This window comes from Amycolatopsis sp. NPDC028719, assembly GCF_055565395.1.
On sequence record NZ_JBVHUL010000006.1, the window covers coordinates 315139 to 425980 of the forward strand.

General features: G+C 72.2%; 110 protein-coding genes and 1 pseudogene (1 of these 111 cut by a window edge). 57 read left to right on the forward strand and 54 right to left on the reverse strand.

The genetic code is table 11. The features are described 5' to 3' along the window. Nucleotides 1-115: 115 nt before the first annotated feature. Nucleotides 116-937: an SDR family NAD(P)-dependent oxidoreductase gene (locus ACZ4TR_RS29405; protein ID WP_465290313.1), complete on the reverse strand. Its 822-nt coding sequence runs from the start codon at nt 935-937 to the stop codon at nt 116-118. Nucleotides 938-1057: 120 nt separating this feature from the next. Between ACZ4TR_RS29405 and ACZ4TR_RS29410 the strand changes: the two genes are divergently transcribed. Then, entirely contained in the window at nt 1058-1654 is a 597-nt protein-coding gene (locus ACZ4TR_RS29410; protein ID WP_465290315.1) for a TetR/AcrR family transcriptional regulator, read from the forward strand. Nucleotides 1655-1796: 142 nt separating this feature from the next. On the opposite strand, the gene ACZ4TR_RS29415 is transcribed toward ACZ4TR_RS29410, so the two are convergent. Further along, a complete protein-coding gene (locus ACZ4TR_RS29415) occupies nt 1797-2378 on the reverse strand; it encodes a TetR/AcrR family transcriptional regulator (RefSeq protein ID WP_364521455.1) in 582 nt (193 codons plus the stop codon). A gap of 87 nt (nt 2379-2465) precedes the next feature. On the opposite strand from ACZ4TR_RS29415, the gene ACZ4TR_RS29420 reads away from it, so the two are divergent. From ACZ4TR_RS29420 to ACZ4TR_RS29430, 3 genes are all read left to right on the forward strand, one after another. Continuing rightward, nucleotides 2466-4037: an MDR family MFS transporter gene (locus ACZ4TR_RS29420; RefSeq protein WP_364521454.1), complete on the forward strand. Its 1572-nt coding sequence runs from the start codon at nt 2466-2468 to the stop codon at nt 4035-4037. Nucleotides 4038-4048: 11 nt separating this feature from the next. Further along, the gene (locus tag ACZ4TR_RS29425; protein ID WP_465290317.1) at nt 4049-4531 is read left to right on the forward strand and encodes a universal stress protein; all 483 of its coding nucleotides are present in this window, start codon (nt 4049-4051) and stop codon (nt 4529-4531) included. Nucleotides 4532-4600: 69 nt separating this feature from the next. Beyond that, the gene (locus tag ACZ4TR_RS29430; RefSeq protein ID WP_364521452.1) at nt 4601-4999 is read left to right on the forward strand and encodes a hypothetical protein; all 399 of its coding nucleotides are present in this window, start codon (nt 4601-4603) and stop codon (nt 4997-4999) included. Here the strand turns inward: ACZ4TR_RS29430 and ACZ4TR_RS29435 are convergent. Then, nucleotides 4987-5769: an SDR family NAD(P)-dependent oxidoreductase gene (locus tag ACZ4TR_RS29435; RefSeq protein ID WP_465290318.1), complete on the reverse strand. Its 783-nt coding sequence runs from the start codon at nt 5767-5769 to the stop codon at nt 4987-4989. The two genes, ACZ4TR_RS29430 and ACZ4TR_RS29435, sit on opposite strands and share 13 nt — an antisense overlap. Beyond that, nucleotides 5766-6650, reverse strand: coding sequence for a helix-turn-helix domain-containing protein (locus tag ACZ4TR_RS29440; RefSeq protein ID WP_465290319.1), 885 nt, complete (start codon nt 6648-6650; stop codon nt 5766-5768). The genes ACZ4TR_RS29435 and ACZ4TR_RS29440 overlap by 4 nt, the downstream gene beginning before the upstream one ends. Nucleotides 6651-7054: 404 nt before the next feature. On the opposite strand from ACZ4TR_RS29440, the gene ACZ4TR_RS29445 reads away from it, so the two are divergent. Next, complete coding sequence (locus tag ACZ4TR_RS29445) at nt 7055-8410, forward strand: HNH endonuclease signature motif containing protein (protein WP_465290320.1); 1356 nt, start codon at nt 7055-7057, stop codon at nt 8408-8410. Nucleotides 8411-8926: 516 nt separating this feature from the next. Here the strand turns inward: ACZ4TR_RS29445 and ACZ4TR_RS29450 are convergent. Then, nucleotides 8927-9400, reverse strand: a complete 474-nt coding sequence (locus ACZ4TR_RS29450) for a MarR family winged helix-turn-helix transcriptional regulator (protein ID WP_465290322.1) — start codon at nt 9398-9400, stop codon at nt 8927-8929. A 93-nt stretch (nt 9401-9493) separates the two neighbouring features. On the opposite strand from ACZ4TR_RS29450, the gene ACZ4TR_RS29455 reads away from it, so the two are divergent. The 5 genes from ACZ4TR_RS29455 to ACZ4TR_RS29475 all read left to right on the forward strand — a co-directional run bounded on the left by ACZ4TR_RS29455 (nt 9494) and on the right by ACZ4TR_RS29475 (nt 15093). Further along, nucleotides 9494-10375 (forward strand): helix-turn-helix domain-containing protein, encoded by an 882-nt coding sequence (locus ACZ4TR_RS29455; RefSeq protein WP_465290324.1) that lies wholly within the window; start codon nt 9494-9496, stop codon nt 10373-10375. Nucleotides 10376-10438: 63 nt separating this feature from the next. Continuing rightward, on the forward strand, nt 10439-10921 hold the full coding sequence (locus ACZ4TR_RS29460) for a (2Fe-2S)-binding protein (RefSeq protein WP_465290326.1): 483 nt from the start codon (nt 10439-10441) through the stop codon (nt 10919-10921). Then, complete coding sequence (locus ACZ4TR_RS29465; RefSeq protein ID WP_465290328.1) at nt 10921-11919, forward strand: FAD binding domain-containing protein; 999 nt, start codon at nt 10921-10923, stop codon at nt 11917-11919. Before ACZ4TR_RS29460 ends, ACZ4TR_RS29465 begins: the two co-directional genes overlap by 1 nt. Continuing rightward, the gene (locus tag ACZ4TR_RS29470; RefSeq protein WP_465290330.1) at nt 11916-14087 is read left to right on the forward strand and encodes a xanthine dehydrogenase family protein molybdopterin-binding subunit; all 2172 of its coding nucleotides are present in this window, start codon (nt 11916-11918) and stop codon (nt 14085-14087) included. The genes ACZ4TR_RS29465 and ACZ4TR_RS29470 overlap by 4 nt, the downstream gene beginning before the upstream one ends. Continuing rightward, the gene (locus tag ACZ4TR_RS29475; protein WP_465290332.1) at nt 14074-15093 is read left to right on the forward strand and encodes a hypothetical protein; all 1020 of its coding nucleotides are present in this window, start codon (nt 14074-14076) and stop codon (nt 15091-15093) included. The genes ACZ4TR_RS29470 and ACZ4TR_RS29475 overlap by 14 nt, the downstream gene beginning before the upstream one ends. Nucleotides 15094-15188: 95 nt before the next feature. On the opposite strand, the gene ACZ4TR_RS29480 is transcribed toward ACZ4TR_RS29475, so the two are convergent. Next, entirely contained in the window at nt 15189-15527 is a 339-nt protein-coding gene (locus ACZ4TR_RS29480) for a hypothetical protein (protein WP_465290334.1), read from the reverse strand. 127 nt (nt 15528-15654) lie between these two features. Here ACZ4TR_RS29480 and ACZ4TR_RS29485 point away from each other — a divergent pair, with 127 nt between their 5' ends. Further along, nucleotides 15655-16140 (forward strand): pyridoxamine 5'-phosphate oxidase family protein, encoded by a 486-nt coding sequence (locus ACZ4TR_RS29485; RefSeq protein WP_465290336.1) that lies wholly within the window; start codon nt 15655-15657, stop codon nt 16138-16140. Here ACZ4TR_RS29485 and ACZ4TR_RS29490 read toward each other — a convergent pair. After that, complete coding sequence (locus ACZ4TR_RS29490; RefSeq protein ID WP_465290338.1) at nt 16131-19262, reverse strand: family 43 glycosylhydrolase; 3132 nt, start codon at nt 19260-19262, stop codon at nt 16131-16133. The two genes, ACZ4TR_RS29485 and ACZ4TR_RS29490, sit on opposite strands and share 10 nt — an antisense overlap. 124 nt (nt 19263-19386) lie before the next feature. Then, complete coding sequence (locus tag ACZ4TR_RS29495) at nt 19387-20265, reverse strand: TIGR03620 family F420-dependent LLM class oxidoreductase (RefSeq protein ID WP_465290340.1); 879 nt, start codon at nt 20263-20265, stop codon at nt 19387-19389. Nucleotides 20266-20393: 128 nt separating this feature from the next. Between ACZ4TR_RS29495 and ACZ4TR_RS29500 the strand changes: the two genes are divergently transcribed. Beyond that, nucleotides 20394-21272, forward strand: coding sequence for a LysR family transcriptional regulator (locus tag ACZ4TR_RS29500; RefSeq protein ID WP_465290342.1), 879 nt, complete (start codon nt 20394-20396; stop codon nt 21270-21272). Between the two features lie 406 nt (nt 21273-21678). Here ACZ4TR_RS29500 and ACZ4TR_RS29505 read toward each other — a convergent pair whose 3' ends face one another. Then, on the reverse strand, nt 21679-22248 hold the full coding sequence (locus ACZ4TR_RS29505; RefSeq protein ID WP_465290344.1) for a TetR/AcrR family transcriptional regulator: 570 nt from the start codon (nt 22246-22248) through the stop codon (nt 21679-21681). Between the two features lie 104 nt (nt 22249-22352). On the opposite strand from ACZ4TR_RS29505, the gene ACZ4TR_RS29510 reads away from it, so the two are divergent. Both ACZ4TR_RS29510 and ACZ4TR_RS29515 read left to right on the forward strand, forming a co-directional pair. After that, on the forward strand, nt 22353-23915 hold the full coding sequence (locus ACZ4TR_RS29510; protein ID WP_465290346.1) for a GMC oxidoreductase: 1563 nt from the start codon (nt 22353-22355) through the stop codon (nt 23913-23915). 47 nt (nt 23916-23962) lie between these two features. Next, a complete protein-coding gene (locus ACZ4TR_RS29515; protein ID WP_465290347.1) occupies nt 23963-25129 on the forward strand; it encodes a lipase family protein in 1167 nt (388 codons plus the stop codon). On the opposite strand, the gene ACZ4TR_RS29520 is transcribed toward ACZ4TR_RS29515, so the two are convergent. Next, complete coding sequence (locus ACZ4TR_RS29520) at nt 25081-26016, reverse strand: hypothetical protein (protein ID WP_465290349.1); 936 nt, start codon at nt 26014-26016, stop codon at nt 25081-25083. The genes ACZ4TR_RS29515 and ACZ4TR_RS29520 overlap by 49 nt on opposite strands. Next, nucleotides 26013-26609, reverse strand: a complete 597-nt coding sequence (locus ACZ4TR_RS29525) for a TetR/AcrR family transcriptional regulator (protein WP_465290350.1) — start codon at nt 26607-26609, stop codon at nt 26013-26015. Before ACZ4TR_RS29525 ends, ACZ4TR_RS29520 begins: the two co-directional genes overlap by 4 nt. A gap of 60 nt (nt 26610-26669) precedes the next feature. Between ACZ4TR_RS29525 and ACZ4TR_RS29530 the strand changes: the two genes are divergently transcribed. The 7 genes from ACZ4TR_RS29530 to ACZ4TR_RS29560 all read left to right on the forward strand — a co-directional run bounded on the left by ACZ4TR_RS29530 (nt 26670) and on the right by ACZ4TR_RS29560 (nt 34078). Continuing rightward, nucleotides 26670-27665 (forward strand): hypothetical protein, encoded by a 996-nt coding sequence (locus ACZ4TR_RS29530; RefSeq protein WP_465290352.1) that lies wholly within the window; start codon nt 26670-26672, stop codon nt 27663-27665. Nucleotides 27666-27783: 118 nt separating this feature from the next. After that, on the forward strand, nt 27784-28140 hold the full coding sequence (locus tag ACZ4TR_RS29535) for a YciI family protein (protein ID WP_465290353.1): 357 nt from the start codon (nt 27784-27786) through the stop codon (nt 28138-28140). A 40-nt stretch (nt 28141-28180) separates the two neighbouring features. After that, complete coding sequence (locus ACZ4TR_RS29540; RefSeq protein WP_465290355.1) at nt 28181-29461, forward strand: alpha/beta hydrolase; 1281 nt, start codon at nt 28181-28183, stop codon at nt 29459-29461. A 125-nt stretch (nt 29462-29586) separates the two neighbouring features. Then, entirely contained in the window at nt 29587-30723 is a 1137-nt protein-coding gene (locus ACZ4TR_RS29545) for an adenosylhomocysteinase (RefSeq protein ID WP_465290356.1), read from the forward strand. Nucleotides 30724-30791: 68 nt separating this feature from the next. Next, entirely contained in the window at nt 30792-31667 is an 876-nt protein-coding gene (locus ACZ4TR_RS29550; protein ID WP_465290358.1) for an LLM class F420-dependent oxidoreductase, read from the forward strand. 202 nt (nt 31668-31869) lie between these two features. Further along, complete coding sequence (locus ACZ4TR_RS29555) at nt 31870-33174, forward strand: hypothetical protein (RefSeq protein ID WP_465290360.1); 1305 nt, start codon at nt 31870-31872, stop codon at nt 33172-33174. 256 nt (nt 33175-33430) lie between these two features. After that, nucleotides 33431-34078, forward strand: coding sequence for a GTP pyrophosphokinase (locus tag ACZ4TR_RS29560; protein ID WP_465290362.1), 648 nt, complete (start codon nt 33431-33433; stop codon nt 34076-34078). Nucleotides 34079-34085: 7 nt separating this feature from the next. On the opposite strand, the gene ACZ4TR_RS29565 is transcribed toward ACZ4TR_RS29560, so the two are convergent. Continuing rightward, a complete protein-coding gene (locus tag ACZ4TR_RS29565) occupies nt 34086-34727 on the reverse strand; it encodes a TetR/AcrR family transcriptional regulator (RefSeq protein WP_465290363.1) in 642 nt (213 codons plus the stop codon). Then, nucleotides 34724-36028 carry a cytochrome P450 gene (locus ACZ4TR_RS29570; RefSeq protein ID WP_465290365.1) on the reverse strand — a complete coding sequence of 435 codons (1305 nt, stop codon included), beginning with the start codon at nt 36026-36028 and terminating at the stop codon, nt 34724-34726. The genes ACZ4TR_RS29565 and ACZ4TR_RS29570 overlap by 4 nt, the downstream gene beginning before the upstream one ends. Nucleotides 36029-36104: 76 nt before the next feature. Here ACZ4TR_RS29570 and ACZ4TR_RS29575 point away from each other — a divergent pair. Then, a pseudogene (locus tag ACZ4TR_RS29575) lies at nt 36105-36473 on the forward strand (ester cyclase); the annotation flags it as partial. A 46-nt stretch (nt 36474-36519) separates the two neighbouring features. Here the strand turns inward: ACZ4TR_RS29575 and ACZ4TR_RS29580 are convergent. Next, a complete protein-coding gene (locus tag ACZ4TR_RS29580; RefSeq protein ID WP_465290367.1) occupies nt 36520-37491 on the reverse strand; it encodes an EamA family transporter in 972 nt (323 codons plus the stop codon). A 68-nt stretch (nt 37492-37559) separates the two neighbouring features. Between ACZ4TR_RS29580 and ACZ4TR_RS29585 the strand changes: the two genes are divergently transcribed. After that, entirely contained in the window at nt 37560-38423 is an 864-nt protein-coding gene (locus tag ACZ4TR_RS29585; RefSeq protein ID WP_465290369.1) for a LysR family transcriptional regulator, read from the forward strand. Here the strand turns inward: ACZ4TR_RS29585 and ACZ4TR_RS29590 are convergent. Next, nucleotides 38411-39061, reverse strand: coding sequence for a DUF998 domain-containing protein (locus tag ACZ4TR_RS29590; protein ID WP_364521424.1), 651 nt, complete (start codon nt 39059-39061; stop codon nt 38411-38413). The genes ACZ4TR_RS29585 and ACZ4TR_RS29590 overlap by 13 nt on opposite strands. Before the next feature lie 210 nt (nt 39062-39271). On the opposite strand from ACZ4TR_RS29590, the gene ACZ4TR_RS29595 reads away from it, so the two are divergent. Further along, nucleotides 39272-41731 (forward strand): M14 family zinc carboxypeptidase, encoded by a 2460-nt coding sequence (locus ACZ4TR_RS29595; protein WP_465290370.1) that lies wholly within the window; start codon nt 39272-39274, stop codon nt 41729-41731. 57 nt (nt 41732-41788) lie between these two features. Here ACZ4TR_RS29595 and ACZ4TR_RS29600 read toward each other — a convergent pair whose 3' ends face one another. The 4 genes from ACZ4TR_RS29600 to ACZ4TR_RS29615 form a co-directional block, all read right to left on the reverse strand. Continuing rightward, the gene (locus ACZ4TR_RS29600; RefSeq protein ID WP_465290372.1) at nt 41789-42055 is read right to left on the reverse strand and encodes a LysE family transporter; all 267 of its coding nucleotides are present in this window, start codon (nt 42053-42055) and stop codon (nt 41789-41791) included. Continuing rightward, nucleotides 42040-42567: a LysE family transporter gene (locus ACZ4TR_RS29605; RefSeq protein WP_465290374.1), complete on the reverse strand. Its 528-nt coding sequence runs from the start codon at nt 42565-42567 to the stop codon at nt 42040-42042. Before ACZ4TR_RS29605 ends, ACZ4TR_RS29600 begins: the two co-directional genes overlap by 16 nt. A gap of 430 nt (nt 42568-42997) precedes the next feature. Then, nucleotides 42998-44089: a J domain-containing protein gene (locus tag ACZ4TR_RS29610; protein ID WP_465290377.1), complete on the reverse strand. Its 1092-nt coding sequence runs from the start codon at nt 44087-44089 to the stop codon at nt 42998-43000. Nucleotides 44090-44521: 432 nt separating this feature from the next. After that, nucleotides 44522-46105, reverse strand: a complete 1584-nt coding sequence (locus tag ACZ4TR_RS29615; RefSeq protein WP_465290379.1) for an AMP-binding protein — start codon at nt 46103-46105, stop codon at nt 44522-44524. A 232-nt stretch (nt 46106-46337) separates the two neighbouring features. On the opposite strand from ACZ4TR_RS29615, the gene ACZ4TR_RS29620 reads away from it, so the two are divergent. Next, nucleotides 46338-47288 (forward strand): TIGR03557 family F420-dependent LLM class oxidoreductase, encoded by a 951-nt coding sequence (locus ACZ4TR_RS29620; protein WP_465290381.1) that lies wholly within the window; start codon nt 46338-46340, stop codon nt 47286-47288. A gap of 6 nt (nt 47289-47294) precedes the next feature. Here the strand turns inward: ACZ4TR_RS29620 and ACZ4TR_RS29625 are convergent, their stop codons facing one another. The 3 genes from ACZ4TR_RS29625 to ACZ4TR_RS29635 form a co-directional block, all read right to left on the reverse strand. Beyond that, a complete protein-coding gene (locus ACZ4TR_RS29625) occupies nt 47295-48020 on the reverse strand; it encodes a transporter substrate-binding domain-containing protein (protein ID WP_465290383.1) in 726 nt (241 codons plus the stop codon). A gap of 48 nt (nt 48021-48068) precedes the next feature. Then, entirely contained in the window at nt 48069-49103 is a 1035-nt protein-coding gene (locus tag ACZ4TR_RS29630; protein WP_465290385.1) for an aldose epimerase family protein, read from the reverse strand. Between the two features lie 68 nt (nt 49104-49171). After that, the gene (locus tag ACZ4TR_RS29635; protein WP_465290387.1) at nt 49172-50407 is read right to left on the reverse strand and encodes a PucR-like N-terminal domain-containing protein; all 1236 of its coding nucleotides are present in this window, start codon (nt 50405-50407) and stop codon (nt 49172-49174) included. A gap of 224 nt (nt 50408-50631) precedes the next feature. On the opposite strand from ACZ4TR_RS29635, the gene ACZ4TR_RS29640 reads away from it, so the two are divergent. From ACZ4TR_RS29640 to ACZ4TR_RS29650, 3 genes are all read left to right on the forward strand, one after another. Next, a complete protein-coding gene (locus tag ACZ4TR_RS29640; RefSeq protein ID WP_465290389.1) occupies nt 50632-52626 on the forward strand; it encodes an MMPL family transporter in 1995 nt (664 codons plus the stop codon). Then, on the forward strand, nt 52623-54020 hold the full coding sequence (locus ACZ4TR_RS29645) for an MFS transporter (protein ID WP_465290392.1): 1398 nt from the start codon (nt 52623-52625) through the stop codon (nt 54018-54020). Before ACZ4TR_RS29640 ends, ACZ4TR_RS29645 begins: the two co-directional genes overlap by 4 nt. Nucleotides 54021-54168: 148 nt before the next feature. Continuing rightward, nucleotides 54169-55107: an alpha/beta hydrolase gene (locus tag ACZ4TR_RS29650; RefSeq protein WP_465290713.1), complete on the forward strand. Its 939-nt coding sequence runs from the start codon at nt 54169-54171 to the stop codon at nt 55105-55107. 11 nt (nt 55108-55118) lie between these two features. On the opposite strand, the gene ACZ4TR_RS29655 is transcribed toward ACZ4TR_RS29650, so the two are convergent. Continuing rightward, a complete protein-coding gene (locus tag ACZ4TR_RS29655) occupies nt 55119-55772 on the reverse strand; it encodes a cutinase family protein (protein WP_465290393.1) in 654 nt (217 codons plus the stop codon). Between ACZ4TR_RS29655 and ACZ4TR_RS29660 the strand changes: the two genes are divergently transcribed. Beyond that, nucleotides 55771-55953: a hypothetical protein gene (locus ACZ4TR_RS29660; RefSeq protein WP_465290395.1), complete on the forward strand. Its 183-nt coding sequence runs from the start codon at nt 55771-55773 to the stop codon at nt 55951-55953. The genes ACZ4TR_RS29655 and ACZ4TR_RS29660 overlap by 2 nt on opposite strands. Here the strand turns inward: ACZ4TR_RS29660 and ACZ4TR_RS29665 are convergent. Continuing rightward, nucleotides 55946-56611, reverse strand: coding sequence for a TetR/AcrR family transcriptional regulator (locus ACZ4TR_RS29665; RefSeq protein ID WP_465290397.1), 666 nt, complete (start codon nt 56609-56611; stop codon nt 55946-55948). The genes ACZ4TR_RS29660 and ACZ4TR_RS29665 overlap by 8 nt on opposite strands. A 103-nt stretch (nt 56612-56714) precedes the next feature. On the opposite strand from ACZ4TR_RS29665, the gene ACZ4TR_RS29670 reads away from it, so the two are divergent. Further along, entirely contained in the window at nt 56715-57848 is a 1134-nt protein-coding gene (locus ACZ4TR_RS29670) for a PucR-like N-terminal domain-containing protein (RefSeq protein ID WP_465290399.1), read from the forward strand. 57 nt (nt 57849-57905) lie between these two features. Here the strand turns inward: ACZ4TR_RS29670 and ACZ4TR_RS29675 are convergent, their stop codons facing one another. Then, nucleotides 57906-58760: an SDR family oxidoreductase gene (locus ACZ4TR_RS29675; RefSeq protein ID WP_465290715.1), complete on the reverse strand. Its 855-nt coding sequence runs from the start codon at nt 58758-58760 to the stop codon at nt 57906-57908. A gap of 133 nt (nt 58761-58893) precedes the next feature. Here ACZ4TR_RS29675 and ACZ4TR_RS29680 point away from each other — a divergent pair, with 133 nt between their 5' ends. The 8 genes from ACZ4TR_RS29680 to fgd all read left to right on the forward strand — a co-directional run bounded on the left by ACZ4TR_RS29680 (nt 58894) and on the right by fgd (nt 65440). Beyond that, on the forward strand, nt 58894-59298 hold the full coding sequence (locus tag ACZ4TR_RS29680) for a winged helix-turn-helix transcriptional regulator (protein ID WP_465290400.1): 405 nt from the start codon (nt 58894-58896) through the stop codon (nt 59296-59298). Between the two features lie 115 nt (nt 59299-59413). After that, a complete protein-coding gene (locus ACZ4TR_RS29685) occupies nt 59414-60181 on the forward strand; it encodes an SDR family oxidoreductase (protein ID WP_465290402.1) in 768 nt (255 codons plus the stop codon). Then, entirely contained in the window at nt 60178-61056 is an 879-nt protein-coding gene (locus tag ACZ4TR_RS29690) for an SDR family oxidoreductase (RefSeq protein ID WP_465290404.1), read from the forward strand. The genes ACZ4TR_RS29685 and ACZ4TR_RS29690 overlap by 4 nt, the downstream gene beginning before the upstream one ends. Then, nucleotides 61056-61796, forward strand: a complete 741-nt coding sequence (locus tag ACZ4TR_RS29695) for an enoyl-CoA hydratase family protein (RefSeq protein WP_465290406.1) — start codon at nt 61056-61058, stop codon at nt 61794-61796. The genes ACZ4TR_RS29690 and ACZ4TR_RS29695 overlap by 1 nt, the downstream gene beginning before the upstream one ends. Then, nucleotides 61786-62649 (forward strand): CoA transferase subunit A, encoded by an 864-nt coding sequence (locus tag ACZ4TR_RS29700; protein WP_465290408.1) that lies wholly within the window; start codon nt 61786-61788, stop codon nt 62647-62649. The genes ACZ4TR_RS29695 and ACZ4TR_RS29700 overlap by 11 nt, the downstream gene beginning before the upstream one ends. Continuing rightward, entirely contained in the window at nt 62646-63377 is a 732-nt protein-coding gene (locus ACZ4TR_RS29705) for a CoA-transferase subunit beta (RefSeq protein ID WP_465290409.1), read from the forward strand. The genes ACZ4TR_RS29700 and ACZ4TR_RS29705 overlap by 4 nt, the downstream gene beginning before the upstream one ends. Continuing rightward, nucleotides 63374-64429 (forward strand): NAD(P)H-dependent flavin oxidoreductase, encoded by a 1056-nt coding sequence (locus tag ACZ4TR_RS29710; protein WP_465290411.1) that lies wholly within the window; start codon nt 63374-63376, stop codon nt 64427-64429. The genes ACZ4TR_RS29705 and ACZ4TR_RS29710 overlap by 4 nt, the downstream gene beginning before the upstream one ends. A gap of 6 nt (nt 64430-64435) precedes the next feature. After that, complete coding sequence (gene fgd / locus ACZ4TR_RS29715) at nt 64436-65440, forward strand: glucose-6-phosphate dehydrogenase (coenzyme-F420) (protein ID WP_465290717.1); 1005 nt, start codon at nt 64436-64438, stop codon at nt 65438-65440. A gap of 1 nt (nt 65441) precedes the next feature. Here fgd and ACZ4TR_RS29720 read toward each other — a convergent pair whose 3' ends face one another. Genes ACZ4TR_RS29720 through ACZ4TR_RS29730 form a run of 3 tightly spaced genes read right to left on the reverse strand, consistent with a single transcriptional unit; the run spans nt 65442 to nt 68529 of the window. Next, nucleotides 65442-66593: an acetyl-CoA C-acetyltransferase gene (locus ACZ4TR_RS29720; RefSeq protein WP_465290413.1), complete on the reverse strand. Its 1152-nt coding sequence runs from the start codon at nt 66591-66593 to the stop codon at nt 65442-65444. Between the two features lie 8 nt (nt 66594-66601). Then, the gene (locus ACZ4TR_RS29725) at nt 66602-67372 is read right to left on the reverse strand and encodes an SDR family oxidoreductase (RefSeq protein ID WP_465290415.1); all 771 of its coding nucleotides are present in this window, start codon (nt 67370-67372) and stop codon (nt 66602-66604) included. Nucleotides 67373-67383: 11 nt separating this feature from the next. Then, the gene (locus tag ACZ4TR_RS29730) at nt 67384-68529 is read right to left on the reverse strand and encodes an acyl-CoA dehydrogenase family protein (protein WP_465290417.1); all 1146 of its coding nucleotides are present in this window, start codon (nt 68527-68529) and stop codon (nt 67384-67386) included. A gap of 82 nt (nt 68530-68611) precedes the next feature. Between ACZ4TR_RS29730 and ACZ4TR_RS29735 the strand changes: the two genes are divergently transcribed. The 5 genes from ACZ4TR_RS29735 to ACZ4TR_RS29755 are packed head-to-tail and all read left to right on the forward strand — an operon-like array spanning nt 68612 to nt 74079. After that, entirely contained in the window at nt 68612-70144 is a 1533-nt protein-coding gene (locus tag ACZ4TR_RS29735) for a FadD3 family acyl-CoA ligase (RefSeq protein WP_465290419.1), read from the forward strand. Beyond that, nucleotides 70141-70986, forward strand: a complete 846-nt coding sequence (locus ACZ4TR_RS29740) for an enoyl-CoA hydratase (protein ID WP_465290420.1) — start codon at nt 70141-70143, stop codon at nt 70984-70986. The genes ACZ4TR_RS29735 and ACZ4TR_RS29740 overlap by 4 nt, the downstream gene beginning before the upstream one ends. After that, complete coding sequence (locus ACZ4TR_RS29745; protein ID WP_465290421.1) at nt 70986-72116, forward strand: acyl-CoA dehydrogenase family protein; 1131 nt, start codon at nt 70986-70988, stop codon at nt 72114-72116. The genes ACZ4TR_RS29740 and ACZ4TR_RS29745 overlap by 1 nt, the downstream gene beginning before the upstream one ends. Beyond that, on the forward strand, nt 72113-73048 hold the full coding sequence (locus ACZ4TR_RS29750) for an acyl-CoA dehydrogenase family protein (RefSeq protein WP_465290422.1): 936 nt from the start codon (nt 72113-72115) through the stop codon (nt 73046-73048). The genes ACZ4TR_RS29745 and ACZ4TR_RS29750 overlap by 4 nt, the downstream gene beginning before the upstream one ends. Further along, nucleotides 73045-74079: an acyl-CoA dehydrogenase family protein gene (locus tag ACZ4TR_RS29755; protein ID WP_465290424.1), complete on the forward strand. Its 1035-nt coding sequence runs from the start codon at nt 73045-73047 to the stop codon at nt 74077-74079. Before ACZ4TR_RS29750 ends, ACZ4TR_RS29755 begins: the two co-directional genes overlap by 4 nt. A 20-nt stretch (nt 74080-74099) precedes the next feature. Here the strand turns inward: ACZ4TR_RS29755 and ACZ4TR_RS29760 are convergent, their stop codons facing one another. Further along, nucleotides 74100-74669, reverse strand: coding sequence for a TetR/AcrR family transcriptional regulator (locus ACZ4TR_RS29760; RefSeq protein WP_465290425.1), 570 nt, complete (start codon nt 74667-74669; stop codon nt 74100-74102). 78 nt (nt 74670-74747) lie between these two features. Here ACZ4TR_RS29760 and ACZ4TR_RS29765 point away from each other — a divergent pair, with 78 nt between their 5' ends. After that, entirely contained in the window at nt 74748-75473 is a 726-nt protein-coding gene (locus ACZ4TR_RS29765; protein ID WP_465290427.1) for an SDR family oxidoreductase, read from the forward strand. A 30-nt stretch (nt 75474-75503) separates the two neighbouring features. Here ACZ4TR_RS29765 and ACZ4TR_RS29770 read toward each other — a convergent pair whose 3' ends face one another. The 3 genes from ACZ4TR_RS29770 to ACZ4TR_RS29780 all read right to left on the reverse strand — a co-directional run bounded on the left by ACZ4TR_RS29770 (nt 75504) and on the right by ACZ4TR_RS29780 (nt 79527). Next, complete coding sequence (locus ACZ4TR_RS29770; protein ID WP_465290430.1) at nt 75504-77318, reverse strand: flavin-containing monooxygenase; 1815 nt, start codon at nt 77316-77318, stop codon at nt 75504-75506. Between the two features lie 88 nt (nt 77319-77406). Next, nucleotides 77407-78582, reverse strand: a complete 1176-nt coding sequence (locus tag ACZ4TR_RS29775; RefSeq protein WP_465290432.1) for a GAF domain-containing protein — start codon at nt 78580-78582, stop codon at nt 77407-77409. 201 nt (nt 78583-78783) lie between these two features. Beyond that, the gene (locus tag ACZ4TR_RS29780) at nt 78784-79527 is read right to left on the reverse strand and encodes a sigma-70 family RNA polymerase sigma factor (protein ID WP_465290433.1); all 744 of its coding nucleotides are present in this window, start codon (nt 79525-79527) and stop codon (nt 78784-78786) included. An 84-nt stretch (nt 79528-79611) separates the two neighbouring features. Between ACZ4TR_RS29780 and ACZ4TR_RS29785 the strand changes: the two genes are divergently transcribed. Together ACZ4TR_RS29785 and ACZ4TR_RS29790 are read left to right on the forward strand one after the other, a co-directional pair. Continuing rightward, nucleotides 79612-80292, forward strand: a complete 681-nt coding sequence (locus ACZ4TR_RS29785; RefSeq protein WP_364520833.1) for a TetR/AcrR family transcriptional regulator — start codon at nt 79612-79614, stop codon at nt 80290-80292. Between the two features lie 81 nt (nt 80293-80373). Then, nucleotides 80374-81381, forward strand: coding sequence for a TerC/Alx family metal homeostasis membrane protein (locus ACZ4TR_RS29790; RefSeq protein ID WP_465290435.1), 1008 nt, complete (start codon nt 80374-80376; stop codon nt 81379-81381). Here the strand turns inward: ACZ4TR_RS29790 and ACZ4TR_RS29795 are convergent. Beyond that, nucleotides 81361-81777, reverse strand: coding sequence for a VOC family protein (locus ACZ4TR_RS29795; RefSeq protein WP_465290437.1), 417 nt, complete (start codon nt 81775-81777; stop codon nt 81361-81363). The genes ACZ4TR_RS29790 and ACZ4TR_RS29795 overlap by 21 nt on opposite strands. 22 nt (nt 81778-81799) lie before the next feature. Here ACZ4TR_RS29795 and ACZ4TR_RS29800 point away from each other — a divergent pair, with 22 nt between their 5' ends. Together ACZ4TR_RS29800 and ACZ4TR_RS29805 are read left to right on the forward strand one after the other, a co-directional pair. Further along, nucleotides 81800-82447, forward strand: a complete 648-nt coding sequence (locus tag ACZ4TR_RS29800) for a GntR family transcriptional regulator (protein ID WP_465290439.1) — start codon at nt 81800-81802, stop codon at nt 82445-82447. 260 nt (nt 82448-82707) lie between these two features. After that, nucleotides 82708-83526 carry a DUF427 domain-containing protein gene (locus tag ACZ4TR_RS29805; RefSeq protein WP_465290441.1) on the forward strand — a complete coding sequence of 273 codons (819 nt, stop codon included), beginning with the start codon at nt 82708-82710 and terminating at the stop codon, nt 83524-83526. Here ACZ4TR_RS29805 and ACZ4TR_RS29810 read toward each other — a convergent pair. Continuing rightward, nucleotides 83521-85380, reverse strand: coding sequence for a DNA/RNA non-specific endonuclease (locus ACZ4TR_RS29810; protein ID WP_465290443.1), 1860 nt, complete (start codon nt 85378-85380; stop codon nt 83521-83523). The genes ACZ4TR_RS29805 and ACZ4TR_RS29810 overlap by 6 nt on opposite strands. Nucleotides 85381-85580: 200 nt before the next feature. Here ACZ4TR_RS29810 and ACZ4TR_RS29815 point away from each other — a divergent pair, with 200 nt between their 5' ends. After that, nucleotides 85581-86588 carry a zinc-dependent alcohol dehydrogenase gene (locus ACZ4TR_RS29815; protein WP_465290445.1) on the forward strand — a complete coding sequence of 336 codons (1008 nt, stop codon included), beginning with the start codon at nt 85581-85583 and terminating at the stop codon, nt 86586-86588. Here ACZ4TR_RS29815 and ACZ4TR_RS29820 read toward each other — a convergent pair. The 3 genes from ACZ4TR_RS29820 to ACZ4TR_RS29830 all read right to left on the reverse strand — a co-directional run bounded on the left by ACZ4TR_RS29820 (nt 86585) and on the right by ACZ4TR_RS29830 (nt 88937). Then, nucleotides 86585-88144: an adenylate/guanylate cyclase domain-containing protein gene (locus tag ACZ4TR_RS29820; protein WP_465290447.1), complete on the reverse strand. Its 1560-nt coding sequence runs from the start codon at nt 88142-88144 to the stop codon at nt 86585-86587. The two genes, ACZ4TR_RS29815 and ACZ4TR_RS29820, sit on opposite strands and share 4 nt — an antisense overlap. A gap of 86 nt (nt 88145-88230) precedes the next feature. Then, nucleotides 88231-88587 carry a TSUP family transporter gene (locus tag ACZ4TR_RS29825; protein ID WP_465290719.1) on the reverse strand — a complete coding sequence of 119 codons (357 nt, stop codon included), beginning with the start codon at nt 88585-88587 and terminating at the stop codon, nt 88231-88233. Beyond that, nucleotides 88584-88937, reverse strand: a complete 354-nt coding sequence (locus ACZ4TR_RS29830; protein ID WP_465290449.1) for a TSUP family transporter — start codon at nt 88935-88937, stop codon at nt 88584-88586. Before ACZ4TR_RS29830 ends, ACZ4TR_RS29825 begins: the two co-directional genes overlap by 4 nt. Before the next feature lie 226 nt (nt 88938-89163). Between ACZ4TR_RS29830 and ACZ4TR_RS29835 the strand changes: the two genes are divergently transcribed. From ACZ4TR_RS29835 to ACZ4TR_RS29845, 3 genes are all read left to right on the forward strand, one after another. Next, nucleotides 89164-89406, forward strand: coding sequence for a helix-turn-helix transcriptional regulator (locus ACZ4TR_RS29835; RefSeq protein WP_465290451.1), 243 nt, complete (start codon nt 89164-89166; stop codon nt 89404-89406). A gap of 81 nt (nt 89407-89487) precedes the next feature. Beyond that, nucleotides 89488-90405, forward strand: coding sequence for an AurF N-oxygenase family protein (locus ACZ4TR_RS29840; protein WP_465290452.1), 918 nt, complete (start codon nt 89488-89490; stop codon nt 90403-90405). Between the two features lies 1 nt (nt 90406). Further along, nucleotides 90407-91861: an FAD-dependent oxidoreductase gene (locus ACZ4TR_RS29845; RefSeq protein WP_465290454.1), complete on the forward strand. Its 1455-nt coding sequence runs from the start codon at nt 90407-90409 to the stop codon at nt 91859-91861. Nucleotides 91862-91947: 86 nt separating this feature from the next. Here ACZ4TR_RS29845 and ACZ4TR_RS29850 read toward each other — a convergent pair whose 3' ends face one another. The 10 genes from ACZ4TR_RS29850 to ACZ4TR_RS29895 form a co-directional block, all read right to left on the reverse strand. Continuing rightward, nucleotides 91948-92484, reverse strand: a complete 537-nt coding sequence (locus tag ACZ4TR_RS29850; protein WP_465290456.1) for a pyridoxamine 5'-phosphate oxidase family protein — start codon at nt 92482-92484, stop codon at nt 91948-91950. Nucleotides 92485-92486: 2 nt separating this feature from the next. Further along, entirely contained in the window at nt 92487-92990 is a 504-nt protein-coding gene (locus ACZ4TR_RS29855; protein ID WP_465290457.1) for a winged helix-turn-helix transcriptional regulator, read from the reverse strand. Between the two features lie 74 nt (nt 92991-93064). After that, a complete protein-coding gene (locus ACZ4TR_RS29860) occupies nt 93065-94204 on the reverse strand; it encodes a M20 family metallopeptidase (protein ID WP_465290458.1) in 1140 nt (379 codons plus the stop codon). Then, nucleotides 94201-95187, reverse strand: coding sequence for a ketopantoate reductase family protein (locus ACZ4TR_RS29865; protein ID WP_465290460.1), 987 nt, complete (start codon nt 95185-95187; stop codon nt 94201-94203). The genes ACZ4TR_RS29860 and ACZ4TR_RS29865 overlap by 4 nt, the downstream gene beginning before the upstream one ends. Then, nucleotides 95180-95959 carry an SDR family NAD(P)-dependent oxidoreductase gene (locus ACZ4TR_RS29870; protein ID WP_465290462.1) on the reverse strand — a complete coding sequence of 260 codons (780 nt, stop codon included), beginning with the start codon at nt 95957-95959 and terminating at the stop codon, nt 95180-95182. The genes ACZ4TR_RS29865 and ACZ4TR_RS29870 overlap by 8 nt, the downstream gene beginning before the upstream one ends. Continuing rightward, nucleotides 95959-97245 carry an MFS transporter gene (locus tag ACZ4TR_RS29875; protein ID WP_465290464.1) on the reverse strand — a complete coding sequence of 429 codons (1287 nt, stop codon included), beginning with the start codon at nt 97243-97245 and terminating at the stop codon, nt 95959-95961. Before ACZ4TR_RS29875 ends, ACZ4TR_RS29870 begins: the two co-directional genes overlap by 1 nt. Then, nucleotides 97242-98129 carry a polysaccharide deacetylase family protein gene (locus ACZ4TR_RS29880; protein ID WP_465290465.1) on the reverse strand — a complete coding sequence of 296 codons (888 nt, stop codon included), beginning with the start codon at nt 98127-98129 and terminating at the stop codon, nt 97242-97244. Before ACZ4TR_RS29880 ends, ACZ4TR_RS29875 begins: the two co-directional genes overlap by 4 nt. Continuing rightward, entirely contained in the window at nt 98126-99133 is a 1008-nt protein-coding gene (locus tag ACZ4TR_RS29885; protein WP_465290467.1) for an Lrp/AsnC family transcriptional regulator, read from the reverse strand. The genes ACZ4TR_RS29880 and ACZ4TR_RS29885 overlap by 4 nt, the downstream gene beginning before the upstream one ends. Nucleotides 99134-99238: 105 nt before the next feature. After that, nucleotides 99239-100180, reverse strand: coding sequence for a carbohydrate kinase family protein (locus ACZ4TR_RS29890; RefSeq protein WP_465290469.1), 942 nt, complete (start codon nt 100178-100180; stop codon nt 99239-99241). Next, nucleotides 100180-100848, reverse strand: a complete 669-nt coding sequence (locus tag ACZ4TR_RS29895; RefSeq protein ID WP_465290471.1) for a class II aldolase/adducin family protein — start codon at nt 100846-100848, stop codon at nt 100180-100182. Before ACZ4TR_RS29895 ends, ACZ4TR_RS29890 begins: the two co-directional genes overlap by 1 nt. A 56-nt stretch (nt 100849-100904) precedes the next feature. Here ACZ4TR_RS29895 and ACZ4TR_RS29900 point away from each other — a divergent pair, with 56 nt between their 5' ends. From ACZ4TR_RS29900 to ACZ4TR_RS29910, 3 genes are read left to right on the forward strand one after another with little or no spacing between them, the layout of a single operon-like run. Beyond that, nucleotides 100905-101501: a TetR family transcriptional regulator gene (locus ACZ4TR_RS29900; protein WP_465290473.1), complete on the forward strand. Its 597-nt coding sequence runs from the start codon at nt 100905-100907 to the stop codon at nt 101499-101501. Between the two features lie 10 nt (nt 101502-101511). Then, nucleotides 101512-102309 (forward strand): thymidylate synthase, encoded by a 798-nt coding sequence (locus ACZ4TR_RS29905; RefSeq protein ID WP_465290475.1) that lies wholly within the window; start codon nt 101512-101514, stop codon nt 102307-102309. After that, nucleotides 102306-102764 carry a dihydrofolate reductase gene (locus ACZ4TR_RS29910; RefSeq protein ID WP_465290477.1) on the forward strand — a complete coding sequence of 153 codons (459 nt, stop codon included), beginning with the start codon at nt 102306-102308 and terminating at the stop codon, nt 102762-102764. Before ACZ4TR_RS29905 ends, ACZ4TR_RS29910 begins: the two co-directional genes overlap by 4 nt. 10 nt (nt 102765-102774) lie before the next feature. Here ACZ4TR_RS29910 and ACZ4TR_RS29915 read toward each other — a convergent pair whose 3' ends face one another. Beyond that, nucleotides 102775-103539: a DUF222 domain-containing protein gene (locus tag ACZ4TR_RS29915; protein WP_465290479.1), complete on the reverse strand. Its 765-nt coding sequence runs from the start codon at nt 103537-103539 to the stop codon at nt 102775-102777. A 220-nt stretch (nt 103540-103759) separates the two neighbouring features. On the opposite strand from ACZ4TR_RS29915, the gene ACZ4TR_RS29920 reads away from it, so the two are divergent. After that, on the forward strand, nt 103760-105649 hold the full coding sequence (locus tag ACZ4TR_RS29920; protein ID WP_465290481.1) for an RICIN domain-containing protein: 1890 nt from the start codon (nt 103760-103762) through the stop codon (nt 105647-105649). A gap of 45 nt (nt 105650-105694) precedes the next feature. Here ACZ4TR_RS29920 and ACZ4TR_RS29925 read toward each other — a convergent pair whose 3' ends face one another. The 5 genes from ACZ4TR_RS29925 to ACZ4TR_RS29945 all read right to left on the reverse strand — a co-directional run bounded on the left by ACZ4TR_RS29925 (nt 105695) and on the right by ACZ4TR_RS29945 (nt 110002). After that, the gene (locus ACZ4TR_RS29925) at nt 105695-106777 is read right to left on the reverse strand and encodes an alpha/beta hydrolase family protein (RefSeq protein WP_465290483.1); all 1083 of its coding nucleotides are present in this window, start codon (nt 106775-106777) and stop codon (nt 105695-105697) included. A 125-nt stretch (nt 106778-106902) separates the two neighbouring features. Next, nucleotides 106903-107469, reverse strand: a complete 567-nt coding sequence (locus tag ACZ4TR_RS29930) for a snapalysin family zinc-dependent metalloprotease (protein ID WP_364519851.1) — start codon at nt 107467-107469, stop codon at nt 106903-106905. Nucleotides 107470-107619: 150 nt separating this feature from the next. After that, the gene (locus ACZ4TR_RS29935; RefSeq protein WP_465290485.1) at nt 107620-108177 is read right to left on the reverse strand and encodes a TetR/AcrR family transcriptional regulator; all 558 of its coding nucleotides are present in this window, start codon (nt 108175-108177) and stop codon (nt 107620-107622) included. A 2-nt stretch (nt 108178-108179) separates the two neighbouring features. Then, the gene (locus ACZ4TR_RS29940) at nt 108180-109667 is read right to left on the reverse strand and encodes an MFS transporter (protein WP_465290487.1); all 1488 of its coding nucleotides are present in this window, start codon (nt 109665-109667) and stop codon (nt 108180-108182) included. Between the two features lie 71 nt (nt 109668-109738). After that, nucleotides 109739-110002: a hypothetical protein gene (locus ACZ4TR_RS29945; RefSeq protein ID WP_465290489.1), complete on the reverse strand. Its 264-nt coding sequence runs from the start codon at nt 110000-110002 to the stop codon at nt 109739-109741. Between the two features lie 229 nt (nt 110003-110231). On the opposite strand from ACZ4TR_RS29945, the gene ACZ4TR_RS29950 reads away from it, so the two are divergent. Next, the gene (locus ACZ4TR_RS29950) at nt 110232-110462 is read left to right on the forward strand and encodes a hypothetical protein (RefSeq protein ID WP_364519859.1); all 231 of its coding nucleotides are present in this window, start codon (nt 110232-110234) and stop codon (nt 110460-110462) included. A gap of 33 nt (nt 110463-110495) precedes the next feature. Here the strand turns inward: ACZ4TR_RS29950 and ACZ4TR_RS29955 are convergent, their stop codons facing one another. Then, a protein-coding gene (locus ACZ4TR_RS29955) for an ROK family protein (RefSeq protein ID WP_465290491.1) crosses the window boundary here: on the reverse strand, nt 110496-110842 show its 3' end. Its footprint extends 823 nt past the window's final position; only the last 347 of its 1170 coding nucleotides appear in the window; its start codon lies beyond the right edge, outside the window; it ends in the stop codon at nt 110496-110498.

Consider the following 110842-nt stretch of genomic DNA (forward strand, 5'->3'; position numbering starts at 1 on the left):
GAGAGAAAGGAAAGAGCAGAAGGGAAAGAATAACCCCCCCCCCCCCACCCCCCCCCCCCCCCCCCCCCCCTCCCCCCCCCCCCCCCCCCCCCCCCCCCCCCCCCCCGGGGCCGCCTCAGCCGGGTGCCTGGCGGCTGAGGTCTTGCCACCGCGCGTACTGCTCGGCTCGCATCCGCGCGAGCTCCTGCACCATGTCGAACGACGCGCCGCCGACGACGAGCCGGCGTGGCGGGTCGTCCAAGGCGGCCACCCGCAGCACGACCGGTGCCGCCGTCTCGGGGGCGGGACCGGCGTCGTCACCCCACATCTCCGCCAGCTCCTTGCGCAGCTCCCGGTAGGCGGGGTTCGGAGTGGTCGTCGTCGTGCCGGTGGTGAAGAGGCCGGTGGCGTAGCCGCCCATCTGCAGGTTCGTCACGTGCACGCCGAACTGCTCCACCTCCATCGCCAGTGCGTCGGTCAGCGCGTCGAGCGCCGCCTTGCCGGCCCCGTAGAAGCCGACGGACGCCATCCCGCCGCCGCTGCCCATGGACGTGACCTGCAGCAGCCGGCCGCCGCCCTTCAGGTGTGGCAGCACCGCTTGGGCGACCCACACCGCGCCGAAGAAGTTGACGTCGAAGTGCGCGCGAATCTGGTCTTCGGTGGCCTCTTCGACCATTCCGTAGAGCATCACGCCGGCGTTGTTGACGACGACGTCCAAGCCGTCGAAGACGGCGGCCGCGCGCTCCACCGCCTCGAACACGGCGCTCCGGTCCGTCACGTCCAGCGGGAGGTGGACGAGCCGGCCCGGGTAGGCGTCGGCGAGCGCGTCGAGCGCGCCGGCCGTCCGGGACGCCGCGACCACGCGGTGCCCGGCCGCCAGCGCGGCTTCGGCGATCGCCCGGCCCAGACCGCGCGAAGCCCCGGTGACGAACCAGACCTGACCCTCGGCAGCCGACATGGCGCAACCCCCTTGCGGTTTGCAAGACGAACCGTCTCGTCTTGCGAGCACGAGTGTGAACTTCTCCCGATCGCGTGTCAAGACGAAACGGTTCGTCTCGCGGCGCGCTAGGCTGTCGCCATGGTCACCAAGAAGCCCGACGCCGCCCGACGCAGCGAGCGGTCCCGCCGGGCGATCCTCGCGGCGACCCGCGAGCTGATCGTCGAGCTCGGCTACGCGAAGGTGTCGATCGACGCCATCGCCGCCCGCGCCGGCGTCGGCAAGCAGACGATCTACCGGTGGTGGCCGGCCAAGGGCGCAGTCGTGTTCGACTCGGTCCTGGAACTGAGCGCCGACCCGTCGGGCGAGGTCGCCGCACTGCCCGACACCGGTGAGCTGGAAGCCGACCTGCGCCTGATCATGCGCGCGACGGTCGCCGAGTTCGCCGACCCGGCGTTCGAGGCGCCGATCCGCGCGCTCAACACGGAGATCGCGAACGACCCGGAACTGGCCGCGCTCTACCGCGAGCGGTTGGCCGCCCCGGTCGACGAAGCGAAGAAGGACCGGTTGCGCAGCGCTCAGCGGGCGGGCCAGCTGGCCCCCGACGCCGACCTGGACCTGATGCTCGAAGTGCTCTACGCGCCGCTGTACCAACGGTGGCTGCTGCGCACCGGCCCGCTGACCGAGAGCTACGCGGACGCTTTGGTGGCGGCGGCGCTGAAGGCCTTCCGCCCGTAGCTCGGCGGCGCTCGCGCCGGTTTGCGCCGCGCCGGGAGCGTTCCGCTCGTGGACGGGGGATGCCCGTGCGGGCTCCTGGGTTGCCGGCTCTATCCCCGCGGCGCGGCGCTCGAGCCGCGGCGGCGCCGAAGTGTCTTCGTCCTCAGTGGAAGCCGACCCGGCCCAGCAGCTCGTCGACGAGGTCGGGCAGTGAGCGTTCCGCCGAGTCTTCCAGCCACAGCACGCTCGCCGTCCGCGCCGCCGCCAGGAACGTCGCCGTCATGAGGCGGGCCAGGGCTTCCTCGAGGCCGTGGCCCCGGGCGACCAGCACCGCGGCCAGGTCGCGCTCCAGGGTGATCTGGTCGCCGGCCTGCTGGGCGAGCAGCGTCGGGTGCCGCCGCAGCAGGCGCAGCTGCGCCACCCATTCGCGGTCGGGGACCGCCCGTCCGTGGTACAGCTCGCGGCTCGCCGTGCGCAGCGCCTGCCACGGCTCCTCGTCGGCCGGCCGGTTTTCGACCAGGGACACGAGCACGCGGGTCCGCTCGCGGTCGGCGTGCAGGATCGCGTCTTCCTTGTTCGTGAAGTAGTTGGAGAACGTTCGGCGGGAGACGCCCACCGCGTCGGCGATGTCCTCGACCGTCACCCCGTCCAGCCCGCGCTCGACCGCCAGGTGCAGCGCGGCCTCGTGCAACGACTGCCGCGTCGCCGCCTTCTTGCGGGTGCGCAGCGTGTCGAGGGCGTCCATGCGCTCAGCGTAGCCGCCGGGACAACTTGCCCATTGTGCAAGTTTGCTCAGTGAGCAATGATGGTCCGGAACGTGCGAAAGGATGCCATGAAGTCCGAAAGAACCGGCTCGTCCGGGTCGATGCGGCACCGCGAGGTGCTCGAGTCCCTGTCCGGGCTGCTGCTCGCGCTGTTCGTGGCCATGATCAGCTCGACCGTCGTCTCGACGTCGCTGCCGCTGATCATCGGCTCGCTGAACGGCACCCAGACGCAGTACACCTGGGTCGTCACGGCCACGCTGCTGGCCGCCACGGCCACCACCCCGATCTGGGGCAAGCTCGCCGACCTGTTCAACAAGAAGACGCTCGTCCAGGTCGCGATCGTGATCTTCGTCGCCGGCTCCATGATCAGCGGCTTCAGCCAGGACACCGGGCAGCTGATCGCCGCGCGGGCGTTCCAGGGCATCGGCGTCGGCGGCCTGCAGGCGCTGGTCCAGGTCGTGATCGCGGCGATCATCCCGCCGCGGGAACGCGGCCGGTACAACGGCTACCTCGGCGCCGTCATGGCGGTCGCGACCGTCGGCGGCCCGCTGCTGGGCGGCCTGATCGTGGACGTGCCGTGGCTGGGCTGGCGCTGGTGCTTCTTCGTCGGCGTGCCGATCGCGGTGCTCGCGTTCGTCGTGCTGCAGCGCACGCTGAAGCTGGAGACCGTGCGCCGGGAGAACGTCCGCGTCGACTACCTCGGTGCCGGCCTGATCGCCGCCGGCGTGAGCGTCCTGCTGATCTGGGTTTCGTTCGTCGGCAACACCTTCGACTGGCTGTCGTGGCAGACCGCCGTCATGGTGGCGGCCGGGCTCGTGCTGCTCGCGGTCGCCGTGGTGGTCGAGAAGAAGGTCCGCGAACCCGTGGTGCCGCTGCAGATCGTCGTCCAGCGGACGCCCGCGCTGGCGATCATCGCGAGCCTCGCGGTGGGCATGGCGATGTTCGGCGGCGCGGTGTTCCTCGGCCAGTACTTCCAGATCGGCCGCGGGTACACGCCCACCGAAGCCGGCCTGCTGACGATGCCGATGATGGCGGGCGTGCTCGTGTCCTCGACGGTGTCCGGGCGACTGATCAGCCGCACCGGCAAGATCAAGCCGTACATCGTTTCCGGCGCGGTGATCCTGGTGCTCGGCTTCCTCGGGCTGGGCATGGTCGACCACGCCACGCCGCTGTGGATCGTCGGCGTCGCGATGGCCGTCGTCGGCATCGGGGTCGGCATGACGATGCAGAACCTCGTGCTCGCGGTCCAGAACGACGTGCCCCTGCGGGACCTCGGCTCGGCGAGCGCGTCGGTGACGTTCTTCCGTTCGCTCGGCGGCACCATCGGCGTCTCGGTGCTCGGGGCGGTCCTGGCGAACCGCGTCTCCGCCGACCTGGCCGCGGCGCTGCACGTGCCGGCGGGGCAGGCGTCGACGGGCGGGGTCAGCGCGCTGAACCTCAAGGCGCTGCCGCCCGAGGTGCAGGCGGTCGTGCACACCGTCTACGGCGACGCGACCGCGCACATCTTCCTGATCTCCGCGGCGGTGGCCGTGGTCGGGGTGATCGCGGCGCTGCTGCTCAAGCCGATCACCTTGCGCACCACCATCGACGTGCCGCAGAAGGCGGACGAGCCGGCGGCGTCCGACGCGGTGGTGGGGTAGGAGAGCCGGCGATGGGCGGACCCGGGGCCTTCGAGTCCACTGTGGAGCGGTTCGGCCCGCGCCGCGATGTCCCGGCGCCGCGGGCCATCTTGGCCGGGGTCGACGGCACGGACACGGCCATGCGGGCGGCGGCGTTCGCGTTCGGCATGGCTCGCCGCGAGGGCAGCCGGCTCATCGTCGTCTTCGTGGCGTGCCCGCCACCGCTGGCCCCGCTGCGCCCGGCGGTGGCCACGGTGCTGGAACACGACACGGCGACGCACCTGTTCGCGGAGCTGCGCGACCAGATGCGCGACGCGGCCGAGGAACTGCGGGTGCCGGTGATGCTGGTCAAGACGTACGGCGACCCGTACACGGCACTGCGCGACACGGCCGACCGCTGCCAGGCCGACACGGTGGTGGTCGGCGCGTCCCAGCAGGCGGGCCACCGGTTCGCGGGCTCGGTGGCGACGAAGCTCATCAGGACGGGCCACTGGCCGGTGCTGGTGGTGCCCTGACCCGTCGGGGCCGGAGAAAGAACCGTTCGAGTGACAGGGAAAGACGCGCCCCGGCGCTAGCCTCGAACCATGAAACGATCTTGGGCAGTCCTGGTCGTCGCCTTGCTCGCGCTCGTGTCGTCGTCGGTCCCGGCGGCCGCGTCCACCCGCGCGGACGTCTTCTGCCGTGGCAACGCGGTGGGCTTCCCCGCGAAGTGGGGCGCGGTGTCCAAGCCGTGCAGCTTCACCAGCCCACCGCAGTGGCGCGGGTACCTCGAGGTCACCTGGTTCGTGGAGCCGGGCACGCAGCAGCGCGCCTGCGTGGACGGCCGGATGGGCAGCGTGCGCGAGGAACGCCCCTGGCAGTCCCTGGGCTGCGGCAAGGGCGCCACGGGGCGGGTGAGCTGGCCCGCGAACACGTTGTCGCTCCTGGAGATCCGGGTCAAGAGCCTCAACGTCGGGCTCGCGCTGGTCACCTACGAAATCTGACGGTACCGGCCGGCGAGCTCCGTGCCCTGGCCCCCGAAAGCGGCCAGTTCGGCCTGGAACACGGCGTCGAGGAGGCCGGTGTCCTCGACGCCGGGGGCGCAGACGACCTCGCCGAGTTCCAGGCCGCGCAACGACGCGGAGACGACGTCGGCCGCGCTCATCCGGGGGATCGCGCTCAGGTCCATGCCCTGGCGCTCGTGGAACTCCGTCGCGACCACGCCCGGGCACACGACCTGGACCCGGACACCGGTTCCTTCGAGTTCGGCGCTCAGGGTCTGGGAAAGCGTGACCAGGTGGGCGAGGGAGCCCGCGTAGACCGCGCGGCGGGGCATCTGTGCGTGCGGTGCCGGTCCGCTGAACGCGATCATGCCGGCCACGTTGACGATGGTGCCGGTGCCGCGTTCCCGCATGCGCGCGACGGCCGCGCGGGCGAGCATCGTCGGGGCCAGCACCTTGACCTTGACCAGTTCCCGGGCCTTGGCGGCGGGCAGGTCGGCCAGCGGCATGTAGTGCGCGACACCGGCGTTGTTCACCAGCAGGTCGAGCGGCTCGGTGGCGGCGATCTCCGCGACGGCGTCGATGCCTTCGTCGGTGGAGAGGTCGGCCGCGACGGCGCGGACCTTCACGTGGGTGTGGGCGGCGGCGAACTCGTCGAGGCGCTCCTGCCGCCGGCCGACGATCACCAGGTCGTGGCCGTCGGCGGCGAGGCGTTCGGCGAACGCCTGCCCGATGCCGGAGGTGGCGCCGGTGACGAGGGCGAGCTTGCTCATGCGTGGTTGTCCTGTTCGGTGGTCGTACGGGCAGTGGTCGTATGGGCGGTGGCCGGAGGCAGGGCCGCGGAGCCCAGGAGGGCGAGCTTGTCCGCGGCGTCCGTGCCGGGGTCGGGGTGGTAGACGGCGAGCACGAGCCCCGGCGCCTCACTGATGAGGAGCTTCTCCCGGTTCAGCACCAGTTCGCCGACCACCGGGTGGTCGAACCGCACGGTCGCGCCTCGCCGGTTCGCGACGTCGTGGCGGGCCCACAGCTCCCGGAACCGGGGACTGGCCAGCGAAAGCTCACCGACCAGCTCGATGAACCGAGGGTCGTCGGTCTCGGTGCCGACGGCCTGCCGGAAGCCGGCGACCAGCGCGCGCGTGGCGAGTTCCCAGTCGGCGAAGAGCTCGCGCTCGGCCGGGTCGAGAAAGACGTCGCGCAGCCGGTTGGCCCCCGCGACGAGCCGGGGCGAGATCGCGGCGGCGAGCGGGTTGGCCGCCAGCACGTCGAGGTAGCGGCCCTCGACGAACGCGGGGAGCGACAGCGCCGCCAGGAACTTGACCGTGCTCGCCGGAACGGTCTCCTTCCGCGCCCGCCGCCGCGAGCGGCGTGGCTTCGCCGTCGCCTCGGCGAGGCCGATGAGGTACGCGGTGGTGTCGTCGTCCAGCTGTAGGACACGCGCCAGCGACTCGAGGACCGACCTCGACGGGTTCCGGTCGCGACCCTGTTCCAGGCGAAGGTAGTAGTCGGCACTGATGCCGGCCAGCATCGCGACCTCTTCCCGCCGCAGCCCCGGAACCCGCCGGACGCCGGTGACGGGAAGGCCCGCCTGCGCGGGGGTGAGCAGCTCACGACGGGCGCGCAGGTGGTCGCCCAGGAGGTTCGGCTCATCGGTCATGCTTCGACTGTAGGTCGCGGCGGGTGTCCGTGCCTGGTCCTGTCACTCCCAGGAGTGCTGGGGCCCGCACTCGGAACTGTCGCTACTGCGTTCCTTTGGTGCGCTGGGCTTCGGTCCACTGTGTACTGGCGGGGCAGCTGAGGAGGTGGGTTGACGGTCGCGCCGACCTGCTGCCGCGCGAGCTGGACGCCTTGCCCGCCGCGGTGGCGCTCTGCTTGAAATGGCAAGAAGGACTCGCTTTTTAGAGATGCGGCTTCGCCGGGGCGTGGGAAATCGGCGCTTCTTGTCCTTGCTTGCCGCACGGTGCGAGAGCGCCGATTCCCCACGCAACGGTGTCCCTGCCGAGGACTTGTTCGCACCTGATCGAGTGATGACATACGTTCGATCTTCGGTAATCTTTTTATATGGACAGGGAAACGGTGTGGCACGCAGACGCGGTGACCTTGGCCGATCGCATCTCCGCACTGCTCACTGTCGTGCGGTCTGCCGAGGCCGAGATCGGTTCTCTGCTGGCGGAAATCGAGTCCCGCGGTGTCATGGAGCTGTTCGGATACCGTTCTGTCGCGCGGCTTTTCGAACACCTCGCCGACGTTCCCAAGGCTGCCGCCGAAACCGTGGTCAAGCGAGCCCGTGCCCTCACCCCGAGCCGTACCCTCGGCGGCACGCCCATCCCCGCTGTTGCTCCCGCCACCGGCGCCGCCGCCTCGGAAGGTCGGTTGAGCAACCCGATGATCGACACGATCGTCGGGGTGATGGCCCAAATTCCGCCCGAGCACCGCGATGATGCCGAGCAGCACCTGCTCACGTTCGCCTCCGAAGCCGGGCACAAGCAAGTCGCGGCGTTGGGCACCCGCATCCTGGCTCACCTCGATCCCGACGGTGCCGAACCGGACGAGACCGAACCGGCCACGCCCAGCCGCGAGTTGTCGTTTCGCCGCAAGAGAACCGGGTTCTGGGAGCTGAACGGCCGGTTCGACGACGAGACCGGCGCCCGAGCCAGCGCCCTGTTCGACGCTCTCGCCGAGCGTCACAGCACCGACGAGGGCCCGGACTTACGCTCACCTCTGGAACGCTACGGTGACGCCTTCTCCGACGCGATCGACCTGGCCTTCAACTCCCCAGACCTGCCGATGCAAGCCGGTGAACGAGCCCACGTGATGGTGGCGGTCTCGTTGGCAGACCTGAAGTCGATCATCAGCCAGACCATGTTCGACGACACCGCAACCACCTCCGCTGCCGCTCCGGCCGCCTTCGGCAACACCGGCACCACCACGCCCGCTGCCGCTCTGGCCGCCCTCGACACCACACCCAAGCCCGGCGTTGGCAGGGCCCTCCTCGGCGACCTCGGCACCATCTCCGCCGCCGAAGCCCGCATCCACGCCTGCGACTGCACACTCATCCCCGCCATCCTTGGCACCCAGAGCGAGCTTCTCGATCTCGGCCGCCGCCACCGCCTGATCTCCACCCCACTCCGCCGCGCGCTCTACCTGCGCGACCGCGGCTGCGCATTTCCGGGGTGCCATCGTCCACCTCGGCACTGCCAAGGCCACCACATCCGACACTGGGCAGACGGCGGCCCCACCGAACTCGGCAACCTGGTCCTACTGTGTGCCCACCACCACCGACTCCTCCATCGTTCCGGCTGGCAAGTCCGCATCGCCGCCGACGGCCTACCCGAATTCCTGCCACCGGCGTTCCTGGACAAACGCCGAAAACCCCGGCGCAACAACCTCCACCAACCCTTGCCATTCGCGGCATGAACAAAACGGGGTAGGGCCCGCAGCCCACCGGCTACGGGCCCACACCCATGCCCAGGTCACAGCACGACGGCTATTGACTTCCCTTACAGAGCGCGCAGCATCCCGCCCAACCGGACGGCTGTGCCCAACCTGTTCACGACCGGCACCTGCGAACCGAGCCAAGTAACCGTGACAATGACGGAATTCGCCTTCACCGTTGCTGCAGGAGGTGCCCCCGCCCCAGTCGCGACCGTCGCGACGCATCCGTGGCCACCGCCACCGCCACCGCCACCGCCACCGCCACCGCCGTCCCATTGCGGTCATGGCCGCCGAACAGAGGCTGCTGGAGGCGCCACCACAGCCGCGCCCGGCCCGGCCGCCGCCTCCACCGGCGCCAAGACCCATGCTCGTGAAGCCGGCACAAGCACAATGACCGGCCACCACGATCCATCCGCCTTCGGCAGGCGCAAATTCGCCCGCACCCGGCGAGCCCCAGAGCCAGCCGTCACAAAGCCGCGGAAACCCGGTAACTACGAATCACCCGAGCGACTCACCGAAGTCCCCGGAATCCTGCATCCGACGGTTCACCTCACCAAGCCCCTCAGCCACCGCCCGCAGCTGCTCCGGAGTCAACACACCCACCAGCAACTCCCGCACCAACCCGACATACCCCGGCTCCGCCCGCGCCAGCCGGTCCGCGCCCTCGTCGGTCAACACCGCGTACACCGCTCGCACATCACCCGGACACGTCCGCCGACAAACCAACCCCGCCTCCAAGAGCCGGTCGATCTGGTAAGTCAGCCCGCTCTTGGAACTGGCCACCGCGCACGACAGCTCGGCCATCCGCAGCTCACGCTCCGGGGCCGACGCCAACCTGGCCAAGATCTCGTACTGCAGGTGGGACAAGCCCGAGTCGCGCTTGAGCTGCTGGTCCATGCGCTGGTGCAGCAGGGCGTACGTCGTCCGGAGGGCCGTCCATGCTCGCTGCTCCTCGGTGCTCAAGCCGCCCATGCCATCGACCCTAGTTCAAATTCGAACCTCCCGAAGAAACAGGCTGTTAGTGTCGACACGTCGGTATTCGGCCGGAGCCCACCGTGGAGACGTGTGTCCGAGGCGTTGACCTTCGATCCCGGGGCCGCTGCCCGCGTGCGGCTGTGCAGCCGCCGCGACAACGGCTGGTCCGCCGTGCTCGTGCGGATGCTGGACAACGCCGAGGAAGCCGAACTCGATCTGCCGCCCGTCAGCCACCAGACGATCGTGGTCGTGAGCCAGGGGACCACGACGATCGAGTCGTTGCACGGCGCGCATTGGCGGCGGGCGGACTACCGGCCCGGCTCGATCGGCATGACCGCGCCCGGGCATCCGACACGGATCCGCTGGTGCGGAACGGATCGGCTTCAGACGACGCATGTGCACCTTCCCGGCAGCCTGATCGACCGCACCGCCCTCGACCTCTGGGGCCGGGACGCCACCCGGCTCGGCCGGCCGGACGCGCTCGCCGTCGAAGACCCCGTGCTCGCGTCCGTCGTGGAAGCGCTCAAAGCCGCCGCCCTCGCCGGTGCCGACGAGCTCTACGCCGAGTCGGCCGCCACCTTCCTCGCCGTCCACCTGCTGACCCGTCACGCCGAGGCGCCGCCGCCCCGCGCGCTCGGGCGCGACGAACTGCGGACGCGCCGGGCGGTGCAGTTCATCCGGGAAAACCACCACCTCCCGCTGACGCTGGCGGACATGGCCGCCGCCGCGGAGCTGAGCCCGTTCCACTTCTTGCGCGTCTTCAAGGCGGCGACCGGCCAGACGCCGTACCGGTTCCTGACCCGCGTCCGGGTCGAACGGGCCTGCCGGCACCTGGAGCGCGGCGAACTTTCCGTCACGGAAATCGCGCAGACGTGCGGATTCACGACGCCGTCCCGGTTCGCTTCGGCGTTCCGGGCCCAAATCGGACTTTCGCCCTCCGGATACCGGACCACGGTGCGGCACCAGCAATAAACGACGTCCCCGGCAGCAACCACAGGAAAGCGCCCCGGCCCCGCGCGGGGCTAGCGTCGCCGCGTGTCCACTCCAGAAACCACCGTCGAAGCGACCGTGAACGGCGAGGCCGTCCGGCTCGAGCTGGATCCCCGGGAGTCACTGCTCGACGTGCTGCGGGAACGGCTCGGCCTGACCGGCACCAAGAAGGGCTGCGACCAGGGCCACTGCGGCGCCTGCACCGTGCACCTCGGCGGGCGGCGCGTGGTCTCCTGCCTGACGCCCGCCGTGCAGGCCGCCGGGCAGGACGTCACCACCATCGAGGGCGTCGCCGGCCCCGGCGGCACGCTGCACCCCCTGCAGCAGGCCTTCGTCGACCACGACGCCCTGCAGTGCGGCTACTGCACGCCCGGCCAGATCATGTCCGGCCTCGCGTGCATCGCCGAAGGCCACGCGGGAGACGACGACCAGATCCGCGAGTACCTCAGCGGCAACCTCTGCCGCTGCGGGGCCTACGTCGGCATCGTCGCCGCCGTCCGGCAAGCGGCCGAAGCAAAGGAAGGCTGATGCGTCCCTTCGCCTACCTCGCGCCCGACAGCCTCGCCGACGCCGTCGACGCCCTTCGCGACGCCGCACCCGGCACCAAGGTGCTCGCCGGCGGCACCACGCTCTACGACCTCATGAAGCTCGGCATCGAGACCCCGCCCGCCGTCGTCGACGTGCACCGGCTGCCCGAACTCAGCACCATCGAGACCCGCGACGACGAGCTGGTCTTCGGGGCCGGTGCCCGGATGGCCGACGTCGCCGACCACCCGGTCGTCCGCGACGCGTACCCCGCCCTGTCCGAGTCGCTCTGGCGGGCCGCGTCGCAGCAACTCCGGAACATGGCCAGCGTCGGCGGGAACCTGCTGCAGCGCACCCGCTGCGGCTACTTCCGCGGCGGCCCGGAGTTCCCGTGCAACAAGCGCGAACCCGGCAGTGGCTGCGCCGCGCTCGGAGGCCACGACCGCACCCACGCGCTGCTCGGCGCCGGCGACGCGTGCATCGCGACCTACCCCGGGGACTGGGCCGTCGCGCTGCTCGCCTTCGACGCGGTCGTCGACGTCGTCGGCCCCCGCGGCGAGCGCACGGTTCCCCTGGCGGAGCTGCACGTCGAGCCGGGCGACGACCCGACGCGCGAGCACACCCTGGACCCCGGCGAGCTCATCCTGCGCATCCGGGTCCCCGTGACACCCGCCGGCCGCGGCTCCACCTACCTGAAGATTCGCGACCGCGAGTCCTACGCCTTCGCGCTCGCCTCGGCCGCGGTCGCCCTGACCGTCGAGGACGGCGTGATCGGGGACTGCCGGATCGCGCTCGGCGGCGTCGCCACCCGCCCGTGGCGCGCCGATGACGCCGAACGGACCCTGCGGGGAGCGCCGCTGACGCCCGAGGCCGCCCGGCACGCCGGGGAAGTCGCCTTCGCCGGCGCGCGTCCCGGCACCTACAACGGATTCCGAGTCGAGCTGGGCATCCGCACCGTCGCCGACGCCGTGCGCATCGCCGCGGAGAGGGCCACCCGATGACCGACACCCGCCGTGTGGACGCCTACGAAAAGGTCACCGGCCAGGCCGCCTACGGGACCGACCGCGTTCCCGAGGGCGTCGCCCACGCGACGCTCGCCCTGGCCCGGATCGGCCGCGGCCGGGTGTCCCGCGTGGACACCACCGCGGCCGAGGCCGTGCCCGGCGTCCTGCTCGCCGTCACCCGCTTCGACGCCGAAGAGCTGGGCGGTGCGGGGTTCATCATGGGCGGCGGGTTCTCCTTCCAGAGCCTGCAGCCGCTGCTGGACGACCACATCGCCTATCGCGGCCAGCCGATCGCCCTGATCGTCGCGGAGACCCTGGTCGCCGCGACCGAGGCGGCCGAGCTCGTCACCGCCGAGTACGAGACCGAGCCCTTCGCCGTCCACCTCGACGCCGAGGGCGCGACCACCCTGGTCCAGGAAGAAGCGATCCCGCTGCCGTTCCTCGCCGACATCAAGGTCGGCGACGCCGACGCGGCGGTCGACGCGAGCCCGGTCCGGATCGACAGCACCTACGAGTACGCGGCGCAGCACGCCGTGCCGATGGAGCTGAACGGCGCGGTCGTCGAATGGCACGGGGAAACCCTCGTCGTGCACGAGGGCACACAGAACGCGGCCGCCGTCCGGTTCGGGCTCGCCCAGCAGCTGGGCATCGACGCCGCGAACATCGAGGTGCGGTCGCCGTACGTCGGCGGCGGCTTCGGCCAGAAGAACTCGCTGCAGCCGCACCTCGGCCCCCTCGCCCTGGTGGCGCGGCGCCTCGGGCGGCCGGTCAAGCTCGTGCTGGCCCGCACCCAGACGTTCCACAACGGGAGCTTCCGCCCGGCCACCCGCCACCGCGTGCGCCTCGGCGCGGACGAGACCGGCAAGATCTTCGCCGCCGTGCACGAGGTCGACCAGCAGACGTCCCGGCACGACCTGTTCCCGGCGATGCACACCGAGATCACTTCGCGGCTCTACGGCTTCCCGGCGTTCCGCGGCCGGCACCGTCTCGTCCAGACCGACGTGCAGACCCCCGGCTACATGCGGGCGCCGTTCGAGAGCTCGGCGACGTTCGCCTTCGAGTCGGCCGTCGACGAACTGGCCTACGCCACCGGCCAGGACCCGGTCGCGCTGCGGCTGGCCAACGACACGATGACCGACCCGGTGACCGGACGGCCGTTCTCCACCCGGTTCCTCGCCGAGTGCCTCCGCCGCGGTGCCGGGGAGTTCGGCTGGGCGGGCCGCAACCCGGAGCCCCGCTCGATGCGGGCCGACGACGGGTCGTTCGTCGGCTGGGGTGTCGCCGCGGGCAACTACCCGGGCAGCATCGTGCCCGCCGTCGCGCACCTCACCGCCGGTGCGGACGGATGCGTGACGGTCGGTGTCGACGGCCACGAAATGGGCCAGGGCATCCGGTCGGCGATCGCGCTGCTCGTGTCCGGGGATCTCGGCATCCCGACGAGCGACGTCGAAGTGCGGGTCGGCGACACCCGGTTCGCGGCGCAGCACCTCACCGCGGGTTCGTGGGGGACGGCGAGCGCCCTGCCGGCCGTCCACGCGGGGCTGCGGGAGCTGCGCAAGCACCTCAACGCCGCCGACACGGGCGAGGTCGACGTGGCCGCGGCCGTCCAGCGCGCCGGGCACCCGGTCGAGGTCGAGGTGAGCACGCTCGGCCCGGGCCAGCCGCCCGAGGCGCTCGACCAGGCGAAGGCGGGGCACCTGGCCATCTCCGGCCCGGTGTTCCCGGAGTTCAGCACGTTCAGCTGGGTCGCCCACTTCGTCGAGGTCCGCGTAGAGCCGACGACCTGCCGGATCCGGGTGCCGCGCGTGGTCAGCGTCGTCGACTGCGGCCGGGTGGCGAGCCCCGCGACCGCGGCGAGCCAGGTGCGCGGCGGCGTGGTGTGGGGCATCGGCGGGGCGCTGCGCGAGGAGAGCCTGGCCGACGACCGGTTCGGCGGCTTCCTCAACGCCACGCTCGAGGAGTACCCGATCATGGTCAACGCCGACGTCCACCGCATCGACGTCGCGTTCGTGGACGAGCCGGACCTGCTGTTCAACCCGGTCGGGGTGAAGGGGCTCGGCGAGGTCGCGATGGTCGGGGTCGCGGCGGCCGTGGCCAACGCCGTCCACCACGCCACCGGCAAGCGCCACCACCGGCTGCCGATCCGCCTCGATGACGTCCTCTAGGCAGCTCGAGGACGATCGCCCGGCCGTCTGCGCACCGGACGCGCTGAGCCCGGAGGCGCTGGCCGACGCGCGGCGGAACCAGCCGCGGCGGGCGCTGATCGGGCTGGCGTTCGTCCTGCCGGTGACCGCGCTGCTCGCGGCGGGCGTGGGCGGCCCGGCGCGCACGCTCGAGGTGCTCGGGCCGCCGGTGACGTTCGCGTTGCCGATCGTCGCGATGATCGCGTTCTGGTGGGAGGACTGGCCGGGCAGCCTGCTGCGCGGCGGGTGGTCCGGCCTGTCCGACACGGCGCTCGTCGTGGCCGGGGGAGCGGCGCTGACGCTACTGGGTCGGGCCGTCACCGGGACGGCGGCCGTGCCGCTCGCGGCGGGCATCTTCACGCTGATGCTGCAGCTCACCCTGGTCGGGGAAGGCCGGCCGCTGCGGGGCCGCGGCGCACGCTGGCCGGGCGTGGCGGCCTTGGCGGCGTGCTGGGTCGCGGGGCTGGCGGTCTACCTGGGCCTGGTGCGGACCGGCCTCGTTCCGGGCGAGGACTACGGTGCCTGGTTCGCCGTGCTCGGCGCCTGGCAGATGGTCTGGTACGTGGCGTTGCGCGGCTGGCCGTTCGCCCGGATCCGGCGGCACGCGGTCCGCTTGGCGACGGCGCACGGCGCGGTCCTCGGCTGCGGAGCCGCCACCTACGCGGTGGTTCGGCTCGCCTGGGAGCCGGAGTGGATCGCGGTGGTCGCGGGCGCGGCGATCGCGTCGGTGCTCGTGGTGGCGATGCTGTTCGAGGCGTGGCCGGCGATCCGGTTGACCCCGCTGCCGGGCCGCAGCCTCGTCCTGGTGCTGGTGGTCTTGCTGACGGCGGCGCTGGCAGCCGCACTGCCCCAGGTCGCGCAGTGGGCCGGGGTGCCGGAGCAGCTGGCCGCGGGGTGGGCGACGCACACGACGTTGAACGCGCTCAGCCTCGCGGTGATCCTGCACGTGGCGGTCTGGCGCCGCTGGCCCGCCGAGTCAGCGGCGTGACGCCACGGTCGCCAGTTCCTCGGTGATCTGCTGGAGCAGTTCGGAGGCCGCGTCGCCGAGTGCTTCTAAGTCGGCCAGCGTCGTCTCTTGGGTTTTCACAGTTCGTCCTCGAAGGCTTCGTGACGGGCGATGACGGCTTCGGCGAAAGCAGCGTGCACCCGCAGGTACTCGTCGAGATCCACCGCGGTTTCGGCCCACGTGTGCCACCGGACGTGCGCCTCGGCGACGTCGATCTTCGCGGCGGCGGCCACCGTCGCGGGGCTGGTGCCGGCGAGGATCGCGTGGTGCATGAGCGAGGGCGACGAACTCCGGGCGAGCTCCGCCAGCGCGGCGAGGCGGGCGAGCTCGGCGAGCGCGTCGGGCGTGACCGGACGGCGGCGCGGCACCGGAAGGGCGCGGGCGCTCTCGAGACCGTCGGTCAGAACGCTGGTCATCAAACGACTCCTGAGCGGAAGAAGCTGAGCAACCTGAACGCAGGACGTTTACCCCGGCCCGGACCAGGTAAACGCACCCACTCGTGATCTCCATCTCACCGCTTCGGGTGGCAGAATCCGACCCCTGATGGAGAACGACGACCTCGCGGCTCATGCCCGCGCCCTGATCTCGGCCAACGCCTACCTGACCCTCGGCACGACCGACGCGGACGGCGCTCCCTGGACGTGCCCGGTCTACTTCGCCCCGGAAGACGACCACACGTTCGTGTGGGTCTCGGAGACCGGCGCCCGCCACTCGCGCAACCTCGCCGGACGCCCGCGGGTGAGCCTGGTCGTCTTCGACTCCACGGTCGCGCCCTACCACGGGCGGGCGTTCTACGCGGTGGGGGACGCGCGCGAGCTGTCGGGCGAGGCGCTCGACCGCGCCTTGACGAGCTATCCCCGCGGCGACGGCGACGGCGCGTCGGCGGTGACGCTCGAAGACGTGTCCGGGGCGTCGCCCTACCGGATGTACTCCGTGGTCGCGTCGGCGCGCTGGGTCCTGTGCCCGCGGGATCCCGGGCAGCCGTGCGCCCTCCACGGCGAAGCCCGGGACCACCGGGTTCAGCTGTAGCGGGCCTTTCCCCTGCACTGCGGGACCCGCTCCGGGCGGACGCTCTCCAGCGTCGGCGTCACGGGGACGATCGTTCCGTCGCGGCGGAAGGTCAGCCTGTCGATCGTCGTCTCGCGGTGCGTGCCGTCGCCGCCCGGGATGCCGAAGCGGTGGTAGGCCAGGTACCAGTCGTCCGTGCCCGGAACCTGCAGCATCGAGCTGTGGCCGGTGCCGAGGATGCCCAGGTGGGCGTCCTTGCCCAGGATCAGGCCGTGGTTCGTGAACGGCCCGGTCGGTGACGGCGCCGTCGCGTAGCCGACGCGGTAGTCCTCGCTGCGGGTGTCGTCGATCGACCAGCTCAGGTAGTACGTGCCCTTCCGCTCCGCCATGAACAGGCCTTCGCGGAAGCCGTCCAGACCCGTCAGGCGGGTGATCCTCGCCGGGGCGAAGGAGACCATGTCCTCGTTCAGCGGCACCACGTACGCGTTGCCGTTGCCCCAGTACAGGTACGGCTGCCCGGTGTGGTCGACGAACACCGCCGGGTCGATCGCCTGGCCGCCGTCCGGGTTGACCGCGATCAGCGGCTTGCCCGAATCGATGAACGGGCCGGTCGGCGAGTCGCTCACCGCCACGCCGATCTTGGCCTCCGCGCAGAAGTAGAAGTAGTATTTGCCGTTGCGCTGGGCGATCGTCGGCGCCCAGGCGTTCTTGTCCGCCCAGTTCACGTCCGGCCCCAGGTCGAGGATGACGCCGTCGTCCGTCCAGTTCACCAGGTCCTTCGACGACCACGCCGAAAACTTCGTGCCGCTCCAGCCGTCGAAGCCGTCCGTGGTCGGGTACAGGTAGTACGTGTCGCCGAACGCGACGATGTTCGGGTCGGCGTGGTACCCCGGCAGGACCGGGCTGCGCGTCTCGTGCGCCTCGACCGTCCACACGCGACGGTCGCCGCCGGCCCCGGTCACCGTGAACCGCCGTGGCCGGCTCAGGTCCACCGTCCGGGTGTCCGGCTCGATCGTGGCGCCGGGCGCCAGCCCGAACTTCGGCGACAGCCGGCGCAGGTCGGTCCCCGGCCGCACCGGCAGCACGACGGTCGACGCGCCCGAGTCGATGACGGCCGGCGTCTTCAACGAAGCCAGCTCGACCGACCGGATCGTCGTGCTGTTCGACGGCAGCGTCGCCACCTGGAGTCCCGAAAGGGCCCGGTCGTAGAGCCGCACGTCCTTCATCTTGCCGCGGAAGTACCGGTCACCCGCGTACACCGAGCGGCCGAGGTAGTTCGCCGCCGTGACGCCGCCGCCGAGGTCCGACGGCTTGATCGTCGCGTTCGCGTTGCGTCCGACTTCGACGCCGTCGAGGTACAGCACCGCGACCCCGTCGCCGACGGTCAGCGTCAGGTTCTTCCAGACCCCGCGCGGCAGCCCGCCCTTCGAGGCCACCTGCTGCTCGGTCGTCCAGTTGCCGGTCGCGATCGCGCCGCGCAGGCCGCCGCTCGCGGTGCCGCCGGTGGTGAACAGGTAGCCGTCGCCCGCCCCGGACGGCGCCGTGTTGCCGAAGCCCCCGAGGAAGTACGGCGTCTGCTGGGCCGGGTCGACCAGGACGTCGGCGGACACGGTTGCCGCCGCGGCGCCGGTCAGCAGGTTGTTCGGCAGCTGGACGTGCCCGTTCGTGCCGCCGAAGCTCAGCGAGCCGCCGGCCCACGACACGTCCCCGGCGAGGGCGCCGTCGTAGCCGTGGCCGGTGGTGTCGGTCGCGACCTGCCCCGACTTCGCGTCGAGCGGCCAGTGCGCGACGAGGCCGTTCGCGTCGGCCCGCACCGGCGCCGGAGGAGCGCTCAGCCGCGCCATCTCCGCCTGCGTGACCGGCAGGACGGTGCCGTGCCGCGGGGACGCGGGCAGGTGCGCGCCCGTGGACATCGTCCACTTGCCCGAGTTCAGGTCGGTGGACTCGAACGGGACGTAGCCCCGGCCGCCGAACTCGTCGATGAACAGGTACCACTTGTTCCCGGTGTTGGACTTGAACCCGGTGGGTCCTTCGCCGGCGGAGAGCCCGGGGCCGGTCGCCGTCGCCTTGCCGATGCAGTCGGCGACGAAGCCGTAGTGCGGGTCGAGCAGGTCGGTGGACTTCTCTTCGGTGATGAACTTGCTGCACGGCGTCGAGGAAGTGGTGTTGCGTTCGTCCTTGGTGAACCGGTAGTAGGTGTCCTGGTCCTTGATGACCGTCGAGTCGATCACCGAGTAGCCCGGGTCGTTCCACACCTGCGGCGCGCTGAAGGTGACGAAGTCGCGGGTGGTCGCGGACATCATCCGGTTGTAGCTGTCGCCGGTGTGGTCGGGATCGTTCTCGGCGTACAGCTTCGACGCCCAGTACACGACGTACGTCCCCCGCTTGGCGTCCCACGAGGCTTCGGGCGCCCACGTGTTGCCGGCGGTCGGCGGGGACACCTGCACACTGCGCTGGCGTGACCAGTGCGCCAGGTCGGTGGACTCCCAGACCATGATCGACCGGCTGCCGGAGCGCTGGGCGGCGTCCCAGCCGCGGCCGGCGTAGATCCGCAGGTCGGTCGCGAGCAGGTAGAACTTGTCGCCGTCGGGCGAGCGCAGGATGAACGGGTCGCGCACGCCCAGCTCGCCCAGGCTCGACTTGAGCACCGGCCGCCCGTTGTTCAGCTCGGTCCAGTTCAGCGGGTCGTTGCCCTTGCTCAGCGCCGAGTAGATCTGCTCGCCGTCGGACGTGCCTTCGCCGGTGAAGTAGAAGAAGCTGTAGCCGGCCAAGGGTTCCTGCGCCGGCTTCGGGACGACGGTGGCCGTGAACCGGCGTGTCGTGCTCTCGCGGCCGAGCCGGACCTCAGCGGTCAGCACGACCTTCGCGGGTCGGGCGCCGGTCGGCGGCCGGGTGACCTCGCCGGTCGGGGTGATCACGGCGGGCGCGGACGACGTCCAGGAGACGCTCGTGCCGCCCGCGCCCCCGGTCGGCAGCGTGAGGTTGCCGCGGACGTCGTCGATGCCGGGCACGGACAGCGCGCTCGCAGCGGCACGGGTGGCGCCGGACGGGGGAGCGGCACCGGCACCGGCGGTGCCCAGGGGGACGAGCGTGGCCACGACGGCCAGCACGACGCCGAAACGGCGCGGGGAGAACAACTTCATCGTTGTCGATCCTTCGGGGGCGCGTCGGGACCACCCGATGTTAACGTTAACATCAGGCGAAGCACGCTGACCATAGAGTCCGGCGCGTCCGCTGGTCAAGAGGCCGGCCGAGGGCCGGCGCCCGTCACCCGAGATCCTCGAACGCCGGCGCGAGCCGTTCCAGCACCGTGACGTCGGCGGTGAAGTCGTCCGTCGCCGGGGGCATGAGCAGGACGTGGTCCGCGCCCGCCGCGAGGTGCTCGCGGACCTTGGCCGCGATCGCGTCCGGTCCGCCGTAGGCCACGACGGCGTCCGCGATCCCGGCGACGTCGTCCACCGCGAAACCCAAGCGGCGCAGGGCGTTCGAGAACGTCGGGAGGGTCAGCGTGCCCGACATCTTCTCGATCGCCGCCGCCTTCGCCCGGCCGGTGTCGGGATCGGGGACGACGGCCAGGCCGACGACGAGCAGCTTGTCCGGGCCGAGCACCGAGCGGGCCTCGGCGGTGAACGCCGGCGGGAGGTTGGCCGGAAAAGCGCCGTCCGCGATCTCCCCCGCCAGGGCGAGCATCCTCGGCCCGTTCGCGCCGAGGATCCGCGGATACTTCGCTTCCGGCGCCGCCGGCCAGGTTTCCGCGTCCATCCGCTGCACGTAGTCGCGGATCGTCGCGAGAGGACTGCCGAAGTCCCGGCCGGTGCCTTCGGCCTGCTGCGGGTAGCCGACGCCCACGCCGAGGACGAGCCGGTCCGGGTACGCCTCGGCGAGCAGGGCCGCCCCGGCGTGCAGGGTCTGCGGTTCGCGGGCCCAGATGTTCGCGATGCCGGTGCCGAACGTCAGCCGCTCGGTGGCGGCCAGCAGCACGGCCAGCTGGACGAGGGCGTCCTTGCCGCCGACGACCTCGTTCGTCCAGACGGTCCGGTATCCGGCGCTCTCCAGCCGTCGCACGGCCCCCCGCTGGCTCTCGGCCGGCGGGACGCGGGTGAACGAAATCGGCAGGTAGACGCCGATGGGCCCCAAGGTCGCCATGGAACTCCCTCTCAGACGGTGTGGTCCTGCCACCGTGGCGCCACCGAGCGGGCCGGGTCCAATGATTGTTTCGCGAGACGCGATGCGATCTGTGCATCGCCGCAGCTCAGGCGGAGTATGTTGGAGACATGGCCGACCTCGATCTGAGCCTGGTGCGCGGCTTCGCCGTCGTCGCGGAGCACTGCCACTTCGGCCGGGCCGCCGCCGAACTGCACCTCACGCAGTCGTCGCTGAGCCGGCAGATCGTGCGGTTGGAACAGCAGGTCGGCGCCCGCCTGCTGGACCGCACCCCGCAGGGCACGCGGCTCACCGAGGCCGGCGAGGCGTTCCTCCCCCTCGCCGCGGACCTGCTGCGGGCGGCCGCGCACGCGGCGGCCCACGCGCGGGCGGTCGCGCGGCCCAGCCGGATCACCGTCGGCTACACCGGGAACCTGATCGTCACGCCGGCGGTGCGCGACCTGCGCCGCCGCCACCCGGACGCGGAGGTGCGCACCCAGCACCTCGCCTGGGACGATGCCCGCGCGGCACTGCTGGAGCACCGCGTCGACGTCGCCGTCGTCCGGCTGCCGCTACGGTCGGCGGGACTGCACGTGACGATCCTCTACGACGAACCGCGCGTACTCCTGCTGCCGAGCGACCACCGGCTGGCGGGCAAGGAATCCGTGACGCTCGACGACATCGCCGACGAGCCGCTGCCGCGCGCCCTCGACCCGGAGTGGGACGCGTTCTGGCGCGTCGACCCGCGTCCGGACGGCCGCCCGGCGCCCGGCGGTCCGCTCATCGAGGCGATCGAGGACAAGATCGAGCTCGTGGCGAGCGGGCAGGCGGTGGCGATCATCCCGGCGGCGCCGGGGAACATCACCGGCCTCCGCACGGATCTGACGACCGTCCCGCTGGCGGGCGTCGAGCCGAGCCAGGTGGCGGTGGCGACGCGGGCGGGTGAGCGCAACCGGCTCGTGGCGGCGTTCCGCAAAGGCGCGGAGGCATTGCTGACCCGGCCGGAATGAAGGAAGCCGCGGCGTCCGGCCGGGGCGCCGCGGCATCCTTTGTGGACGGTCGGGTCAGCGGGGCGTGGCGGACGTCCCGGCCGGCGTTCGCGAGGCCTGTTGCGCTCGCTTGCGCTGGATCGCTTCCTGTTCGCGCTGCAGTTTGGCGTGCCATGCTCCTGAGTCGTTGGTCATGGTGCTCTCCGGTGGACGAGAAAATGTGCGTGACGGTGCCGTGCCGGGGCGAACCCGGTCGCGGGCGGAAGGTGCGGCCCGATGCGAAAGACCTGGGATCCGGGCACCGGTGCCGTGATCCGGAAGTACCCAGGCTTCCTGGCGGCCAATCACGTTTTTGTGGCTCTACCTGCGGATTTCTCGCTCCGGCAGGCGGGTTCACACGTTCGGAGCAAGCGCTGCTCCGCCCGGGCTAGCGCGGTTGGTCCCGCGCGGCGAGGCCGTCGAGGAACACCCGCACCAGCCGCTGCGCCGGTTCCCCCGGCTCCCGGGGCGTCAGTCCTGACACGAGCGCCGCTTCGTGCATCTCGAAGAGCAGCGCCAGATCCGCCGCTTCCAGATCCGCGCGTACGCTGCCTTCGCGCTGAGCCGCCTCGAAAGCCGGGCGCAGCAAGGAAACCAGGGCGTGGGTGTACTGGCGCTGGCTGTGCTCCGGCAGTTCGCGGAACAGCCGGACGAGCGGGCGCCGCCGGGCCTGCATCGTCAGCACCGCCCGCAGCAGCTCGCGGAAGGACTCCTGCCCCCGCACCTGGATCTTGAACGCCGCCAGGTGGTGGGCCGCGACGGCGAGCGCGAGCGCGGTGCGGTCGGGGAAGTGCCGGTAGACCGTCGCCCGGCCGAGGCCGGCCCGGCGGGCCACCTCGTCCAGCGCCACGTCGGCGTCTTCGCTGAATGCTTCGTCGGCCGCGCGCAGGATCGCCTCGCGGTTGCGGCGGGCGTCGACGCGCCGGGGCACGGCCGCGGACGGTCGCACAGCGCGCATGGCCGGGAATGCTACTCGCGAGTAGTGAGACCGGCAATCCGTTCCATCTCTCGGTTCGGGTTCCTACAGTCACCCTCGGTCACCGCAGACACCGAGGAGCCGCCATGCCGAGCCTGAACCGCCGTACCGTCCTGCGCGGCGCGGCCGCCGTCGCGGGGGTCGCGGCGCTCGGCGCGGGCCGCGTGCCGGTCACGCGCGAGGAGCACCGGGTCGTCGTCATCGGCTCCGGGTTCGGCGGCGGGGTCACGGCATTGCGGCTCGCTCAGGCCGGCGTGCCGGTGCTGGTGCTCGAACGCGGCCGCCGCTGGCCGACCGGCCCGGACGCCGAGACGTTCCCGCACCCGACGTCGTCGCCCGACAAGCGGATCTTCTGGCTCGGCTCGGCACCCTCGCTGCCCGGCCTCCTGTCGCTGCCGCCGTTCGAGCGCTACACCGGGCTGCTCGAACAGGTCGGCGGCCAGGGCATGAGCATGATGTGCGCGGCCGGCGTCGGCGGCGGTTCGCTGGTCTACCAGGGCATGACGCTGCAGCCGACGGCCGAGCTGTTCCACGCCTGCTTCCCCGAGCAGCTCGACTACGCGCGCCTGGACGCCGAGTACTACCCGCGCGTCGCCGCCATGCTCGGCATCGCCACCGCGCCGGACGCCCTCGTCGAGAGCAAGCCGTACCAGGCCTCGCGGATCTTCGCCCGCAACGCGCGCGACGCGGGTTACGCCGTCGAGAAGATCCCGATGCCGATCGACTGGAACTATGCTCTGCGCGAGCTCGACGGCGAGGTGAAACCGTCCTACACCAACGGCGACTGCGCGCTCGGGGTGAACAACGGCGGCAAGCACTCGGTCGACGTCACCTACCTCGCGGCCGCCGAAGCCACCGGCCGCTGCACCGTCGCGACCCTGCACCACGTCACCGACGTCGCCATGGCGCCGGACGGGCGCTGGGAGATCCGCGTCGACCGCATCGACACGTCCGGAACCGTGCTGGAGAAGAAGGTCCTCACCGCGAAGGCGCTGGTCATGGCGGCCGGCACGGCGAACACCACCCGGCTGCTGATGCGCGCGGGCGCGAAGGGCGACATCCCCGACCTGCCCGACGCGCTCGGCGCCGGCTGGGGCACCAACGGCGACCGCATCTACACCTGGACGAACCTCGCCGACGACTTCGGCGCGCCGCAGGGCGGCCCGGTCGTCTACGGCAGCAAGGAGTGGGACGACCCGGCGACGGCCAACACCGTCATCCAGGCGTCGCTGCCGCCGCTGCCGGACCTGCGGACCACGATGCTCGTCGGGTACGGCATCAGCGCGGGCCGCGGCCGGTTCGTCTACGACGCGGCGAAGGACGACGCCGTCCTGCACTGGCCCGCGAACGCCGACGCGAAGCTCAGCGCCCGCATCCACGAACGCGTCTCCCGGATCGCCGGCCCGCTCGGCGTGCTGCTCGACACGACCGCCGTCGTGCCCAGCACCTGGCACCCGCTCGGTGGCGCCGCGATGGGGGCGGTCTGCGACCTCGAAGGCCGCGTACTCGGCCACCGCGGCCTCTACGTGCTCGACGGCGCCCTGATGCCCGGGACGACCGCCGCCTGCAACCCGTCGATGACCATCGCCGCGGTCGCCGAGCGCGCGCTGGACCACCTGATCGCCGAAGACGTCGGCTCCGTCTTCTGAAGTCGGGCACTGTCTTCTGAAAGTTCCGGACTCGACGAGGAGTTCTCATGCGTCGCTTGTGGACGGTCCTGCTGGCCGTGCTCTTGGTCTCCACCCCGGCAAGCCCGGCGAGTGCCGCGGAGCCGCCCCGCGGCCCGGACGGCGACGCCTTCTACACGCCACCGAGCCCGCTGCCGGCCGGCGCCGACGGCGATGTCGTCTGGTGGCGGCCGTTACCGGATTCGGCCGGCGCCAAGGGGTATCTGGTGCTGTACCGGTCGCGGTCCGCGACGGACACGCCGATCGCGGTGTCGGGCCGCGTCCTGGTGCCCACGGCGCCGTGGACCGGCGCCGGCCCGCGACCGATCGTCTCCGTGGCCAGCGGCACCCGCGGCGTCGGCGACCGCTGCGCGCCGTCGAAGTTCCGGCCCGACTACGAAAAGCCGCTGTTCGTCGACGCGATGCTGAGCCGCGGCTGGGCCGTCGCGATCACCGACTACGAAGGCCTCGGGACACCCGGCCTGCACACCTACGTCGTCGGCCGGTCCGAGGGCCACACGGTGATCGACGCCGCCCGCGCGGCCACCCGGCTGCCGGCCGCGGGCCTGGCCGCCGGCGGGCCGCTCGCGTTCTCCGGCTACTCCCAAGGCGGCGGGGGAGCGGCGTGGGCGGGCGAGCTGGCGCCGTCGTACGCGCCGGAGCTGCAGGTCGCGGGTATCACGGCGGGCGGGACGCCGGCGGACCTGGACGTCGTGGCGAAGAGCCTCGACGGCGGGATCGGGTTCGGCTTCCTGCTGCTGTCGGCGCTGGGCCTGGACGCGGCGTACCCGGAGCTGGACCTGCCCGCCTACCTCGACGAGCGCGGTCGCACGCTGTACGAGACGCAGCGGGACGCCTGCGTCGACGCCGTGTTCGGTTACGCCTTCGGGCACATCGCCGACTACACGACGGCGAACCCGCTGACGACCCCGGAGTGGCAGGCCCGGCTGGCGGCGAACGAGCTGGGTGCCCGCCCGCCGAAGGCGCCGGTCTTCCTGTTCCACGGCAGCCTCGACGAGATCATCCCGCTGTCGCAGGCGCGGACCCTGCGCCGCGAGTACTGCGCGGCCGGGGTGCCCGTCACTTGGGGCACCTACGTCGGCGAACACGTGACGACGCTGGCGTTTTCCGCCGGCGACGTCGTGCGCTACCTGGGTGACCGGTTCGCGGGCAAGCCGGCGCGCTCCAACTGCTGAGCGATCTCGTCCTTGGGGTACGGCGTCCGCCGGTCTACAGCGTGGAGCGCGAAGTAGAAATCGTTGACGACGGTGGCCAACGCGGCGTAGCGCCCGAGCTGGCCACCGTCGTCGATGTGGTGCCGGACGGTCCAGTTCATCAGGCGGGTCAGCACGTACGCCTGGTCGTGCGTGGAGTGCTCGGCGAGGAACTTCGTTTCGGCCGCCGACAGTGCGAAGTCCGGCATCGCCGCGAGCCCGAAGTCGCTGAGGTAAAGCCGGTCCCCGTCGGTGAGGATGTTCGCGAAGTGCGCGTCGAAGTGCTGAACGCCCTGGCCGGCCAGGAAATCGGTGATCCCGCGGAGGTCGCGGTGTGCCAGGGCTACGCCACCGGGGTCGTCGGTGAGCCATTGGGAGAGGTTCCGCGGCAGGTACTCGAGGAACAGGACGAGGTCCGTGGTCGCGTCGTCGAGAGCTGCCAGACGGCGCCGCACGCCCGGATCGCCGTGCCAAAACGCGACGTCCCGTTCCAAGTCGGTGCGGGGGCGCGGCAGCCCGGGCAGGACGCGCCAGTGGTGGAGGAGCGGGAAGTTCTCACACTGCCCGGTGCGCACCCATCCGGTCGCCGCGAGGTGCGCGCCCAGTTCACGCCAGGCGCTGGTGCCCGCGGAGCCCACCCCGTAGTGGTACCAAGGCGGCAGCCCGTACAGGTCGGCGGTCGAGCCTTCGTGCCGCCGCTCGACCTCGGTCAACGCGACCCGCTTCACGAAAACGGGTTCGCCGGCCACGGTCAGCAGCCAGGTCGAGCCGCCGATCCCGGCGCCGAGCGGGCGCGCGGAAGCCAGGAGGTCGTCGGGTGCCTCCTCGAGGGCCGCGGCGATCTTGTCGTGTCGGGCGAGTCGGGTCACGCTTCGACGGTACTCACGGGTGCGCGCACCAGCGGCAAGTAGACCTCGTCGACGATCTCCACGAGCACGTCGTCGTCCAGCGTGGTCAGTCCGCGCGTGAGGAATTCGTTGCGCAGCAGTACGAGTGCGACGGTGGCGACGCGCGGGTGCCGGGCTCCGGGACGCGCTTCGCCGCGTGCGACGGCCCTCTCGACGATCTCGAGCCACGGCTTCGCGCCCCCCTCGGCGGCCTGTTCGTGCAGCTGTTCCCGCAGCTCCGGCTCGTCGCCGACGCCGGTCAGGAGACCGCGCAGGATCCGCGCGGCGGGGGAGGTCTGACCGCAGTTGATCGCGCGCAGCAAGGCCAGGGCGTCCTCGCGGAGGTTGCCCGTGTCGGGTGGCTTGAGGGTGTCCGCGGCGACGTGCCGGTAGGCGGCGACCCCGAGCGCGGCACGGTTCGGCCAGCGGCGGTAGATCGCGTTCTTGTTGGTGCCGGCCCGCCGCGCGACCCGTTCCATGGTCAGGCCGGGGTAGCCGGCCTCGGCGAGCTCGTCTGCGGCGGCGCGCAGGATCGCGTTTTCCAGTTCGGTGCCGCGGCGGCGGGTCTCGGCCATGTGCCGCAGTGTACCGCTTTAGGGTACGGTACGGACCGTACCCTAAATCCTGGAGGAACTGTGCGAGCCAAGGGCATCGGCTACGACACCGGCCTGGAGCGGAACGGGCGGTTCAACCGCCCGTTCGACCCGGACCTGGTCCGCCGCGAGCTGACGATCATCCGCGACGACCTGCACTGCACGGCCGTCCGGCTGATCGGCACCGACCTGGACCGGATCGACCACGCGGCCCGCGAGGCCGCCGCCCTCGGGCTGGAGGTGTGGTTCTCGCCGTTCCCGTGGGATCGCACGCAGGAGGAGATCCTCGGGCTCCTCGCCGACGGTGCTTCGCGAGCCGAACGTCTGCGGCGGGCGGGTGCCGAGATCGTGTTCGTCACCGGGGCCGAGCTGAGCCTGTTCAACCACGGTTTCCTGCCCGGGGAGGGGATCGAAGAGCGGCTGGCCGGACTGCTGGCGTCACGGGACCTCGTCGCCGGGCTCCCGGACCGGGTCAACGCGTTCCTGGCCCGGGCGGTCGCGACGGTCCGCACCCGGTTCGGTGGCCGCGTGACGTACGCGGCGATACCGCTGGAGCGGGTGGACTGGGAGCCGTTCGACATCATTTCGGTGGATGCGCACCGCTCGAAGGAGGTCGCGCACGTCTACCGCGAGGGCGTCCGCGCGCTGGTGGCGTCGGGCAAACCGGTGGCGATCACGGAGTTCGGCGTGACGCCGTACCGGGGAGCGGCCGACCTCGGCGCCCGCTGCGGCGAAATCGTGGAGTACGAGGGCGACGTTCCGGTGCGGCTGAAGGGTGAGTACGTCCGCGACGAGGAGGAGCAGGCGCGGTACTTCCGCGAGCTGCTGGAGATCTTCACGACGGAGGGCGTCGACGCGGCCTTCGCCTGCACGTTCGTGTGTTACGGGCTGGTCCACCGGGCCGATCCGCGGGCGGACCTGGACATGGCGAGCTGGGGCGTGGTGAAGGTGCTGGAGGAGGGCTCCGGTCGGACGTATGGCGATGTGCCCTGGGAGCCGAAAGCGGCATTCGGCGCTTTGGCGGACTGCTACGCCTGAGCACCAGAGGAATCGCCGATGAAGTGCACGGACGCGCGCGAGTAGTCGATCCGGGGCAGGCTCGTTCGTACAAAGGGCGAGCGGCGGGGCCCGCCCGCCCGCGAGAAGGAGCAGCGTCATGGCGCACTACCTGCTGTCGGTGCACAGCGTCGAAGGCGAAGTCCGCGAACCGCCGTCGGACGCGGCGATGCGGGAGGTGCAGCAGCGGCTCGGCGACGTCGAGCGGGACCTCAAAGCGACCGGGACCTGGGTCTTCAGCGCCCGGCTGGACGAGCCCGCCGCCGCGCGGGTGGTCCGCGAAGCCGGGAACGGGCTGCTGACCACCGACGGGCCCTTCTCCGAGGGGAAGGAGCACCTCGGCGGGTTCTACCTGATCGAAGCCGCCGATCTCACCGCCGCGCTCGGGTGGGCCGGCCGGGTCACCGCCGCGATCCACGCCCCGATCGAGGTGCGCCCGCTCGCCGGGTTCGCCTGATTCGTGGCGGCGACCCCGGTGCCGGGGTGACACTGGCGCCATGAAGGTCGTCGACGGGTACCACGGCACGCGCCACCCGTCGGCGACCGCGCGCTACGCCACCCCGCCGCCGCTGCGACGCGGTCCGGTGCTGGTCACGGCCGCTTTCGCCGCGCTCGGCGGTGCCCTGATCCCGGCCGCCTCGCTCGCCGCCCTCTGGCGGATCTGGCAGTTCTACGCGATGTTGTTCGGCCTGTTCGCCGCCGTCGAGTTCGTCGCTTTCGTCGTCGTGCTCGGGTGGCCGACCCGCAAGACCGCCCGGGCCGGCGCGTGCGTCGCGGCCGCGAGCCTCGCGTTGTGGGTGGCGAGCCGGCCGCTCGGGCTGCTGGCGCGGTTCGACCCCTGGCAGCCGGCGGACACCGTCGCCGGTTTCACGGACTACGCCGCGGCCGCGCTGCAGGTCATCGCCGTCTTGGGCTTCCTGGTCGTGGCTCGGCGGAGAGCACACCCGCGGCCGTCGACGCTGCGGCGCGTGTCGGCGTGGATCGTGCTGTTCCCCGTGCTGCTGCTGGTGCTCGCGACCGGCGCGGTGGGCACGGTCGCGGCCGGCGACAACGTCACCGGCACGTCGACCTCGACGCTGCTCGACGGCAGCACGGTCGAATACTGCCGCCCGGACGGGATCCCCCTGCTCATGGACATCGCCCGCCCGCACCCGGACGTCCGGGCCGCCCCGGTGGCGCTCTTCCTGCACGGCGGTGGCCTCGTCGTGGGCAACCGCAAGCCGGCCGGGCCGGGCGCGCTGCTCGCCGGGTCGCGGCTGGTGCCCCTGCGCGACGCCCTGACGGCGCGGGGGTTCGCGGTCGCCTCGATCGACTACCGCCTCGCGCCCGCGGCGCGCTGGCCGGCCCCGCTGACGGGCGCGAGGTGCGCGGTTCGGTTCCTCGCGGCCAACGCGGCGGCGCTGAACGTCGACCCGGCGCGGATCACGGCCGTGGGCACGGGAACGGGCGGCACGCTGGCGTCACTGCTCGGCGTGGCCAGGGTCCCGGAGAGCCCGGTCCGCGCGGTGGCGGCGCTGGACGCTCCGGCCGATTTCGACCTGACGGGCCTGGACCCGCTCACCCGCGCGTCGATCCTGGTGGCGCTGGGCCGCTCCCCGGCGACGTGGCGCGAGGCGAGCCCGCTGGCGTACCCGGCCGCGGGCGCGCCGCCGTTCCTGCTCGGCCAGGGCGGCCGCAAGTCGGCCGAGTTCGCGGACCACCTGCGCGCGGCGGGCGTCCCGGTGACGACCGGCGACCCGGGGGACGTGGCGGACTTCCTGGCCTCGGTCGTGCGGTAGCTTGGAGGCATGAGCGGTCAGGCACTCGTGGCGCCGATCTTCGGCGACCACTCCTACCGCTGCGACTTCTACGGTTGACGGACCCCGCCTCCAGGTCCTCTCTCCCCCAACCGTAAGGCACAGTCATGTCTGCATCTCCGCACGCCGGGACCACCTGGGCGCTCAAGCACATGCCGCTGACCGCGGCCGCCGTCGAGGAAGCCGCGCCGGTGCTCGCCGGCCGGCGCCTCGCGATGTGCCTGCACGTCGAGCCCAAGACCGCGGCCCTGGTCACCCTGCTGGCCCGCGCCGGCGTCGACGTCACGCTGACCGGCTCGCCCGGCACCACTCACGACGACGTCGCCGACGCCCTCCGCGCGCTCGGCGTGCGGGTGCACACGCGCCGCGCCGACGATGACGCCGGCCACGCCCGGAACGTCGCGAAGGTCCTCGAGTGCGAGCCGGACCTCACCCTCGACAACGGCGCCGACCTGACCCTGTCGCTGCTGGCGTCCGGGCCGCCCGCGGGGTACCTCGGCGGCACCGAGGAGACGACCACCGGCGGCGTGCGGCTGCGGGAGGCGCGCGTGCGCCACCCGGTCGTCGTGATCAACGACTCGCGGCTGAAGCTGCTGGTGGAGAACGAGTTCGGGGTCGGCCAGAGCGTCGTGCAGGGATTTCTCAACGCCACCAACCTGATGGTGCCGGGGATGCGCGCTGCGGTGCTCGGCTACGGGCCGTGCGGCAAGGGCGTCGCGGACACCCTCTCCCGCCTCGGCGCGCGGGTCGCGGTGTGCGACACCGACCCGATGCGCGCGCTCCAGGCCATTTTGGACGGTCACCGGGTCGGCTCCTCGGTCGAGGCCCTGTCCGACGCGCAGGCGGTCTTCACCGCGACCGGCGCCCCGGGCGTCGTCGGCTCCGCGGAGCTGGCGGCCCTGCCCGACGGCGCCCTGCTCGCCGGGGTCGGGCACTTCGCGTGGGAGATCGACGCGGCCGCGCTACGGTCGGCGACGACCCACACGGTCGAGTACGGCGAACCCGGCCGCCGGGTCGGGCACGTGCTCGCCGACGGCCGCGAGATCGTCGTCCTCGACCAGGGCCGGATGCTCAACCTGACCGCCGCGAACGGCAACTCCGTCCAGGCCATGGATCTGGGCCTCACGCTGCAGGTCCGCAGTCTGGCAGCGGTGGCCGCGGGAGTGCTGGCCGCCGAGGTCCAGCCGGTCCCGGCGCCGGTGGAGCGCCGGATCGCCACCGACCTGGTGGCGCGGCTGAGCTAGCTTGACCTGGAGCGCGCTCCAGGCTCTAGCGTGAGGGTCACGCCGACCGCACGTCAGGAGAACGTTTCATGGAGCTCGGTTTCCACCTCCCCATCTTCGACATCGACGGCGGGACCACCGCCATCGCCGGTGAGCTCGCCCGGGTGGGCAGCGCGGCGGAGGAGGCCGGGGCGACCTGGCTGTCCTTCATGGACCACTACTTCCAGATCGAGCCGACGGGCCTGCCCGCCGAGTCGAACATGCTGGAGGGCTACACCACCCTCGGTTTCCTCGCCGCGCACACGTCCCGGGTCGAGCTCGGCCTGCTCGTCACCGGCGTGACCTACCGGCACCCCGGCCTGCTCGCGAAGATCGTCACCACCCTCGACGTCCTCTCGGGCGGCCGGGCCGTGCTGGGTGTCGGCGCGGCCTGGTTCGAGCGCGAGCACCGGGGGATGGGCGTGCCGTTCCCGCCGGTCGCCGAGCGGTTCGAGCGGCTGGAGGAGACGCTGCGCATCTGCGGGCAGATGTGGGACCCGGAGAACAACGGCCCGTTCGAGGGCAAGCACTACCAGCTCGCCGAGACGCTGTGCTCGCCCCAGCCGATCAGCCGCCCGAAGGTGCTCATCGGCGGCGGGGGAGAGCGCAAGACGTTGCGGCTGGTCGCGCAGTACGGCGACGCGTGCAACCTCTTCGCGTCCTCGCCCGAGGACGTCGCGCACAAGCTGGACGTGCTGCGCGGCCACTGCGACGACGTCGGCCGCGACTACGACGAGATCCGCAAGACGGTCCTGGCCAACAACCCGCGTCCGACGCCGGAGACCCGCGACGACTTCGTCCGGGCGATGGCGGACTACGCGAAGCTCGGCGTGCGGACGGCGATCATCACGCCGACCTCGGGCTCGCCGGCCGCGTGGATCGAGGGCATGGCCCCGGCCGTGCCGCAGCTGGCCGAGCTGGGCTAGTCCCGGCGTCCGGCCCGCGGGTTCACCTCCGGATCACTCCGGCTCTGGTAGTCAGGGGGTGAACCGGCGGGCCGCCGGTTCGCCGGTGCCGTGCGCCCTCTTCGTCCACAGTGGACTCTCTGGTTCTTTTTCCTTTGCGGTGAACCGTTCACGGCGTCGCGCCGTGTGCCGTGGTGAGGTGGCGACCAGAGAGGAGGGGCTGATGCCCCACGGACGCAGTACCGGACGACACCGCAAACAGGCCACGATCGGGCTGGCGGCGCTGCTGGGAGTCGCGGGGGCGACGGCGACGGCGATCGCCCTCAGCAGCCCGGCGAGCAACGCGGCGACGGAAAGCTGCGGCGGCCTGGACACGGCGCTGCAGAACAACCTCACGTTCATCGCGGGCCAGCAGGCGGCGCCGGACGCCCAGTCGGCGGCCCGGATAGCCAACCGCCAGGCGGTGGTCGACCAGATCCAGCAGCGCCGCGCGGCGGCCGGCTGCGGCGGAGCGGTGGCCGCGAACGCGGTCGCGACCCAGTGCGCGGCGGTCGTCGACGCGGCCGCGCAGGACGCGGTCGCCGAAGAGGACGCCCAGGCCGGCGGCAACGGTATGGCCCACGGCAAGGCCAAGAACGGCAAGGCCGCCCAGCAGGACGAGAACGGTATGGCCGCCGGCGAGAACGGTATGGCCGACGAGAACGGTATGGCCGACCAGCAGGAAGTTGCCGGCCAGGGCGAGGCCGCCAACGGCAAGGCGAAGCAGAAGGGCAAGGCCGCGAAGAACGGCGCGGCCGAGGAGAACGCCATGGCCGACCAGCAGGACGCGGCCGCCGAAGACGACGCCGCTCAGGCCGACGCGGCGGTCCAGGCCTGCGACGTGGTCGAGAAGTGCGTGGCCCAGGCCGCCGGAGTGGCCGACGCCAACGGCATGGCCGCCGAGAACGGCGCGGCTGCCGAGAACGGCATGGCCGGCGGCAACGGTATGGCCAAGCAGAACGGTGCGGCCAAGCAGAACGGTATGGCCAACGAGAACGGCATGGCCAACGAGAACGGCATGGCTGCCGAGAACGGCGCTGCCGCCGAGAACGGCATGGCCGACGGCGACGGCGCGGCCAAGCAGAACGGCATGGCCAAGCAGAATGGCGTGGCCGACCAGAACGGTATGGCCAACGAGAACGGCATGGCCGACCAGCAGGGCATGGCAGCCCAGGACGAAGCCGCGGCGAAGGATGAAACCGCGGCTCAGAACGAAGTCTCCGCGCAGGACTGCACCGCCATCCTGGCCTGTGTCACCGAAGCCACCGCCGACTCCGGCGCGGCCGCGGACCAGCAGGGCATGGCTGCCGAGCAGAACGGCCAGCAGAAAGCCAAGGGCAAGAACAAGAAGGCCGGCGACGCGGCGGAGCAGGCAGCGGCGGCCGCGGTAGCGGAGAAGTGCGTCGCGGCCTCGGCCGGAAGTGCGACCGCAACCGGCACCGAGACCGCAACCGACAGCACGACCGAAACCACCACCGAAGGCAAGTGAGACCAGGAGGGTGTGCACCGGCGGCGGGCCGGTGCACACCCTCCGCCGGCATCCTCCGCCGGCTCCCACCGTCAGCGCGAACCACCTGCACGAAGTGCCCCACTGATCCCGTGGCCCCCCGCCTGCCCCGATAGGGGCCGGCTTCGGTGACCCGATCCGGTGACGTGCGGGAACTCCGGCCCGCCGCTGCTCGTTGACCCGAGGGAGCCCAGTAACCTGGTGCTCGGAAAACGACCGACGACAGCACGAGGCTTCAGTGACCACCGATCCGGCGGCCGAGGACCTGCGGGAGGCGGCCGACGAGCTCGCCGTCGCCGGGCAGCTCCCGCGTTTCCTGCTGATGTACAAGTTCGCCATCGAAGAGCTGATGACGAAACTGCGGATCCTCAGCGAGGAGTTCGACTTCGTCCACCGCCACGACCCGATCGAGCACATCACGAGCCGGGTGAAGCGGCCGGAGGCGATCAAGGAGAAGGTCCGCCGACGCGGCCTCGGCGACGACTGGATCGCCGCCGCGCACGTCCTCGACGACATCGCCGGCATCCGCGTGGTCTGCCCGTTCGTCTCCGACGTGCACCAGGTCGCCCGCATGCTCACCGCCCAGGACGACGTCGAGCTGCTGCGCACCAAGGACTACATCGCGCGCCCGAAGGCCAACGGCTACCGCAGCCTGCACCTGATCGTGCGGATCCCGGTGTTCCTGTCCGACCGGGTCGAGAAGGTCAAGGTCGAGGTGCAGCTGCGCACCATCGCGATGGACTTCTGGGCCGCGGTCGAGCACAAGCTGTCCTACAAGTACGCCGACGACGTCCCGGACGACTTCGCGGGCGAGCTCGCGGCCGCGGCCCGGACGGCGGCGGACCTCGACGCCCGCATGGCGGCGCTGCACGAACGCCTCCGCTGAGGCGACGTCACGGCGCCAGCGCGTCGAGCAGGATGCCCAGCCCGAACTCGAACTCCGCTTCGTGGTCGCACACCGCGAGGTACGGCGCCGCCGCGGCGACGGCGGGCAGCCCGGACGCCGAGAGGTCCGCGAGCCTGCCCTCGTCGCCGGTACCGCTGAACGTCGGCGCCGCGTCGACCTCCCGCATCAGCGTCCCGATCAGGAACGCCAGGACCGCGCGCAGCCCGTGCACCGCGCGGTCCGGCGGGTAGCCCGCCGCGAGCAGCGGGCCGAGCACGGCCTCGACCGGCGCGAGCGCCGTCATCGACGCCAGCTGGCGGGTCAGCACGAGTGGCGCCGCGCGCGGGTGATCGAGCATCGCGGCCCGGAACCCGTGCGCCAGCGCGGACATCGTCTCCCGCAGGTCCCCGCCGGGAACCGGCGCCGGGATCGCCGCCAACAGCACCTCGGCGATGCCGTCGAGCAGCGCGTCCTTGCCGTCGACGTGGTTGTACAGGCTCATCGGGTCGACGCCGAGCCGGCGCGCGAGCTTCCGCATGCTCACCGCGGCCAGGCCCTCTTCGTCGACGAGCGCCAGCGCCTCCTTCAGGATCCGCGCGCGCGACAAGACGTCCGCGTCCCGGGGTGGACGGCCCCGCCGGGTAGTCATGGGGCGAGCACCGCCGGCAGGCTTTCGTAGCCGCGCAGGATCCGCGTCTCCCGGCGACGGCCCCCGGGCAGCACGCGCAGGTCCGGGAACCGGCCGAAGATCGTGCGCAGGCCGATTTCGCCCTCCATACGTGCCAGCGAAGCGCCCAGGCAGTGGTGGCGGCCGGCGCCGAACGCCACGTGGTCGCGCGCGCCGTCCCGAGTGACGTCGAAGGTGCCCGGATCGGTGAACACCCCGGGGTCGCGGTTCGCGCCGGCCAGCACCGTGGTCACCAGCGCGCCGCGGGGCAGGGGAACCCCGGCGACCTCGGTCGCGCGCGTCGCGAGCCGGCCGGTCAGCAGGACCGGCGGGTCGTATCGCAGGACCTCCTCCACGGCGTTGCCCCACAGCTCCGGACGCTCGCGCAGGACGGCGAGCTGCCCGGGGTCGCCCGCGAGCAGCGCGATCCCGCTGCCGAGCAGGTTGACGGTCGTCTCGAAGCCGGCCGCGAGCACCAGGCCCGCGGTGGACTTCAGCTCCGTCTCGGTGAGGCCGACGCCGCCGTCGCGGGCCGCGACGAGCTTGCTGAACAGGTCCTTGCCGGGGTGCCGGCGCAGGTGGTCGAGGTGCTCTCCGAGCCAGGTGTCGAACTCGCCCAGCGCGGTCTCGACGTGGCGGAACGTGCGCCAGCCCAGGCCGAGGTCGAGGCTGGGCGCGGCCGCCGCGCCCAGCGACAGCACCTTGCCCAGATCGGCCGTCGGCACGCCGAGGATCTCGCTGATCACGGTCACCGGAAGCAGGCTGCAGTAGGACTCGACGAGGTCGAGCGGCCGGCCGGGGTCGAGCTCGTCGAGCAGGCCGTCGGCGATCTCCTGGACGCGCCCGCGCAGCTGCTCGACGGCGCGCACGGTGAAGACGCCGGTGACCAGCTTGCGGTAGCGCGTGTGCTCCGGCGGGTTGACGGCGAGCAGCGACGGCGGCCGCACCGGGTGCAGGTGCTCGCCGGCCGACCACTCGACCAGGCGGCCGAGCGGCGAGCCGTCCGAGCCGATGACGCCGACGCGGAAGTCCTCGCTGGACAGCACTTCCCGGACCGCGGCGTGCGTCGTGGTCATCCAGCCGAAACGAGTGCGCGCGAGCGGGCCGGCGGCGCGGATCTCCTCGAACAGCCCGGTCAGGTCGCGCCCGTCGGCCGCGGCGACGACCATCCGCCCCTGGAGGTCGCCGCGCCGGGCTTCGCGGCGCAGCACGGTCCGGGGGAGCGCGTGGCCGAGCCCCCACTTGATCACCGGCTTGGCGCGGGCGAGGGTTCCTTCGAGCACGGGCGTCCCCTTCCATCGGCGTGCCTACAGTGTAGGTTATCCTGAATTACCTACATCGTAGATTTCAGGAGCGCCGATGACCGAGTTCGACATCCCCGCGCCCGAAGTCCTCGCGGCCCGGCAGAAGCTGGTGCTCGACCACTTCCGCGACGAGGTCGCCCAGGACTGGGACGCCACGCTGGCGACGTTCCCGCACCCGCACTACGAGGTGATCGCGACGATGACGGTCCACGACGGCGCCGGCGCCGTCCGTGGCTACTACCACGACACCCGCACCGCGTTCCCCGACCAGCACCACGAGCTGATCGCGCTGCGGCACAGCGCCGACGCGGTCATCGTCGAGTTTTGGCTGCTGGGCACGCACCTCGGCCCCCTCGGCGCGATCCCGGCGACCGGGTCCCGTTTCCGCGTCCGCATGACGGCCTACTTCGTGTTCGACGCGGAGGAAAAGCTCGTGTGCGAGCGCATCTACTTCGACACGCTCTCGATGCTCAAGCAGCTGATCGGCGGGGTGGACAAGAAGAAGCCGAAGAACTGGCCGCTGCTGCTCCGGGTGGCCCGGGGCTTCCTGGCGATGTCGGGGGAGCGGCCGGACCCGCGGCTGACGGAGACGACGGAGCCGGTGCTGCAGGACTTCTGACCACCGCCAGCACGTTGACCGCGACGATCACCGCGATCGCGGCCCACGACAGCGCGTCGAGACGCTGGCCGAGCACGACCCACCCGACGAGTGCGGCCAGGACCGGGTTCACGCTCATCACGGTGCCGAACACCGAAGCCGGGACCCGCCGCAGCGTCAGCAGGTCGGCCAGCATCGGCACGGCCGACGACAGGACGCCGGCGGTCACCGCCGCGAGCACCGCGCCGAGGTCCGGCCGGTGCGTGATCATCGCCCAGGCGCCGACCGGCACGTACGCGAGCCCGGACGCGCCCGCGGCCGCCGCCGAGCCCGCGACGCCGGGGATGCGCGCGCCGACCGCGCGGTTGAGCAGGATGTAGGCCGCCCAGCACGCGGCCGCGAGCAGCGCCAGGCCGATGCCGAGGTAGTCGGTGCTCGGCCGCGGCCGGACCAGGACGACGACGGCCGCCGCCGCGACCAGCGCGCCCAGCAGGTCACTCCGCCGCCGCGACCCGGCCAGGGCGACGCCGAGTGGACCGAGGAACTCCAGCGTGACGGCCAGGCCGAGGCCGACGCGGTCGACCGCGCTGTAGAGCGAAAGGTTCATCGTCCCGAAGACCGCTGCCAGGGCCAGGACGAGCCGCCACTGGGCGGCGGTGAACTCGCGCAGCCGCGGCCGGGCGGTCGCGAGCAGCACCACGGCGGCGACCCACTGCCGGACGGCGACGACGCCGGCCGGCCCGAGGTGCGGGAAGGCCAGCGCCGCGACCGACGCCCCGACCTGGTTGGACAGCCCGCTGCCCGTCATCAGCGCGGCCCCGCGCCAGCGTCCTTCGCTTGTCATGCCCCGACTGTCACGGCCCGCGACGCATACGCAAAATGCATCCGACACGCCGGCTATACGCTGAACGTATGGATACCGAGTCCGCGCTGGAGCTGCGCCACCTGCGGCACCTCGTCGCGGTCGTGGACACCGGGAGCTTCACCGACGCCGCGATCGAGCTCGGCGTCTCCCAGGCGACGGTGTCGCGGACGCTGCTCGCGCTGGAGCGGATCCTCGGCGTCCGGCTGCTGCACCGCACCAGCCGGACCGTCGAACCGACCACGGCCGGCGTCACGGTCCTGGCCCGCGCCCGGGGTCTGCTGGCCGACGCGGAAACCCTGGTCCACGAGGTCACGACCGGGCACACCCGGCTCCGGCTCGGGCACGCGTGGTCGGCGGTGGGCCGCCACACCGCCGAGTTCCAGCGGCGCTGGCAGGACCGGTACGCGGGCGTCGAGCTGCAGCTGGTGCGGACCAACACGGCGACCGGCGGCCTGGCCGAGGGGCGCTGCGACCTGGCCGTCGTCCGCACCGCCGTCGACACGCGCCGGTACTCCCACGTGCTCGTCGGCCGCGAACGCCGGGTCGTCGCGCTCGCGTCCGACGACCCGTGGGCGCGGCGCCGCGTGATCCGGCTGACCGAGCTGAGCGGCCGCACGCTCGTCGTCGACCGGCGCACCGGCACCACGACCCCGGGCCTGTGGCCCGAGGGCGCCCGGCCGGCGGTGGAGTACACCCACGACATCGACGACTGGCTGGCTGCGATCGCGACCGGCCGCTGCGTCGGCGTCACGCCCGAGGCGACCGCGGCGCAGTACCGGCGTGACGGCATCCGCTACCGGCCATTGCGCGACGCGGACCCCGTGCCGGTCCGGCTGATCTGGCGCCACCGCGACGCGCACCCGGCGACGCACCTGGCAGCCGCCCTGCTGACGGAGCTCTACCGCTCCTGACTCCGCGCCGGAGCCAGCAGGACGCCGAGCGCGACCAGCTCCGTCAGCGCCATCCCGCGTTCGACCAGGCCGAGCGGGATGAGCGTCCACCAGCGGCCGTCCTCCACCGCGGCCACCACCACGGCCCCGAGGATCACCGCGAACCAGCCCAGCGACGCGATCGCCAGCACGCGGGCGAGCCACCGGCGCCCGGGAGAGCCGGGGAACGCCGCCCGCGCCGCGACCAGCACGGCCAGCGGGAGCGCGACGAACGCCACCACGCTCGCGATCCGGTGCAGCGTGCCGCCGAAGTCCGCGCGGGAGACGGTGGCCCAGTCCGGCTTGGGGAAGGCCACGATGACCAGCAACCCGACTGTCCACAATGTCCCCAGGATGGCCGCGGGCACGGGCAGCCGCCGCTGGCTGTGCAGGACGGCGAGCCCGGCCGCCGAGCCCAGCGCCACCAGGATCACCGCCAGGTCGAACACCCACTTGTGGTCCGACAACCCGTACTCGCTGATCGTGCGGCGGGTCGCGCTGATCTGGTCCGTCGGCGGGATGACCTGGAGCAGCAGCACCAGCGCGGCGCCGATCACGAGGGCGGCTAGACCGCTCAGCGAGACCGCGAGCGACGTCCGTCGCGCAGGGATCGTGACCATGAACCGACAGTAGCCGACGCGCGGTTGAACTCCCGGTGAAATGTCCTTTTGGGCGAACCTCGGTGTGAAAACCGGGTCAAGGCTGTACGACTTACGGCGGTTACCGCAGCCGGTTTTCGTCCATTACGGTCACTCGCTACCGGTACGTCCGTGCTGTGCCGGTCTCGTCGAGGAGGTCCTTTGCCTGTGGGGAATTCACCAAGAAGACTGGTGCTGGCGGCTTCGGTCGTCGCGCTGGCGGCGGCGTTCGTCACGTTACCGGCCGGTACCGCCGGCGCGGCCCAGAACATCGTGCGTGCCGACAAGTCGGTACCGCGCTCGTGCTTCGCGAAAGTGCTGCCCAAGGGCACCGCGGGCACCGATCGACGCGAGCTGACGTCCACTGTGGACGGACTGGTCCAGGCCCGGCTGAAGCCGGCCTCGGGCGCCGAAGGCGACTGGGACGTCGCCGTGTTCGACAAGGCGACGGGCGCGGTGGTCGCCGCCTCCACGGCGTTGCGCACCCACGAACTCGCCGAAAGCTTCGTGAAGAAGGGTCAGCAGCTCGTCGTCCAGGGCTGCCGCTACGGCGGCTCGGCCGACCGGGCCCAGCTCGGCGTCGACTTCCTGGCGCTGACCCCGCAGGGCACGCCGACGACCGCGCAGAAGGCGCAGCTGGTCCGGGTCGAGACGCCGACGCGCGCCGACAAGAACAAGCTGACGGCTTCCGGCCTCGACGTCACGGAGAAGGGTGACGCGACCGGGATCGAGGTCGTCCTCGCCGACGACGCCGACCGCCAGCTGCTCAAGAACAGCGGCTTCAAGTCGAAGGTGATCGAAGCCGACCTCTCGGCCAAGTCGGTCCAGGACGCGAAGACCGACCGCCAGTACGCCGCGAAGACCGCCGCTTCGGTGCTGCCGTCCGGGCGCACGAGCTACCGGCACCTCTACGACTACAACTACGAGCTCAAGGAACTGGCCCGCAAGAACCCCGGCCTCGTCTCGGCGTTCACCATGCCCGAGTCGACCTGGGAAGGCCGTGACGTCGTCGGCGTCGAGATCGCCACCGACGTCAAGAACGTCACCGACGGCAAGCCGGTGAACTTCACCATGGGCGTGCACCACGCCCGGGAGTGGCCGGCCGCCGAGCACGTCATCGAATGGGCTTACGAGCTGGTCAACGGGTACTCCCGCGACGCCGGGATCCGCAGCCTGGTCGGCAAGACTCGCAACATCGTCGTGCCGATCATCAACCCCGACGGCTTCGAGATCTCCCGCGAGGCCGAGCCGAAGGGCGACTTCACCCGGTTCGACTACGAGATGAAGCGCAAGAACTGCAACGTCAACGACTCGCCGCCGCAGTACGCCACCGGCGTCTGCAAGGCCAACCCCGGCGGCCGCGTCCGCGGCACCGACCCGAACCGCAACTACGGGGGCTTCTGGGGCGGCGCCGGCGCCGAGCTCGCCTGGAGCGGCGACACCTTCCGCGGGTCCGCGCCGTTCAGTGAGCCCGAAGTGCGCAACGTGCGCTCGATCGTGTCGTCGCGCCAGGTGACCAACCTGATGACGATGCACACGGTGGCCGCGCTGGTGCTGCGCCCGCCGGGCGTGGCCGACGTCCGGCCGCCGCTGGAGGAGCCGGCCTACAAGGCCCTCGGCGACAAGATGGCGTCGCGCAACGGCTACACCAGCCAGCCGAGCTGGGCGCTGTACGACACCACCGGCAGCACCGAGGACTGGTCGTACTGGGCCACCGGCGGGTGGGGCTTCACCATCGAGGTCGGCGGCAACGGCTTCCACGGTCCCTACGCCGACAGCGTCGTCGCGGAGTACGCGGGCCTCGCACCGTCGAGCGGGGCCGGCAAGGGCGGCAACCGGCAGGCTTTCCTGGACCAGCTGGGCAGCGCGGCCGACCCGCAGCAGCACTCGACGCTGATCGGTTCGGCGCCGAAGGGCTACCAGCTCAAGCTGCACAAGACGTTCCAGACGCCGACGTCGCCGGTGATCCAGCCCGACGGCTCCACCAAGCCGCCGATCTACATCACCGACGACCTGAACTCGAAGTTCACCACGACCGGCGGCCGGTTCGCCTGGTCGGTCAACCCGTCGACCCGGCCGTACGTGGCCGGCCGCTACGGGCGCGACCCGCAGGGCCCGGCGCAGCAGGGTATCGCGGTGACCAACCCGGCCGGGGTGCCGCCGATCAACCAGAACTACCCGGCCGACCCAGCGGGTGACTCGTTCACCTTCCACGTGAACGGCCTGCCGCAGGTCGACAACGGGAAGTTCAGCGTCAACATCAACTGGGCGAACACGGCGACCGACTGGGACCTGTTCATCTACGACGCGGCGGGCAACCTGGTCAGCTCGTCGGCGAACGGCGGCACGACGTCCGAGCACGCCGTGCTGTTCGACCCGCCGGCCGGCGACTACCGCGCCGTGGTGGTCAACTACGACCAGGCCGACCCGGCCACGGTCGACGACTGGAGCGGTGACGTGTCGTTCGCGTCGCCGATCCCGCCGACCTACGGGCCCAAGGAGGCTTACCAGCTGACGTGCACGTCGCCCAAGGGCCAGCTGGTGGGCGTGGCGGACGTGTACGCCGACCGCGGCCAGACGGTCGACGTCGGCGAGGTCTGCACCCGCTCCGCGCACGCGCAGAAGCAGCGCGCTTCGGGTGGGGCTCGGTAGGTTCGTTCGATTCGGTTTGATTCGTGAAGGCCTCCTCGCTCTCGGGCGGGGAGGCCTTCACGGCGTTGCGGCGAGGATGAGGCCGAGGACCACGAGGATCGTGCCGACGACGCGGTCGAGGGCGGGTTTCGCGTGGGCGTACCAGCGCCGGGTGGCGGGGGCGGAGAACAGCAGGGCCACGGACAGGTGCCAGGCGGCCGAGGTGGCCAGGATGAGCGCGACGGCGGCGGCTTTGACGGCGGCGGGTTCGGTCGGCGGGAGCGCGGCGGTGAGCACGCTGCCGAAGAACGCGGCGGCTTTCGGGTTGGTCAGGTTGCTGACCACGCCTCGGCGAAAGGGGTTCCCCTTCCGAGACCGGCGCCGGTTGCCGGTGGCACGGAGGTCGCGAATGACTCATTCGGGACCTCCGGCGCCGCGAACGAGTCATTCGCGACGCCGGAGTCGCGCGGCGGGGCTTCGGCGGGGCGGTTTCCGGGTGGTGGAGCTTCCTCGGTCCTGCGTTCTTGCGGTGCGGTCTCGTTCCCGCGGTTCGCGGTCTCCTGCGGTTCGCGGGCCCGCAGCCACAGCCGCACGCCGAGCCAGGCCAGATAGCCGCCGCAGACGACGCGCAGGCCGGCGGCCAGCCACGGCGCGCGGGCGAGCACACCGCCCAGCCCGAAGACGGCAACGGCGGCCAGCACCCCACCCGCGGCGACCACCCCGAGCGCGACCGCCACCGCGGCCCGCCGGGTACCGGCCGCGGCGGTGTGCGCGATGAGCACGAAGTTCGGACCGGGGGAGACGGCCGCCGGCAGGTAGGCCAGCAGCACAGCGCCCAGCGTGGCGGCGGAATTCACACGGCCAGCCTCGCACGGGCGCCGCAAGACGGGCCGGCCGCGCACGGGCCGACTCTCCGGGTACGCGGGCCGACTCTCCAGGTGCGCGAGCTGCGCCCTCGGCACGCGGAGCGACTCTCCAGGTACGTGAGCCGGCCCCCCAGGTGCGCGAGCCGACTCTCCAGGTACGCGGGCCGACCTCCGGGATGAGCCGGCCGGGCTTCCGGCTTGAGCGGGCCGCTGGCTCGGCTGCGACGGGCCTCGGCTGTTGGTCGCGAGGCAGACGGTCGGCTCACCGGCCGACCCCTCCCGGCACGCGAGCCGACTCTCGCGATTCGCGGGCCGACCCCTCGGGCCGACTCGCCGGCACAAGGCGGCCGCCGGCTCGCTCACCAGCGCAGCGAGGTACACCCGATGCCCGCGATGTGGCCCGGCAACTTCACCCCGGAGCTCAGGCCGCCCGGCCGCCGCCCACTACCTGGTCGCGCATCGTCCTCAGCGCCTCGTGATCCACAGTGGACGGATCCGCCGCGAGCCACTCGCCGATCTCGTGCAGGAACTCCTCGGGCGTCATCGGGGCGGCGGGCAGCTCGCCCGGGTCGGCCGTCGTCAAGTCGCCGCTGCGGCTCGGGTACACGATCATCGCGCCGCGCAGCGCCACTCCGGGCAGCAGGTCGCGGTACGCCGCGAGGCTCTCGGCCAGCCGGCTGCCGCCGCCGCGGAAGGGGCGGCCGTTGCGCAGCAGCCTGCCGTCCTCGGCCGTCTCGTAATGGCCCGGCAGCCACAGCTTCGATTCGATCAGCACCAGCCGCTTGCCGCACAGCACCGCGTGGTCGACGTCGGCGAACACCGACCCGGGCCACGCGAGCCCGTGGAAGATCCGCGCTCCGGGCAGCCGGGTCAGGTAGGTCTCGAGCAGGTCGGCGGTGAGGCGCTCGGCGAGCTCTTCGCGCTCGGTGCCGGGCGCGCCGAACACGGTGCGGCCGCCGAACTCCTCCGCGTACGCCTCGCGGGCCTTGTTCGCCCGCAGGTAGCCGCGGGCCAGGCGCTGGACGAGCAGCGCCGTGCCGGCGGTGAGCAGCAGCCAGACGATCAGCACCGGCGTGCTGAACCCGACCCCGGTGACCAGCGGCAGCAGCACCAGCACCATCCCGCCCACCGCGGCGACCACCGGCGTGTGCCCGGGCCCGCGGCGGCGGCCGTGGCGCATCCGCGTGTCCTGCCCGGCGAAGTGCCACCAGCTCAGGTCTTCGGCGTCCAGTTCGGGCAGGTCGGGGACGAACCCGGGCTCGTCCCCGAAACGTCTCCGGGGCCGCGGCCGGACCGGGACGGGCACCACGGTCGCGCCGCCCGAGTCGTACCGCGCGCGGGCGATCGGGTCGCTCAGGACGTCGTAGGCCTCGCGGAGCAGCCGGAACGTGCCGACGGTGCCCCCGCCGTCCGGGTGCATGGTCTTCGCCAGCCGGCGGTAGGCCGTCTTGACGTCGGCCGCCGTGGCGTCCCGGCGGACGCCGAGCACCTCGTAGTAGTCGACGTCGGGCACGCGGGCGTTCACCTCCGGTTGGCTGCGCGAAGACTTTATGGGACCGCGTTTCCGGCCCCGTCACCGCCTCGGCGGCGCGTCGGGGTGATGTCTTCCGGCGCAGGTCAGTGCGTGTCAGGAGTTCTATCGCCGACGGCGCCCGGATCGCACGGCCGGTTCGGCGGCGCGGGCGGTCCGCGTGACGGGTTCGCGGACGGGGCGTTCGACGCGTTTGCCGTGCTCCGCCAGTGTCCATTGAGGACTTCACGTCACCCGGAAGTGTTGTCGAGGCGCGAAATATCGGCGACTTGGTGACGTTTCGTAGTCGTATTTCACCCGAAGAGAAGCGAACAGATGTTCGATTACCCGGCTACGATGGAGGCGTGTCCCCGGCACTCCCCAGACGTGACGGGCCCACCGCCACCCCACCTCGGCAGCGGGCCCGTCACCCCGTCACCGCTCGCGTAGCAGGAAGCGCTGCAGCTTCCCGCTCGCGTTGCGCGGCAAGGCGTCGATGAACCGCACTCGGCGCGGGTACTTGTACGGCGCCGCAACGGCTTTGGCGTGCTCCTGCAGGGCGTGCACGAGGTCCGGGCCGGGGGTGGCGCCGGGGCGCGGCACGACGAAGGCGGTCACGACCGCGCCCCGATCCGGGTCGGGCGTGCCGACGACCGCGCACTCGTCGACGTCCGGGTGGCTCAGCAGTACCTCTTCGACCTCGGGAGCGGCGATGTTGTAACCGGAGGAGACGATCATGTCGTCGCTGCGCGCCACGAACCGGAAGTAGCCGCCGGGTTCGCGGACGTAGGTGTCGCCGGTGATGTTCCAGCCGTCGCGGACGTAGTCGGCCTGCCGTGGGTCCTCGAGGTAGCGGCAGCCGGTGGGGCCCTGCACGGCGAGCAGCCCGGGCGTGCCGTCGGGCGCGGGTGTGCCGTCGATGTCCAGCACGGCGGCGCGGAACCCGGGCACGACGGTGCCGGTGGTGCCGGGGCGGGCGGCGTCGTCGGCCGCGGAGATGAAGACGTGCAGCATCTCCGTGCTGCCGATGCCGTCGATGAGCGGGCGGCCGACGAGGTCGCGGTACTGCTCGGCCACGGCGGCGGGCAGGGCTTCGCCGGCGGAGACGGCGCGGCGCACGCCCTTGAGGAGCGGGCCGTCGCCGGCGCCGAGGATCGCGCGGTAGGCGGTCGGCGCCGTGAACAGCACGGTCACCGACCGCTCGGCGACGATCGAGGCCAGCTCCCGGGGCGTGGCGCGTTCCAGGAGGAGCACGGACGCGCCGGCGTGCAGCGGGAAGACGAGGAGGCCGCCGAGGCCGAAGGTGAACGCGAGGGGAGGGGTGCCGCAGAAGAGGTCGTCCGCGATGGGGCGCACGACGTGCCGGGAGAACGTGTCGGCGATCGCCAGCAGGTCGCGGTGGAAGTGCATCGTCGCCTTGGGCGTGCCGGTGGTGCCGGAGGTGAAGGCGAGCAGCGCGACGTCGTCGGCGGCGGTCGGCACGTCGGCGAAGGTCGCCGGGTGCCGCGCGCAGCGCCCGGCGAGGTCGGTGCCGTAGGAGACGACGGGCAGCCCGGGCGGCAGCTCGTCGAGCAGGCGCTCGTCGCACAGGGCGACGGCCGGCCGCGCCCGGTCGACGATCTTGTCGAGCTCGTGGCGGCGCAGCATCGGCATCGTGGTGACGGCGACGGCGCCGGCCTTGAGGACGCCCAGCCAGCAGGCCGCCAGCCACGGCGTGTTGGTGCCGCGCAGCAGCACGCGGTTCCCGGGGACGATCCCGAGTTCGGTGGTGAGGACGTGCGCGACGCGGTTGGCGCGCGCGAGCACCTCGCCGTAGGTCCAGGTCTCGTCGAGGGAGCGCAGGCACGGCCGGTCGGCTCCGAAGCGCTCGACGGCGCCGTCGAGCAGCGCGGTGGCGGCGTTGAGCCGGTCGGGGTAGGTGAGCTCGGGGAGGTCGAAGACGAGCCGCGGCCACTGGTCCCCGGGCGGCAGCCGGTCACGGCAGAACGAGTCGGTGTGAGCGCTGGGAGTAAGCCTCATCGCAGCTCCTCGGATCGGCCTGGACCACAGGAAACGTAGCACTCGTTGCGACCGTCGAGAAGACGCTATGTCGCACCGATGACGGCGGCGACGAGAAGGCGATATCTGTCCGTGGGCCGGGGACCGCGCAGAGTGACGGCCACGGCGGCCGAACCGGATGCGGTACGGGCCGCCCGAAACCGCGAGGCCGTCCACCACGTTTCGCCCGGCGCCACCGTGGTAGCCACCGATCATGGTGAGCGTCGGGTACTTCCTCTCCTCCGAAGAGTTCTCTCCCCGCGAGCTGGTCCGCCAGGCCCGGCTCGCGGAGGACGCCGGGTTCGAGCGGCTGTGGATCTCCGATCACTTCCACCCCTGGCTCGACGAACAGGGCAACAGCCCCTTCGTCTGGTCGGTGATCGGCGCGCTCAGCGAGGTCACCTCACTGCCGATCTCCACCGCCGTGACCTGCCCGATCATCCGGATGCACCCCGCCGTCGTCGCGCAGGCCGCCGCCACCGCCGCCGTGCAGTGCGAAGGCCGGTTCGTGCTCGGGGTGGGCACCGGGGAGGCGCTCAACGAGCACGTCACCGGCGCGCAGTGGCCGCCGCCCGCGGTGCGGCTCGAGATGCTCGAAGAAGCCGTCGACGTCATCCGGCAGCTGCACACCGGGAAAGAGGTCAACCACCGCGGCCGCCACTACACCGTCGATCACGCGCGGCTCTACACCGTGCCCGACGAGCCGGTGCCCATCTACGTGTCCGCCTTCGGTCCGGCGGCGGCGGAACTCGCCGCCCGGGCCGGTGACGGCTTCTGCACCGTCATGCCCGACGCCGACCTCGTCCGGAAGTATCGGGCCGCCGGCGGTGGCGGCAAGCCGGTGCAGGGCGGCCTGAAGGTCTGCTGGGCCGAGTCCGAAGAGGACGGTGCCCGCACCGCGCACCAGCGCTGGCGCAACGAACTGCTGCCCGGCAAGCTGCCCTCGATCCTGCCGACCCCGGCCGACTACGCCGCCGCGGCGAGCCTGGTCACCGAGGACATGGTCCGCGGGCAGTTCCCGTGCGGGCCGGACGCCGACCGGCACGTCGAAGCCGTCCGCGAGTTCGCCGACGCCGGGTTCGACGAGGTCTACGTCCAGCAGATCGGTCCGGACCAGGAGAAGTTCTTCGAAGCCTGGCGCACGCAGGTGCTTCCCCGGCTCTGACCGCCCTCACCCGTCCGCGGACAGGGCGGGCGGCGCGACCGTGGCGTCCGGCTGGTTCGCGCGGCGCAGCGCGTCGGCGACGAACCCGTTCGCCTTCAGCTCTTCGACCAGCTCGCGCAGGAACGCGACCGTCGCGGGCCGGCGAGCCGGCGTGGTGCCGACCGCCTGCCGGATCTGCATGAACCGCTCCGGAAGCACGCGCGTGCCGGGATGGCCGGCCACATAAGCGGTCATCGGCTGCCGGATCCCGGCGGCCACCTCGAGCCCCTGCTCCTCGAACGCGACGACCCCGTCCGGGCCGCGCACGACCGTCGCGTGCGCAAGGGTCCGCGTCAGGAACAGGTCGTAGGCCGAGCCCTGCTTCACACCGACCCGGACGCCCGGCCGGTCGACGTCCGCGGGCGAGCCGAACGGCGAATCCTCAGGAACCACGTACACGCCTTCGATGACGACGTAAGGCGCGGTGAAGGCCACCGAAGCCGCGCGCGCCGGCTCGATCGCCAGGAAGCAGAGGTCGGCCGCGTCCGAGGTCAGAGCCTCGAACGACTTCCGGGCCGCGTCGAAGCAGACGAACTCCACCGGCACGTCCAGCCTCGCGGCCACTTCGCGCGCGAGGTCGACCGTGACCCCGCCGGGCGCGTCGGGCGTCCCGTGGGCCAGCACGGGGTTGCCGAGGTTGACGGCGGCACGCAGCACACCGGTGGGCGCGAGGTCGGCAGCAAGATCTCCCATGACCCGCGAGGGTAACGGCGAGAGCGGCGCCCGGCGCCCGGATGTCGCTCACGCCACCGGCGGTTCCTCCGCCGTCGTCAGCTCGAAGACCGTCTCCTGGTGGTAGACCTCGCCCGGCCGCAGCACCGTGCTCGGGAAGTCCGGCCGGTTCGGCGAGTCCGGGAAGTGCTGGGCCTCCAGCGCGAAGCCCGCGCCGGGGCTCGCGAGGTAGTTGCCCGAATAGAACTGCAGACCCGGCTCGGTCGTCCACATCGTCAGCAGCCGGCCGGACGTCGGCTCCCACGCGCGGGCGGCGAACGGCGCGCCGTCGTCGAGGACCCAGTTGTGGTCGTAGCCGCGGCCGATCGCCAGCTGGGGGTCGGGGTCGCCGAGGCGGGCGCCGATCGTCGCCGCGTCGCGGAAGTCGAACGGCGTGCCCTCGACCGGGGCCGGGTCGCCCACCGGGATCAGGTCCTCGTCGGTGGGGCAGTAGGCGCTGCCGGCGATCGACAGCGCGTGGTCGTACACGGTTCCGCCGCCGGCCAGGTTCCAGTACGTGTGGTTGGTCAGGTTGACGACCGTCGGCGCGTCCGTGGTCGCGCGGTAGGTGATGTGCAGCCGCTCACCGAGGCGGTACGTCACCTCCACCGCGAGCCGGCCGGGGTAGCCCTGGTCGCCGTCCGGGCTGACCAGCGTGAGCCGGACGCCGTCGGGGACCGGGGTCGCCGACCACACCCGCGTGTCGAAGCCGGCCGGGCCGCCGTGCAGGCTGTTCTTCCCGTCGTTCACCGGTACGCGGTGCAGGACGCCGTCGAGGCTGAACGCGCCGCCGGCGATCCGGTTGGCGAACCGGCCGATCACGGCGCCGAGAAAGACCCGCGGGGCGCCGGGCCGGTTGTTCGCGACGTAACCGTCGAGGCCGGGGTAACCGAGGACGACGTCGGCGCGCCGCCCGGAAAGGTCCGGGGCGTCCACCGACTGGAGGACGCCGCCGTAGTCGAGCACGCGGACGGTGAGCCCGCCGGGCCGCGCGAGCGTGTACCGGTGGACGTCGGTACCGCCGAGGCGCCCGAACAGCTCCCGGGTGAGTTCGGTGTGCGTCATCGACCAGCCCCTCCGCCCATGCTGTTAGCGCTAACAGAATGGGGGAGACGGCGCCGCGGGGTCAAGGGTCAGTGCTCGCCCGGCGGCGGCGTGCCCAGCAGCTGGTGCGCCCGCAAGGCCATCTGGATCTCCAGCCGCCGCGCCGGATCCGCCAGCCGGTCGCCGAAGAGGTCGCTCAGCTGGCTCACGCGGTAGCGGACCGTCTGCGGGTGCACGCCCAGCGCCTGCGCGATGTCCGGCGTGTTCCCGTTGTGCTCCAGCCAGCTCAGCAACGTCTCCGCGAGCCGGACCTGCTGCTTCACCGTCAGGCTCGCGAACGGCGCCAGGGCCTTCGCCGAGAGCTGGTCGAGCAGGAACCGGTCCAGCAGCAGCCAGTGCGTCGCCAGGTGGTCGTCCGTGTGCGTCACCGCGTGGTCGCCCACCAGCCCGCGGCGGACCAGGCCGAGCGTGCGGCGCGCCCACAGTGCCGACGTCGCGGCGTCGGCCGGCCGGACCCGGGGACCGACGGCCGCGCGCCAGCCCGGCAGCCGGCCTTCGAGACCGCGCAGATCGCGGTCCGGGTTGGGGGTCAGCAGGCAGGGCTCGGCGCCTTCGAGGTCGAGCAGGACGTCGCCGGGGACCTGCGGAGCCGGGGTCAGGTGCTGTTCGCTGCGCGGGTCGAGCGCGACGACCGTGACCCACTCCGGCATGGTCCACTTCGCGGCCTCGGCCATCGTCGCGATCGTCGCCGGCGACGACGGCGGGCCGCCCAGGAGGAGCTCGAGCAGCCGGCGGCGACGGCGTTCGAGCGTGCCGGTCGCCATCGCCTGCGCCAGCGTGTACCCCTCGACCGAATACGCCGAAATCTCTTCCACGTAGGCGAAGATCGCCTCCGCGCCGACGCACAGCACGGCCGCCGGGAAGCGGTGGGCCTGGCCCAGCTCGGCGAAGTACCGCCACGCCGCGCGCCCGCCCGCGCGGTAGGCGGCCTGCAGCGAGTTCAGGCTGTCCCCGTCGTGGTGGACCCGCTTTCCGACCTCGCGGAACAACTTCGGCCAGTTGTCCACAGTGGACGGGAGCGCGTCGATGCTGTCGATGCAGCTGACCACGGCCCGCTCGATCGCCAGCACGATCATCTTCCCGAACTCGCCTTCGAGGGGCTTGGCGTATTCGGGCACGGCCCGCTGGATCTCTTCGAGGATCCGCCGGGCCAAAGGATCGGCGTGCGGCCGGAACCGCCGCGCGAGCTCGGCCGGCAGCGAACACCACAGCTGGTGCGCCCGGCCGGTGCCACGGGGGCGCGGGACGGTGATCGTCCGGGTCATGGCCACCCCTCTTCCGCATCGTCGCGAAGGGCCATGTACGCACACGGAAACGAGATTGGCAACCGCCCGGACCGGGTTCTGTCACGCGGGGACCAACGGCCGCGCGCGATTTTGTCACGCGGCCGACAAGCGGCGGAACACTCACGGCCGCAAGGGTTTCCGGACCGCGATTTGTGCGCCCGGACCGTATCTTCGCGGCCCTTTCCGTGGTTAGCGTGAGCACCATGACGGGCGTCGTTGCGTGGTGCTTCCGCTGCTCCGGCGTGGTCGTCGCGGTGTGGCTGACGCTGCTGGCCGGGCTCGTCGCCGCCGTGCTGCACGCCGGCGCGGACTTCCGCGACACGGTCGACCTGCCGGCCGCGGACAGCACCGCCGCGGCCCGGCTGCTGCACAGCACCGGCAGCGAAGAGCACGTCGTCGTCCGCGCGCCGGACGGCCCGGTCGACACCGGCACCGGCCGCGCCCGGCTCGACGCGTTCGCCGCCCGGCTGGCGGCGCTCCCGCACGTCGTGGCCGTCGGGCCGCTGCCCGGCCAGGTGTCGGACGACCACCGGACGGCGATCCTGCCGGTCCGGTTCGACGCGCCGGCCGCCGACCTCGGCCAGGACACGGCGGACGCCTTCGCGGCCGTCGTCCGGGCCGCCGGCGACCTCACCGCCGGGGCGTCGGGGGAGCTCGCCGCGATGACGGCCACCGCGCCGGACCTGGGCAACGCCGGGATCGGCCTGCTCGCCGCGGCCCTCGTGCTGCTGGTGACGTTCCGCTCGGTGGCGTGCGTCGTGCTGCCGGTCCTCACCGCGTCGGTCTCGGTGGGCTGTGCGCTCGCCGTCGTCTCGCTGCTGTCGCACGTCATGACCGTCCCGAAGATCAGCACCGAGATCGCCGCGCTGCTGGGCCTCGGGGTCGGCGTCGACTACGCGTTGTTCGTGCTCACGCGGTACCGGCAGGGCCGCCGGGAAGGTGCGGAACCCGCGGCGGCGCTGGCCGTCGCGGCGGCGACGTCGGGCCGCAGCGTGGTGTTCGCCGGGATCACCGTGTGCGTCTCGCTGGCCGGCATGCTGACCGTCGGACTGCCGTTCCTCGCCGGGATCGCCGTCGCCGCCGCGGTTTCCGTGCTGCTCACCGCGTCCGCGGCGCTGACCCTGCTGCCCGCGCTGCTGCGGCCGGTGGCCCGGCGGATGCGGATCCCGGCGGAGGGCAGCGGCGGCGGCTGGGCCCGGCTGGCGCGGTCGGTGACCGGGCGGCCGGGCCCGTGCACGCTCGCCGCGCTGCTGGTCGTGGCCGTGCTCGCGCTGCCGATGACCGGGCTGCGGCTCGGCGTCCCGGACGCCGCTCTCGACCCGCCCGGCAGCGTCACCCGGACCGCCGCCGAGCTCTCGCGCGCCGGCTTCGGCCCGGGCGCCGGTGCGCCGCTGCTGGTGGTGGGCAGGGGCGACCGGTCGCCGGGCCCGCTCCGGGAGGCGCTGCTCGCCCGCGCCGACGCCGGACCGCCGGCCGCCCTGCCCGGCGGCGGCTGGCTGCTGACGGTCGTCCCGCGCACCGCGCCCGACGACCCGGCCACCGGCGAGCTGCTCGCGTGGACCCGGACGATGGCCACGGCCGTCGGCGGCCCGGACACGCACGTCGGCGGGCCGGTCGCGGCGCGGGCCGACTTCTCCGCGGCCATCACCGCGCGGCTCCCGCTGTTCTTCTTCAGCGTCGTGGGCATCTCGGTGCTGCTGCTCGCCTGGGTGTTCCGCAGCGTGCTGATCCCGCTGACGGCGGCGGCGATGAACCTGCTGACCGCGGCCGCGACGACGGGCGCGGTCGTGTTCGCCTTCGGCGGCCCGATCGAGCCGTACCTGCCGGTGTTCCTGTTCGCCGGGCTGTTCGGCCTGTCGATGGACTACGAGGTCTTCCTCATCGCGCGCATCCAGGAGGCGTGGCGCCGCCGCGGTGACACCCGCGCCGCGGTCGTCGACGGCGTCGCGGCGACCGGCCGGACCATCACCGCCGCCGCGCTGATCATGGCGCTCGTGTTCGTGGCGTTCGCCTTCGTGGACGCCCGCGCCGTGCGGGAAGCCGGGGTGGGGCTGACCGTTGCCGTGCTCCTCGACGCGGTCGTCGTCCGGTGCGTGCTGATCCCGGCGGTGATGGCGTGGCTCGGCGAAGCCAACTGGTGGTTCCCGTGGCGCTCGCGTGCTCCGGCCGCCCGCGAGCTGGCGGGGAGTGCGCGGTGACGCGGCGGACGCTGGTGCTGATCGCGCTCGGCGCGTTCGTCACGACCCTGGACAACACGATCGTCGCGGCCGGCGCGCCCTCGATCGCCCGCGACCTCGGGCTGGACCTCGGGACGCTGCAGTGGGTCGCCCTCGGGTACATGCTCCCGTTCGCCGGTCTGCTCCTGGTGGCGGGCACCCTGATCGACCGCTGGCGGCGCCGGGCGACGCTCCTGGCCGGGTTGCTCGCGTTCGGGATCGGCGCGGCCGCCGGCGGGCTGGCCGGCTCGGTGGGCCTGCTCGTCGCCGCCCGGGTGCTGCAGGGCGCGGCCGCCGCGTTCCTGGTGCCCGGCCTGCTGAGCCTGCTCCGGTCGAACCTCGACGCGCGGGGCCGGACGCTCGGCGCCGCCGTGTGGACCGCGAGCCTGGCCGCCGCGCTCGCGCTGGGCCCGGCGCTCGGCGGGCTGCTGAGCGGATATCTCGGCTGGGCCTGGATCTTCTACGTCAACCTCCCGTTCGTGGCGGCGATGCTCGTGCTGCTGCCGGGGACGGTGCCGCCCGGCCGGGACCCGTCGGGACCGCGCCCGGCCGCCGGGGCGATGACGGTCGCGACGGCGAGCCTGGTCCTGCTCACCGCGGCGCTCGTCGAACTGGCCGAGGACGCGCGGACCGGGATTGCCCTGCTCGCCGCGGGCACCGCGCTCGGCCTGGGGTTCGTGCTCCGAGAGCGGCGGGCGCGGGAACGGCTGGTACCGGCGGATCTGACCGGCAACCGGGTGTTCGCCGGCTCGCTCGCCGTGCAGGTGCTGTGGGGCCTCGGCATTTCGGGGATCGTCTTCTTCACGCCCTTGCTGCACCAGGAGTTCCTCGGTCTCGACCCGGTCCGGGCGGGGTTGCCGCTGGCGCTGGTCGCGGTCGCGGTGGTGGCGGCGACGCCGGCGGTCCCGGCGGCGGTGACCCGGTTCGGTCCCGGTCGGACGGTCGCGGCCGGGCTCGCCGTGGTCGCCTGCGGACTGCTCGCCCTCGCCGTCGTGAACCACGTCCCGGCCGTTCTTCCGCGGCTGCCCGGGCTGGTGCTCATCGGGGCCGGCTCGGCGTTCACGACCCCGTTGACGTCGCACGCGCTGGACGTCGTGGCACAGCGGCGGTCCGGCACGGCGTCCGGGCTGCTCACGGCGTCTCGCGAGCTCTCGAGCGCGCTGGGCGTCGCGCTGATCGGCGCCGTGCTGACGGCGGTGCGGACGACGCGGCTCGACGCGGGTGCGGCGCCGGGGGTGGCGCTGGCCGCGGGGTACACGGCCGGCCTCCTCGCCGCGGCCGGGCTGACGCTCACCGGCGCGCTGCTGGCCGTGCGCGTGTTGCGGAGCCGATCCGTCGTGAACTCGTCGCCGCGTGACAAACGCGTGGTGCCGTAATCCGCGTGCCGGTGAGTGCCGGAATCCGCTCGATTGACAACGGCCCGGGAGCGGCTATTCACTGCCCGCCTGACTCTGCCGGTCGACAACCACGGAAATCCCCTGTGAAGGAGCGGCGATGAGAGCAACCCTGCTGGCACTGGCCGTGATGATCCTGGTCGCGAGCGGCGTCACGGCCGCCCAGGCGAGCCCGGTCGTCGCCGATGACGGCGCGAAGGTCGTCGAAGAGACCTGGCTCGACGCCCGGACCGTGGACCTGAAGATCGACTCCCCGGCACTCGGCACCACCGGCATGGTCCGGCTGATCGTGCCGTCCGGGTGGGCCGCGCAGCCCACCCGGACGTGGCCGGTGCTGTTCCTGCTGCACGGGTGCTGCGAGCCCGTCGACTACCGCTCGTGGGACCAGTTCACCGACGTGAAGGCGTTCACCGCCACCCGGGACGCGCTCGTCGTGATGCCGACGGACGGACCGGCCGGGATGTACACGAAGTGGTGGAACTTCGGGCTGTCGAACAAGCCCGACTGGGACACGTTCCACACCGCGGAGGTGCGCCAGATCGTCGAACGCGGGTATCACGGCGGCACGCGCCGGGCGATCGCCGGGCTGTCGATCGGCGGGTACGGCGCGTTCGCCTACGCGTTCCGGCACAAGGGGATGTTCGCCGCGGCGGCGTCCTACAGCGGTGTGCCGAACACGCTCTACCCCGGGATCCCGGTCTGGATCGCCGGCATCCTCGCCCGCGCCGGGATCTTCAACTACCTCAACCTCTGGGGCGACTCCTTCGGGATGCAGCCGATCTGGTCCGCGCGCAACCCCTACGACCACGTCCAGGACCTGCGCGGCACGGCGCTCTACATCTCCTGCGGCAACGGGCAGACCGGGCCGCTCGACCCACCAGGGCAATCCGACGTGCTGGAGCCGTCGGCGCTGTTGTCCTCCCGGAGTTTCACCGACAAGCTGCGCCAAGCCGGCATCCCGGCGACCGTCGACTACTACGGGCCGGGCACGCACAGCTGGCCGTACTGGCAGCGGGCCCTGCACAACTCGTGGCCGGTGCTCGCCGGCGCACTCGGCCTGCCCGCCTGAGCGCTGTCCGGTCAGACCTTGCTCGCGGCGAAGGCGGCCGCATCGGCCGCGTCGCCGCCGTAGCTCAAGTGGGCCGGGAAGTTCGCGCCGCCGGGCTGGCAGACCGGATCGCCGGCGGCGCAGTAATCCTTGGTGCGGCTCTGGTACGGGCCGGTCACCTGCCGGCCGATCGCGCGGATCGGGTTGCCGAACAGCAGCACCGCCGCGATCCGCGGGGCCAGCTCCGCCGGGATGGTCGCGACGATCGGGCCGCCGACGACCGCGCCGTCGCTGCTGACGCCGATCGAGTTGTCGACGACGTTGGCGCCCTGGGAGTAGCCGACCAGCACGAACCGCTGCTGCGGACACGCCGCGGCCTGCGCCTTGACGTGGTTCACCAGGTCGGTGTTGCCCTTCTGGACCGACGCGGGTTCGCCGAGGTCGGCGGGGTAGTTCACGGGGTAGCTGCTCAGCGAGCGGGGCCGCAGGGAGTTCCGCACGGCCTGGTAGACGGGATCGCCGACGACGAACCCCAGCGTGCCGGGCTCGAACGTGCCGCGGGCGACCGGCACGTCGATGTCGGTGCAGGGCGCGGCCGACGCGACCGGCGCGGTGGCGACGGCGAGCCCGGCCGCGGCGAGGCCGACGGTGATGGCGGAGGAAAGCAGACCGGAAAAACGGCGCATGGCTGATCTCACCTTTGCTGGCGGCGGGAACGGGAATGCCCGCAAGCGCTTTCCCAAATGCGATCGCGTGCGGGGTCAGGGCAGCGTCGCAGTCAATGCCGAGCCGAGGCAAGAGTGGTTTTCGTTGATGTGGATAATTGTTCGGGCGGTGCTAAAAAATCCTTTGTGGACGCTCAGCTGACGTGCTGTGCGGCGCCGACGTGGTCCAGCAGGGCGGGGTCGAGGCCCCGCAGGGCGGCCATGACGAACCCGGTGGCCAGCTCGCCGGCCGCGATCGGGTCGACGCCGGGGGAGTGGGAGACGTGCATCGCGGCCCGGCCGACCAGGCCGACCATCATCGCGGCGAGGAGGTCCGCGCCCGGGCCCGGCGTGCGGCCGTGGGCGAGCAGGTGCTCCCGGATCCGGTCGACGACGTGCGTGGTGACGGTGTCGGCCAGGGCGCGGCGCTCGTCCGACATCTCGTCGACGGCGGAGTCGAACAACATCCGGAAGCTGTCCGGATGGGCGCCCGCGTAGCTGAACATGGCCATCACGCCGAGCCGGACGCGTTCTTCGAGCGGGCTCGTGCTCGCCGTTTCGTAGGCGGTGAGCACCCACTTCCGCACCGCGGCGACCTCCCGCGTCACGGTGGCGCGGAACAGGGCCGCTTTGTCGCCGAAATGCGCGTAGAGGGTGGGTTTGGTGGAGTCGGCGCGCTCGGCGATCAGGCCCATGGTGGCCTGGGCGTACCCGCGTTCGGCGAACACCGCGCGGGCGGCGTCGAGCAGCTCGTCGTCGGTGGGCCGGGCGGCCGGGCTCCGGCGGGTGCTGGATCGATCAGGGGAACGCGGCCGGCTCATGGAGGTGTACTGTACGGTCCCCGCTGCTTTACTGTCCGGTAAAGCTCGCCCGCCCTCGGGAGGGAACCTGGTGTCCGGCGACGGTGCTCGGCAGCAAGTCCCGGTGACGCGAGAAGTGTTCGGACGCACGGAGCTTGCCGCCCTCATGCGTCCGGCGGTGCCCGCGCTGGTGGACTGGATCGTCCGGGAGGTGTGGCGCGAGGTCCCGGTGTACGCCCGGCACGGCCGCGTGACCCGCCACGGCGTCGAATGCGCGGTGACGCTCTTCGTCGACCTGGTCGAGGATCCGCTCGCACCGCGGGACCGGCTGTACGAGACGTGCCGCCGGCTCGGCGCGGGCGAGGCGCACGAGGGCCGGACGCTCGACGACCTCCAGGTGGCCTACCGGGCCGGTACGCGCGCGGGCTGGCGCTGGATCATGCGCCTGGGCCGCCGGCACCGGCTGTCGTCGGCGGTGATGGCCCGCCTGGCGGAGATGCTGTTCGGCTACGCGGACGAGCTGGCGCGGATGTCGATCCGCGGGCACCGCGAGGCGCAGGCGGAGCTCGACGGCACGCGGGCGGGCCTGCGCCGTCGCCTGCTGCGGCTGGTGACCGGCCCGGTGGCGGTGACGGACGCGGTGCTCGCCGAGCTCGCGGCGGCGGCCGGCTGGCCGGTGCCCGAGGAGGTGGCGGCGGTCGCGATCGAGTCGCCGGTGCCGCCGTCGTGGGGACCCGGGGTACTGGCCGATCTCGAGCCGCCGCAGCCCTGTCTGGTCGTGCCGGCCCGGGTGGACGCGCGATTCGTCGCCGCTCTCGGTGTCCGGGCCGCGGTGGGCCCGCCGGTGTCCCCGACGGCCACGGCGCATTCCCTGCGCTGGGCCCGGACGACGTTGCGGCTGGTGGGCGACGGTGTCCTGCCGGACGCGCCGGTGACGTGGTGCGCGGAGCACCTGACGACGCTGTGGCTGCTGTGCGACTCGCCCTTGACGGACCAGGTGGCGCGGCAGGAGCTCGCCCCGCTGACGCAGTTCCCGGACCGCACGCGGCGGCGGCTCGGCGAGACTTTGCTGTCGTGGCTGCAGAACGGCGGCAACTCGGAGAAGATCGCGGTGGAGCTGTCCGTGCATCCGCAGACGGTCCGGTACCGCGTGCGTCAGCTGAAGCAGGCCTTCGGCGACCGGCTGGACGATCCCGAGGCGCGCTTCGCGATGCAAGCGGCGTTGCGAGCCTCGGCTTTGCGTTCCCCGGGCACGTGAAAGCCGTGAAGGCCTCCTTACCGGCATCTTCGGCCGGTAAGGAGGCCTTCACGGACTTCAGTTCTTGAGCAGCGTGGTGACGGCGTCGGCTAGCGGCGTGGTCGGGCGGCCGAGGAGGCGGCTCAGGTCGCCGGACGTCGAGGCCAGCTCGCCGTCGGCGATGCCGCGGTCGGCGTCGGCCAGCATGGCCGCCACCGGCTCGGGCAGGCCCGCGCCGACGAGTACCTTCCGGTACTGCTCGACCGTGAGGTTCTGGTAGGTGACCTCCTTGCCGGACGCGGCCGTCACGGCGGCGGCGAGGTCGGCGTAGCTGAACGGCTCGTCGCCGGCCAGCTCGTACACCCGGCCTTCGTGACCTTCGCCGGTCAGGACCTCGACGGCCGCCTCCGCGAAGTCGAGCCGCGGGACGGCGCCCAGCCGGCCGTCACCGGCCGCGCCGGCGAAGGACCCGACGGCGAGTGCCTGGCCGATCGTCTGCGCGTAGTTCTCGGTGTACCAGCCGTTGCGCAGGAACGTGAACGGCAGGCTCGACGCCCGGATGGCCTCTTCGGTGGCCTTGTGGTCCGGGGCGAGCGACAGCTTCGTCGTGTCGGCATACAGGACGCTCGTGTACGCGAGGTGGCCGACGCCGGCTTCGCGGGCGGCCGTGACCACGGCTTCGTGCTGGGCCAGCCGGCCACCCGGCGTGCTGCTCGAGATCAGCAGCACCTTGTCCGCGCCGGCGAACGCCGCGGCGAGGCTCGCGGGGTCGTCGTAGTCGGCGCGGCGCACCTGCACCCCGCGCGCGGCGAACTCGGCGGCCTTCCCCGGATCGCGCACGGCCGCGACGACCTCGGCGGGCGCCACCTTCTTCAGCAGGCCTTCCACGACCAGGCGGCCGAGCTGGCCGGTGGCACCGGTGACCACGATCATCTGCTTCTCCTCGCTGCTGCGCACTTTGCCGACGGACTGCTTACCCACAGAGTGTACTAACTTTGAGAAAGTGCAAACTCTTGGTGAGCATCCTCACCTGGGTTTTCGTCGCCGGGGAGGTACCGTTGAGGGCATGAGCGAGGCGCCGGAGTGGGTGGACGAGCACGGTGAGCTGGTGTTCGACGTGTTCGCGCAGGCGTGCACTTCGCGCGCCACGCTCGAGCACATCACCGGCCGGTGGGGGATCCTCGCGATGGTCGCGCTCCACGAGGGCACGCTCCGGTTCAACGCCCTGCGCCGCCGTGTGTCGGGCGTGAGCGAGAAGATGCTCGCCCAGACACTGCAGGCCCTCGAACGCGACGGTTTCGTCCACCGCGAGGCCCAGCCGACGATCCCGCCGAAGGTCGAGTACAGCCTCACCCCGCGCGGCCGCCGCACCGCGGTGCTCCTGCTGGCGCTCATCCAGGACGTCGAGGGCCAGATGCCCGAGGTCATGGAAGCCAACGCGAAGTACGACGCCGCGAAGCGTGACTCGTAACGGGTTCTACCCGGCATCCCCGGCTCGCTGCCAAGACCTCTCGCGCGCCCGCCATCGGCGCTGGGGGTCGCGTGCGCACCTTGCCCAAATTTGGAACGTGTTCTAGTTTTGTGACGTGCAGACCGATCTGGGCCTCAGCGGCGCCGTCGTGCTCGTCACCGGCGGTGTCCGCGGTGTGGGCCGGGGCATCAGTGACGTTTTCCTCGCCCACGGCGCCCACGTCGTCACCTGCGCCCGGCGCGAGACTGCCACCACCGCGGAGTTCGTCCAGTGCGACGTCCGGGACGAAGACCAGGTCGCGGTCCTGATCGACGGCATCGTGAAAAAGCACGGCCGTCTCGACGTCGTCGTCAACAACGCCGGCGGCGCTCCCTATGCGCCGGCGGCTGACGCCTCGCCGCGGCTGCACGACAAGATCGTCCAGCTGAACCTCCTGGCCCCGCTGCTGGTTTCGCAACGGGCCAACGCCGTCATGCAGCGTCAGGACGGCGGCGGCGCCATCGTGATGATCTCCAGCGTCAGCGGCACCCGCGCGTCGCCCGGGACCGCCGCTTACGGTGCCGCGAAGGCCGGCCTCGACAACCTCACCGCCAGCCTCGCCGTCGAGTGGGCGCCCAAGGTGCGGGTCAACGCGCTGGACGTCGGCATGGTGCGGACCGAGCAGGCACACCTGCACTACGGCAGCGAAGCCGCGGTCGAGGCGGTCGGCAAGACCGTGCCGCTCGGCCGGCTCGCCGAGCCCGAAGAGGTGGGCGCGTGCGCCGCGTTCCTCGCCTCCGGCCTGGCTTCCTACGTCTCCGGCGCGACTCTGCGCGTCCACGGCGGGGGTGAGGTCCCGGCGTTCCTCGCCGCGGCCGACGTCAACCAACGGGAGGATTCGTGAGCAGGTTGTGCCAGGACCGGGTGGTCGTGGTGACCGGCGCCGGCCGCGGCATCGGGCGGGCCCACGCGCTGGCCTTCGCCGCCGAGGGCGCGCCGGTCGTCGTCAACGACGTGGACGGCGACGCGACCGCCGGAGTCGTCGCCGAGATCGAAGCGCTGGGCGGGCAGGCGGTGGCGAACACGTCCGACGTCGCCGGCTGGGCCGGAGCCAAGGAACTGATCGGGACGGCGCTGGAGAGCTTCGGCCGGCTGGACGTCCTGGTGAACAACGCGGGGTTCGTCCGGGACCGGATGCTGGTCAACCTCGGCGAGGACGAGTGGGACGCCGTCGTCCGCGTGCACCTCAAAGGCCACTTCGCCCCGCTGAGGCACGCCGCCGAGCACTGGCGGGCCGAGGCTAAAGCCGGGCGCACGCCGAGCGCGCGCGTCATCAACACCAGTTCCGGCGCCGGGTTGCTGGGCAGTGTCGGCCAGGGCAACTATTCGGCGGCGAAGGCGGGGATCGCCGGACTGACCGTCGTGGCGGCGGCCGAGCTGGCGCGCTACGGGGTCACCGTGAACGCGATCGCGCCGGCCGCGCGGACCCGGATGACCGAGGCGGTCTTCGCGTCGATGGCGCATCCGGACACCGGCTTCGACGCGATGGCGCCGGAGAACGTCTCGCCACTGGTGGTCTGGCTGGGCAGCGAGGAGTCCTCGCAGGTGACCGGCCGGGTGTTCGAGGTCGAGGGCGGCAAGGTCTCCGTGGCGCAGGCGTGGCGGCACGGCCCGGCCGTCGACAAGGGCGGCCGCTGGGACCCGGCCGAACTCGGCCCGGTGGTGAAGGACCTGCTCGAGCGCGCGCCCGAGCCCGAACCCGTCTACGGAGCGAGCTGATGGGCATCCTCATCAAACGCGACGCGCACGTCGAAGTCGTCACCGTCGACTTCCCGCCGGTGAACGCGCTGCCCGTGCAGGGCTGGTTCGACCTGGCGGACGCGCTCAAGAAGGCCGGCGAGGACCCGGACGTCCACGTCGTCGTGCTCCGCGCGGAAGGCCGGGGCTTCAACGCCGGCGTCGACATCAAGGAGATCCAGCGCAGCGCCGGCTACGACGCGCTCGTCGGCGCGAACCGGGGCTGCTACGCCGCTTTCGGCGCGGTCTACGACTGCGCGGTGCCGGTCGTCGCCGCGGTGCACGGCTTCTGCCTCGGCGGCGGCATCGGCCTGGCCGGCAACGCCGACGTCGTCATCGCCTCCGACGACGCCACCTTCGGCGTCCCCGAGGTCGAACGCGGCGCCCTCGGCGCGGCGACCCACCTGGCCCGGCTGGTCCCGCAGCACCTCATGCGCACCCTCTACTTCACCGCGCGCACCATCACCGCCGCCGAGCTGCACACCCACGGCTCGGTCTACCAGGTCGTCCCGCGCGCGGAGCTGGACGACGCCGCGCTGGCCGTGGCCCGCCACATCGCGAAGAAGGACCCGCGGGTCATCCGGGCGGCGAAGGAAGCCCTGAACGGCATCGACACCCAGCAGGTGCACCGCAGCTACCGGTTCGAGCAGGGCTTCACCTTCGAGCTCAACCTGCTCGGCGCGTCCGACGAAGCCCGCGAGGAGTTCTTGAATGGCCGATAAGCGCACGACCGCCGACGACGTCGCGGCGGAAATCCGCGACGGCATGACCCTCGGCATCGGCGGCTGGGGCTCGCGGCGCAAGCCGATGGCGCTGGTCCGCGCGATCCTCCGCACGCCCGTGAAGGACCTGACCGTGGTCTCCTACGGCGGTCCGGACGTCGGCCTGCTGTGCGCGGCCGGCAAGGTGAAGCGCGTGGTGTTCGGGTTCGTCACGCTCGACTCGATCCCGTTCGACCCGTGGTTCGGCCGCGCCCGCGAGACCGGCGCGATCGCCGTCACCGAGTACGACGAGGGCATGTTCGGTGCCGCGCTTTCCGCTGCGGCGCAACGGCTTCCGTTCCTCCCGACGCGTGCCGGGCTCGGCTCCGAGGTGATGCGCGCCAACCCGGACCTGCGGACGGTGCGCTCGCCCTACGCCGACGGCGAGGAGCTCGTCGCGGTCCCGGCGCAGCACCTCGACGTCGCGCTCGTGCACCTCAACCGCGCCGATGCCCGCGGCAACGCCCAGTACCTCGGCCCCGACCCGTACTTCGACGACCTGTTCTGCCTGGCCGCTTCGAAGAGGTTCGTATCGGTCGAAAAGGTCGTCGAGACCCCGGACTTGCTGGCGGGCGGGCCGGTGCAGTCGCTGCTGCTCAACCGCGGTGCGGTCGACGGCGTCGTCGAGGCGCCGCGGGGCGCGCACTTCACCACGGCGGTGCCGGACTACGGCCGGGACGAACGGTTCCAGCGCCACTACGCCGCCTGCGCCAAGGATCCCGACGCGTGGCCAGGGTTCGTGGACCGGTTCCTCTCCGGCGACGAGCACACCTATCTGTCCGAAGTGGACAAGTTCGAGGCGGAGGCGGCATGAGTGCGACCCGGGCCGAAATCGCCGTAGTGGCGGTGGCCGAGCTGTTCCGCGGCGACGGCGAGATCGTCGTCAGCCCGATGGGCCTGGTCCCGCAGCTCGGCGCGAAGCTCGCGCGGCTGACGTTCGAACCCGACCTCCTGATGTCCGACGGCGAGGCGTACCTGGTCACCACCGACGGCGTCGTCGAGGGCTGGCAGCCGTTCCGCAAGATGCTCGACACGATCGTCCCGCACGGGCGGCGCCACGTCGTCATGGGCGCCAACCAGATCGACCGGTACGGCAACCAGAACATCTCCGCCATCGGCGACCACGCCCGGCCGAAGAAGCAGCTGCTGGGTGTGCGGGGTGCACCGGGCAACACCGTCAACCACCGCACCAGCTACTGGGTTCCCCGGCACTCTTCGCGGGTCTTCGTGGACGCAGTGGACGTCGTTTCCGGCGTGGGGTACGACAACGCGGCGAAGGCGGGCCCGTCGGCGGAGAAGTACCACGACGTCCACCGGGTCGTCACCAACCTCGGGGTGTTCGACTTCGGGGGTGCCGACCACGCGATGCGCGCGGTGTCGCTGCACCCCGGCGTCACCCGCGACGAGGTCACGGCGGCCACGACGTTCGAGATCGACTTCTCCGGCTTCGAGATCAGCCGAGAGCCGACCGGCGAAGAGCTGAAGCTCATCCGCGAGGTCGTCGACCCGAAAAGCCTGCGCGACAGGGAAGTCCCGGCGTGAAGACCGCGCTGACCGAGCTCGTCGGGGTCGAGCACCCGGTCGTGCAGACCGGCATGGGCTGGGTCGCCGGCCCGCGGCTCGTCTCGGCGACCGCCGAGGCGGGCGCGCTCGGGATCCTGGCCTCGGCCACGATGACCTTCGGCGAGCTGGAAGCCGCGATCGCCGAAGTGAAGAAGCGCACGGAGAAACCGTTCGGGGTGAACCTGCGCGCCGACGCGGCCGACGCCGGCGAGCGCGTCGACCTGCTGATCCGCGAGGGTGTCAGGGTGGCGTCGTTCGCGCTCGCGCCGCGCAAGGAGATGATCGCGAAACTGCGCGACCACGGGATCGTCGTGATCCCGTCGATCGGCGCCGCGCGGCACGCCGAGAAGGTCGCGGCCTGGGGCGCGGACGCCGTCATCGTCCAGGGCGGCGAAGGCGGCGGGCACACCGGGGGAGTGGCGACCACGCTGCTGCTGCCCTCGGTGCTGGACGCCGTCGACATCCCGGTGATCGCCGCCGGCGGCTTCTTCGACGGACGCGGTCTCGCCGCGGCCCTCGCGTACGGCGCGGCGGGCGTCGCGATGGGCACCCGGTTCCTGCTGAGCGAGGAGAGCACGGTCCCCGACGACGTCAAGCGCGTCTACCTCGAGCAGAGTCTCACCGGGACGGTCGTCACCCGGCGCGTCGACGGCCTGCCGCACCGCGTGCTGCGCACCGACCTCGTCGAGAAGCTCGAACGCACCGGGCGCCTGCGCGGTCTGGCGCAGGCCGCGCGCAACGCTCTCCGGTTCCGGAATATCACCGGGCTGTCCCCGGTTGCCATGGTCAAAGAAGGCCTTGCGATGAAGCACGGCAACGATCTGACCTGGAGTCAGCTGGTCATGGCGGCCAACACCCCGATGCTGTTGCGCGCGGGGCTGGTCGAGGGCCGGACGGACGCCGGAGTGCTAGCGTCGGGACAGGTGGTGGGCATGATCCACGACCTGCCCACGGTGGCCGAGATCGTCGAGGGCACAGTGGCCGAGGCAGGTGAGATCCTGCGGCGACTCGGCCGGCGAACGGGAGGATGAGTGAGCGTGGCGCTCAAGGTCGGTTACAAGGCGTCGGCGGAGCAGTTCGGACCGCGGGACCTGGTCGAGTACGCGGTGCGTGCCGAAGAGGTCGGCCTCGACTCGGTCTGGGTGTCGGATCACTTCCTGCCGTGGCGGCACGAGGGCGGCCACGCGCCGTGGGCGCTGGCGTGGATGCCGGCGGTCGCCGAGCGCACGAAGCGGGTGCAGATCGGCACGAGCGTGCTGACCCCGACGTTCCGGTACAACCCGGCCGTGATCGCGCAGGCGTTCGCGACGATGTCGCTGCTGTCCGGCGGCCGCGTGATCCTCGGCGTGGGGTCCGGCGAGGCGCTGAACGAGATCGCCGTCTCCGGGCGGGAGTGGCCGGAGTTCAAGGAGCGCTTCGCGCGGCTGCGCGAGTCGATCAAGCTGATCCGCGAGCTGTGGACCAGCGACAACGTGAACTTCGACGGCGAGTACTACAAGCTGGTCGACGCACGCATCTACGACCGGCCGGAGCAGCCGGTGCCGGTCTACATCGCCGCGGGCGGCCCGGTCGTGGCCAAGTACGCGGGCCGCGCGGGGGACGGGTTCATCTGCACCTCGGGCAAGGGCATGGACCTCTACACCGAGAAGCTGATGCCGGCGGTCAAGGAAGGCGCCGAGGCGGCCGAGAAGACCGTCGAGGACGTCGACCGGACGATCGAGATCAAGATGTCCTACGACCGCGACCCCGAGAAGGCGCTGGAGAACACCCGATTCTGGGCGCCGCTGTCGCTGTCGGCGGAGCAGAAGCACAGCGTCACCTCGGCCGACGAGATGGAGCGGCTGGCCGACGAGCTGCCGATCGAGCAGGTTGCCAAGCGCTGGATCGTGGCGTCGGACCCGGACGAGGCCGTGGCGCAGATCAAGCCGTACCTCGACGCGGGACTCAACCACCTGGTGTTCCACGGCCCGGGCCACGACCAGGAGCGCTTCCTGACGCAGTTCTCCGAGGACGTGCTCCCGAAGCTGCGCGCCCTCGGCTGAGCTACAGCCGTTCGATGATGGTGACGTTGGCGGTGCCGCCGCCTTCACACATCGTCTGCAGCCCGTAACGACCGCCGCGGCGCTCCAGTTCGTGCAGCAACGTGGCGAGCAGCTTCGTCCCGGTCGCCCCGATCGGGTGACCGAGGGCGATGCCGCCGCCGTTGACGTTGACCCGCTCCGGGTCCGCGCCCGTTTCGTCCAGCCACGCCAGCACCACGCTGGCGAACGCCTCGTTGACCTCGAACACGTCGATGTCGTCGATCGCGAGCCCGGTTTTCCGGAGCGCGTAGGACGTCGCCGGGATCGGGCCGGTCAGCATCCACACCGGGTCGGCCGCGCGCACCGACAGGTGGTGGATGCGGGCCCGGGGCGTCAGGCCGTGCTCCTTCACGAACGCTTCGGAAGCGACCAGAGCCGCGCTCGCCCCGTCGGAGATCTGGCTCGCCACCGCCGCCGTCAGCCGTGAGTCCGGGGACAACGGCTTCAACCCGCGCATCCGCTCCAGCGACGTGTCCCGGCGCGGGCCTTCGTCCTGCCGGAAGTCGTCGACCGGCGCGATTTCGGCTTCGAAGCGACCGGAATCGATGGCGCCGAGGGCCCGCTGGTGGCTGCGGAAGGCGTACTCCTCCATGGCGGACCGGCTGATGTCCCAGTGCGAAGCGATCATGTCCGCGCTGCGGAACTGCGACAACTCGGCACTGCCGTAGCGCTCCTGCCAGCCCTTCGAGCCGGAGAACGGGTCGTCGAAGCCGTACTCGCGCCCGGCCAGCATCGCCGCGCTGATCGGGATGCGGCTCATGTTCTGCACGCCGCCGGCGAGCACGAGGTCCTGCGTCCCCGACATGACGGCCTGCGCGGCGAAGTGCACGGCCTGCTGGCTCGACCCGCACTGCCGGTCGATCGTCACGCCGGGCACGTGGTCCGGGAACCCGGCCGCGAGCCACGCCGTGCGCGCGATGTTGCCCGACTGCGGGCCCAGGGTGTCCGTGCAGCCGAGGATGACGTCGTCGACGAGGTCCGGGTCGACGCCCGCGCGCTCGACGACCGCCTTGATGATGTGCGCGCCGAGGTCGGCGGAGTGCCACCCGGACAGCGCGCCGCCGCGCCGGCCCACGGGCGTGCGGACCGCGTCGAGGAGGAAGGCTTCGGGCACGGGAGCTCCTAGGGGTGCTGGCTGCTGACGGAGACGACTTCGCCGGTGAGGTAGCTCGCGTAGTCGCTGGCGAGGAAGACCATGACGTTGGCGACCTCCCACGGCTCGGCCGCACGACCGAAGGCCTCACGCTTGGTGAGGTCTTCCAGCAGCTCGTCGCTGGTCACCTTGGCGAGGAACGGATGCATGGCCAAGCTCGGCGCGACGGCGTTGATCCGGACGCCGTGCTCGGCGGCGTCGAGGGCCGAGCAGCGGGTCAGGGCCATCACGCCGGCTTTCGCGGCGGCGTAGTGCGCCTGCCCGGCCTGGGCGCGCCAGCCGATCACCGACGCGTTGTTGACGATCGCCCCGCCGCCACCCTGGGCGACGAACCGCCGCAACGCCGCGCGCGTGCACCGGAACGTCCCGGTGAGCGTGATGTCGAGAACGCGGGACCACTCGTCGTCGGCCATGTCCAGCACGGACTTCGTCCCGCCGAGCCCGGCGTTGTTGATCAGGACGTCGAGCCGGCCGAAGTGGCCGGCCGCGCCGTCGATGAGCGCCTGGACCTGGTCCTCGGCGGTGACGTCGCACGGAATCGCGTGCACCTTGCCGAGCGAAGCCAGCTCGGCCGCCTTCTCCCCGAGCCGCCGTTCGTGCCAGTCGCTGATGACGACGCTCGCGCCCTCTTCGAGACACCGGCGCGCCGCGGCCGAGCCGATGCCGGTGCCGGCGGCCGCGGTGACCACGACGACCTTGCCTGCCAGCAGCTCGTGGCCGGGCACGTTTTTCAGAGACACTGTCTGAGGGATCACGGTCGCGCCTCCCTGGGCAGGCCGAGCACGCGCTCGGCGATGATGTTCCGCTCGATCTCGTCCGAACCGCCGTAGATCGTGTCCGCGCGGGTGAACAGGTAGAGCCGCTGCGCGTCGTCCAGCTCCTCGCCCTCGGCGACCAGGGACCGCGCGCCGCGGGCGCGCATCGCCAGCTCGCCGAGCCCGCGGTGCCACTGCGCCCACAGCAGCTTCCCGACGGCGACCTCCGGCCCGGCCGCCCGCCCGAGGGTTCGCAGCGCGTGCGCGCGCAGGACTCGCAGGCCGATCCGGGCGCGCGCGAGGTCGGTGCGCAGCAGCGGGTCGTCGTAGGTGCCGGTCCGCTTCGCCTCGGCGACGATGTCGTCGAGCTCGCGGAGGAAGCCGATCTGCTGGCCGAGCGTGGAGACGCCGCGTTCGAACCCGAGGGTGGCCATGGCGATCTTCCAGCCGTCGCCGGGCTCGCCGACGACGAGTTCGGCCGCGGTGCGGGCGTCGTCGAAGAAGACTTCGTTGAACTCCGACGTGCCGGTCAGCTGCCGGATCGGCCGCACGGTGACGCCGTCCTGGTTCAGGGGCACCAGGAGGTACGACAGGCCGTGGTGGCGCTGCGACCCCGGCTCGGTGCGCGCCACGACGAAGCACCAGTCGGCCACGTGCGCCAGGGACGTCCAGATCTTCTGGCCGTTGACCACCCACTCGCCGTCGCGCCGGACCGCCGACGTCGAGACGGCGGCCAGGTCGGAACCGGCGCCGGGCTCGGAATAGCCCTGGCACCACAGCTCTTCGACGGCGATGATCTTCGGCAGGAACCGTTTCTGCTGCTCGGGCGTGCCGAAGGCGATGAGCGTCGGGCCGAGCAGCTGCTCACCGATGTGGTTGACGCGCGCGGGGGCGCCCGAAGCCGCGTACTCCTCGTGGAAGGCGACCTGCTCGTCGAGGGAGAGCCCGCGGCCACCGAATTCGCGAGGCCAGCCGACGCACGTCCAGCCCGCCGCGGCGAGGTGGTGTTCCCAGGCCAGGCGCAGGTCGAACGCCTCGTGCTCGCGTCCCGGCCCGCCGAGCCCGCGCAGCTGAGCGAACTCGCCGGTGAGGTTGTCCGCGAGCCAGCCCGCGACTTCGCGGCGGAATCGCGTCGGTTCCACGCTCGCCTCCTTGCTGCCGGGCCGGTCCGGGACCTAGGGTAATGAGAACACGTTCTAGTTTGCCGGTCCAGAGGAGGGTGTGGTGGGTCAGACCACGATCCCGGCCGTCGTCCGCGCCGCTGCCGCGAAGTTCGGCTCGGCGGAGGCGCTGGTCGACGGCGCCCTGCGCCTCGGTTTCGACGACCTTCTGGAACGTGTTCAGTCGGTCGCGCGGGCCTTCCTCGCCCGCGGTGTCCGGCCCGGCGACCGCGTCGCGATCACCCTGCCCAACACCCACCACTGGGTACTGGCGGCGCTCGGCGCGCTCTACGCGGGCGCGTCGCTGGTGCCGGTCAACACCCGGTTCACCGCGGCCGAGACCGTGGACCTGCTGGTCCGCAGCCGGGCGAAGGCCCTGGTCGTGGCGGCCGACTTCCTCGGCACCGACCGCCACGCCGCGATCGTGGCGACCGGCGCGGACCTGCCCGACCTCGGCACCGTCGTCCGGGTCGCCCTCGAACAGCCGCCCCGGCCGGTCGGGGACGCGCTCGGCTGGGACGAGTTCCTCGCGCTGGCGGACGGCGTACCGGCGGCCGAAGCCGAGGCACGAGCGGACGCGGTCCAGCCGGACGACGTGAGCGACATCCTGTTCACCTCGGGCACGACCGGCCGCTCCAAAGGAGTCCTGTCGGCCCACCGCCAGGTCGTCGGCGTCGCCGCGGCCTGGGCGGAGTGCGGCCGGGTCACCGCCGACGACCGGTACCTGGTGATCAACCCGTTCTTCCACAGCTTCGGCTACAAGGCCGGGATCGTCGTCGGGCTGCTGACCGGCGCGACGATCGTTCCGCAGGCCGTGTTCGACGGGAAAGCCGCGCTGGAGGTGATCGAGCGGGAACGGATTTCGGTGCTGCCCGGCGCGCCGACGATCTTCCAGTCCCTGCTGCACGAGCCGGAGCGCGGGAACCTGTCGTCGCTGCGGCTCGCGGTCACCGGCGCCGCCGACGTGCCGGCGTCGCTCGTCCGGCGCATGCGTTGCGAGCTGGGCTTCGACATCGTCCTCACCGCCTACGGCCTCACCGAAGCGGTGGTGGTGACGATGTGCCGCCCGGGCGACGACGCGGAGCTCGTCGCGAAGACGTCCGGCCGCGCGACGGCCGGGTTCGAGGTGGCGATCCACGGTTCGCCGGGCGAAGTGGTCCTGCGCGGGCCGAACGTGATGCTCGGCTACCTCGACGACCCGGAAGCCACCGCCAAGGCCATCGACGAGGACGGCTGGCTGCACACCGGCGACGTCGGCGAACTCGACGCCGACGGCAACCTCACGCTCACCGGCCGGCTCAAGGACATGTACATCTGCGGCGGCTTCAACGTCTACCCGGCCGAGGTCGAGCACGCGCTCACCGAACTGGCCGGCGTCCGCGACGTCGCGGTGATCGGCGTCCCGGACGAGCGGCTCGGCGAGGTCGGCAAGGCCTTCGTCGTCGGCACCGGCGTCACCGAAACCGACGTGCTCGCGTTCTGCCGCGGACGGCTCGCCAACTACAAGACCCCGCGGTCCGTCGCGTTCCTGGACGCGCTGCCCCGCAACGCTTCCGGCAAGGTGCTGAAGCGGCTGCTCAGTGAGGAGACGAAATGAGCGAAGACGTCGTCCGCTACGAGCGCCGCGGGCCGGTCGCCGTGGTCACCATGAACCGGCCCGACTACCGCAACGCCCAGAACTCGGCGATGACCTACGCCCTCGACGACGCCTTCGCCCGCGCGGTGAACGATGCCGAAGTGAAAGTGATCGTGCTGGCCGGCGAAGGAAAGCACTTCTCCGCCGGCCACGACATCGGCAGCCCGGGCCGGGACGCCGACCAGTCGTTCGACCGGCGCGCGGTCCTGTGGTGGGACCACACCGACCGCGTGGGCGGCGACCAGCGGTTCGCCCGCGAGTCCGAGGTCTACCTGGGCATGTGCCGGCGCTGGCGGGAGATCCCGAAGCCGATGATCGCGAGCATTCAGGGCGCCTGCATCGCCGGCGGGCTGATGCTCGCCTGGGTCTGCGACCTGATCGTGGCGGCCGACGACGCGTTCTTCGCCGACCCGGTGGTGCGCATGGGCATTCCCGGTGTCGAGTACTTCGCGCACCCGTGGGTGCTCGGGCCGCGGGCGGCGAAGGAGGTCCTGTTCACCGGCGAGCGCTTCACGGTCCAGCAGGCCAAGGAGTGGGGGATGGTCACCCGGATCGTCCCGCGCGCGGAGCTTGAACAGCACACCTTCGAACTCGCGGAGAAGATCGGCGCGATGCCGCCGTTCGGTCTCGCGCTGGCGAAGAAGGCCGTCAACCAGGCCGAAGACCTGATGGGACTGCGGTCCGGAATGGACTCGGTGTTCGGGCTCCATCACCTGGCGCACGCCCACAACGCGGAGACGTCGGAAGACGCGCTCGGCGGGCAGTCCGCGCGGTCCATGCGCGACGCGAACAAGGGGGCTTGATGGACCTCGACATCGACGAGGCGTCCGCGGCCTTCCGTGAGGAAGCACGGGAATGGCTCGAGACGCACGTTCGCGGGTTGCCGTCGATGGACACCGCCGAAGGCTTCGCGGCGCACCGCGAGTGGGAGGCCGAACTCGCCGAGGCGCGGTGGTCGGTCGTCTCGTGGCCGCGCGAGTACCACGGCCGGGACGCGTCGATGCTGCAGTGGCTGCTGTTCGAGGAGGAGTACTACGCGTCGGGCGCGCCGGGGCGGGTGAGCCAGAACGGCATCTTCATGCTGGGCCCGACATTGTTCGCCCACGGCACGCAGGAGCAGCGAGACCGCATCCTGCCGCCAATGGCCCGCGGCGAGCAGGTCTGGGCGCAGGCGTGGTCGGAACCGGAAGCGGGCAGCGACATCGCGGCGTTGCGCAGCACGGCGGTGCGGACCGAGGGCGGCTGGCGGCTCTCGGGGCAGAAGACCTGGAGTTCGCGGGCGGCCTTCGCCGATCGCGCGTTCGGCCTGTTCCGCACGGATCCCGACGCGCAGCGCCATCACGGCCTGACCTACTTCATGGCCGACCTGCGCGCCGAGGGCGTCACGGTCCGGCCGATCCCGCAGCTCGACGGCGAGCCCGGGTTCGCCGAGATCTTCTTCGACGACGTGTTCGTGCCCGACGAGGACGTGATCGGGGAGGTGGGGCAGGGGTGGCGGGTCGCGATGACGACCGCCAACAACGAACGCGGGCTGTCGCTGCGCAGCCCCGGCCGGTTCCTCGCCGCCGCGGACCGGCTCGTGGAGCTGTGGCGTTCGCGGAGCTCCCCACCGTCCACTCAGGACCGCGTCGCCGACGCCTGGATCGGGGCCCGCGCCTATCAGCTCTACACGTTCGGCACGGTGAGCCGTCTCGCCGACGGCGGCGAGCTGGGCCCGGAGTCCAGCGTGAACAAGCTGTTCTGGTCGCACCTGGACGTCGAGCTGCACGAGACGGCCCTGGACGTGCTCGGCCCGGCCGCCGAGACCGACCGGGACTGGGTGGACGGCTACCTCTTCTCCCTCGCCGGGCCCATTTACGGCGGCACGGACCAGATCCAGCGCAATACGATCGCCGAGCGGCTGCTGAAACTGCCGAGGGAGGCGCGCCGATGAAGTTCCAGCTGTCGCCGGAGCAGCGTCAGTTCTCCGCGTCTCTGCACGACCTGCTGGGCGGCGCGGACACCGCCGCGGTGGCGCGGGCCTGGGCCGCCGGGTCGCCCGAGCGCGGGTTGAAACTGCTGCGCGCGCTCGGCGATCTCGGTGTCCCCGCGTTGCTGGTCGACGAGGACCACGGCGGGCTCGGCGGTTCCGCGGTCGACCTGGTGGTCGCCTTCGAAGCGCTCGGCTACCACGCCGTGCCCGGCCCGCTGGTCGAAACGGCCGCCGTCGCCCCCGCGGTGCTGACCGGCGACCGGCTCACCGCGCTCGCCGGAGGCGACCTCCTGGCCACGGTCGTCGCGCCACCGGAGGTGCCGCTCGCCCTGGACGCCGACGTCGCCGGGGTGGTCCTGGACCTCAACGAAGGCGAGGTCGCGGGCGTCGGGATCGAGCTCGTCCCGTCGATCGACCCGGCGCGGCGGCTGTTCCGGATCACCGGGACCACCCGGACCACCGCCGCCGATCCGGTCGCCTTCGACCGGGGCGTCCTGGCCGTGTCCGCCCAGCTGCTCGGCGCGGGCCAGTGGCTCCTCGACGCCTCCGTCGCCTACGCGAAACAGCGCAGCCAGTACGGCCGGGCCATCGGCGAGTACCAGGCGGTCAAGCACCTGCTCGCCGACGTCGTGACGCAGCTCGAACTCGCCCGGCCGCTGCTGTACGGCGCGGCCGTCGCCGGGGAGACGTTCGCCCGGGACGTCTCGGCGGCGAAGGTCATGGCGGCCGACGCCGCTTACCTCGCCGCGCGCACGGCCCTCCAGGTGCACGGCGCCATCGGCTACACCGCCGAACACGACCTCGGCCTCCGGCTGACGAAGGTGCGGGCCCTGGCCGGGGCCTGGGGTACCGGCTCGTTCCACCGCGCACGCGTGCTGGCGGCGCTGCGATGACGGATCCTTTCGAGTCGGAAGAGTGCGTCGCCCTGCGGGACGCGGTGCGGTCGCTGCTGGCCCGCCGGTCGGGACCGGCGGCGGTGCGGGCCGCGATGGAGTCGCCGCTCGGGTACGACGACAAGCTCTGGTCGACGCTGTGCGAGCAGATCGGCGTCGCCGCCCTCGCGATCCCCGAGCGCTACGGCGGCGCGGGCGCCGGCCTCGCCGAGGCGTGCGTGATCCTGGAAGAGCTCGGCCGCACGCTGACGCCGGCGCCGATGCTCGGCTCCGTCGTGGTGTGCGGCGAAGCGTTGCTGCGCACCGGAAACGACGAAGCCTGCGAACGGCTGCTGCCGGGGATCGCCGCGGGCACGACCCTCGCCGCGCTGGCCTGGTCCGGCGAAGACTGGTCGCCGGGCTTGACCGCGTCGGAAGCCGGTCTCGACGGCCGCGCCCACTACGTCCTCGACGGCGACCTCGCCGACGTCCTCTTGGCCGTGGCCCGGACGCCCGAGGGCATGGGACTGTTCGAAGTCCCGATCGACGGCGTGCGCCGGGAGCGCGTCACCACGCTCGACCCGACCCGTCGGCTGGCGGTGGCGGAGTTCGCGTCGACCCGGGCCCGGCGCCTCGACACCGACGGCTTCGACCTGCGGAGACTGCTGGACACGGCGGTCGTCGCCGTTGCCGCGGAACAGGTCGGCGCGGCCGCCCGCGCGCTGGAACTGACGGTGGAGTACACGAAGCAACGCCGTCAGTTCGGCCGGCCGATCGGGTCGTTCCAGGCGCTGAAGCACCGGATGGCCGACGTGCACGTCCACGTCGAAGCGGCCCGCTCGGCGCTGTACGCGGCCGTGGTGGACGGCGACGCCGAAGCCGTGACGACCGCGAAAGTCGTGTGCGGCGAGGCGTTTTCGCACGCGGCGGCGGAGATGATCCAGCTGCACGGCGGCATCGCGATCACCTGGGAGCACGACGCCCACCTGTACTTCAAGCGCGCCCACGGGACTGCCTCGCTGTTCGGCGATCCCGGGCGTGCGCTGACCTAAGCCGTTTCGCCAGGCCGCTTTCAGGGCCGGGCGAGGATTCCCGCGGTGGCCAGCGTGACTCGTTTGCGCGCGGCCGCCTCGTCGTCGCCGAACCGGTCGACGGCCCACGACAGCGCGAGCACCAGCTCGTACACCTCGGTCGCGGTGACCGGGCCGGCCAGCTCGCCGGCGGCTTTCGCCGAGTCGAGGAGCCGTTCGGTCCGTTCGAGCAGCGGATCGTAGGCGGGTTTCATCGGCGACTCGGCGTCCTGCAAGGCGGTGGCCAGGCAGTAGGGCAGGTCGTGCCAGATGCGCAACCGCCAGGTCAGCAGCACCAGCCACGCGGCGAGCGCCTCGCGTGAGGAGAGGGTGCGGGACAGCTCGTCGGCCTCGGCGAGCGCCTCGGTGATGCTGGTCGCGACCACGGCGGCGAGCAGGTCGTCGCGGGTCGGGAAGTGGCGGTAGAGGGTGGCGTTGCCGACCCCCGCACGCAGGGCGATGCCGTCGAGCGAGGTCAGCGCGCCCTCGGCCTCGAAGATCTCGCGGGCCGCGTCGACGATCGCGTCGCGGTTGCGCTGAGCGTCGGCGCGCAGCTTCCGGACAGTGGCCATCGACACTCCTCCTGGCTAAGTGGGGAGCATCCCCGCATACTGAATCCGGGGATGCTCCCCACTTGACAAGGAGTCTAGATGAGTCACTCACTCGACGGCCGTACGGTGCTCGTGACCGGCGCCAACGGCGGTCTCGGCGAACAGTTCGTGCGGCAGGCGCTGGAGCGGGGCGCGGCGAAGGTCTACGCCACCGCTCGCGCCCCGAAGCACCGGGACGACGCCCGCGTGCAGTCGCTCGCCCTCGACCTCACCGACCCGGAAAGCGTCGCGCGGGCCGCCGCGGCCGCGACGGACGTCGACCTGCTGGTCAACAACGCGGCCGTCGCGCCCGCCGGCGACTCCATCTCCGGGCCGGAGGACGAGCTGCGCCGGATCTTCGAGACCAACTTCTTCGGCACCCTCCGCGTCGCCAACGCCTTCACCCCGGTGCTGGCGGCCAACGGCGGCGGCACGCTGCTGAACGTGCTGTCGGCGGCGGCCTGGATCTCCGTGCCGACCGGCTACGCGGCGTCGAAGGCGGCGATGTGGTCGGCCACCAACGCGCTGCGCGCCCAGCTCGGCCCGCGCGGCACGCAGGTCGTCGGCCTGCTCGTCGGCATGGTCGACACTCCGATGTCGGCCCGCTGGGACGTGCCGAAGGTGAGCGCCGAAAGCGTCGTGGCCCAGGCCTACGACGCTGTCGCCGACGGTTCGATCGAGGTGCTGGCCGACGAGGTCACCCGGGACCTGAAGTCCCGGCTCGGCACCAAGGCCGAGGAGCTGTACCCCTGGCTGGACGAACAGCTCGCCGCCTTCGTGCCCTGACCCGCGGCCGCGCGGCCGGCCCCGTCGCCGTCAGGACAGGTGGTGCACCTCCTGCAGTCCGTAGACCGGTGTCGGGATGCCTTCGGCCCGGGCTTTGAGCTGCAGGGCCAGGTAGAGCGAGTAGTGCCGGGACTGGTGCAGGTTCCCGCCGTGGAACCACAGGCCTTCCTGCCGGGTGGGCTTCCACATGTTCCGCTGCTCGCCCTCCCACGGGCCCGGGTCCTTCGTCGTGTCGGACCCGAGGCCCCACACCTTGCCGACCTTGTCCGCGACCTCCTGGCTGATCAGGTCCGCCGCCCAGCCGTTCATCGAGCCGTAGCCGGTCGCGTAGACGACGAGGTCGGCCTCCAGTTCGGTGCCGTCTTGGAGCTTCACCGAGTTCTCCGTCAGCTCGACGACCTGGCCGTGCGCCAGCTTGACGTCGCCGTCGGCCACGAGGTCCGCGGCGCCGACGTCGATGTAGTAGCCCGATCCGCGCCGCAGGTACTTCATGAACAGGCCGGAGTCGTCGTCGCCCCAGTCGTGCCGGAAGCCCGCGGCGTCGAGGCGGTCGTAGAACTCCTGGTCGCGTTCCTTGATCGCCGCGTACACCGGCTGCTGGAACGTGTGCATGATCCGGTAGGGGAGCGAGGCGAAGGTCAGGTCCGCCTTCTGCGTCGTCATCCCGGCGGCGAGCGCGCGTTCCGAGTAGAGGTCGCCCAGCCCGAGGTCCATCAGCGAGTCCGACTTCACGATGTGCGTCGAGCTGCGCTGGATCATCGTCACGTCGGCGCCGGCTTCCCAGAGTGCGCCGCAGATGTCGAACGCGGAGTTGTTGGACCCGATGATCACGGCCTTCTTGCCGCGGTAGGCGTCCGGCCCGGGGTGCTGTGAGCTGTGGTGCTGCTCGCCGCGGAAGCGGTCCTGGCCGGGCAGCACCGGCACGTTCGGCTTGCCCGACATGCCGGTCGCGAGCACGAGCTGCTTCGGCTTGAGGACGACTTCTTCGCCGTCGCGGTCGAGGACGACCGTCCATTCCTGGGTCTCTTCGTCGTAGGAGGCGCTCTTGCAGGTCGTCGACGACCAGTAGTTCACCTCCATGACCTTCGTGTACATCTCGAGCCAGTCGGCGATCTTGTCCTTGGGCGCGAAGACCGGCCAGGTGCGCGGGAAGTCGAGGTAGGGCAGGTGGTCGTACCAGACGGGGTCGTGCAGGCACAGCGACTTGTAGCGGCCGCGCCACTGGTCGCCGGGGCGGGCGTGGCGGTCCACGACGACGTGCGGGACGCCGAGCTGACGCAGCCGGGCGCCCAGCGCGATGCCGCCCTGTCCGCCGCCGATGACGACGACGTACGGCTGGCGCGTCGTGCCCAGTTCGGCCGCCTCCGCTTCCCGTGCCTCCGACCACGTCACGCGCTCGCGGTTGACTCCGTGCTCGGCGCCCTTGGGCCGGGCTGTGCCGAGCGGCTCCTCGTGGCCCTTGAGCTCGTAGAGCGTCGTGAGGAAGGTGAACGCGCCTTCGTCGGTGAGCCGCAGGTGCCCGCGGCCGCGGCCGACGGCGGTTTCGAACCCGATCCACGCGTCGACGACACCGTCGGCCTCGGTCGGTTCTTCGGTGGCGTGGAAGCCGCGGGCGTCGGTGGTGTCCATGGTCGCCAGGAGGAGATCCTTGACGCCGTCCCGGTTCTCGACCGTCTTGAGGTTCCAGGTGAACGCGATCAGGTCGCGCCAGAACGACGTCGTGGCGAAGAGGGCGGCGGCCCGGTCGGCGTCCCGGGCCGCGAGCGCGGCCTCGAAGTCGGCGAGCCAGTTTTCGACGCGCCGGCGGGCATCGACGGCCGCGGCCGGTTCGAGGGTCTGGGTCATGAGCGGACCTCCCCTGTCGGGCACCGTCCTCGTCGACGGCGCGTCCGAGCAGCCAACCTCGGCGGGCCGGGTCCGCGTAAGGGTTGCCCTAGGGTTGCATCAGCACGACTTCGACACCGGGCGCGACGCGGTACGGGCGGGCGAGCAGCAGACCGCCGATGAGCTTGCGCAGCCGCGAGAGTTCCGCGCGGACGGTCACCAGGTGCGTGCGGTCGCCGTAGAGCGTCTCCGACAGCTGCGCGGCCGACACCCCGGCCGGGCCCGCCGTCGCGATCAGCCGCAGCAGGTCCGCTTGCCGCTTGCCCAGGGGGTGCGTCCACCGCGCCGAGCCTTCGACGATCGCGCGCGGCGGGTCGAATTCCAGGATGAGCTTCAGGGTTTCGCGCCGGCTCGGCCGCAGCAGCCAGCCGCCGGGTACCGGCTCGGGCTCGCACGCCCCGATGCCGCGGACCGCGACGGGGACGCCGTGGCGGGGCGCGGCGACGCGGTCGATCCCGAAGACGCCGCTCTGGGCGGCGACCCAGCCGTGGTCGTCGACGACGAGCCCGGTCTCGCCCGCGAGGACGTGCCCGGACAGCTGCCGGAGGCCTTCGAGCCGGGCCTCGTGCCGCTGCCGCAGGACGGCTTCGGCCAGCCGCACCGATGTCCCGACCAGGGCGACGGTCATCGGGTGGACGGTCTCGGCCGGCCCGCTGACGTCGACGATCCCGAGCAGTTCACCGGTCCGCGGGTCGTGCACGGGGTAGGCCGTGCAGGCCCACGAATGGTGGGAGCGCACGAAGTGCTCGGCGGCGAACATCTGCACCGGGGCGGCCTCGGCCAGCGCCGTCCCGATCGCGTTGCTGCCGATGGCGGGCTCGGACCAGGTGGCACCTTCGGTGAAGCCGAGCGAATCGGCCCGGTGCCGCACGCCGCGGGCGCCTTCGCGCCAGAGGACGACGCCGTCGGCGTCGGTGACGACCATCAGGTGGTGCGCGTCTTCGGCGACCGACGTCAGCGCGCCGCGAAGCTCGGGGAGGACTTCGCCGAGCCGGGAGCCGGTCCGCCGCCGTTCGACCTCGGCGGCGCCGACGGGATCGGGCGCGGGCGGCCGGTCCGGATCGACGCCCTGCGCGGCGACGCGACGCCACGAGCGTTCGACCAGCCGCCGCGGCGCGGTCCGGGGCGCCCGCCCGGCGAGGACGGCGTCGTGGATGCCGGCGAGCAGCCGGGCGTGCCCGGCGACGTCGGTGCCGGGCCGGACCGCGCAGACTTCGTCGTCCACCGCCACCTCCTGGGCCTGGCTTCACGGTAACCCGGCAGAGCGGGGTAGAGGCAACCTTCACGCAACGCTCCCGTACCCAGCCAGTCGGCTCGCGTACCCAGCGGGTCGGCTCACGACCCGCGCTGGCCGACCCTCCAGGTACGCGAGCCGGCTGTCCAGGTACGCGAGCCGACCCTCCAGGTACGCGAGTCGGCCGGGGTGTCAGCCGGTGAGGCGGGCGGGGGAGCCCGGGAGCTCGCGATTCGCCTCGTCCAGGCCCGTGGCCACCGTGCGGCACGGATCGCAGCCCGCGATGTGGTCGGTGACCACGCTCGCCCGGCGCGGCGACAGCGCGCCCCGGACCCACGCGCCCATGCGCCGGCGCGGTTCGCGGCAGACCGGCTCCTCCGCGTCGGGGACCTGGACCTGGAGGTACGCCTGGCGCAACCCCTCGCGGGCCCGCTTCGCCAGCGCCGACACGCTGTTCGGCGTCAGGCCCAGCAGCGGCGCGGCCTCCGTCGGCGTGTCGCCTTCGGCTTCGGTCCGCCAGAGCACCGTCCGCCACCGGCCCGGCAGCGTGCAGTACGCCGACCACACGAGCTTCTCGTTCGACCGGTGCAGGGCCAGCTCGTCGGCGCCGCTCGACGGCGTCTCGGGGACCGTCTCGCACAGCTCGACCCGGCTGCGCTGCCGGCCCCACCGCGCCACGAGGTTCCGCAGCGTCACGACCAAGTACGGCCGCAGGTCACCTTCGGGGCCGCCGCCCGCGTGCACGACGGCCAGCACGCGGACGAACGTCTCGGCCACCAGGTCGTCGCGTTCCGCGGCCTGCACCGCCCACGCCGCCGCGGTCCGGCGCAGCGGCTCGGCGTGCCGGCGGAACAGGGCGCCGGCGGCGTCGAAGTCGCCCGCGCGGAGGGCGGCGAGCAGCACGGCGTCCGGCGGCTCCTCGTCGGCGTAGCTCATCGTCACTCTCCGCGACCCACTGGCACCCAAAGTAAAAGGTACGGCATCGTACGCCATAGTGCCACCGCCGGTACACTCCGGCCGATGACATCGACGGACACGCCGCGCCCGCCCGATGGCCGGGCCGCGCGGTGGGCCGGCCAGCGTGACCGCCGTCGTCGCGAGTTCGTCGAAGCGGGCCTGCGCGCGATCGCCCGGCACGGGCCCGAGGTGTCCACCGAGCAGATCGCCGACGAAGCCGGCGTCGCCCGCACCCGCCTCTACCGGCACTTCGACGGCGCCGCCGACCTGCAGCACGCGATCGCCGTCCGGGTCGCCGAGCTGATCACCGCGGAGTTCGCGCCCCTGTGGAACCCGAGCGGCACGCCGATGGAGCTGATCCGCACGGCGATCGGCGCGCACACCCGCTGGCTGGCCGAGCACGGCTCGCTCTACCGCTACCTGACCCGGCACGCGATGGACGGCGCGCCCGACGTCTTCGCCGACGGCAAGACCGCCATCGCCCGGCAGCTGACCGTGGTGTTCGAGCACTACCTCGGACTGTTCGGAGTGGACACCCGCGTCTGTGAAGCGGTCGCCTTCGGGCTGGTCGGCCTGGTGGAATCGAGCACTTCGCGCTGGCTGGAGAACCCGCGCGGCGTCGAGCGCGCCGAGCTGGCCGCGCTGCTGGCACGCTGGGTCTGGCGGATCGTCGACGACACCCTGCGCGCCGGCGGCCTCGAGCTCGACCCGCACACCGAGCTGGCGGCGGCTGACCTCACCTGAAGTGTCCACTGTGGACTTCTGGTGCGCGTTCGCGCTCCTGCCCTTACGATCGCCGGACACACGGGAGCGGGGGGGGAGCGGATGGGCGTCGGCACCTGGCTGGTCACCATCGGCGTCGTGCTGGCGCTGCTCGCGGTCGACCTCGTGCTCGCCGCGGTCCGGCCGCACCGGGTCCGGTTCGCCGAAGCCGTCGCGTGGTCGGTGGGCTACATCCTGGTCGCGGTGGTGTTCGGCGTCTGGCTGACGCTGGCCCACGGCGGTGAGCTCGGCACCGAGTACTTCGCCGGCTACATCGTCGAGAAGAGCCTCTCGGTCGACAACCTCTTCGTGTTCGTGATCATCATGACGACGTTCGCCGTCCCGGAGGAGCACCAGCACAAGGTGCTCACGTTCGGGATCATCCTCGCGCTCGTGATGCGCGGGATCTTCATCGTCCTCGGCGCGACGCTCCTCGCGCTGTTCTCCTTCATGTTCCTGCTCTTCGGGCTGCTGCTGATCTACACCGGCGTGCAGCTGTTCCGGCACCGCGACGCCGATCCCGACATCGAGCACAACGTCGTGGTCCGGACGGCCCGGCGGCTCCTGCCGGTCTCCGACGCCTACGACGGCGGCCGGCTGCTCACCCGCGCCGGTGGACGCCGGATGGTGACGCCGCTCGTGGTGGTGCTGGTCGCGATCGGCGGCGTCGACCTCCTGTTCGCCCTCGACTCGATCCCCGCCGTATTCGGTGTCACCGAGGAGCCGTACATCGTCTTCGCCGCGAACGCGTTCGCCCTGCTGGGCCTGCGAGCCCTGTACTTCCTGGTGAAGGGCCTGCTCGACCGGCTCGTGTACCTCTCGGCCGGGCTCGCGGTGATCCTCGCGTTCATCGGGGTGAAGCTGATCCTGCACTGGGCGCACGTCGACCTCGACCCGCGCGTCCCGGAGATCGCGACGCCGGTCAGCCTGGCGGTGATCATCGGCGTCCTGGCCGTCGTGACGGTCGCCAGCTTGATCAAGACGCGGCGTGACCCGGCCGCCAAGGCGCACCCGGGATCGTTGCGGGCCTCGTCGGAGGCCTCAGGGTCTTCAGACGGCGAAGACCTGTGAGTCGTCCGCGAAGGCCTTGAACTCCAGCGCGTTCCCGGCGGGGTCGAGCAGGAACATCGTCCACTGCTCGCCGGCCTGGCCTTCGAAGCGGACGTAGGGCTCGATCACGAACCGCGTCCCGGCGGCGCGCAGCCGCTCGGCGAGCGCCTTGAACTGCTCGACCTCGAGGATCAGGCCGAAGTGCGGCACCGGCACGTCGTGGCCGTCGACGGGGTTGTGGACGCGCTGCGGCCGCTCCGGCGCCAGGTGCGTCACGAACTGGTGGCCGTGCAGGTTCCAGTCGACCCACGTGTCGGCGCTGCGGCCCTGGGCGAGGCCGAGGACTTCGCCGTAGAAGCGGCGGGCGGCGGCCAGGTCGTCGACCGGCATGGCGAGGTGGAAGCGGGGAATCGTCATGTCTGAATGTTAACATCAGGACATGAATGCTCAAGTGGCTCCCGCGCGCCGGCGCGGGCTCGCCGACGAGGTCGCCGACCGCATCCGGGACGCGATCTTCGACGGGACGTACGCGCCGGGAAGCCAGCTGCGCGAGGTGGAGCTGGCGGAGGCGCTGGGGGTCAGCCGCGGGCCGGTCCGCGAGGCGCTGCTCAAGCTCGAGCGCGAGGGTCTCGTCCGCGGCGAGTGGCACCGGGGCACAACGGTGACGTCGCTGTCCGAAGTGGACGTCGCGGAGCTGGACAGCCTGCGCGCCGCGCTGGAGAAGCTGGCCGTCGAGCTGGTGATCGACCGCGCCCCCGGCCTGGAGGAGGTCGACGCCGCCGTGGCCCGCATGGAACGCGCGGCCGACGCGCACGAGATGGTCCGGTGCGACCTCGGCTTCCACGACGCGGTCTACGCGGCTGCGGGGCACCGGCGCCTGGGCGAGGCCTGGCAGGCGATCCGTTCGCAGGTCCACCTGTTCCTGCTGACCCGCATCGGCCTCGAAACGGATGGCTACCTGGCGGCCATCCCGGCCGAACACCGCCGGCTCGCCGACGCGCTGCGAGCCGGCGACCGGAAGGCGGCCCTCGAGCTGTTCGCGACCCACCGGCGGCACGCGTTCGACATCCTCACCAGACGGCCGTGAGCCCGTCGGCGGTAGTCCCTTGTGGACACTTATCCGCGGTGGAGCCTGGTGCAGACGGCCTGCCTGCAGCGATGGCGACCTGGCTCGGCCCCGCGGGGAGCGGCCGCGGTGCCACGCCCGCCGCCCGCTCTGCCGGTGTCTTGAATGACTCATTCAGGTCTTCGGCGGTCCTGAATGACCCATCCAGGACACCGCGGCGCCACCTTTGCACCGCCGGCCCGGGTGTTGACGGCGGCACCCCCGGCGCGGATGGTGGACCCATGGCGACACGGATGGGCGCGCGGTTCACCGGGGACCTGGCCGAACTGCGGTACGAACCGGTGGCCAAGCGGGTCCGTGCGGTCGCGAGTGGACGGACCTTCGCCGACTCGCGGCGGGCCGTGCTGGTCTGGGAACCGAAGCGGGTGGTGCCGTCGTACGCGTTCCCCGCCGCGGACCTGCGCGCGACCCTGGCCCCGGCGGACGCCGCAGCGGCGCCCGAACACCCCGTGCGGCTGGCCGAAGGCGGTCCGCCGGTCCTCGACCCGCGGACCGCGTTCGCCGTGCACACCTGCGCGGGCGAGCCGCTGACCCTGGCCGGCGACAGCGTGACCCTGCCGGGTGCGGGCTTCCGGCCCGCCGACGCCGATCTCGGGGACCACGTCGTCCTCGACTTCGCCGCGTTCGACGAGTGGCTCGAGGAGGCCGAGCCGATCGTCGGCCACCCGCGGGATCCGTTCTCGCGCATCGACGTCCGGCGCAGCGACAGCCGGGTGCGGATCGAGGTGGACGGCGTCGTCGTGGCCGAGTCGGCCGCGGCGCGCCTGCTGTTCGAAACCGGCATCACCACCCGCTACTACCTGCCGCGCGAGGACGTCCGGATGGAGCTGCTCACGCCGTCGGACACGCGCACCACCTGCGCCTACAAGGGCCACGCGACCTACTGGTCGGTGGGCGGCCACCGCGATCTCGCCTGGACCTACGACGAGCCGCTGTCCGACGTGCGGGACGTCGCCGGGTACATCGCCTTCCTCACCGAACGCGCCGACGTCGTCGTGGACGGCGAGCGGCTGCCGCGGCCGGTCACGCCGTGGTCATAGCAGCAGGTCGGCCAGGACCCCGATCTCCCGCACCGGATCCGTCGATTCCAGCCGCTCCAGCGGATCCGCGTCCGGCAGGGCGCCGAACGACAACCCGGTCAAGCCGGCGATCCGGCGCACCGGCACCTGGTACGTGCGGTAGGCGCCGTAGCTGAACTCGCCCGCCAGCTCCAGGCCGTGGATCAGCTCCTCCTGACTGAGCAGGTACGCCGTCGCCGAGAGCGTGCCGTCGGCCTTCACCATCGCGACGACCTTCCAGAACTGGCGCGGCAGCCGGACACCGCGGTAAGGGTCGTCGTCCTCGGCGAGCACGGGCCCGGTCACCACGCTGACCTTCAGATCCGCGTTGTCCGCGTTGTTCAGCACGTAGTCCTCGAGCCCGGCCCACGTGGTCTTGTTCTGGTTGAAGTCCTCGTGCTGCGGCGAACAGTTCGTGAAGTGGAACGTGTCGTCGTTGCCGAGCTGCGCGATCGCGGCCGTCGCACCCCACGCCGGGTCGAGGCGGCGGACCAGGTGCCCGCGGTCGAGCGGGTTGGCCCGGTAGATCTCCTCGCCGGCCTGCTCGCCGGCGTCGATGCGCGGGTCGAGCGACCAGCGGTCGGTGTCCCGCCGCAGCGACCGGCTGGTGCGCCCGTCGATGTTGACGGCCGTGAAGAACGCCAAGCGCCGCACCTTGTTCATGACGACGCTGAAGTGGTGGTACGGCAGGACGTAGCTCGGCTCGCCCGCCGCCTGCCGGTTGACCGCCGCCAGCTCGGCGAGCGCGTCGGACAGGGCCGGCAGCGGCACCGTGTGCCCGGGGAGGAAGTCCGGGTCGTAGCCCTGCCGGTTCGAGTAGTCCGGGTCGATCCGGACGCTCTCCGGCGCCGCGGTGCCCCGCCCGGGCCGGGCGGAAAGGCGGTCGAGCAGCGCTTGGCGCGCCGGGGTGAACCGCTGCCCGCGCAGGAACTCCAGCAGCCGGCTGACCCGGATTCCCTCGTTGAGGAAGCCGCCGTACTCCGCGCGGCCCTCGGCCGGGACGCTGGCGTGGTGCAGCGCCACGATCTCCCACTGGTCGTTGAACACCGGCGAACCCGACGACCCGGGTTCGGTGTCGGTTTCGTAGTGCAGGAACCGCTCCAGGACGTCGACGATCCGGTTTTCCCGCAGCGCCACCTGCTTCTTGCCCCCGCGCGGGTGCTGGATGATGGTGACGAAGTCCCCGACGATCGCCTTGCCCTCGCTGCCGATCAGCCGGTTGAACCCGAAGGGACGCAGCTCGTCGGCGGTCGCCTTGACCGCCACGAGCGCGAAGTCGAGCGCCTCGTCGGCGACGAAGAAGCGGCCGGGATCGAGCCCGAACGCCCGCACCGGCCGGGGCAGGCCGTCGACGCCGTCCTGGTAGTCGAACTCGATGATGCTCGACCCGGCCGTGGCGGCGTCCGGGAGCACGTGGTGGTTGGTGAGCAGCAGTTCCGGCGAAATCATCGAGCCGGTGCCGTAGCCGGTGAGCCGGCCGCGGCCGTCGCGGATGGTGACCCGGCCGATCGCGGCCGACGCCGTGACGCCGCCCTCGAGGTAGCCGACGCCGAGCAGGTCGTCGGTGAGCACGATCCGTTCGAGGATCACGCCGGCGTCCGCCATCGCCGTCGGGTCGCCGGCCGCGAGCGCCGCCGGGTCCACCGGCCGCACGTCCGGGTAGTACCGGCCGAGCCGGTCGATCCGGGTGGCGACCCGGCTGGGTTCGTCGGCCTCGGCGATCCCGCCGGGCGTGCGCAGCAAGGCGATCTTCGCCCGCCGTTCCCCGGTGCGCCCGGCGGCGCGCGCGGCCGCGGCTCGTTCCTGCTCGGACTGGCGATCCGTCACTACGTCCACGACGCCTCCCCGGCTTTCCGGACGAAACACCCGTTAGTCGGACCGGAACCGGGCTCGTTACCCGAATTCCGTGGTGTCGTAAGGAATTCTTTTCACTCCGGTTCGCGTTATTTCCCGCTGTGGCGGCGGGTGGGCGAATAACCGCCGCGGCGAGTGGGGCGCGGTGATCGTCGCGCGGCCGGGGATGCGAGCATGCTGCCATGTCTTCGACCATGCGGGCCTTCGTGCTCACCGGGCCGCGGCAAGGCGCCGTCCACGAGGTTCCCGTCCCGCTCGCCGGCCCCGGCGAGGTCGTCGTCGACGTCGAACGAGCCGGGGTCTGCGGCACCGACGTCGAGTTCTTCACCGGTGAGATGGCCTACCTCCACCAAGGCCACTCCGCCTACCCGATGCGGCTGGGGCACGAGTGGGCCGGCACGGTCTCCGCCGTGGGGGAGGGTGTCGACGCCGCGTGGCTCGGGCGGCGCGTCATGGGCGACACCATGCTCGGCGACCGGACCTGCCGCCGCTGCCGCCGGGGCCACCAGCACACCTGCGAGAACCGCCAGGAAGTCGGGATCCGCGGCGGCCGGCCCGGCGCGCTGGCCGAACGGCTCGCCGTCCCCGCCTGGTCGCTGCATGCCCTGCCCGGCGAGGTCGACGCCGTGCTCGGCGCGCTCGTCGAACCGGGCGGCAACGCGCTGCGCGCGGCGCGGGCCACGGAAGCCGGGGCCGGTGACCGGGCCCTCGTGCTCGGCCCGGGAACGATCGGGCTGCTGACGGCGATGTTCCTGCGCGCCGCGGGTGCCGAGGTGCACCTCCTGGGCGTGGACGACGGCGCCTTCGCGCGCGGCCTCGGCTTCGAGCACGTCTGGACCCGCGCGACGCTCCCGGACCTGCCCTTCGACGCGGTCGTGGACGCCACCGGCGCCGCGGACCTGCCCGCGCTGGCCGTGGACCTCGTCGAACCGGCCGGCCGGGTCGTCTACATCGGACTGTCCGGCCGGCCCAGCCCGCTCGACACCCGCGCGCTGGTGCTGAAGGACGTCACGGCCGTCGGCGTCCTGTCCGCGTCACCGGGGCTGGCCGACACGATCGCGGCCTACGCGGGCGGAGCCGTCGACCCCCGCCCGCTCGTCGGCGCGACCGTCGGGCTCGGCGAGGTCGGTGCCGTGCTCGCGGGGGAGTACCCCGCAGGCCCGAAGGTCCACGTCGATCCGCGGCGCTAGCGGGGTGACGCCAGGGTCGTCGGGCGGCTGCGCCCGCGGAGGGTGACGTCCTCGGTGGCCCGCCAGCGCGCCGCTTCCTCCGCTGCCGCGGCCTCGACCGCCGTCCACGACGCCAGCAGGCGGTCCGGCGCGTTCTTCGCCAGCTCGGTCAGCCGGGCGGCTTCGTTGACGGGGTCGCCGATCACGGTGTACTCGAACCGGCGCGGGTCGCCGACGTTGCCCGCCACCGCGTCGCCGGTCGCCACGCCGATGCCCGCCGGGCCGTCCGGTACCTCGAGCGCCAGCCGGCGGGCGATCGCGCGGCCGGCGGCCAGGGCGCACGTCGCGTGGTCCTCGAGCGGCGCCGGCGCCCCGAAGACCGCCAGTGCCGCGTCGCCGACGAACTTGTTGACCAGCCCGTGGTGGCGGTCGACCTCGTCGACCACCACCGTGAAGAACCGGTTGAGCAGGCCGACGACCTCTTCGGGCGGCCGGCTCGCGGCCAGCGCCGTCGACCCGACGAGGTCGACGAACAGCACCGACACCGTGCGCACCGAGCCGCCGAGCTCGGTGCTGCTTTCGGACGTGCGCATGGCCTCGACGGCGACTTCGTGCCCGACGTGCCTGCCGAACAGGTCGCGCATCCGCTCCCGCTCGGCCAGCCCGGCCGCCATGTCGTTGAACCCGGCCTGCAGCAGGCCCAGCTCGGTGCCGTCGTAGACCGGGATGGCCACGTCGAACTCGCCGGCCCGGACGCGGCCCAGCGCGTCGCGGACCGACGTGATCGGGTTGACCACCGCGCGGGCGGTGAACACGGTGACCAGCAGGCCGAAGCACAGCACGACCAGGCCGAGCGCGATCACCGACACCGCGAGCTTCGTCGTCGAGACGTCGCCGCGCACCCAGGCCAGCACCGCCGTGACGACCAGACCGGCCACCGGCACCCCGGTGCCCAGGCACCAGAACAGCAGCATCCGCAGGTTGACGCCGCCGCTGAGCGGGCGCGGCGGCGCGGTCCCGCCGAGGGCCCTCGCGGCGTACGGGCGCAGGGCGAACTCGCCGAAGAGGTAGGCGATCGCGCACACCACGACGCTCGCGAACGCGACGACGAGGAACACGGTCAGCGCGACGGCGGGCTGCCGGAGCACGGCCAGCGCGGCGAACACCACCGTCGCCACGCCCCACAGGACGGCCTGCATGAGCGTGAGCCGCAGGGGGACGCGCAGGCTGGCGACGCGTTCGGCGTCGGTCGGCGATCGTCCTTCGGCGGCCCAGCGCAGGGTCCGCAAGGCCCCACGGGTGCCCCAGAGCGTGCCGACCACGACCGCCGACACGACGTAGACCGGCACGGCGACCGCGGTGACCCGCACGAGGTCGCCGGACATGCCCGGCGCGGGGATGAGCAGCGCCGCGAGCCCGACGACGACCACCGCGCCGATGACGTTCGTGGCGATCAGGGTCGCGGTCAACAGGCGCTGGACGCGGCGGCGCAGTACGGTCACGTCCTGGTCGAGGGGCCCGAGCAGCCCGGAGCCGAACGGCCCGGAGCGGGTGGGGGTGTCGCTGCTTGAGTGCACCGGTTCCTGCCGATCGACGCGATTGAGTGAACGAATGTACACCGAAACGTCGGTGGTCGGCGAGCCGGTTCACGCCGACGAGTGGCTCAGGCCAGGACGGTGACGAGCGCCGCGCCGAGCAGGGCCAGGTAAGCAACGGCGTGGGCCCGGTCCGGGATGGCCGGCGGCCATCGCCGCAGGACCGCGATGGTGGGCAGGGACCCCGCGAGCAGCAGGCCCGCCGCCACCGGGTCCAGGGCCGCGGGGCCCGGCGCGGCCAGGTAGACGGCCGTCACCATCGCCGCGATCGGCAGGCTCAGCGGGTTGGCCAGGGCGGTCGCGTCGCTCATCGGCAGGCCGCGGCGGCGCAGCAGCGGCACGGTCAGCACGCCGCCCCCGACGCCGAGGAACGCCGCGACCGCGCCGATCCCGACGCCGCCGGCGGACGCGGTGAGGCGGCTCAGCGGCCGCGGCTCCCCGCTGGTGAGGAACCCCGCCGCAGCACGCTGTCCACGATGGTCAGGGCGAGGTACCCCGCGAACAGCGCGTGCAGCACCCCGTCCGCGACGCTGGTCGCGGCCGGCGCGCCGAGGCCCTCGCCGAGCGCGATGAACCCGCCCAGCGGCCTGACGTACTCGCGGCGAAGCCGCCCGGCGCGCACCACGGTGACCGTCGCGCCGAGCGAGTTGACCAGCATTGCCGCGGCAGACGTCCCGGCCGCGGCGCGCATCGCGTCCGGCCCGCGGGCGGCGACGGCGCAGACCACCGGCACGGTCACGAATCCGCCACCGAAGCCGAACAGCGCGGTCGTCACGCCGGACAGGATCCCGAGTCCGAGAGGACGGTGAAGGTGGTGGTGGCCATCGGCACCGACTACCCGCCCGGCCACGTCCTCGCCGAGCACCGGCACCGGCGGGCCCAGGTGCTCTACGGCGTCACCGGGTCGATGCGGGTCGACACGGCCGACGGCGCGTGGACGGTCCCGCCGCACCGGGTGCACCGAGTTCCTGGCCGAACCGCGGATCGACGTCCGGCCGCCCGTGTCGGCCGCGCGGCTGCACGTCGCCGAGCGGACGCTGCACCGGCGGTTCCGTGCCGAGACCGGGCTCGCGCTCGCGCCGTGGCGGCGCCGGGCCTGCGTGCCGCACGCGTTGCCGCTGCTGGCGGCGGGTACTCCGGTGGCCGAGGTCGCGGCCGCTCTCGGGTACGCCCGTCCCGGCGCGTTCACGACGATGTTCCACCGCCTGCTCGGCGTCCCGCCCAGCGAGTTCCGCGGCGACTGAGCCGACGGGTGTGCACTCGATGGTGTATGTGTTACGGTTGGTAACAGTGAACTCGGGTAACACCTGTCGAGGAGGTCGGCGATGACCAGCATCAGCGAACGCGAAGCGGGGGCCGTAGAGCCTTCGGACCGCGAGACGACCGCGCGCCGGCTGCTGGACTCGTCGGAGCAGCTCTCGTACGACCCCGTCAAGGAGGTCGACTGGGAAACGCCGCTGGACACGGGCTACCACGGCGCGAGCCCGGAGTGGAGCACGCTCTACGGCACGTCCTACTGGGCGGAGATGACGCCGGAGCAGCAGCGCGAGCTGACCCGCCAGGAGGCGGCGTCGGTGGCCAGCACCGGGATCTGGTTCGAGATGATCCTGCAGCAGATGATCCTGCGGGACTTCTACGCGAAGGACCCGACCGACCCCGCGTTCCAGTGGGCGCTGACCGAGATCGCCGACGAATGCCGGCACTCGATCATGTTCGCCCGCGGCGCGGCGAAGCTGCGCGCGCCCGCTTACCGCCCGCGCCGGTTCGTCGTCGAGGCCGGCCGGATCTTCAAGGCGACCGCGACCGGCGAAGCGGCCTACGCGGCGATCCTGGTCGCCGAAGAGGTGCTCGACGTGATGCAGCGCGACTGGATGCGCGACGAGCGCGTCGTCCCGTTCGTGCGGACCATCAACAACATCCACGTCGTCGAAGAGTCGCGCCACATGAAGTTCGCGCGCGAGGAGACCCGGCAGCGGCTCGAGGGCGCCGGCTGGGTGCGGCGGCAGGTCAACGCGCTGGTCGTCGCGATCGCGTCCTACGTCATCGTCGGCAGCATGTGGAACGCCAAGGTGTACGAGAACGCCGGGCTCGACGGCAAGCGCGCGCGGCGCGAGGCGAAGGCCAACGAGCACCACAAGTCGATGCTGCGCTCGAGCTGTTCCGGGCTGATGGAGTTCCTGCACTCCGCCGGGCTGCTCACCAAGCCGTCGCTGTGGTTCTACAAGCGGGCGAACCTGATCTGACATGGCGTTCGCGATCACCCAGACCTGCTGCGCCGACGCGTCCTGCGTGTCGGTCTGCCCGGTCAACTGCATCCACCCGACACCGGACGAGCCGGACTTCGGGACGACCGACATGCTCTACGTCGACCCGGCGACCTGCATCGACTGCGGCGCGTGCGCCGACGCCTGCCCGGTCGACGCGATCTTCCCGGCCGGCGACCTGACCGGGCCGCTGAAGGTCTACGAGGAGCTCAACGCGGAGTTCTACGCGGGCCGTGACGTCCTCGCCGAGGCCACGACCGCCCCGAACTTCCACCGCTGGTCCCCGCCGGTCTTCGGCCGCGTCCTGCCCAGCGACTTCGCGCCGCTGGACGTCGCGGTCGTCGGTACCGGCCCGGCCGGGATGTACGCGGTCGAGGACCTGTTGCTGCACACCAATTCCCGCGTCACGCTGATCGACCGGCTGGCGACGGCCGGCGGCCTGATCCGCTACGGCGTCGCGCCCGACCACCCGTCGACGAAGAAGATCGGCGAGACGTTCGCGCGGTACCACGACCACCCCCGCCTGCGGCTGAGGCTCGGCGTCGAGGCCGGTCCCGAACTGGCCGGACGGCACGACGCGGTCATCTACGCGGTCGGGGCCACTGAGGCTCGCCGCCTGGATGTCCCCGGAGAAGACCTGCCCGGCAGCCTGCCGGCCGCTTCGGTGGTCGGCTGGTACAACGGCCACCCGGACATCGCGCCGGCCGCCGTGGACCTCTCGGCCGAGCGGGTGGTCGTGGTGGGCACGGGCAATGTCGCCCTCGACATCGCCCGGATCCTGACGGCTTCGCCGGAATCGCTGGCCGGGACCGGGATCGCGCCCGCGGCCCTGGCCCGGCTGCGGTCGAGCAAGGTGCGCGAGGTCGTGGTGCTGGCCCGGCGCGGGCCCGAGGACGCCGCGTACACCCGATCGGAACTGCTGGCGCTGGCGGCCCGCGGCGACCTCGTCGTGGACGCGCACGATCCGCGGGTCGGGGCGGCGATCGACGGCGCCCACGGGAAAGCCGCTTGGTTGCGGGGGGTGCCGCGCGAGACGGTGGACTGGTCGTCCCCGCCGTCGGACGGACGGCGGATCGTCCTGCGGTTCCACTCTTCCCCGGTCGCGTTCACGGGCGACCGCGAAGTCCGGGGCGTCCGCGTGTCGGGCCCCTCGGGTGACGTCGAGATCCTCGCCGGCCGGGTCGTCCGGGCGGCCGGGTTCCGCGGTGCGCCCGTGGCCGGGCTCCCGTTCGACCCCGCCACCGGGACCGTGCCCAACGTCTCGGGGCGGGTCGAGCCGGGAACGTACGTGGCGGGGTGGATCAAGCGCGGGCCCTCGGGCGGGATCGGCGCCAACAAGGCGTGCGCCCGCGAGACGGTCGGAGCGCTGCTGGAGGACGCGGTCGCCGGCCGGCTGCGGACCCGGCGGCGCGCACGCGTCTTCGGCCGGGCGTGAGCTCTCCCGTGTCGCAGTGAATGACTCATTCCTGGCGCCGGACGCCAGGAATGAGTCATTCACTGCATCGGGGGCCAGGGTGGCGGTCAGCGTCCCGCGGGCACGTGGCTGGTGTGGGTGAACTCCACTGTGGACAGCATCGACTTGCCGGTCCTCGAGCGCTTCCGGCCGAAGGCGAGCACCTTCGCCGGCTCGACCGCGAACACCGCCGCGTCGTGCCCACCCTGTCGGAGCCCTTCGTCGGTCGCCTCGTAAACCCAGCTGCCGTCCCACTTGGCCAGCCACGCCTCGGCGAGCCGTGCCAGCTCGGCCCGGCCGGTGACGCGCCGGGCGGTGCCTTCGACCACCACGTCCAGGGCGTCGTCCCACGAGTCGCGGCCCGTGGTCAGCACGACGTTCGGGTTCGCGGTCAGGTTGAGGTACTTCTGCTCGGTCTCGCCGGTGCTGAAGTGCAGGGCGCCGTCGAGCCAGATCGCGACCAGCGGGGTCACGTGCGGGCGGCCGTCCGCACGGACTGTCGTCAGCCAGCTGATCTGGGCTGCTTCCAGAGCTTTGACGGTCTCCGCCCAGCCGGTGGGCTCGGTGCCGGGGTCGCTGAACCGTTCGTCGAGGCGCGTTTCCATGATCACTCCGTTCGTCGGTCGCGCACGGATGCCGCGTAGGCGGCCTCCAGGCGCTCGACGACGGTGGGGCCGTCCGGCGCCTCCTCGCGACGGGTGCCGAGGTGGGTCTCGCGCAGTTCGTCCATGAAGGCCTCCCACAGCGGCGGACCGCCGGCGGTGAGCACCGCGGCCCGGGCCGCGTACTCGTCGGCCACCGGCAGGTGCCGGACACCCCACGCGCTGAGCTGCACGAGCACCGGCACCAGGTCGATCGCCCGCTCGGTCAGGCTGTAGGTGACCTTCTGCTTGTGCGACGGATCGCCGGCTCGCGTCAGCAGCCCGTACTCGACGAGCACGGCCAGCCGGTCGGCCAGCACGTTCGACGAAATCCGCTCTTCGCCGCCGAGCAGCTCGCGGAAGTGCCGGGCCCCGCCGAAGACGACGTCACGCAGCACGAGCAGCGTCCACCGGTCGCCGAAGATCTCGAGCGACAGGTTGATCGGACACCTCGACCGCGCTTCCCGCACTGCTCCCACCTCACAACTGGTTGCTTTACGAGAGCAGTAGTACCCCGCGGCACCCGGTTGCAAACCGACAGCGGTCAGCCGGCGAGCCGGTGCAGCACGGCGGCCGCCAGCGCCGTCCGTTCCAGCATCCCCTCGACGCTGATGTGCTCGTGCCGGGCGTGCGCGCCGTCGCCGACCGCGCCGAAGCCGTCCAGGACCGGGTGGCCCAGTGCCGCCACGAAGTTGCCGTCGCTGGCGCCGCCGACCGAGCATTCCCGCAGCGTGAGGCCCAGTTCCGCGGCCTCCTCACGCGCCAGTTCGTACAGCCGCGCGATCGCTGCCGAGCGTTCCATCACCGGCCGGTTCCAGCCGCCGGTCACCTCGACCGCCGCCCGGGAGTCGTGCGCCGAAAGCGCCGCCAGGCCGGCGTCGATGCGCGCCGCCTCGGCCGCGCTGGACACGCGGACGTCGATCTCGCCGGACGCCGCGCCCGCGATCACGTTCTGCCGGGTGCCGCCGGTGATCACGCCGACGTTGACCGTGGTGCCGGCGTCCGGATCGGACAGCCCGTGCAGGGCGAGCACCGCCCGCGCCAGCTCGTCGATCGCGCTCGCGCCCTTGGTGGGGTCCAGCCCGGCGTGCGCCTCGACGCCCGTCGTGCGCACCCGGAACAGGCCGACCCCCTTGCGCGCGGTCTTCACCGCGCCGTCGGCGCTCGCCTCGAACACGAGCGTCGCGCGCGTGCCCGCGGCGGCCTCCTCGATCACCGGGCGCGACGCCGGGCTGCCGATCTCCTCGTCACCGTTGAGGACCAGCCGCACGGCCGGGCGCGGCAGCCCGGCGGCGTCCAGCGCGCGCAGCGCCCACACCGCGTGCACCAGGCCCGACTTCATGTCGAAGATCCCCGGTCCCGTCGCGCGGTCACCGTCCACGGTGAACGGCCACGCGGCGAGGGTCCCGAGCGGCCACACCGTGTCGTAGTGGCACAGCAGGAGCACCGGCTCGCCGGCGCCGGGGAAGTCGTAGACCTTGATGTCGCCGTACTGCCCGCCGTCGACGTCCCGGACGCATCCCGGGGAACCCAGCCGTTCGCGCAGCCAGCCGTCCACCCAGGACAGTCCACGGTCCAGAGCGGACTTGTCGTCACTGGGCGTCTCGATGCCCACGTAGGCCGCGACGTCGGCCAGGAGGTCGTCGCGGTGCGTGCGCACCCACTCGTGCAGTTCGCGGATCACAGCGCTCGCTCCAGTTCGGTCAGGTGGTCTTCGGACATCGCGGCGGCGCCGGTCTCGACGTCGCGCAGCCGGGTCAGCATCGCCCGCAGCAGCGGGACGTCCGCCGCCGCGAGCACCGGCGCGTAGTGGTGGTGCACCTCGACCGGGCGGTGCCGGACGGCGATGTCGCGCCAGATGCCGCTGCGGTCCTTGGGCTGGGTCCGCAGCCACGCGACCAGCCGGTCGGTCGCCGCCTCGCGCCCGGTCGCGCCCGGCAGGTAGGCGGCCGGGTCGAACTGGTCGAACGGCTCCAGGACGCGGTCGCCGGCCGCGGCGAACACCTCCGCGGTGAGCGCGTGCATGAGCGGCCGGTGCCGGTCGATCAGGTCGGCCATCGGCGCGTCGGCCAGCGCCGTCGTGGTCAGCATCGCGCCGAAGCCGAGCTTCGCCCACAGGTAGCCCTCGACGTTGGCGGTCGCCTTCGCCGGGCCCCACGCCTGCAGGTCCGCGACGACCTCCTCGACGCGGCCGGTGATCCGGCCGTCGGGCTCGCCGACGACCAGCGCGCCGAGCCCGCCGTCTCGCACGACGCCGGGCTCGACGACGTCGGCGAAGAGGTTCACGAACGCCCCGACCGTCCGTTCCGGACCGACGTGGGCCGCGATCAGCCCTTCGTTGAGCCCGTTCTGCAGCGAGACGACAAAACCGTCCGACGCGAGCCGCGGGGCCAGCCACGGCAACACCGCCTCGGTGGCCTGGGCCTTGACGGCCAGCAGCACCCGGCCGAGTACCGGCGGGGCCTCGTCCGGGACGAAGGCGGGCAGCTCCACGGTCTCGTCGCCGCCGGGGCGGCGCAGGGTGAGACCGCGGGCCGCGATCGCGGCCACGTGGCCCGCGTCGGCGTCCACGATGGACACCGGGTGCCCGGCCCGCGCGAGGTGGAACGCGAGCGTCCCGCCGATCGCGCCGCCGCCGACCACGGTGTACGAGCGCCGGTCAGGCATGCGCTTCCTCTCCTTGTTGGACGGGTGTCTCCCCGCTCCAGTGCAGCGGCAGCCCGGCCGCGCCCGCGGTCGAACCGCCGTCGACGCGCAGGACGGCGCCGGTGATCCAGCCGGCCTCGGGACCGGCGAGCCAGAACACCGCGTCGGCGATTTCCCGGGGTTCGCCGCGCCGGCCGAGCGGGTTCACCGACACCGCCGCCGCGTACGCCTCGGTGACCGGGTTCGCGTCGCTGTCGACGGTGACGAAGCCCGGGCTCACCGCGTTCACGCGGATGCCGTGCGGCCCCAGCTCGACCGCGCAGGCCTTGGTCACCATCTCCAGCGCGGCCTTCGACGTCGCGTAGTGCGCGGCGCCGGGCCGCGCCCGGGTGGCCGCGCCGGAGGAGATGTTGACGACGCTGCCGGTGGTCCCGGCCGCCGCGTGCGCCCGTCCGAAGGCGACGGTCGTGAGGAGCGCGGCCCGGACGTTGACGTCCTGCACGCGGTCCCAGATCGCCGCGGTCATGTCCAGCAGGGGAGTGGCGGGGTAGATCCCGGCGGCGTTGACGAGGACGTCGACCGGCCCGGCCCGCTCGACGAGCCCTTCGGCGTACTCCGCGTCGGCGAGGTCCCCGGGCAGCTCGACGACCTCCGTGGCCAGTCCGGCTGCCACTGTGGACAGTTCCGCTGCGCGGAGGTCGGACAGGACGAGGCGGTCGCCCGCGGCGGCGAACCGGGCCGCGATCGCGGCGCCGATGCCGCCGCCGGCCCCGGTGACGAGCACGGTCCGCACTACAGCTCCTTCCCCTTCGTCTCGGGCATGGTGAGGTAGACCGCGACGCCGATGAGCGCGGCGGCCGCGACGTAGACCCACACGAGGTTGCCGAGGTGGTTCGCGTTCAGCCAGGTCGTGACGTACGGCGCGGTACCGCCGAAGATCGCCACGGCGAGCGCGTACGGCAGGCCGATGCCGGTGGTGCGGACCTCCGGCGGGAACTGCTCGGCCATGATCACCGCGCAGTTCGCCGAGTACCCGACGATCAGGACCAGCCCGATCAGCTCGATGACGAACACGCTCCAGAAGCTGTTGCCCAGGAAGTGGAACGCGGGCCAGGCGAACACCACGAACCCGCCGGCGAACACCGTCATCGTCGGCTTGCGCCCGAGCCGGTCGGACAGCAGGCCGCCGAAGGGCAGCAGCGCGATGAACACGACCATGGCCAGGGTGTTCGCCAGCAGCGCCGTCTTGAGCGGGATGCCGGTGGCCAGGTGGGCGTAGGCCGGCATGTAGGAGACCCACACGTAGTAGATCAGCGTCCCGGCGATGGTCACGCCGGCCACGCGCAGCGCGGCTTTCGGGTGATCGCGCAGCATCGCGACCACCGGGTTGCGGCGGGACTTCGTGGCGATCTTGGTGAACGCCTCGGTCTCGTGCACCGACACCCGCAGCCACAGGCCGACCAGGCCGAGCAGCCCGGCGAGGCCGAACGCGAGCCGCCAGCCCCAGCCGTGCAGGTCGGCGTCCGCCAGCGTGGAGTTGAGGATCGTGCCCATCAGCGCGGCCAGCAGCGAGCCGAGGCCGACCGAAACCTGCTGCCACGAACCCGCGAACGCCCGGCGGCCGGGCGCGGCCGATTCGATGAGGAACGCCGACGACGAGCCGAACTCGCCGCCCGCGGAGAAGCCCTGCACGAGCCGGGCGAGCAGGAGCACGATCGGCGCCAGCACCCCGATCTGCGCGTACGTCGGGCACACCGCGATGACGATCGACGCCCCGGCCATCAACGAGATGGTGAGCGTGAGTCCCTTCTTGCGGCCCTTCCGGTCGGCGTACGCGCCGAGCACCGCGCCGCCGACCGGCCGCATGACGAACCCGACGGCGAACACGGCCAAAGTGGACAGCAGGGCCGTGGTTTCGTTGCCGCCGGCGAAGAACTGGCCGGCGAAGACCGGGGCGAACGTCGCGTAGACGGCCCAGTCGACCCATTCGACGGTGTTGCCGACGGCCCCGGCGACGATCGCCTTGCGCTGCTGCGCCGTCAGCTTGTGCGAGACGACGGTGGTGTCCACAGTGGTCATGGCTGCTCCCGCAGGACGTGGTCGACGATCTGCGCGTGCGTGGCGAACCAGACGTCGTCGTGGCCGGTGATGTGGTCGAGGAGCTCGGCCAGGATCGCGATCCGCGAGCGGTGGCCGATGATGTGCGGGTGCATGGTGAGCTGGAAGAGGCTGCCGTCGGCGTAGGCGGCGTCGAACTCGTCGCGCCAGATCGAAAGCACGCCGCGCGGCGGGGTGTAGGGCCGCAGCGAGGCGAAGCGGTCCATCATGAAGTACGGCGCGTCGTCGCGGATCCACTCCACCGGCAGCTCGACGACGCCGGTGGGTTCGCCGTTCTCGACGAGTTCGTAGCAGTCGTCGTCGGCCATCAGCGACGAGTCGTACTTCAGGCCCAGCTCGCGCGTGATGGCGAGGGTGTGCGCGGAGAAGTCCCAGGACGGCGTCCGGATCCCGGCCGGCCGCGTCCCGGCGAGGCGTTCGAGGACGTCGGCGGCACGGAAGGCCAGGTCGCGTTCCTCGGTCTCGGTGAGCGCGGTGTTGCGTTCGTGGATCCAGCCGTGCAGCGCAACCTCGTGCCCATCGTCCACATAGGACTTGACTTCGCCGTCGTGCAGCAGCGCCGACACCGCGGGCATGAAGAACGACGCGGGCGCCTCGTGCTGACGCAGGAGCTTCAGGATGCGCGGCACGCCGACGCGGGCGCCGTACTCGCCCTGCGCCATCTTGCCGGGCAGGACGTCACCGTCGCGCAGGGCGGGCGTCTCGTGGTCGGAGTCGAAGGACAGGGCGACGGCGACCTTCGCGCCGCCGGGCCACGACGCCGGGCGCAGCGAGCGCCCGGCGCGGACGTGCTCGACGTGTCCGCGCCACGTCTTTTCGTCCCACTGCCACGGTTGGTCGGTCATGCGTCCTCCAAGCTGGCGGCGGGCGTCGGGGCCCACGCGCGCTTGAGCGTCGAAACCTGCAGGGTCACGTCGGCCTCCCGGAGCCCGGGCAGCGCGCCGACGACGTCGGTGGTGTGGCGGTAGAGCTCCCCGTAGTGGCGCAGCACGATCTGGCCGACGAGGTTGAAGCGGCCGGTGGTGGCGCTCAGGTACTTCGTGCCGGGGTGGGCGGCGAGCTGCTGTCCCGCGCGGTCGAGTTCGCCGGGGACGACCGACAGCCAGAGCATGAACTCGAGGGCGTAGCCGAACATGGCGGGTTCGGCGAGCGTCCGGAACCGCAGGCAGCCGCGTCTGACGAGCGAATCGACCCGGCGGGCCACGGTGGACTCGCTGGTGCCGACCTGTTTGGACACTTCCTTGAAGGGCAGCCGCCCGTCTTCGCCGAGGGCGGCGCAGATCGCGAGGTCGAGCTCGTCGAGCTGCTCGGGCGCGTGTTCCCAGTGCTGCTCCTCGAACGGCCGCACCTCGCCGCCGCGCAGCTCCTTCGCCGCCTCGGGGGTGAGCTCGCCGGAGTCCCAGTCGTGGTTCGAGGTGAAGGTCCGCATGACGGCGAAGGTCTCGGCGTCCCGGATGGCCTCCGCGGCGGGGAAGCCGTTTTCCTGCAGGCTCGCGATGTCGGCGTAGGAGGGCAGGACGAACTCGGCGGAGCAGTCGGCGCTCCCGGCGAGCACGGTGGCGTACCGGACGTCGGGCCGGGCGGCGAGGGCGTCGGCGACGGCGGCGGCGGTACCGGGACGGCACTTCAGCCGCGTGAGAACGGGGACGCCGAGCCCGCACCGGAGGACGTCGACGACACCGATGACCCGCAGGCGGCCGCTCTCGGTGAGCTTCTCGGCGCGCCGGAGGACGGTGGACTCGCTGGCACCGACGTGCCGGGCGATGGCGCCCCAGGACGCCCGGCCGTTGAGCTGGAGGGCCGCGACGATACGACGGTCCGGTTCGGTCGCTTTGCCTTCGTTCTGCACACCAGGCATCCTGAATGCAGGAAAACGTCAAGTCAAGGGGTGTAGTTGCACGAAAACCGCAGACCGGTCTGACGGAGAGGTCGCGAACCCGGCTGTTGCGCTTGGTCAGTGGGTCGGGAGGACCGGCGTGGCCGCCGCGAAGGCGTCGGCCGCCGCCAGGTCGAACTCGCCGTGGTCGCTGCCCAGGCCCTGGGCCACCAGCCCGGCCGCCGCGCTCCCGAGCACGGCCGCTTCACGCAGCGGGCGGCCCAGGCCCACGCCCCGCAGGAAGCCCGCCGAGAACGCGTCGCCGCAGCCCGTCGTGTCGACCACCGGCACCGCGAACGCGGGCACCGCGATGGTCTCCTCCGCCGTCACCACCAGCGCTCCGCGGGCTCCCCGCGTGACCGCCACACAGCCGACTCCCCGCTCGAGCAGCGCCCGGGCGCCGTCTTCCAGGGACGCGGAGCCCGTCAGGCCCAGCACCTGGTCTTCGTTCGGCAGGAGGTAGTCCAAAGAGGACAACGCGGGCGCGATCCAGGCCAGTACCCCGGGATCACCCGGCGCCAGCAGGTCGGCCGACGTCACCACGCCGGCGGCCCGCACCGGCGCGAGAATCGCCGCGGCCGCGGCGCCGCCCATCAGCTCCGGTCCGCCCAGGTGCAGGTGGGTCGCGCGGGTCAGCTCGGCCAGGGGAGCCTCCGACGGCTCGTACTCCAGGTTGGCCCCCGGCACGTGGAACGCGGGCCGGCTGCCGTCCGGACGGATCGGCAGCACCGACGCCGACGTCTGCACGCCCGCGCGTCGCAGCACCAGCGACGTGTCGATGCCGTACCGGGCGAGCATCGACAGCAGCAGGTCGCCGATGGGGTCATCGCCGACCGCGCCGGCCGAACGGACCGAGGCGCCGAGCTTCGCGAGCGTCACCGCCGTGCCCGCGGCCGTCCCCGCCGGGCCGAACCGGATCTGCTCCACCAGCGCGGCGCCCTGGCCCTCCGGGATGGCCTCGACCGGCCGGACCTGCACGTCGAACACGTGCGCGCCCAGCGTCACGACGGTCTGCGTCATCAGTCCTCGATCCGCCGGGGCCGGCCGTACCCGCTCCGCACGGCCGCCGTCACGACGGCTTCCTGCTGCAGGTCGTCCAGTGCCCGGGGCGCGCCGAGCGCGGCGGCCCGGACGTACAGCCCGCACGCCCACTCCAGGAGCAGCGCATTGTCCATCGCCCCGTCCAGCGTCGGGCCGTGAGCGATCGCGCCGTGGTTGGCCAGCAGCGCCGCCGCCTTGCCGTCGAGCGCCGCCAGGGTCCCGGCGGCCAGCTCCGCCGAGCCGAACACGGCGAACGGCGCGACCCGGACCGAGCCGCCCAGCGCGAGCTGCTGGTAGTGCACGCAGGGGAGCTCGTCGAGGACCAGCGACACCGCGGTGGCCTGCGGCGAGTGCGTGTGCACCACCGCACCCGCGTCATAACGCCGGTAGATCCCCAGGTGCAGCTCCAGTTCCGAGGTCGGCGCGAGCTCGCCGGCGACGACCGTCCCGTCGAGGTCGACGACGGTCACGTCGTCCGGCGTCGCCGCGCCCAGCACGACCCCAGTCGCGGTCACCGCCACGTGTTCGCCGGCCCGGACGCTTACGTTGCCCGCCGTGCCGATCAGCAGGCCTTCGCCCGCGAGGCCGTTGCTCGCGCGGGCCACCGCCCGCCGTGCGTCGTCGAGTACGGAACTTCCCACTGCCATGGGCCCGAGGCTAGAATAAATGCGAAACAAAGTCACGTTCAGGTTTGGAGCGGTGGATGCTGCGGCGAGTCCCGCGTCAGGCCCGGGCCCGGGAGAAGCTGGCCCGCGTCCTGGAAGCGGCCGACCGGCTGCTCGCCGAGGAGGGCGTCGAGGCCCTGACGACGACGCGGGTCGCCGCCGCGGCCGGCGTCTCCGTCGGCGCGCTGTACCAGTACCTGCCGGACCGGGACGCCATCACCGAGGCGCTGGCCGAGGGCTACCTCGCCCGGCTCGAAGACCTGATGACGTCTTTCGCCGACCAAGCGGCGAAGGAGACCTGGGACGACCCCGTCGGCCTGCTCGTCGACGCGTTCGCCGCGCTCTACCGCGCCGAACCCGGGTTCCGCGCGCTGTGGCTGGGCCGCGGGCTGACGGAGGCGACGCGGGAGGCCGACGCCGCCCACAAGCGCGTGATGGCCACCGGCGTGCACCGCGTGCTCGTCGCGCAGGGCCTGCTCCGCGACGACGCAGAGGCCGCGACGGCGTGTCGCACCGCGTTCCTGGCCGCCGACGCCGTCATCCAGGAGGCGTTCCGCGCTGATCCCGACGGCGCCACCGCGCTGCTCGACCAGCTGAAGGTGATGCTGCGGGCCTACCTGGAGCGGCTCGTCTAGGCTCGCGGGCATGCCCGACACGCAGTACGAAGACCTTCTCCGCCGCGTCCTCGAGACGGGAGCCCGCAAGGCGGACCGCACCGGCACGGGCACGCGGTCGATCTTCGGGCACCAGCTCCGCTACCGCCTGGCCGACGGCTTCCCGCTGATCACCACGAAGAAGGTCCACTTCCGGTCGGTCGCGTACGAGCTGCTGTGGTTCCTGCGCGGCGACGGCAACGTCCGGTGGCTCCAGGAGAACGGCGTCACGATCTGGGACGAGTGGGCCGCACCGGACGGCGATCTCGGCCCGGTGTACGGCGTCCAGTGGCGTTCGTGGCCGACTCCTGGTGGCGGGCACGTCGACCAGATCGCCGAGGTGCTGCGCACGCTGCGCGAGAACCCGGACTCGCGGCGGATCATCGTGTCGGCGTGGAACGTCGGGGAGATCCCGCAGATGGCGCTGCCGCCGTGCCACGCGTTCTTCCAGTTCTACGTGGCCGACGGCGAGCTGTCCTGTCAGCTGTACCAGCGCAGCGCGGACCTGTTCCTCGGCGTGCCGTTCAACATCGCGAGTTACGCGCTGCTGACGCACATGATCGCTGCCCAGGTGGGGCTGGGTGTCGGCGACTTCGTGTGGACGGGCGGCGATTGCCACATCTACGACAACCACGAGGACCAGGTCCGCAGGCAGCTCGCTCGCGACGCGCGGCCGTTCCCCACGCTGAGCCTCAAGCCCGCGGACAGCTTGTTCGACTACACCTACGAGCACATCGCCCTCGACGGTTACGACCCACATCCCGGCATCAAGGCCCCGGTGGCGGTGTGATCGGCCTGGTGTGGGCCCAGTCGGCGAACGGCGTGATCGGCCGCGACGGCGGGTTGCCGTGGCACCTCCCGGAGGACCTGAAGCACTTCCGCACACTGACGGCGGGAGCGACTGTCCTCATGGGACGCTGCACGTGGGAGTCGCTGCCGCCTCGGTTCCGGCCGTTGCCGGGCCGGCGCAACGTGGTGCTGTCGAGTACGCAGCAGGAGGGTGTGGAGACTTTCCCCGATTTGGGGCGTGCGCTCACGACGGTGTCGGAGGACGGTTGGGTGATCGGCGGCGCGGCGGTGTACCGGGCGGCGTTGCCGTTCGCGGACCGGATCGTGGTGACGGAGATCCGGGAGAGCTTCGAGGGTGACACGCGGGCGCCTGAGGTGGGCCGTGCGCCGGACTCCGTGGGGGAGTGGCAGGAGTCTTCGACCGGGCTGCATTACCGGTTTTTGACTTGGGGTTGAGCCGGGACCTTCATCGGCGGTTGTTCGAAACGTGCCGGGTCCACGGTAGGGCCGCGCTGCTGCTTCGTCGGCGGTCGACCTGGGGACGCCTCGGGCGTGGGTGTAGGCCCGTAGCCGGTGGGCTGCGGGCCTTTCCCGTTTGTTCATGCCGCGAACGTAAGTCCGGGCCCTCCTCGGTGCCGTGACGCTCGGCGAGAGAGTCGAACAGGGCGCTGGCTCGGGCGCCGGTCTCGTCGTCGAACCGGCCGTTCAGCTCCCAGAATCCGGTTCTCTTGTGGCGAAACGACAATTCGCGGCTGGGCTTGGCCGGTTCGGTCTCGTTGGGTGCAGCGCCGTCGGGATCCAGGTGGGCCAGGATGCGTGCACCCAAAGCGGCAATCTGCTTGTGCCCGGCTTCGGCGGCGAAGGACAGCAGGTGCTGCTCGGCATCATCGCGGTGCTCGGGCGGGATCTGGGTCGTCACCCCGACGATCGTGTCGATCATCGGGTTGCTCAACCGGCCCTCCGAGGCGGCAGCGCCGGTGGCGGGAGCACCGGCGGGGATGGGTGTGCCGTCGAGGGTGCGGCTCGGGGTGAGGGCGCGGGCTCGCTTGACCACGGTTTCGGCGGCAGCCTTGGGAACGTCGGCGAGGTGTTCGAAGAGCCGTGCGACAGAACGGTACCCGAAGAGTTCCATGACACCGCGGGACTCGATTTCCGCCAGCAGAGAACCGATCTCAGCCTCGGCAGACCGCACGACAGTGAGCAGTGCGGAGATGCGGTCGGCCAGGGCCACCGCGTCCGCTTGCCACACCGTTTCCCGGTTTATACAACAAGATTACCGACATCCGAACACATGTCATCACTCCCACGCCCCGGCGAAGCCGTATCAGTAAAACCAGCGGACAACGTTCCACCATCCGCCCCTTGACGAGCAAACCACCTGTGGTCAACAATCCAACCGTACATCGGAATGTTAACGCTAACACACTCGACGACGAAGTCGGAGCGAAGCCATGAAGCTGCGCCAGGCGTTGACCGTGCTCCTACTACTGGCCGGAACACTCCTGACACCCGGCACCGCGACCGCCGCCGCCCCGGAACAGCCGGTGACGCCACCCGTCATGGGCTGGGCCTCATGGAACTCCTTCGCCGCGAAGATCGACTACAACGTCATCAAAGCGCAGGCCGACGCGCTGGTGTCGGCCGGACTGAAGGACGCCGGCTACACCCACGTCAACATCGACGAAGGCTGGTGGCAGGGAACCCGTGACGGCTCCGGCGATATCACGGTCGACGAAGCCGAGTGGCCGGGCGGGATGAAGGCGATCGCGGACTACCTGCACGGCAAAGGGTTGAAAGCCGGCATCTACACCGATGCCGGGCGCGACGGCTGCGGCTACTACTTCCCGACCGGCCGCCCCGCGGCGCCCGGCTCCGGGAGCGAAGGTCACTACCTGCAGGACATGCTGCAGTTCCAGCGCTGGGGCTTCGACTTCGTCAAGGTCGACTGGTGCGGCGGCGACGCCGAGGGCCTCGACCCGGCGAGCACCTACCGGGCCATCAGCGACGCCAACCGCGCCGCGACCGCGCAGACCGGTCGCACACTCACCCTGTCCGTCTGCGACTGGGGCAAGAAGAACCCGTGGAACTGGGGCGCCGGCACCGCCCCGATGTGGCGCACCAGCACCGACATCATCTACTACGGCCAGACCGCGACCCTCCCGCAGGCGCTGACCAACTTCGACCAGGCGCAGCACCCCGTCTCGCAGCACACCGGGTACGTCAACGATCCGGACATGCTCACCGTCGGCATGCCCGGGCTCTCCGCCGCGCAGGGCCGGACCGAGCTGGGCATGTGGGCGATCTCCGGTGCGCCGCTGCTGGCGGGCAACAACCTCGCGACGATGAGCTCGGAAACCGCGGCGGTCCTCGAGAACCGGGAAGTCATCGCCGTCGACCAGGATCAGCGGGGGCTGCAGGGGGTGAAGGTCGCCGAAGACTCCGCCGGCCGTCAGGTCTACGGCAAAGTTCTCGCCGGCGCAGGAAAGCGGGCCGTGCTGCTGCTCAACCGGACGTCCTCGGCGGCGACCATGACCGTGCGCTGGGCCGACCTCGGCCTGACCACGGCACCGGCGAAAGTGCGGAACCTCTGGGCAGGCAAGGACAACGGCAGCTTCGCCACCGGCTACAGCGTGAGCGTGCCGGCGAACGATTCGGTGCTGGTGACCGTCCAAGGGACCGACGCCGCATCGGCGCACTACGGCTCAAAACTCACCGGGATCACGGCGGCGGCAACGGGCCTGGCCGTCGCGACCTTCACCTACAGCGCGACCACCACCCGGACGCCGGCCCTCGCCGTCAACGGTCAGCAGCCGACCGTCGTCGCGTTCCCGGCGACCGGAGGCGCGACCAAGACCGTCTCCGCCGTGGTCTCCCTGGGCAAAGGGACGAACTCCCTGACGCTCACGGGCGCCTCGCCGCCCCTCGCCGACGTCGCGATCCTGCCGCTGCCCGGCACCGCCGGGGTCCAGGTGGTCGGAACGCAGTCGAGCCGGTGCCTGGACGTCGACGACAACAGCATCGCCAACGGCGTCCAGGCCCAGCTGTGGGACTGCGCCGCCGGACCCAACCAGACCTGGACGCCGGCCCGCGGGCAGCTCGTCGTCAACGGCACCCGATGCCTGGACGCTTACGACAGCGGCACGTCGAACGGCACCGCGGTCGTCATCTGGGACTGCAACGGCCAGCGCAACCAGCAATGGACCCTCAATGCCGACGGCACGATCACCAACGCGCTGTCCGGGTTGTGCCTGGACGCGAGCGGCGCCGGCACCGCGAACGCCACGAAGATCATCCTCTGGACCTGCGGCGGCGGGGCCAACCAGCAGTGGACCCGGCGGTGACCCGCGCGGTGGCGGCAACGGCGCGGTGCCGCCACCAACGGCCGGTCAGCCCCGCAGGTACCGGGCGAAGAAACCGCTGAGTTCCGCGCGTTGCATGGCGATGCTCCGCCCGGCGTCGACGGTGCCGATGAACGGCGCGAGCGCAGCCGGGTCCAAGCCGAGCCGGGGAAGCAGTGCCTGATAATCGGTGTAGCTGAAGTGCTCACCATCCGGGAGGTGGTGCTCGCGGACCGGCCCGCGCTGGTGGCTCAGGAACTCCTGCCACGAAGGATCGGACGCGGCGCTGTGGTTGCCGGCGCTCAGCAGCAGGAACGGCCGGTCGAGGCCTTCGTTCGCGACGCGGCCGAAGTCGCGGGCCGACTGGGAGTACGCCATGCTGCCGTCGAGGTCGGCGCCCGCGTCGATGCGGGCGTCCGAGACCATCGTCTCGCCCGTGGTGAACCCGCCGGCGGAGTGGCCGAACATGCCGATCCGGGTCAGGTCGAGGGAGAGTCCGGCGGGATTTTCGCGGTGGGACAAGACTTTCAGCTCGTCGAGGACGAACCGGATGTCCGCCACCCGCGTGGCGATCAGCTTCTTGCCGTCGGTGCCCGGCGGCAGTACCCGCCGTTCGACGCGGCCGCCGGGGAACTGCACCGCCGCCGGCTCGTGGGTGTGGTCGATCGCCACCGTCACGTAACCCTCGCTCGTGAGCTGTTCCAGTTGCGCGGTGCCGACCGAGCGCGGGTACTTCGCGCTGGGGGAGTAGAGCACGACGGGCCACCGCCCGCCGGCCGCGGGCGCGCCGGTGCGGGCGTGCGTGGGAAACGTGTAGTCCAGGCCGTCCGCGGAAATGCCGAGCTGTGTCGCGTCCTCTTCGGACACGAGCTTCGCGGCTCCTGGCGACAGGTAGGGCGCCTTCGGGCCGCTGCCGGGACGCGCCGGGTACCGGACGGTCACCATCAGCTCGCGCGTCGTCCCCGCGACCCACGGATCCGGCCGCGCGTGGTCGACCAGGTGCAGTTCGGTGCTGCCGACGGCGTACGGTCCGGTCGGCGCGGGCAGGGCGAGCCGCGTGGCGGCGTTGGCGGCGGGTGTGGCGGTCACGACGAGTGCGCCGGCTAGACCGGCGAGAAGTGCTTTTCTCATCGTTCGACCGTATTGACGCGGACGGGTCCCGCCATCGGGATGATCACCGATTTCGTCCCGGACAGGGTCGGCCGGGCCGAACCGGCGGAGCGCGCCGGTGGCCCGGAGGCCACCGGCGCGGTGGATCAGAAGCCGTAGATCGTCTCGTAGATCTGCTGGTCCGCCTGGTTCGTCGCCACGAGGCCGTTGGCCCACAGCGAGTTCACGCGGCTGCGCTCGGCCGAGTTCGGCACCGCGTTGGTGCAGGACGGGCCGGGGCCGCCGCCGGACATCAGCTCCGAGCACGGGCCCGAGTAGTGGTCGGGCAGCCCGAGGGCGTGCCCGGTCTCGTGCGCCGCGATGCGGGTCGGGTTGTACTGGCGGGCCTGGGTGTAGTCGATGAAGATGGTGCCGCTGCCGTGCCCGTTGGTCGAGGCGTAGGACCCGCGGGGGTCGTTGCCCTCGGTGTAGCGCAGGCTGGCGCCGGAGTTGCGCTCGACCAGTCTGACGTTGGTGACGCTGCGGTTCCAGTTGGCGGCACCGGCATTGATCACCGAGCGGAACGACGGTGCGCTGGCCGTGCTGTAGTAGACCGTGGTGACGGCGGCTTCCTGCTGGGTGCCGGCCGGAGCGGCGGACGCGGTGCCCGCGGCGATCGGTGTCACGGCCAAGGCCAGCGCGACAGCGCCGGCCAGGGCGAACTTCCTCGACATCGGAAGACTCCTCGTGGGGGACGGGGATTTGCCGGATTTGCGCGCGCTGTCGAAAATTTACCGGTTGTTTCCCGTTCCCGGAGCCGACTTCCGTAGGGCGGTGCGAGTGGTGATTTACCAGTACTGATTGCGGGTTGACAAACGCCGGGATCAGGCGGTCAGCGTCAGCTCGATGAGCTGCTGTTCCAGCTTCCGCGCCGCGGCCACCTCGAGGCCGACGCCCCACAGCGGTGCCGTGCTGGCCCCGTCGGCCGCCGCGATGACCAGGGTGACCACGTGGTCCGGGAGGCCGTCGGCGCCCAGCTCCTCGTTCCACCGCTCGGCGTCCGCGCGGGCGAGCTCCGCGATCTCGGGGATCGAGATCAGCTGGGCTACCAGGGCGATGTTCTCGCGGACGGCGATCTCGTCGTAGGAGGTGTCCAGCGACGCGCGGACGTACGCGCGGGTCAGCCGGCCCGGTGCCGTGTCTTCGGGGTCCAGCGCTGCCTGCACCTCGGCGCGGTAGGTGTCCAGGATGTCCTGCGCGAGCGCGCGGACCAGCGCCTCCTTGGCCGGGAAGTGGTACAGCAGCCCGCCTTTCGACACGCCGGCCGCTTTCGCGATGTCGTCGAGCGAGGCGGAGATCCCGCGGGTGCGGATCACGGTCCCGGCCGCGTCGAGCAGGGCCCGGCGGGTTTCTTCCGGGCCGCGTCCGGCTTTGCGAGGCATGGTCAGTCCTTTCCGGACGGAATCGTACGCCAGGCGATCACCGCGGCGACGGCGGTGATGACCGCCGCGGCGAGCGAGGTCACCTGCATCGCACCGGTGAACGCTTCTCGCGCCGTGTGGGCGAGTTCGGACGCCGGGTCGAGCACGTTCGCCGCGGCGGCGAGGGAGTCGCGCACCTCGCCGGGAACCGGGCCGGCCGGCAGGAAAGCACGGTAGACCACGGTGACCAGCGAGCCGAGGAGCGCGATGCCCAGCGCCGCACCGAGTTCGTAGGCGGTTTCGGAGATCGCCGACGCCGAGCCCGCCTTGTCCCGCGGGACCGCGGACAGCACCGAGTCGACGGTGAGCGTGAGGGCGAGCCCGACGCCGAGCCCGACCGGCACCAGGCTCAGGCCCAGCCACCAGTACTGCGCCCGCTCGGTCACCGCGACCAGGGCGAGCCCCACCGCGGCGACGGCGAGCGCCGCCGCGACGGCCCGGCCGCGGCCGAGCCGGCCGACGACCACCCCGACCGCGGCCACGACGACGATCGAGGCCAGCGTCGCCGGCATCTCCGCGAACCCGGCCTGCAGCGGGGTGAAGCCGCGGACGAGCTGCAGGTACTGCGAGAAGAAGAACAGCAGGCCCATCAGCGCGAACACGGCGATGAAGCTGGCCAGGACGGCACCGCTGAACGCGCCGTTGCGGAACAGCGCGACGTCGATCAGCGGGCTCTCCGCCCGTCGCTGACGGCGTACGAACGCGACGCCGGACCCGATTCCGACGGCGGCCGCGACGGCCACCTGCGCGTCGATCCCCGAGCCGACCGCGTGCTTGACCGCGTAGACCAGCGGGACGATCGCGGCCAGCGACAGCCCGGCCGAGAGCAGGTCGAAGCGGCCGGGAAGCGGATCACGCGACTCGGGCAACAGCAGGGCGCCCGCGATCAGGAAGACGACGACGATCGGCACGTTGATCAGGAACACCGAGCCCCACCAGTAGTGCTCCAGCAGCACCCCGCCGACGAGCGGGCCGAGTGCGATGCCGCCGCCGGACCCGGCCGACCAGATCGCGATGGCGCGGGTGCGCTCGCGCGGGTCGGCGAACAGGGTGCGGATGATCGAGAGCGTCGACGGCATGATCGTCGCGCCCGCGATCCCGAGCAGCAGACGGGCCACCACGAGCACGCCCGCGGTGGGGGAGAAGGCGGCCAGGGCGGACGCCAGGCCGAACGCCGCCGTGCCGATGAGCAGCACCTTCTTGCGGCCGAAGCGGTCGGCGAGATTTCCGGCGGTGACCAGCAGGCCGGCCAGGGCGAGGGAGTAGACGTCGCCGATCCAGAGGATCTCGGTCGCGGTCGGCGCGAGCTCGCGGGTCAGCGACGGCACGGCGAGGTACAGCACGGTGCCGTCGACGGCGAGCAGCAGCACCGCGCCGACCAGCACGCCCAGGGCGGCCCAGCGGCGCCGGTGGCTCAGGACGGGTCCCGGGGCCGGCAGGATGGCGGTCATGACACTTACTATACCGTCTGGACGGTACAGTAAGCGAGGTAGACTCGATCACACCGCTGCCGTGCGCGGGCTCAGTCGTCGAAGCGAGTGGCGGCCAGTTCTTCCGCGAGGATCAGGTTGACGTGCACCGAAGCGTGTCCCAGTACCCGCCGGGCCGCGGCGAGCGCGGTCAGGGCGACGAGGACGCTCGTCCCGACGAGCAGGCCTCCGACGGTGTCGCCGGGAATCACCGCGGCGACGGAGGCGGCCACGAGAACGGGTGGCCACCAGGGTGCGGGGAGAGCGTGCCGCGGCCGGCGGATCCCGGCTCGCGTGCGCTGGCGATGCAGGGCCATGTCGCCTCCGATCCGTCGCCGGGTGAGTGCAACATCATGACTGACCGGCTCGTCCGGGTTACCGGGTATTCGCCTTCTGTACACGATCGCCCGAAATCTCCGTCGAACGGCCCAGTCGTGCCTGCTGTGGGTGTCCGGTCCAGGCGTGGACATCACCACATCGGGGCTCGAAGTCTGTTCGATCAAGTGTTAGCTCCGAGGTGCTTAGGATGGAGGGGAGGAGGTGGACATGACGTCGGAAGAGCTGATGATCGAGTTCGCCTTGACGCGCCTGGACCACCCTGACCTGGACCTGGAGGACCTGGCCGCGCTCGTGGTGCGGCGGGGCGGGCCGGAGCGGGTGCTGGAGTTCGCGGCGGAGAACTTGGCGGAGCGGGGAGAACTGCGGGGAGCGCCGTTCCCGACGGCGGTCGAGCACGTGTTGCGAGTGGTGCTGACGCTGCGCGGTCCCTCGGACTAGCTCGCGGAACGGCGTGGTGATCGATCGGTCTGCCTACGCTCCACCGGCCGCGCGGCGCGCCCCCCGCCGGTCGAACACCAGCTCCCGGGCCGTCTCCAGCGCCGTCGCGATGGCTCCCGCCAGCACCGCGTCCTCACCCAGCTGTCCCGCCACGATCTCCGGCACCACCGGCAGCGTCGCGGCCAGCGCCGTCCGCATCGGCGACGCGAGCAAGTCCGCGTTGCCCCCGATCCCGCCACCCAGCACGATCAACCGCGGATCGAGCACCGCGGTCACGGCCGCGACCACGTAAGCCAGCTTCTCCGCTTCCTCCGCGACCACCTGAAGCGCGCGAGAGTCGCCGGCCCGGGCCAGCCGGAACACGTCCTTCGCCGACCGCG

Coding starts and splice junctions, on each gene's coding strand:
- ACZ4TR_RS29660 (WP_465290395.1), top strand. CDS start 55,771: ATGGCTGATCTCACCTTTGCTGGCGGCGGGAACGGGAATGCCCGCAAG.
- ACZ4TR_RS29705 (WP_465290409.1), top strand. CDS start 62,646: ATGAGTGCGACCCGGGCCGAAATCGCCGTAGTGGCGGTGGCCGAGCTG.
- ACZ4TR_RS29945 (WP_465290489.1), bottom strand. CDS start 110,002: ATGGCCCTGCATCGCCAGCGCACGCGAGCCGGGATCCGCCGGCCGCGG.
- ACZ4TR_RS29900 (WP_465290473.1), top strand. CDS start 100,905: ATGCTGCGGCGAGTCCCGCGTCAGGCCCGGGCCCGGGAGAAGCTGGCC.
- ACZ4TR_RS29920 (WP_465290481.1), top strand. CDS start 103,760: ATGAAGCTGCGCCAGGCGTTGACCGTGCTCCTACTACTGGCCGGAACA.
- ACZ4TR_RS29700 (WP_465290408.1), top strand. CDS start 61,786: ATGGCCGATAAGCGCACGACCGCCGACGACGTCGCGGCGGAAATCCGC.
- ACZ4TR_RS29930 (WP_364519851.1), bottom strand. CDS start 107,469: ATGTCGAGGAAGTTCGCCCTGGCCGGCGCTGTCGCGCTGGCCTTGGCC.
- ACZ4TR_RS29500 (WP_465290342.1), top strand. CDS start 20,394: ATGGCCGACCTCGATCTGAGCCTGGTGCGCGGCTTCGCCGTCGTCGCG.
- ACZ4TR_RS29815 (WP_465290445.1), top strand. CDS start 85,581: ATGTCTTCGACCATGCGGGCCTTCGTGCTCACCGGGCCGCGGCAAGGC.
- ACZ4TR_RS29840 (WP_465290452.1), top strand. CDS start 89,488: ATGACCAGCATCAGCGAACGCGAAGCGGGGGCCGTAGAGCCTTCGGAC.
- ACZ4TR_RS29490 (WP_465290338.1), bottom strand. CDS start 19,262: ATGAAGTTGTTCTCCCCGCGCCGTTTCGGCGTCGTGCTGGCCGTCGTG.
- ACZ4TR_RS29650 (WP_465290713.1), top strand. CDS start 54,169: ATGATCCTGGTCGCGAGCGGCGTCACGGCCGCCCAGGCGAGCCCGGTC.
- ACZ4TR_RS29750 (WP_465290422.1), top strand. CDS start 72,113: ATGAAGTTCCAGCTGTCGCCGGAGCAGCGTCAGTTCTCCGCGTCTCTG.
- ACZ4TR_RS29765 (WP_465290427.1), top strand. CDS start 74,748: ATGAGTCACTCACTCGACGGCCGTACGGTGCTCGTGACCGGCGCCAAC.
- ACZ4TR_RS29540 (WP_465290355.1), top strand. CDS start 28,181: ATGAAGGTCGTCGACGGGTACCACGGCACGCGCCACCCGTCGGCGACC.
- ACZ4TR_RS29635 (WP_465290387.1), bottom strand. CDS start 50,407: ATGACCCGGACGATCACCGTCCCGCGCCCCCGTGGCACCGGCCGGGCG.
- ACZ4TR_RS29675 (WP_465290715.1), bottom strand. CDS start 58,760: ATGATCGTGGTCACCGGTGCCACCGGCCAGCTCGGCCGCCTGGTCGTG.
- ACZ4TR_RS29755 (WP_465290424.1), top strand. CDS start 73,045: ATGACGGATCCTTTCGAGTCGGAAGAGTGCGTCGCCCTGCGGGACGCG.
- ACZ4TR_RS29680 (WP_465290400.1), top strand. CDS start 58,894: ATGAGCGAGGCGCCGGAGTGGGTGGACGAGCACGGTGAGCTGGTGTTC.
- ACZ4TR_RS29850 (WP_465290456.1), bottom strand. CDS start 92,484: ATGGAAACGCGCCTCGACGAACGGTTCAGCGACCCCGGCACCGAGCCC.
- ACZ4TR_RS29890 (WP_465290469.1), bottom strand. CDS start 100,180: ATGACGCAGACCGTCGTGACGCTGGGCGCGCACGTGTTCGACGTGCAG.
- ACZ4TR_RS29415 (WP_364521455.1), bottom strand. CDS start 2,378: ATGGACGCCCTCGACACGCTGCGCACCCGCAAGAAGGCGGCGACGCGG.
- ACZ4TR_RS29805 (WP_465290441.1), top strand. CDS start 82,708: ATGGCGACACGGATGGGCGCGCGGTTCACCGGGGACCTGGCCGAACTG.
- ACZ4TR_RS29410 (WP_465290315.1), top strand. CDS start 1,058: ATGGTCACCAAGAAGCCCGACGCCGCCCGACGCAGCGAGCGGTCCCGC.
- ACZ4TR_RS29475 (WP_465290332.1), top strand. CDS start 14,074: ATGACGTCCTCTAGGCAGCTCGAGGACGATCGCCCGGCCGTCTGCGCA.
- ACZ4TR_RS29790 (WP_465290435.1), top strand. CDS start 80,374: ATGGGCGTCGGCACCTGGCTGGTCACCATCGGCGTCGTGCTGGCGCTG.
- ACZ4TR_RS29940 (WP_465290487.1), bottom strand. CDS start 109,667: ATGACCGCCATCCTGCCGGCCCCGGGACCCGTCCTGAGCCACCGGCGC.
- ACZ4TR_RS29510 (WP_465290346.1), top strand. CDS start 22,353: ATGCCGAGCCTGAACCGCCGTACCGTCCTGCGCGGCGCGGCCGCCGTC.
- ACZ4TR_RS29630 (WP_465290385.1), bottom strand. CDS start 49,103: ATGACGCACACCGAACTCACCCGGGAGCTGTTCGGGCGCCTCGGCGGT.
- ACZ4TR_RS29590 (WP_364521424.1), bottom strand. CDS start 39,061: ATGGTCACGATCCCTGCGCGACGGACGTCGCTCGCGGTCTCGCTGAGC.
- ACZ4TR_RS29740 (WP_465290420.1), top strand. CDS start 70,141: ATGAGCGAAGACGTCGTCCGCTACGAGCGCCGCGGGCCGGTCGCCGTG.
- ACZ4TR_RS29780 (WP_465290433.1), bottom strand. CDS start 79,527: ATGAGCTACGCCGACGAGGAGCCGCCGGACGCCGTGCTGCTCGCCGCC.
- ACZ4TR_RS29785 (WP_364520833.1), top strand. CDS start 79,612: ATGACATCGACGGACACGCCGCGCCCGCCCGATGGCCGGGCCGCGCGG.
- ACZ4TR_RS29695 (WP_465290406.1), top strand. CDS start 61,056: ATGGGCATCCTCATCAAACGCGACGCGCACGTCGAAGTCGTCACCGTC.
- ACZ4TR_RS29445 (WP_465290320.1), top strand. CDS start 7,055: ATGGACAGGGAAACGGTGTGGCACGCAGACGCGGTGACCTTGGCCGAT.
- ACZ4TR_RS29545 (WP_465290356.1), top strand. CDS start 29,587: ATGTCTGCATCTCCGCACGCCGGGACCACCTGGGCGCTCAAGCACATG.
- ACZ4TR_RS29795 (WP_465290437.1), bottom strand. CDS start 81,777: ATGACGATTCCCCGCTTCCACCTCGCCATGCCGGTCGACGACCTGGCC.
- ACZ4TR_RS29625 (WP_465290383.1), bottom strand. CDS start 48,020: ATGGGAGATCTTGCTGCCGACCTCGCGCCCACCGGTGTGCTGCGTGCC.
- ACZ4TR_RS29465 (WP_465290328.1), top strand. CDS start 10,921: ATGCGTCCCTTCGCCTACCTCGCGCCCGACAGCCTCGCCGACGCCGTC.
- ACZ4TR_RS29655 (WP_465290393.1), bottom strand. CDS start 55,772: ATGCGCCGTTTTTCCGGTCTGCTTTCCTCCGCCATCACCGTCGGCCTC.
- ACZ4TR_RS29770 (WP_465290430.1), bottom strand. CDS start 77,318: ATGACCCAGACCCTCGAACCGGCCGCGGCCGTCGATGCCCGCCGGCGC.
- ACZ4TR_RS29880 (WP_465290465.1), bottom strand. CDS start 98,129: ATGACCGACCAACCGTGGCAGTGGGACGAAAAGACGTGGCGCGGACAC.
- ACZ4TR_RS29405 (WP_465290313.1), bottom strand. CDS start 937: ATGTCGGCTGCCGAGGGTCAGGTCTGGTTCGTCACCGGGGCTTCGCGC.
- ACZ4TR_RS29425 (WP_465290317.1), top strand. CDS start 4,049: ATGGGCGGACCCGGGGCCTTCGAGTCCACTGTGGAGCGGTTCGGCCCG.
- ACZ4TR_RS29745 (WP_465290421.1), top strand. CDS start 70,986: ATGGACCTCGACATCGACGAGGCGTCCGCGGCCTTCCGTGAGGAAGCA.
- ACZ4TR_RS29505 (WP_465290344.1), bottom strand. CDS start 22,248: ATGCGCGCTGTGCGACCGTCCGCGGCCGTGCCCCGGCGCGTCGACGCC.
- ACZ4TR_RS29760 (WP_465290425.1), bottom strand. CDS start 74,669: ATGGCCACTGTCCGGAAGCTGCGCGCCGACGCTCAGCGCAACCGCGAC.
- ACZ4TR_RS29555 (WP_465290360.1), top strand. CDS start 31,870: ATGCCCCACGGACGCAGTACCGGACGACACCGCAAACAGGCCACGATC.
- ACZ4TR_RS29580 (WP_465290367.1), bottom strand. CDS start 37,491: ATGACAAGCGAAGGACGCTGGCGCGGGGCCGCGCTGATGACGGGCAGC.
- ACZ4TR_RS29565 (WP_465290363.1), bottom strand. CDS start 34,727: ATGACTACCCGGCGGGGCCGTCCACCCCGGGACGCGGACGTCTTGTCG.
- ACZ4TR_RS29495 (WP_465290340.1), bottom strand. CDS start 20,265: ATGGCGACCTTGGGGCCCATCGGCGTCTACCTGCCGATTTCGTTCACC.
- ACZ4TR_RS29525 (WP_465290350.1), bottom strand. CDS start 26,609: ATGGCCGAGACCCGCCGCCGCGGCACCGAACTGGAAAACGCGATCCTG.
- ACZ4TR_RS29515 (WP_465290347.1), top strand. CDS start 23,963: ATGCGTCGCTTGTGGACGGTCCTGCTGGCCGTGCTCTTGGTCTCCACC.
- ACZ4TR_RS29845 (WP_465290454.1), top strand. CDS start 90,407: ATGGCGTTCGCGATCACCCAGACCTGCTGCGCCGACGCGTCCTGCGTG.
- ACZ4TR_RS29420 (WP_364521454.1), top strand. CDS start 2,466: ATGAAGTCCGAAAGAACCGGCTCGTCCGGGTCGATGCGGCACCGCGAG.
- ACZ4TR_RS29470 (WP_465290330.1), top strand. CDS start 11,916: ATGACCGACACCCGCCGTGTGGACGCCTACGAAAAGGTCACCGGCCAG.
- ACZ4TR_RS29905 (WP_465290475.1), top strand. CDS start 101,512: ATGCCCGACACGCAGTACGAAGACCTTCTCCGCCGCGTCCTCGAGACG.
- ACZ4TR_RS29925 (WP_465290483.1), bottom strand. CDS start 106,777: ATGAGAAAAGCACTTCTCGCCGGTCTAGCCGGCGCACTCGTCGTGACC.
- ACZ4TR_RS29435 (WP_465290318.1), bottom strand. CDS start 5,769: ATGAGCAAGCTCGCCCTCGTCACCGGCGCCACCTCCGGCATCGGGCAG.
- ACZ4TR_RS29550 (WP_465290358.1), top strand. CDS start 30,792: ATGGAGCTCGGTTTCCACCTCCCCATCTTCGACATCGACGGCGGGACC.
- ACZ4TR_RS29895 (WP_465290471.1), bottom strand. CDS start 100,848: ATGGCAGTGGGAAGTTCCGTACTCGACGACGCACGGCGGGCGGTGGCC.
- ACZ4TR_RS29800 (WP_465290439.1), top strand. CDS start 81,800: ATGAATGCTCAAGTGGCTCCCGCGCGCCGGCGCGGGCTCGCCGACGAG.
- ACZ4TR_RS29440 (WP_465290319.1), bottom strand. CDS start 6,650: ATGACCGATGAGCCGAACCTCCTGGGCGACCACCTGCGCGCCCGTCGT.
- ACZ4TR_RS29640 (WP_465290389.1), top strand. CDS start 50,632: ATGACGGGCGTCGTTGCGTGGTGCTTCCGCTGCTCCGGCGTGGTCGTC.
- ACZ4TR_RS29615 (WP_465290379.1), bottom strand. CDS start 46,105: ATGAGGCTTACTCCCAGCGCTCACACCGACTCGTTCTGCCGTGACCGG.
- ACZ4TR_RS29950 (WP_364519859.1), top strand. CDS start 110,232: ATGACGTCGGAAGAGCTGATGATCGAGTTCGCCTTGACGCGCCTGGAC.
- ACZ4TR_RS29430 (WP_364521452.1), top strand. CDS start 4,601: ATGAAACGATCTTGGGCAGTCCTGGTCGTCGCCTTGCTCGCGCTCGTG.
- ACZ4TR_RS29875 (WP_465290464.1), bottom strand. CDS start 97,245: ATGACCACTGTGGACACCACCGTCGTCTCGCACAAGCTGACGGCGCAG.
- ACZ4TR_RS29485 (WP_465290336.1), top strand. CDS start 15,655: ATGGAGAACGACGACCTCGCGGCTCATGCCCGCGCCCTGATCTCGGCC.
- ACZ4TR_RS29865 (WP_465290460.1), bottom strand. CDS start 95,187: ATGCCTGACCGGCGCTCGTACACCGTGGTCGGCGGCGGCGCGATCGGC.
- ACZ4TR_RS29935 (WP_465290485.1), bottom strand. CDS start 108,177: ATGCCTCGCAAAGCCGGACGCGGCCCGGAAGAAACCCGCCGGGCCCTG.
- ACZ4TR_RS29665 (WP_465290397.1), bottom strand. CDS start 56,611: ATGAGCCGGCCGCGTTCCCCTGATCGATCCAGCACCCGCCGGAGCCCG.
- ACZ4TR_RS29620 (WP_465290381.1), top strand. CDS start 46,338: ATGGTGAGCGTCGGGTACTTCCTCTCCTCCGAAGAGTTCTCTCCCCGC.
- ACZ4TR_RS29450 (WP_465290322.1), bottom strand. CDS start 9,400: ATGGGCGGCTTGAGCACCGAGGAGCAGCGAGCATGGACGGCCCTCCGG.
- ACZ4TR_RS29535 (WP_465290353.1), top strand. CDS start 27,784: ATGGCGCACTACCTGCTGTCGGTGCACAGCGTCGAAGGCGAAGTCCGC.
- ACZ4TR_RS29585 (WP_465290369.1), top strand. CDS start 37,560: ATGGATACCGAGTCCGCGCTGGAGCTGCGCCACCTGCGGCACCTCGTC.
- ACZ4TR_RS29480 (WP_465290334.1), bottom strand. CDS start 15,527: ATGACCAGCGTTCTGACCGACGGTCTCGAGAGCGCCCGCGCCCTTCCG.